Annotated in this window: 105 protein-coding genes, 4 tRNA genes and 1 pseudogene (1 of these 110 cut by a window edge); 42 read left to right on the forward strand and 68 right to left on the reverse strand. The window is 73.1% G+C overall.

The annotated features are described in order from the left end of the window. Positions 1–89 precede the first annotated feature (89 nt). Positions 90–302 carry a DUF1918 domain-containing protein gene (locus tag DZA62_RS23305; RefSeq protein WP_116951348.1) on the reverse strand — a complete coding sequence of 71 codons (213 nt, stop codon included), beginning with the start codon at positions 300–302 and terminating at the stop codon, positions 90–92. 120 nt (positions 303–422) lie between these two features. Here DZA62_RS23305 and DZA62_RS23310 point away from each other — a divergent pair, with 120 nt between their 5' ends. Both DZA62_RS23310 and DZA62_RS23315 read left to right on the forward strand, forming a co-directional pair. After that, a complete protein-coding gene (locus tag DZA62_RS23310) occupies positions 423–2834 on the forward strand; it encodes a glycoside hydrolase family 65 protein (RefSeq protein WP_198664098.1) in 2412 nt (803 codons plus the stop codon). 21 nt (positions 2835–2855) lie between these two features. Beyond that, a complete protein-coding gene (locus tag DZA62_RS23315) occupies positions 2856–3281 on the forward strand; it encodes an Hsp20/alpha crystallin family protein (protein WP_116951350.1) in 426 nt (141 codons plus the stop codon). An 81-nt stretch (positions 3282–3362) separates the two neighbouring features. On the opposite strand, the gene DZA62_RS23320 is transcribed toward DZA62_RS23315, so the two are convergent. Genes DZA62_RS23320 through DZA62_RS23330 form a run of 3 tightly spaced genes read right to left on the reverse strand, consistent with a single transcriptional unit; the run spans position 3363 to position 7938 of the window. Continuing rightward, positions 3363–6296 (reverse strand): ABC transporter permease, encoded by a 2934-nt coding sequence (locus tag DZA62_RS23320; RefSeq protein ID WP_116951351.1) that lies wholly within the window; start codon positions 6294–6296, stop codon positions 3363–3365. A 5-nt stretch (positions 6297–6301) separates the two neighbouring features. After that, positions 6302–7015 (reverse strand): ABC transporter ATP-binding protein, encoded by a 714-nt coding sequence (locus DZA62_RS23325; protein WP_116951352.1) that lies wholly within the window; start codon positions 7013–7015, stop codon positions 6302–6304. Next, positions 7015–7938, reverse strand: coding sequence for a hypothetical protein (locus tag DZA62_RS23330; protein ID WP_157987853.1), 924 nt, complete (start codon positions 7936–7938; stop codon positions 7015–7017). Before DZA62_RS23330 ends, DZA62_RS23325 begins: the two co-directional genes overlap by 1 nt. A 167-nt stretch (positions 7939–8105) precedes the next feature. Here DZA62_RS23330 and DZA62_RS23335 point away from each other — a divergent pair, with 167 nt between their 5' ends. Further along, positions 8106–8831: an SRPBCC family protein gene (locus DZA62_RS23335; RefSeq protein WP_116951354.1), complete on the forward strand. Its 726-nt coding sequence runs from the start codon at positions 8106–8108 to the stop codon at positions 8829–8831. A gap of 17 nt (positions 8832–8848) precedes the next feature. Here the strand turns inward: DZA62_RS23335 and DZA62_RS23340 are convergent, their stop codons facing one another. Further along, positions 8849–9724 carry a universal stress protein gene (locus DZA62_RS23340; RefSeq protein ID WP_116951355.1) on the reverse strand — a complete coding sequence of 292 codons (876 nt, stop codon included), beginning with the start codon at positions 9722–9724 and terminating at the stop codon, positions 8849–8851. A 153-nt stretch (positions 9725–9877) separates the two neighbouring features. Here DZA62_RS23340 and DZA62_RS23345 point away from each other — a divergent pair, with 153 nt between their 5' ends. The 6 genes from DZA62_RS23345 to DZA62_RS23370 all read left to right on the forward strand — a co-directional run bounded on the left by DZA62_RS23345 (position 9878) and on the right by DZA62_RS23370 (position 14522). Then, entirely contained in the window at positions 9878–10150 is a 273-nt protein-coding gene (locus DZA62_RS23345; protein WP_116951356.1) for a dsRBD fold-containing protein, read from the forward strand. After that, positions 10147–10764: a hypothetical protein gene (locus DZA62_RS23350; protein WP_116951357.1), complete on the forward strand. Its 618-nt coding sequence runs from the start codon at positions 10147–10149 to the stop codon at positions 10762–10764. The genes DZA62_RS23345 and DZA62_RS23350 overlap by 4 nt, the downstream gene beginning before the upstream one ends. A 75-nt stretch (positions 10765–10839) precedes the next feature. Next, positions 10840–11781 carry a universal stress protein gene (locus tag DZA62_RS23355; protein WP_116951358.1) on the forward strand — a complete coding sequence of 314 codons (942 nt, stop codon included), beginning with the start codon at positions 10840–10842 and terminating at the stop codon, positions 11779–11781. Between the two features lie 312 nt (positions 11782–12093). Continuing rightward, entirely contained in the window at positions 12094–12729 is a 636-nt protein-coding gene (locus tag DZA62_RS23360; protein WP_157987854.1) for a PIG-L deacetylase family protein, read from the forward strand. A 22-nt stretch (positions 12730–12751) separates the two neighbouring features. Further along, the gene (locus DZA62_RS23365; protein ID WP_116951360.1) at positions 12752–13624 is read left to right on the forward strand and encodes a universal stress protein; all 873 of its coding nucleotides are present in this window, start codon (positions 12752–12754) and stop codon (positions 13622–13624) included. A 10-nt stretch (positions 13625–13634) separates the two neighbouring features. After that, a complete protein-coding gene (locus DZA62_RS23370; protein ID WP_116951361.1) occupies positions 13635–14522 on the forward strand; it encodes a universal stress protein in 888 nt (295 codons plus the stop codon). A gap of 52 nt (positions 14523–14574) precedes the next feature. Here DZA62_RS23370 and DZA62_RS23375 read toward each other — a convergent pair whose 3' ends face one another. Genes DZA62_RS23375 through DZA62_RS23410 form a run of 8 tightly spaced genes read right to left on the reverse strand, consistent with a single transcriptional unit; the run spans position 14575 to position 23930 of the window. Next, positions 14575–16245 carry an allophanate hydrolase gene (locus DZA62_RS23375; RefSeq protein WP_116951362.1) on the reverse strand — a complete coding sequence of 557 codons (1671 nt, stop codon included), beginning with the start codon at positions 16243–16245 and terminating at the stop codon, positions 14575–14577. Continuing rightward, complete coding sequence (locus DZA62_RS23380; protein ID WP_116951540.1) at positions 16242–16928, reverse strand: urea amidolyase associated protein UAAP2; 687 nt, start codon at positions 16926–16928, stop codon at positions 16242–16244. Before DZA62_RS23380 ends, DZA62_RS23375 begins: the two co-directional genes overlap by 4 nt. Positions 16929–16945: 17 nt before the next feature. Beyond that, positions 16946–17791, reverse strand: coding sequence for an urea amidolyase associated protein UAAP1 (locus DZA62_RS23385; RefSeq protein ID WP_116951363.1), 846 nt, complete (start codon positions 17789–17791; stop codon positions 16946–16948). Then, on the reverse strand, positions 17788–19413 hold the full coding sequence (locus tag DZA62_RS23390) for a hydantoinase B/oxoprolinase family protein (RefSeq protein WP_116951364.1): 1626 nt from the start codon (positions 19411–19413) through the stop codon (positions 17788–17790). Before DZA62_RS23390 ends, DZA62_RS23385 begins: the two co-directional genes overlap by 4 nt. Then, positions 19404–21455: a hydantoinase/oxoprolinase family protein gene (locus tag DZA62_RS23395; RefSeq protein WP_157987855.1), complete on the reverse strand. Its 2052-nt coding sequence runs from the start codon at positions 21453–21455 to the stop codon at positions 19404–19406. Before DZA62_RS23395 ends, DZA62_RS23390 begins: the two co-directional genes overlap by 10 nt. Next, the gene (locus DZA62_RS23400; protein ID WP_157987856.1) at positions 21452–22387 is read right to left on the reverse strand and encodes an NAD(P)/FAD-dependent oxidoreductase; all 936 of its coding nucleotides are present in this window, start codon (positions 22385–22387) and stop codon (positions 21452–21454) included. Before DZA62_RS23400 ends, DZA62_RS23395 begins: the two co-directional genes overlap by 4 nt. 11 nt (positions 22388–22398) lie before the next feature. Further along, positions 22399–23418 carry a phosphotriesterase family protein gene (locus tag DZA62_RS23405; protein WP_116951367.1) on the reverse strand — a complete coding sequence of 340 codons (1020 nt, stop codon included), beginning with the start codon at positions 23416–23418 and terminating at the stop codon, positions 22399–22401. After that, a complete protein-coding gene (locus DZA62_RS23410) occupies positions 23415–23930 on the reverse strand; it encodes a RidA family protein (protein ID WP_116951368.1) in 516 nt (171 codons plus the stop codon). Before DZA62_RS23410 ends, DZA62_RS23405 begins: the two co-directional genes overlap by 4 nt. 67 nt (positions 23931–23997) lie before the next feature. Between DZA62_RS23410 and DZA62_RS23415 the strand changes: the two genes are divergently transcribed. Continuing rightward, entirely contained in the window at positions 23998–24498 is a 501-nt protein-coding gene (locus DZA62_RS23415; RefSeq protein ID WP_116951369.1) for a RidA family protein, read from the forward strand. Then, a complete protein-coding gene (locus DZA62_RS23420; protein WP_116951370.1) occupies positions 24495–25727 on the forward strand; it encodes an MFS transporter in 1233 nt (410 codons plus the stop codon). The genes DZA62_RS23415 and DZA62_RS23420 overlap by 4 nt, the downstream gene beginning before the upstream one ends. Positions 25728–26718: 991 nt before the next feature. On the opposite strand, the gene DZA62_RS23425 is transcribed toward DZA62_RS23420, so the two are convergent. The 29 genes from DZA62_RS23425 to DZA62_RS23560 all read right to left on the reverse strand — a co-directional run bounded on the left by DZA62_RS23425 (position 26719) and on the right by DZA62_RS23560 (position 63163). Continuing rightward, on the reverse strand, positions 26719–27774 hold the full coding sequence (locus tag DZA62_RS23425) for an ABC transporter ATP-binding protein (RefSeq protein ID WP_116951371.1): 1056 nt from the start codon (positions 27772–27774) through the stop codon (positions 26719–26721). Beyond that, positions 27771–28646 carry an ABC transporter permease gene (locus DZA62_RS23430; RefSeq protein ID WP_116951372.1) on the reverse strand — a complete coding sequence of 292 codons (876 nt, stop codon included), beginning with the start codon at positions 28644–28646 and terminating at the stop codon, positions 27771–27773. Before DZA62_RS23430 ends, DZA62_RS23425 begins: the two co-directional genes overlap by 4 nt. Before the next feature lie 4 nt (positions 28647–28650). Further along, positions 28651–29529 carry an ABC transporter permease gene (locus DZA62_RS23435; RefSeq protein ID WP_157987857.1) on the reverse strand — a complete coding sequence of 293 codons (879 nt, stop codon included), beginning with the start codon at positions 29527–29529 and terminating at the stop codon, positions 28651–28653. A gap of 75 nt (positions 29530–29604) precedes the next feature. Continuing rightward, positions 29605–30684, reverse strand: coding sequence for an extracellular solute-binding protein (locus DZA62_RS23440; protein ID WP_116951374.1), 1080 nt, complete (start codon positions 30682–30684; stop codon positions 29605–29607). Positions 30685–30816: 132 nt separating this feature from the next. After that, the gene (locus DZA62_RS23445) at positions 30817–33099 is read right to left on the reverse strand and encodes a N,N-dimethylformamidase beta subunit family domain-containing protein (protein WP_116951375.1); all 2283 of its coding nucleotides are present in this window, start codon (positions 33097–33099) and stop codon (positions 30817–30819) included. Positions 33100–33135: 36 nt separating this feature from the next. Further along, the gene (locus tag DZA62_RS23450) at positions 33136–34716 is read right to left on the reverse strand and encodes an amidohydrolase (protein ID WP_116951376.1); all 1581 of its coding nucleotides are present in this window, start codon (positions 34714–34716) and stop codon (positions 33136–33138) included. Between the two features lie 35 nt (positions 34717–34751). Further along, positions 34752–35834, reverse strand: coding sequence for an ABC transporter substrate-binding protein (locus DZA62_RS23455; RefSeq protein WP_116951377.1), 1083 nt, complete (start codon positions 35832–35834; stop codon positions 34752–34754). Positions 35835–35929: 95 nt separating this feature from the next. Further along, positions 35930–36376, reverse strand: a complete 447-nt coding sequence (locus DZA62_RS23460; protein ID WP_116951378.1) for a cytidine/deoxycytidylate deaminase family protein — start codon at positions 36374–36376, stop codon at positions 35930–35932. A 116-nt stretch (positions 36377–36492) separates the two neighbouring features. Then, positions 36493–37272, reverse strand: coding sequence for an amidohydrolase family protein (locus tag DZA62_RS23465; RefSeq protein WP_198664099.1), 780 nt, complete (start codon positions 37270–37272; stop codon positions 36493–36495). Continuing rightward, positions 37257–38324, reverse strand: coding sequence for an extracellular solute-binding protein (locus DZA62_RS23470; RefSeq protein ID WP_116951379.1), 1068 nt, complete (start codon positions 38322–38324; stop codon positions 37257–37259). Before DZA62_RS23470 ends, DZA62_RS23465 begins: the two co-directional genes overlap by 16 nt. A gap of 54 nt (positions 38325–38378) precedes the next feature. After that, a complete protein-coding gene (locus DZA62_RS23475; RefSeq protein ID WP_116951380.1) occupies positions 38379–39797 on the reverse strand; it encodes an amidase in 1419 nt (472 codons plus the stop codon). Continuing rightward, positions 39794–40813: a phosphotriesterase family protein gene (locus DZA62_RS23480; protein ID WP_116951381.1), complete on the reverse strand. Its 1020-nt coding sequence runs from the start codon at positions 40811–40813 to the stop codon at positions 39794–39796. The genes DZA62_RS23475 and DZA62_RS23480 overlap by 4 nt, the downstream gene beginning before the upstream one ends. Beyond that, positions 40810–42147: an amidohydrolase gene (locus DZA62_RS23485; RefSeq protein WP_116951382.1), complete on the reverse strand. Its 1338-nt coding sequence runs from the start codon at positions 42145–42147 to the stop codon at positions 40810–40812. The genes DZA62_RS23480 and DZA62_RS23485 overlap by 4 nt, the downstream gene beginning before the upstream one ends. Further along, the gene (locus DZA62_RS23490; protein WP_116951383.1) at positions 42144–43862 is read right to left on the reverse strand and encodes a gamma-glutamyltransferase family protein; all 1719 of its coding nucleotides are present in this window, start codon (positions 43860–43862) and stop codon (positions 42144–42146) included. The genes DZA62_RS23485 and DZA62_RS23490 overlap by 4 nt, the downstream gene beginning before the upstream one ends. Before the next feature lie 1082 nt (positions 43863–44944). Continuing rightward, positions 44945–45274, reverse strand: coding sequence for a hypothetical protein (locus DZA62_RS23495; RefSeq protein WP_116951384.1), 330 nt, complete (start codon positions 45272–45274; stop codon positions 44945–44947). A 7-nt stretch (positions 45275–45281) separates the two neighbouring features. After that, the gene (locus DZA62_RS23500) at positions 45282–46793 is read right to left on the reverse strand and encodes a GMC family oxidoreductase (RefSeq protein WP_116951385.1); all 1512 of its coding nucleotides are present in this window, start codon (positions 46791–46793) and stop codon (positions 45282–45284) included. A gap of 3 nt (positions 46794–46796) precedes the next feature. After that, positions 46797–47432: a cysteine hydrolase family protein gene (locus DZA62_RS23505; protein ID WP_116951386.1), complete on the reverse strand. Its 636-nt coding sequence runs from the start codon at positions 47430–47432 to the stop codon at positions 46797–46799. Continuing rightward, on the reverse strand, positions 47429–48448 hold the full coding sequence (locus tag DZA62_RS23510) for a phosphotriesterase family protein (RefSeq protein ID WP_116951387.1): 1020 nt from the start codon (positions 48446–48448) through the stop codon (positions 47429–47431). The genes DZA62_RS23505 and DZA62_RS23510 overlap by 4 nt, the downstream gene beginning before the upstream one ends. A 5-nt stretch (positions 48449–48453) precedes the next feature. Next, complete coding sequence (locus DZA62_RS23515) at positions 48454–49467, reverse strand: phosphotriesterase family protein (RefSeq protein WP_116951388.1); 1014 nt, start codon at positions 49465–49467, stop codon at positions 48454–48456. A 14-nt stretch (positions 49468–49481) separates the two neighbouring features. Beyond that, positions 49482–50939, reverse strand: coding sequence for an aldehyde dehydrogenase family protein (locus DZA62_RS23520; RefSeq protein ID WP_116951389.1), 1458 nt, complete (start codon positions 50937–50939; stop codon positions 49482–49484). Between the two features lie 24 nt (positions 50940–50963). Further along, entirely contained in the window at positions 50964–52427 is a 1464-nt protein-coding gene (locus tag DZA62_RS23525; RefSeq protein WP_408619517.1) for a glutamine synthetase family protein, read from the reverse strand. Between the two features lie 58 nt (positions 52428–52485). Further along, positions 52486–53823, reverse strand: a complete 1338-nt coding sequence (locus tag DZA62_RS23530; RefSeq protein ID WP_116951391.1) for a Rieske 2Fe-2S domain-containing protein — start codon at positions 53821–53823, stop codon at positions 52486–52488. Positions 53824–55127: 1304 nt separating this feature from the next. Beyond that, complete coding sequence (locus DZA62_RS23535) at positions 55128–56069, reverse strand: PDR/VanB family oxidoreductase (protein WP_116951392.1); 942 nt, start codon at positions 56067–56069, stop codon at positions 55128–55130. A gap of 9 nt (positions 56070–56078) precedes the next feature. Further along, a complete protein-coding gene (locus tag DZA62_RS23540) occupies positions 56079–58034 on the reverse strand; it encodes a primary-amine oxidase (protein ID WP_116951393.1) in 1956 nt (651 codons plus the stop codon). Further along, positions 58031–59572: a gamma-glutamyltransferase gene (locus DZA62_RS23545; RefSeq protein ID WP_116951394.1), complete on the reverse strand. Its 1542-nt coding sequence runs from the start codon at positions 59570–59572 to the stop codon at positions 58031–58033. The genes DZA62_RS23540 and DZA62_RS23545 overlap by 4 nt, the downstream gene beginning before the upstream one ends. A gap of 1 nt (position 59573) precedes the next feature. After that, entirely contained in the window at positions 59574–60674 is a 1101-nt protein-coding gene (gene solA / locus DZA62_RS23550) for an N-methyl-L-tryptophan oxidase (RefSeq protein ID WP_157987858.1), read from the reverse strand. After that, positions 60671–61921: an aminotransferase class V-fold PLP-dependent enzyme gene (locus tag DZA62_RS35890; RefSeq protein ID WP_157987859.1), complete on the reverse strand. Its 1251-nt coding sequence runs from the start codon at positions 61919–61921 to the stop codon at positions 60671–60673. The genes solA and DZA62_RS35890 overlap by 4 nt, the downstream gene beginning before the upstream one ends. An 83-nt stretch (positions 61922–62004) precedes the next feature. After that, positions 62005–62361 carry a cupin domain-containing protein gene (locus DZA62_RS23555; protein ID WP_116951396.1) on the reverse strand — a complete coding sequence of 119 codons (357 nt, stop codon included), beginning with the start codon at positions 62359–62361 and terminating at the stop codon, positions 62005–62007. A 79-nt stretch (positions 62362–62440) separates the two neighbouring features. Continuing rightward, on the reverse strand, positions 62441–63163 hold the full coding sequence (locus tag DZA62_RS23560) for a GntR family transcriptional regulator (RefSeq protein ID WP_116951397.1): 723 nt from the start codon (positions 63161–63163) through the stop codon (positions 62441–62443). 257 nt (positions 63164–63420) lie between these two features. Here DZA62_RS23560 and DZA62_RS23565 point away from each other — a divergent pair, with 257 nt between their 5' ends. Both DZA62_RS23565 and DZA62_RS23570 read left to right on the forward strand, forming a co-directional pair. Next, positions 63421–64026 (forward strand): TetR/AcrR family transcriptional regulator, encoded by a 606-nt coding sequence (locus tag DZA62_RS23565; protein WP_116951398.1) that lies wholly within the window; start codon positions 63421–63423, stop codon positions 64024–64026. A 342-nt stretch (positions 64027–64368) separates the two neighbouring features. Next, entirely contained in the window at positions 64369–65340 is a 972-nt protein-coding gene (locus DZA62_RS23570) for an aldo/keto reductase (RefSeq protein WP_116951399.1), read from the forward strand. Positions 65341–65373: 33 nt separating this feature from the next. Here DZA62_RS23570 and DZA62_RS23575 read toward each other — a convergent pair whose 3' ends face one another. After that, the gene (locus tag DZA62_RS23575) at positions 65374–66018 is read right to left on the reverse strand and encodes a maleylpyruvate isomerase family mycothiol-dependent enzyme (RefSeq protein ID WP_116951400.1); all 645 of its coding nucleotides are present in this window, start codon (positions 66016–66018) and stop codon (positions 65374–65376) included. A 49-nt stretch (positions 66019–66067) separates the two neighbouring features. On the opposite strand from DZA62_RS23575, the gene DZA62_RS23580 reads away from it, so the two are divergent. Continuing rightward, positions 66068–67012, forward strand: a complete 945-nt coding sequence (locus DZA62_RS23580; RefSeq protein ID WP_116951401.1) for an RNA polymerase subunit sigma-70 — start codon at positions 66068–66070, stop codon at positions 67010–67012. Positions 67013–67062: 50 nt separating this feature from the next. On the opposite strand, the gene DZA62_RS23585 is transcribed toward DZA62_RS23580, so the two are convergent. Beyond that, positions 67063–67335 carry a DUF1876 domain-containing protein gene (locus DZA62_RS23585; RefSeq protein WP_116951542.1) on the reverse strand — a complete coding sequence of 91 codons (273 nt, stop codon included), beginning with the start codon at positions 67333–67335 and terminating at the stop codon, positions 67063–67065. A gap of 153 nt (positions 67336–67488) precedes the next feature. Here DZA62_RS23585 and DZA62_RS23590 point away from each other — a divergent pair, with 153 nt between their 5' ends. Further along, the gene (locus DZA62_RS23590; protein ID WP_116951402.1) at positions 67489–68151 is read left to right on the forward strand and encodes a dienelactone hydrolase family protein; all 663 of its coding nucleotides are present in this window, start codon (positions 67489–67491) and stop codon (positions 68149–68151) included. Here DZA62_RS23590 and DZA62_RS37310 read toward each other — a convergent pair. From DZA62_RS37310 to amiA, 9 genes are all read right to left on the reverse strand, one after another. Then, the gene (locus DZA62_RS37310; protein WP_116951403.1) at positions 68148–68405 is read right to left on the reverse strand and encodes a DUF6343 family protein; all 258 of its coding nucleotides are present in this window, start codon (positions 68403–68405) and stop codon (positions 68148–68150) included. The genes DZA62_RS23590 and DZA62_RS37310 overlap by 4 nt on opposite strands. Beyond that, positions 68402–68854, reverse strand: a complete 453-nt coding sequence (locus DZA62_RS23600) for a YbhB/YbcL family Raf kinase inhibitor-like protein (protein WP_116951404.1) — start codon at positions 68852–68854, stop codon at positions 68402–68404. The genes DZA62_RS37310 and DZA62_RS23600 overlap by 4 nt, the downstream gene beginning before the upstream one ends. A gap of 62 nt (positions 68855–68916) precedes the next feature. Continuing rightward, positions 68917–70635, reverse strand: a complete 1719-nt coding sequence (locus tag DZA62_RS23605) for an ATP-binding cassette domain-containing protein (protein WP_116951405.1) — start codon at positions 70633–70635, stop codon at positions 68917–68919. Beyond that, a complete protein-coding gene (locus DZA62_RS23610) occupies positions 70632–72272 on the reverse strand; it encodes an ABC transporter ATP-binding protein/permease (protein WP_116951406.1) in 1641 nt (546 codons plus the stop codon). The genes DZA62_RS23605 and DZA62_RS23610 overlap by 4 nt, the downstream gene beginning before the upstream one ends. After that, positions 72266–73297: a nitroreductase family protein gene (locus DZA62_RS23615; protein ID WP_157987860.1), complete on the reverse strand. Its 1032-nt coding sequence runs from the start codon at positions 73295–73297 to the stop codon at positions 72266–72268. Before DZA62_RS23615 ends, DZA62_RS23610 begins: the two co-directional genes overlap by 7 nt. Positions 73298–73311: 14 nt before the next feature. After that, positions 73312–74682 carry a YcaO-like family protein gene (locus DZA62_RS23620; protein ID WP_116951408.1) on the reverse strand — a complete coding sequence of 457 codons (1371 nt, stop codon included), beginning with the start codon at positions 74680–74682 and terminating at the stop codon, positions 73312–73314. After that, positions 74679–75557, reverse strand: coding sequence for a CocE/NonD family hydrolase (locus DZA62_RS23625; RefSeq protein WP_198664103.1), 879 nt, complete (start codon positions 75555–75557; stop codon positions 74679–74681). Before DZA62_RS23625 ends, DZA62_RS23620 begins: the two co-directional genes overlap by 4 nt. A gap of 35 nt (positions 75558–75592) precedes the next feature. Then, a complete protein-coding gene (locus tag DZA62_RS23630; protein ID WP_198664104.1) occupies positions 75593–76345 on the reverse strand; it encodes a hypothetical protein in 753 nt (250 codons plus the stop codon). 137 nt (positions 76346–76482) lie between these two features. Continuing rightward, the gene (gene amiA / locus DZA62_RS37315) at positions 76483–76581 is read right to left on the reverse strand and encodes a streptamidine family RiPP (protein WP_269813924.1); all 99 of its coding nucleotides are present in this window, start codon (positions 76579–76581) and stop codon (positions 76483–76485) included. A gap of 121 nt (positions 76582–76702) precedes the next feature. Here amiA and DZA62_RS23635 point away from each other — a divergent pair, with 121 nt between their 5' ends. The 6 genes from DZA62_RS23635 to DZA62_RS23660 all read left to right on the forward strand — a co-directional run bounded on the left by DZA62_RS23635 (position 76703) and on the right by DZA62_RS23660 (position 82821). After that, complete coding sequence (locus tag DZA62_RS23635) at positions 76703–77917, forward strand: hypothetical protein (protein ID WP_116951411.1); 1215 nt, start codon at positions 76703–76705, stop codon at positions 77915–77917. Beyond that, the gene (locus DZA62_RS23640) at positions 77914–79653 is read left to right on the forward strand and encodes a prolyl oligopeptidase family serine peptidase (protein WP_198664105.1); all 1740 of its coding nucleotides are present in this window, start codon (positions 77914–77916) and stop codon (positions 79651–79653) included. Before DZA62_RS23635 ends, DZA62_RS23640 begins: the two co-directional genes overlap by 4 nt. A gap of 25 nt (positions 79654–79678) precedes the next feature. Then, positions 79679–80719 (forward strand): FecCD family ABC transporter permease, encoded by a 1041-nt coding sequence (locus DZA62_RS23645; protein ID WP_198664106.1) that lies wholly within the window; start codon positions 79679–79681, stop codon positions 80717–80719. Next, entirely contained in the window at positions 80716–81516 is an 801-nt protein-coding gene (locus DZA62_RS23650; protein WP_116951413.1) for an ABC transporter ATP-binding protein, read from the forward strand. Before DZA62_RS23645 ends, DZA62_RS23650 begins: the two co-directional genes overlap by 4 nt. Next, positions 81513–82502 carry an ABC transporter substrate-binding protein gene (locus DZA62_RS23655; protein WP_116951414.1) on the forward strand — a complete coding sequence of 330 codons (990 nt, stop codon included), beginning with the start codon at positions 81513–81515 and terminating at the stop codon, positions 82500–82502. The genes DZA62_RS23650 and DZA62_RS23655 overlap by 4 nt, the downstream gene beginning before the upstream one ends. 67 nt (positions 82503–82569) lie before the next feature. Next, positions 82570–82821: a cold-shock protein gene (locus DZA62_RS23660; RefSeq protein ID WP_116951415.1), complete on the forward strand. Its 252-nt coding sequence runs from the start codon at positions 82570–82572 to the stop codon at positions 82819–82821. A 256-nt stretch (positions 82822–83077) separates the two neighbouring features. On the opposite strand, the gene DZA62_RS23665 is transcribed toward DZA62_RS23660, so the two are convergent. Continuing rightward, a complete protein-coding gene (locus tag DZA62_RS23665) occupies positions 83078–83719 on the reverse strand; it encodes a sigma-70 family RNA polymerase sigma factor (RefSeq protein WP_198664107.1) in 642 nt (213 codons plus the stop codon). A gap of 6 nt (positions 83720–83725) precedes the next feature. Between DZA62_RS23665 and DZA62_RS36480 the strand changes: the two genes are divergently transcribed. Continuing rightward, complete coding sequence (locus tag DZA62_RS36480) at positions 83726–83908, forward strand: hypothetical protein (RefSeq protein ID WP_198664108.1); 183 nt, start codon at positions 83726–83728, stop codon at positions 83906–83908. Positions 83909–84256: 348 nt separating this feature from the next. Here the strand turns inward: DZA62_RS36480 and DZA62_RS23670 are convergent, their stop codons facing one another. The 4 genes from DZA62_RS23670 to DZA62_RS23685 form a co-directional block, all read right to left on the reverse strand. Further along, entirely contained in the window at positions 84257–85675 is a 1419-nt protein-coding gene (locus DZA62_RS23670) for a right-handed parallel beta-helix repeat-containing protein (protein ID WP_157987861.1), read from the reverse strand. A gap of 746 nt (positions 85676–86421) precedes the next feature. Continuing rightward, positions 86422–86706, reverse strand: coding sequence for a hypothetical protein (locus tag DZA62_RS23675; RefSeq protein WP_116951418.1), 285 nt, complete (start codon positions 86704–86706; stop codon positions 86422–86424). Between the two features lie 174 nt (positions 86707–86880). Further along, complete coding sequence (locus DZA62_RS23680) at positions 86881–87837, reverse strand: sigma-70 family RNA polymerase sigma factor (protein ID WP_198664109.1); 957 nt, start codon at positions 87835–87837, stop codon at positions 86881–86883. Between the two features lie 18 nt (positions 87838–87855). Then, positions 87856–89055, reverse strand: a complete 1200-nt coding sequence (locus tag DZA62_RS23685; protein WP_116951420.1) for an NAD(P)/FAD-dependent oxidoreductase — start codon at positions 89053–89055, stop codon at positions 87856–87858. Positions 89056–89794: 739 nt separating this feature from the next. Between DZA62_RS23685 and DZA62_RS37675 the strand changes: the two are divergent. From DZA62_RS37675 to DZA62_RS23705, 4 genes and pseudogenes are all read left to right on the forward strand, one after another. After that, positions 89795–90016 (forward strand): annotated as a pseudogene (locus tag DZA62_RS37675) (hypothetical protein); the annotation flags it as partial. Between the two features lie 184 nt (positions 90017–90200). Continuing rightward, a complete protein-coding gene (locus DZA62_RS23695) occupies positions 90201–90386 on the forward strand; it encodes a hypothetical protein (RefSeq protein ID WP_116951422.1) in 186 nt (61 codons plus the stop codon). Positions 90387–90423: 37 nt separating this feature from the next. Continuing rightward, positions 90424–91107, forward strand: a complete 684-nt coding sequence (locus tag DZA62_RS23700) for a hypothetical protein (RefSeq protein ID WP_157987863.1) — start codon at positions 90424–90426, stop codon at positions 91105–91107. After that, positions 91104–92387, forward strand: coding sequence for a PrsW family intramembrane metalloprotease (locus DZA62_RS23705; protein ID WP_116951424.1), 1284 nt, complete (start codon positions 91104–91106; stop codon positions 92385–92387). The genes DZA62_RS23700 and DZA62_RS23705 overlap by 4 nt, the downstream gene beginning before the upstream one ends. Positions 92388–92394: 7 nt before the next feature. Here DZA62_RS23705 and DZA62_RS23710 read toward each other — a convergent pair whose 3' ends face one another. Together DZA62_RS23710 and DZA62_RS23715 are read right to left on the reverse strand one after the other, a co-directional pair. Next, positions 92395–92544: an amidohydrolase family protein gene (locus DZA62_RS23710; RefSeq protein ID WP_116951543.1), complete on the reverse strand. Its 150-nt coding sequence runs from the start codon at positions 92542–92544 to the stop codon at positions 92395–92397. 433 nt (positions 92545–92977) lie between these two features. After that, a tRNA-Val gene (locus tag DZA62_RS23715) sits at positions 92978–93049 on the reverse strand. Between the two features lie 98 nt (positions 93050–93147). Between DZA62_RS23715 and DZA62_RS23720 the strand changes: the two genes are divergently transcribed. Both DZA62_RS23720 and DZA62_RS23725 read left to right on the forward strand, forming a co-directional pair. Further along, positions 93148–93567 carry an SsgA family sporulation/cell division regulator gene (locus DZA62_RS23720; protein WP_116951425.1) on the forward strand — a complete coding sequence of 140 codons (420 nt, stop codon included), beginning with the start codon at positions 93148–93150 and terminating at the stop codon, positions 93565–93567. A gap of 95 nt (positions 93568–93662) precedes the next feature. Continuing rightward, the gene (locus DZA62_RS23725; RefSeq protein WP_116951426.1) at positions 93663–94220 is read left to right on the forward strand and encodes a CGNR zinc finger domain-containing protein; all 558 of its coding nucleotides are present in this window, start codon (positions 93663–93665) and stop codon (positions 94218–94220) included. Positions 94221–94251: 31 nt separating this feature from the next. On the opposite strand, the gene DZA62_RS23730 is transcribed toward DZA62_RS23725, so the two are convergent. Together DZA62_RS23730 and DZA62_RS23735 are read right to left on the reverse strand one after the other, a co-directional pair. Then, a complete protein-coding gene (locus DZA62_RS23730) occupies positions 94252–95088 on the reverse strand; it encodes an aminotransferase class IV (protein ID WP_116951427.1) in 837 nt (278 codons plus the stop codon). Continuing rightward, positions 95082–96080 (reverse strand): chorismate-binding protein, encoded by a 999-nt coding sequence (locus DZA62_RS23735; RefSeq protein WP_116951544.1) that lies wholly within the window; start codon positions 96078–96080, stop codon positions 95082–95084. The genes DZA62_RS23730 and DZA62_RS23735 overlap by 7 nt, the downstream gene beginning before the upstream one ends. Positions 96081–96177: 97 nt before the next feature. Here DZA62_RS23735 and DZA62_RS23740 point away from each other — a divergent pair. From DZA62_RS23740 to DZA62_RS23750, 3 genes are all read left to right on the forward strand, one after another. Further along, positions 96178–96250 (forward strand) — tRNA-Gly (locus tag DZA62_RS23740). 26 nt (positions 96251–96276) lie between these two features. Next, positions 96277–96347 (forward strand) — tRNA-Cys (locus DZA62_RS23745). Positions 96348–96361: 14 nt separating this feature from the next. Next, positions 96362–96436 (forward strand) — tRNA-Val (locus DZA62_RS23750). Here the strand turns inward: DZA62_RS23750 and DZA62_RS23755 are convergent. Both DZA62_RS23755 and DZA62_RS23760 read right to left on the reverse strand, forming a co-directional pair. After that, positions 96407–96778 (reverse strand): DUF6985 domain-containing protein, encoded by a 372-nt coding sequence (locus tag DZA62_RS23755; RefSeq protein ID WP_116951428.1) that lies wholly within the window; start codon positions 96776–96778, stop codon positions 96407–96409. The two genes, DZA62_RS23750 and DZA62_RS23755, sit on opposite strands and share 30 nt — an antisense overlap. Before the next feature lie 71 nt (positions 96779–96849). Then, positions 96850–97566 carry a hypothetical protein gene (locus DZA62_RS23760; protein WP_198664110.1) on the reverse strand — a complete coding sequence of 239 codons (717 nt, stop codon included), beginning with the start codon at positions 97564–97566 and terminating at the stop codon, positions 96850–96852. On the opposite strand from DZA62_RS23760, the gene DZA62_RS23765 reads away from it, so the two are divergent. Next, complete coding sequence (locus DZA62_RS23765; protein ID WP_116951429.1) at positions 97544–97885, forward strand: winged helix-turn-helix transcriptional regulator; 342 nt, start codon at positions 97544–97546, stop codon at positions 97883–97885. The genes DZA62_RS23760 and DZA62_RS23765 overlap by 23 nt on opposite strands. 23 nt (positions 97886–97908) lie before the next feature. Here the strand turns inward: DZA62_RS23765 and DZA62_RS23770 are convergent, their stop codons facing one another. Continuing rightward, entirely contained in the window at positions 97909–98514 is a 606-nt protein-coding gene (locus tag DZA62_RS23770; protein WP_198664111.1) for a class I SAM-dependent methyltransferase, read from the reverse strand. A 45-nt stretch (positions 98515–98559) separates the two neighbouring features. Continuing rightward, positions 98560–99036: a pyridoxamine 5'-phosphate oxidase family protein gene (locus tag DZA62_RS23775; RefSeq protein ID WP_116951431.1), complete on the reverse strand. Its 477-nt coding sequence runs from the start codon at positions 99034–99036 to the stop codon at positions 98560–98562. A gap of 87 nt (positions 99037–99123) precedes the next feature. On the opposite strand from DZA62_RS23775, the gene DZA62_RS23780 reads away from it, so the two are divergent. Then, positions 99124–99501, forward strand: coding sequence for an SdpI family protein (locus tag DZA62_RS23780; protein WP_116951432.1), 378 nt, complete (start codon positions 99124–99126; stop codon positions 99499–99501). 59 nt (positions 99502–99560) lie between these two features. On the opposite strand, the gene rsgA is transcribed toward DZA62_RS23780, so the two are convergent. Continuing rightward, positions 99561–100616, reverse strand: coding sequence for a ribosome small subunit-dependent GTPase A (rsgA, locus tag DZA62_RS23785; RefSeq protein WP_198664112.1), 1056 nt, complete (start codon positions 100614–100616; stop codon positions 99561–99563). A gap of 205 nt (positions 100617–100821) precedes the next feature. On the opposite strand from rsgA, the gene DZA62_RS23790 reads away from it, so the two are divergent. Beyond that, on the forward strand, positions 100822–102477 hold the full coding sequence (locus DZA62_RS23790) for an acyl-CoA dehydrogenase family protein (RefSeq protein WP_198664113.1): 1656 nt from the start codon (positions 100822–100824) through the stop codon (positions 102475–102477). Positions 102478–103884: 1407 nt separating this feature from the next. Here the strand turns inward: DZA62_RS23790 and DZA62_RS23795 are convergent. After that, positions 103885–104265: a hypothetical protein gene (locus DZA62_RS23795; RefSeq protein WP_116951434.1), complete on the reverse strand. Its 381-nt coding sequence runs from the start codon at positions 104263–104265 to the stop codon at positions 103885–103887. A gap of 340 nt (positions 104266–104605) precedes the next feature. On the opposite strand from DZA62_RS23795, the gene DZA62_RS23800 reads away from it, so the two are divergent. From DZA62_RS23800 to DZA62_RS23835, 8 genes are all read left to right on the forward strand, one after another. Beyond that, entirely contained in the window at positions 104606–106270 is a 1665-nt protein-coding gene (locus DZA62_RS23800) for a nitrite/sulfite reductase (protein ID WP_116951435.1), read from the forward strand. Position 106271: 1 nt separating this feature from the next. Continuing rightward, entirely contained in the window at positions 106272–106466 is a 195-nt protein-coding gene (locus tag DZA62_RS23805) for a hypothetical protein (RefSeq protein ID WP_116951436.1), read from the forward strand. Further along, positions 106463–107158, forward strand: a complete 696-nt coding sequence (locus DZA62_RS23810; protein ID WP_116951437.1) for a phosphoadenylyl-sulfate reductase — start codon at positions 106463–106465, stop codon at positions 107156–107158. The genes DZA62_RS23805 and DZA62_RS23810 overlap by 4 nt, the downstream gene beginning before the upstream one ends. After that, on the forward strand, positions 107158–108336 hold the full coding sequence (cobA, locus tag DZA62_RS23815) for a uroporphyrinogen-III C-methyltransferase (RefSeq protein ID WP_116951438.1): 1179 nt from the start codon (positions 107158–107160) through the stop codon (positions 108334–108336). The genes DZA62_RS23810 and cobA overlap by 1 nt, the downstream gene beginning before the upstream one ends. 478 nt (positions 108337–108814) lie before the next feature. Continuing rightward, a complete protein-coding gene (locus tag DZA62_RS23820; protein WP_116951439.1) occupies positions 108815–109840 on the forward strand; it encodes an LLM class flavin-dependent oxidoreductase in 1026 nt (341 codons plus the stop codon). Positions 109841–109920: 80 nt separating this feature from the next. Continuing rightward, a complete protein-coding gene (locus tag DZA62_RS23825) occupies positions 109921–110955 on the forward strand; it encodes a Bug family tripartite tricarboxylate transporter substrate binding protein (RefSeq protein WP_157987864.1) in 1035 nt (344 codons plus the stop codon). Between the two features lie 45 nt (positions 110956–111000). Continuing rightward, entirely contained in the window at positions 111001–113130 is a 2130-nt protein-coding gene (locus DZA62_RS23830) for a tripartite tricarboxylate transporter permease (RefSeq protein WP_157987865.1), read from the forward strand. Positions 113131–113168: 38 nt separating this feature from the next. Next, positions 113169–113506, forward strand: the beginning of a protein-coding gene (locus DZA62_RS23835; RefSeq protein ID WP_116951442.1) for an MFS transporter. The gene runs 916 nt beyond the window's last position; only the first 338 of its 1254 coding nucleotides appear in the window; the start codon lies at positions 113169–113171; its stop codon lies beyond the right edge, outside the window.

Genomic DNA, 113506 nt, shown 5'->3' on the forward strand with positions numbered 1-113506 from the left:
TGCCCAACGTCGCCCAGGGCCGGGACCTTGGTCATCCGCCCAAAGGACCGACGGCTCGGCACGTCGCGCGAAGCGGTGGGAGACGACCCTCAGGAGTCCGCCTCGGCGTGATGCTCCCGCCGATGGTGGACGACGGCGTCGGGTCCGGGAAAGACCAGGGTCACGACGCCGCTGCCGGACCAGCGCACGACGTAGGGCGGAGCGCCGCCGGCGCCGCGTACCTCGATGATCTCGCCCTCGCGACCGTGTTCGTCGAGCACGGGTCCCTGGACGACCAGCAGATCGCCGACTTCCGCATGCATGAGACCCACCTCCTCCTTCCCAGGCTCCCGCCCGCTCGGCCGGTGGAGCAGGGTCGAACGTCCCACCGCCGGGGTCCCTTGGCCCTGCCGGGCGACCGGGCCGGCCGCTACCGTCCAGGCATGCTCCGGCGTGCACTCGTCGAGCTGCCCGAGCGGGACTACCCCCGCGACCCGTGGCGGCTCGTGGAGGCCCGCTTCGATCCGCGCCACGTCGCGCGGGCCGAGACGGTGTTCGCGCTCTCCAACGGGTACCTGGGTGTTCGAGGCACGCAGGACGAGGGCCGGCCGGTGTTCTCGCCCGGCACGTTCGTCAACGGCTTCCACGAGACGTGGCCGATCACGCACGCCGAGAACGCCTACGGCCTGGCCCGGACCGGCCAGACGATCGTCACCGTGCCCGATCCGACGACGCTGGCGCTGTTCGTCGACGACGAGCCGTTGCTGCTGCCGGTGACCCGCGTCCGCGAGTACCGTCGCGTGCTGGACCTGAGGGCCGGGACGCTCACGCGGGAGCTGCTCTGGTCGACACCGTCCGGCAAGCACGTCCGGGTCCGCTCGACCCGGCTGGTGTCCCTGCACCACCGCCACCTCATGGCGATCGACTACGAGGTGACGGTGCTCGACCACGCGGCGCCCGTGGTGGTCCGCTCGCTGCTGGTCAACCACCAGGACAGCCCTGCCACCCGCACGCCGGAGCGGACGGCCGACCCCCGCCTCGGCACCGCGATCCCGCACCGGGTGCTCGACCTGCGCACCCGGCGCCTCGACGGCGGCCGGTTCGTCCTCGGCTACCGCACGGCGGACAGCGGCATGACGCTGGGCGTCGGCGTGGACCACCGGATCGAGGCCGGCGACGGACCCGAGGTGACCAGCCGCGTCGAGCCCGACCTCGCCGAGCTGGTCGTCCGCGTGGACGCCCGGCCCGGCACCCCGATCCGCGTCACCAAGTACGTCAGTTACCACGGCTCCCGATCCGCGGACACCGCGGAGCTGGCCGACCGCTGCGCGCGGACCCTGGACCGCGCCGTCCGGGACGGCTTCGCCGAGCTCCGCACGCTGCAGCGGGCGGCGCTCGACCGGTTCTGGGAGCGGGCCGACGTGCAGGTCGAGGACCGCGACGGCTCGGCGGGGCTGCAGCAGGCCGTGCGGTGGAACCTGTTCCAGGTCGCGCAGGCCACGTGGCGGGCCGAGGGCAGTGGCGTCCCCGCCAAAGGGCTGACGTCGCCGGCCTACGAGGGGCACTACTTCTGGGACACGGAGATGTACGTGCTGCCGTTCCTCTGCTACACGCGGCCGCGCATCGCCCGCAACCTGCTGCGGTTCCGGCACGACATGCTGGCGCAGGCCCGCCGCCGGGCCGCGGAGCTGGATCTGACGGGCGCGGCCTTCCCGTGGCGGACGATCAACGGCGAGGAGGCGTCGGCGTACTACGAGGCGGGCACGGCCCAGTTCCACCTCAACGCCGACATCGCCTACGCCGTGCGCCGCTACGTCGACGTCCGCGGCGATCCGGGCTTCCTCGTCGAGGCCGGCGCGGAGCTCCTGGTCGAGACCGCGCGCATGTGGGCCGACCTGGGCTTCCACGGCGACGACGACCGGTTCCACATCCACGGCGTGACCGGTCCGGACGAGTACACGACCATGGTGGACGACAACACCTACACCAACCTGATGGCCCGCGAGAACCTGCGCGACGCGGCGGCCGTCGTGGCCCGGCTACACAGCGACGACCCGGACGCGTACGCGGCACTGGCCGACGCCGTCGGGCTGCGGCCGGAGGAGCCCGAGGTCTGGCGGCGGGCCGCGACCGCGATGGCCGTCCCGTACGACGAGGCCCGCGGCATCCATCCGCAGGACGCGGGGTTCCTGCGCCGTGAGACGTGGGACCTCGACGCGACCCCGCGCGACCGGTTCCCGCTGCTGCTGCATTACCACCCGCTGGTGATCTACCGGCGCCAGGTGGCCAAGCAGGCCGACGTGGTGCTCGCGATGTTCCTGCTGAGCGACGGGTTCACCACCGAGCAGAAGCGGCGCAACTTCGCGTACTACGAGCGCCTCACCACCGGCGACTCGTCACTGTCGGCCTGCGTCCAGTCGATCGTCGCGGCGGAGATCGGCGAGGAGCGGGCCGCGCTCGACTACTTCCGCTATGCGCTGTTCATGGACCTCGGCGACGTCGAGGGCAACGTCGCCGACGGCGTGCACATCGCCGCGGCGGCCGGCGTCTGGATGGCGCTGGCCTACGGGTTCGCCGGACTGCGCGACCGGGGCGGCGAACTGTCGTTCGACCCGCGCCTGCCCGCCGGCTGGACCCGGCTGCGGCTGCCGCTGCGCTTCCGCGACCGGCAGCTCGAGGTCGTCCTCACGCACGAGGGCGAGACGTACCGTCTGGTCGGCGGCGAGCCGCTGGACGTCGTCGTGCGGGGCGACCGCCACCACCTCACCGTCGCGAGCCCACGGGTGATCGGACGGCGGCTTCGGGACCATCGCCTCTCGCCGCGACCGGCGGGCGGAGGTGGACTGGAGACATGAGCACGGAGAGGAGGTGAGCAGATGAGCCACACCCCACGGCACGACCTCCGCCGCGCGGTTCCCGACCTGCTCGAATGGGTCGAGGACCTGCCCAGCATGTTCGCCTGGCCCGGCCCGCCCGGCCTGCGGCCGTTCCGGCTGGAGGAGCACCTGGACGACGACGAGTACGTCGTCCGGGCGGAGCTGCCCGGCATGGTTCCGGAGATGGACATCTCGATCGAGATCACCGACGACGAGCTGACGATCAACGCCGAACGCACGGACAACCGTGAGGAGTCCGACCGGTCCGAGTTCCGCTACGGCCGGTTCCACCGCAGCGCCGTCCTACCCAAGAACGCCGACAGCACCAGGGCGACGGCTCGCTACGAGGCGGGGATCCTGGAGATCACCGTCCCGATCGCGGATCAGCCGTCCGAGTCCCGCATCGTTCCCATCACGAGAGGATGACCGCCACGACCCGTTGAGCACGCAGCATCCGTGTGCCTGCCCCTCTCCCGTTCGGGCGGGCACACGCGTGCTCGGCCGGGTTCAGTCGCGGACGCGCACGGCCACGGCCGGCCGGATCCGGGCGGCGCGCTGGGCGGGCGCCAGGGTGGCCACCGCCGAGGCGACCAGCGTGACCGCCACGAGGGTCAGGATCTGCCCCCACGCGATGGGGTACGGCCCGCTGATCGTCTCGAACGCGGCACTGTTGCGGTACAGCAGCCAGGTGATGACGACGCCGAGCACCGAGCCGATGACCACGCCCTCGACCGCGATGAACGCGCTCTCGGCCAGGAACGCCGTCCGGATGGTCCGGGCCTGGAAGCCCAGCGCCCGGAGGACGCCGATGGCCCGCCGGCGCTCCCGCACCGCCCGCACCATGATCACGCCGAGGCTGGTGATGCCGACCAGCAGGCCCAGTGCCAGGTAGCCCTGCATGAGCCGGAAGAACTGGTTGTTCGCGGCGTAGCTCTGCTCGACGGCCGCGCCGAGGTCGGTCGCCACGACACCGTGATCGACGAGCACACCCTGCAGCTGCGTGGCGAGGGAGGGGACGTCCACCCCGGGAGCCGTCCGGAGCATGGCGCTGGACTGCGTCGCGGCCACCCCGAAGGTGTCGACGACGGAGTCGATGCCCATGAAGACCGGGAACCGCAGGTCGGCGCCCGTCACGCCGTAGAACGGGCTGCCGTCCCGGACGACGCCGGCGACGGTGCGCTCGACCTCGCGTCCGGTGCGCGGGTCGGTGAGCGTGATGCCCTGGCCCGGCGCCACGGGCTCCCCCGGCGGCCCGCCGCTGGAGCCGTAGAGCGTGTCCACGAGCACGTACGCCGGGTCCAGGCGCACCAGGTCCCAGGCCGCGCGGTCGCTGGGCAGCCGCGCCAGCCTGGCGTCGAGCACGGGCGGGGTGAAGGTGAAGTCCTCCGGCACGCCGACGGCCACGACAGGCAGCTGGACATCGGTCGTGAGCCGCGGGTCGTCGCCCTCGGCGACGGCGATCGTCAGCGGCGCGGCGTCGGTGATCCGCCCGGCGAACGGTCCCGTCGTGAGCTCCTGGCCCAGGTTCGCGATCGGCGTCGTCGGGTTGTAGTCCAGCCGCAGCGACCAGCCGGACGTCGCGTCGGCGACCGCCTGGTCCATGTTGCGGTCGATGACCGTCATGATCTGCGTCATCAGCACGATGACCAGGACGACGACGGAGTACATCGCCAGCGTGGCGCCGGTGCGGAACCGCTTCGCCGTGGGGTACGCGACCGCGAGCCGGGTGGCCAGGCCGCGCTGGGTCGGCCGTTCGACCAGGCGCCGGAACGGCCGCAACAGCACCGGCTGGTGCAGGCTCACCAGCGTCACCGCGGCGAAGGACAGCATGCAGCCGAGCACGACGTACGGTGCGGTGCTCGCCTCGTCGTAGATGTCCGGCCGGACGGTATTGGCCAGCAGGCCCCAGGCCAGCACGCCGAGCGCCACGACGGTCAGCGCGGCCCGCGACCCGATCAGCCGCGACAGCATCGGCACCGCGGCGACGGCGGCCAGGGTCGGCAGCAGGTAGGTCTGCGTCGCCGCACTGGCCACCACCGCCGGGATCGCGGCCGCGGTGAGCAGCACCGTGGCGACGGCCGACAGCACGACCAGCCGCGTACGGGTCTTCGGCCGCACCGGCGGCTCCAGGTCGCGGATCGCCGCGATGATGTTCGTCCGGGCGATCCGCACGCTGGTCAGGACGACCGCCAGGAACGCGAACAGGAAGCCCGTCGCGGCCCCGCCGATCAGGCTGGCCGGGGTGATCTCGAACGCCACCCGCAGCTGGTTCCCGCCCTGGTCGTAGCTGTTGAGGATGCGCAACGCGATGGCGACGACGACCCGTCCGAGCAGGACCCCGAAGGCCGCGCCGAGCACGGCGGAGGTCAGCGCGTAGACGGCGCCCTCGATGGCGAACTCGCCGGTCACGTGCCGGCGCCGCATGCCGATGGCCCGCAGGATGCCCAGCTGGCCGCGGCGCTCGTCGGCGAGCATGACGAACACGTTCACCAGCAGCAGGATCCCGGCGATGATGCAGAAGCTGCCGATGAACAGGAACAGCGAGCCCAGGCTCTCGCCGGTCTCCGCGGCGGCGTCCAGGACGTCCTGTTTCGGCGTCGCGACCGACGCTCCACGCGCGGTCAGCGGCCCGAGCCGGTCCGCCATGGCCGCGCTGACCTCATCGGTGAGCTCCGCTCCCGATTCCACCCCGCCGGCGTTGGACACCAGGCTGGTGGTGGTCGGCTGCACGCCGCCCGCGGCCGCGGCGGCGGTCAGCACGCCGGGCGACACGAACGCGTCCTGGTTGGCCGACGCCCCCAGGCCGAGCCCGGCCAGGCCCTCCGCCGGAACGACCCGGGTCACGGTCGCGCCGATCCGCTGCCCGTAGGCATGGAAGACCAGCTCGTCGCCCGGGCCCGCGCCCAGGCGGCCGGCCAGGTTCGCGTTGATCACGACGCCGCCCGGTCCCGGGTCGGCGACGTCCAGGCCGGACGCGTCCGGCGCGCCGAAGCCGGCGGCCGCGTCGAAGTCGACCTCCCACAGCAGCACGCGCGGCTCGGCGACGACGCCGTCGGCGCCCTGCCGGACGGCGGCGGCCTGGTCGCCGCGGATCGTCAGCAGGCCGTCGACGCGGGGGTCCGACGCCAGTGGCGCGAGCCGCTGGGCCACCTCGTCGCCCTGCTCCAGCGTCGCCGAGCGCACCGACTCGTCGACCGGGCCGAGCACGTCGTAGGCGGTCTGCCGGACCGAGCGGTCCAGCGAGTCGCCGACGGCGAGACTGGCGACGATCAGGGCGGTCCCCAGCACCGACCCGAGGACGACGAGGATCGTCTCGGCCGGGCGGCGGGTCAGCTGCCGCCCGGCCAGGCGGCGCAGCACCGCCTTGCCGAGCAGCACGGCGACGAACGCCAGGACCGCGGCCACGGCGACGATCAGGCCGAGTGTCAGCGGGTCCAGCATCGTCCTCACCCCACGGCCGAGCGAACCTCGTCGCCGATGACCCGGCCGTCGCGCATCGTCACCAGCCGGCGCGCCGAGCGCCCGATGTCGTCGTCATGGGTGACCAACACGATCGTCTGCGCCTCCTCCTCGTTCAGGCGGTGCAGCAGGTCCATCACCTGCGCGGCCATCGCGCTGTCGAGGTTGCCGGTGGGCTCGTCCGCCCAGACGACGGCCGGCTCGGCGACCAGCGCGCGGGCGATGGTCACCCGCTGCTGCTCGCCGCCGGACAGTTCGGCCGGCCGGTGCCCCGCCCGGCCGGCCAGGCCGACCTTCGCCAGCATCGCCAGCGCGCGCTCGCGGGCCGCATGCGCGGGCACGCCGGCCAGCAGCAACGGCAGCTCGACGTTCTCCGCGGCGTCGAGCACGGGGATCAGGTTGAACGACTGGAACACGAAGCCCATCGAGCGGGCCCGGTGTGCCGTGCGCTCGTGGTCGCTCATCGCGAAGAGGTCGCGGCCCTCGACCAGCACCCGGCCGCCGTCGATGTCGTCGAGCCCGGACAGGCAGTTCAACAGCGTGGTCTTGCCCGAGCCGGACGGCCCCATGACCGCGACGAGCTCGCCGCGCCCCACCGTGAGGCTCAGCCCGTCCAGTGCCACGACCGCCTGCGACCCGGTGCGGTAGACCTTGGTCACCGACTCCGCGACCAGCAGCGGTGTGCTCTCCTCGGTATCCATCACGCACCCACTCGTGTACGGTCCCGCCGCAGGGCGAGGTAGACCAGCAGTGCGGCGACCAGCAGGCCGAGACCGCCGGCGCCGATCGCGATCAGCGCCACCCACGGCAGGACGGGCAGCTCGGCGGCCGCCCGTGCGGTCAGGTCGACCCCGGCGGTGCCGTCGGCGTTCATCGCGACGACCACCCACTGACCGTCGTGCGGCTGGAAGGTCAGCGTCTGCTGCCCGGTGCCGCTGGCCGAGGCGGTCCAGAAGTCCTGCGCCGCCGGGTCGCTCGCCGGCGCGCCGCCGGCATGAGCGGCGTAGCCGGCGTCGTCGCCCTCGATCCGGGTGATCTCGTCGTACCCGAGGCCGTCCAGATAGGCGCCCGCGTCGGACGCGGGGGCCACGCCCACGAACACGTCGCCGGCGCCCGCGTCATAGCGCAGCCGCACCTGGCCGACGATGTCCTCTTCCTGCAGCCAGCCCGGGGCGTCGGTGTCCACGTCCAGGCCGGTGGCGACGACGGCGAACTCCTGGCTCGCGACGTGCACGGCGGCGCTGGACAGGTAGCCGTCGGCGTCGCGCTGGGTCTGGTCCACCACCAGTCCGGCCACACCGGCCGCGACCAGCCCGAGCGAACCGAGCCCGATCAGCGAGCCGAGCACCAGCGCGACCACCCGCGCGGCCCCCTTCGGCCGGGCCGGCGGTGGAGAGGGCGGCTCGGCGGACGGCACCGTGCCGGCGTCGGGGCCGGCGGGTTCTCCTTCCCCCGTGCCGGGGCGGACCGGCGGGTGCTCGTCGGTCATGAGGGCGGCGTACGCGACGACGACCCGGAGCACGAGCACCATGTGGTGCGGAATGGCCAGGAACCGCGTCACCAGCCATGACCACCGCGAGATGCCCGGCTCGAACCGGGCCGCTGGGCGGGCGGCCACTGCCATCGGGCTCATCTCCTTCGGTGGAGCTTCGCCTCCAGTTCACGCCCACGCCGCCCGGACCGGCAGAGGAGTTCGTCGTGGCCGGCCGGGACGAAGGGCGGGACGCATGCCCGCATCGGCCGGGCCGTTCGCCCCTGCCCCGCCACGGCCGCGGGTGGTGTCGTCGGTACATGACCGCTCAGCCGCAGGGACGCGTCGTGGACGCCCGGCGCGCCAAGGAGCGTCGCCGGACCCTGATGGCCGCCGCGGCGCTGATGGCGTCCACCACGGCCGCCGTCGCGGCACGCGCGCGGCTGCGGAACTGGGGCGCGACGGAGGACGAGACCCTTCGCCGGCTCCCCGGCGACGACTTCATCTTCGATGCCGACGCGGCCACCACCCGCGCGGTCACCGTCAACGCGCCCCGCGAGGAGGTCTGGCGCTGGCTGGTGCAGATCGGCCAGGACCGCGGCGGCTGGTACAGCTACGACTGGCTGGAGAACCTCTTCGGGCTCGACATCCACAGCGCGCACACCGTCCGCGACGAGTGGCAGCACCTCGAGGCCGGCGATCAGGTGCGCGCCGCGCCGGCCGGCGCGCTGGGCATGCAGGACGGCTACGTGTTCCGGGTCGCCCGCGTCGAACCCGGCCGGGTGCTGGTCCTGCGGCAGCGGCCGCCCGTGCACCCGTGGAACGCCACCTGGGCCTTCGTCCTCGTCGACGACGTGCCGGGCAGCTGCCGGCTGCTGGTCCGCTGCCGGGCGAAGCGCACGCCGGGCCTGAGCGGGCGGCTGGCCTGGATCGGCGGCGAACTGATGGACCCCGTCGTCCTGGTGATGACCCGCAGGATGCTGCTCGGGATCCGAGCGCGCAGCGAGTTCGCGCACGACCAGCGGCGACGCCGGGCGCTCACCTGAGCGCACAGCGGCGGTGGTCATCGCCGCGGGAGCGTGTCGCGGACGACGGTGACGGGGATCGGCATGCGCCGCAGGATCTTCCGGGCGGACGAGCCGAGCAGCATGCCGGTGATCCGCCCGTGCCCACGTCCGCCGATGACCGCGAGATCGGCGCCGGCCGCGTACTCGGGCAGTGCGAACGCGGGGTGCTGGTACTCCACCGCCGTCGTCACGTCCACGTCGGGGAACTTGGCCCGCCACGGCTCGACCGCCGTCGCGAAGACGCGGGCCGCCGCCTCCTCGTAGCGCGGCTGCTCCGGCGTCAACGGCCGCCCGGCCGGGTAGCCCAACGGCAACTCCATCGCGTACACGGCGACGATGCGCAGCCGCCGCTCGGCGGCCAGCGTGAACGCGTACTCCACCGCTGGCAGGCCGCGCTCGGACCCGTCCACGCCGAGCACCAGTCGCCGGTGCGGCCGGCCTCCGGCCTCCCAGGTGTCCGGGACGATCGTCAGCGGCACCCGGGTGTGCGCGGCGCAGGCCAGCGACGTCGACCCCATGACCAGCTCCGCGACGCGGCCCAGTCCCTGCCGCCCGACGACCAGCATGGGCGCACGCAGTGCGGCGCGCAGCAGCACCCGCGGCACCAGGCCGTACCTCGTCACGGTGCGCACCGGCAGGTCGCCGTGGCCCCGCCCGGCCAGCCGGTCCAGGGCCTCGTCGAAGATGTCGTCGGCCAGTTCCTCCGGCGCGGTGTCGAGGACGGCGAGTGCGTGCCGCTCGCCGGGGTGCGCGAAGAGCAGCGTCAGCCCGCACCCGCGCGTCCGGGCCTCCTCGGCGGCCCAGTCCAGCGCGAGCAGCGCGCTCGGCGATCCGTCCAGCCCGACGACGACGGGTGCGGAGGTGGCGGTCATGACCCCAGCTCACCGCGCCCGCACCGGTCGCCCACAGGGCAGGGCGTCCCGGCCGGACGGGTCGAAGGTCCCACCAGGCGCACGCCTTCGGCCCTGGGCCCTGTCCCGTCCGCTTCGTAGCGTCGACGGTGAAGCACAGCTGAGGAGGACGTCATGGCGACGCGCAGATACTGGGCCGTCGACATCATCATCGGTGAACGCGACGGCGAGACCCTCGCCGATGCCCGGCTCACCACTCATGCGACCAGCGGCCTGCGCGCCGCCGGCCGTGCGCACCTGAGGCCGGGCGAGGTCGACGTGCCGGAGGTCGGTGACGAGATCGCGGTGGGCCGTGCCCTGCACCACCTGGCCGACCGCCTGCTGGACGTCGCCGCCGCCGACATCGAGTACCTGACCGACGAATCGGTCGATCTGAGGAGCCGGTGAGTCCGGTGCGCATCCTGTTGTCCTGCACCATCCCGGGCGGCGACGCGGTCGACGTGCTCGGCCGGCTGCGCCGCGCCGGGCACACGGTCTACACCTGCGCCGGCGGCGCACACTGCGCACTCGCCTCAGGCGGGACGTGCCCGCTCGCCGACCACCTGGTCGACGTCCTGGTGCACGTCCGTGAACGCCCGGATCCGCCGGCCGACCGGGATCGTCCCTTCCTGTGCGGCGTCGTCGCCGACGTGCCGAAGGTGCTCTGCGGCTACCCCACGCCCGAGGGCCCGTGGTCCCGCGCCGACGCCCACTGCTCCCCCGCCGGCGTGGTCGACGCCGTCGAGAAGGTGACCCTCCCGACCTCGCGTACCGCGCACCACCGGGTCCGTCAGGCCGTCGCCGACGTGCTGCGCCCGCACGGGCTCCGGCCACCGCGCTACGTCCGGATCAACGCCGATCACGATGTCCTCGACGTCGCGCTGACGTTCGAGCGGCGGGTTCCGGTGCTGGTCCGCGAAGAGTTGCGGCCCGCGGTCCGCTCGGCGCTGGCGCCGTTCAGCCCGCACTGGGCCTACGCCCGGGTGCGGGTCCTCGAGGACCTCCCGGCCGCGACGGTCTGAGGCGTCCACGGCCGCAGGACGGTGCGAGTGGCGACGGCGCCGGCGAGGTGCGCCGTCCGGAGAACGGAGCCGACGATGCCGAACGTGCTCGAAGCGACCACCAGGCCGATCGTGGCCGGTATCGGCGGCCACCCGGACAGCGAGGCCGCCCTGCACTGGGCCGTGACGGCCGCTCGGGCGCGCCGGGCGCCGCTGCGCGTCGTGCTGGTCGCCGACGAGCCCGAGCTGCAGCGGTACGTGTCGTACCGGCCGGCGATCGACGGCGAGACGTTCCTGGTTCCCGCCCGGCCTCGCCGGCATCCGTACGACGACCTCGACCGCGCGGTCGCGTTCGCGCGGCTGCACCTGCGGCGCGGCACCGTCACCGGACGGCGGGCACCCGGCTCCGCCGCGACGGCACTGATCGAGGACTCCGTCGATGCGGCCATGCTCGTCGTCGGCACCCGCCGGCGCGGCCCGCTCGCGGCCGCCGCGCTGGGGTCGGTGAGCGCGACGGTGGCCGCCCACGCGCGGTGCCCGGTGGTCGTCGTCGGCACCGCGCCGCCGGAGTCCACCACCGACCTGCCGGTCGTCGCGGGCATCACGGACGACCGGGCCGCCGACGGCGTCCTCGACTTCGCCTTCCGCGAGGCGTCCGCGCGCCGGGTGCCGCTCTCCGCCGTCCATGCCGCCCCGCCCGGCCTCGGCGAGCCGCGCCACCCCGGCAGGTTCTTCGGCGGCCTGGTGCCGACGCTGGCCGCCCGGCTGGCGAACTACGCCTCCCGGTATCCCGGCGTTCCGGTGACGTCACACCTGTCCGGCGCCGACGCGGCCGGCGAGCTGGCCGCCGCGAGCGCGCGGGCTCAGCTGGTCGTCGTCGGGTCCCGCGGGCGGGGCCGGGTGTCCGGTCTGGTGCTCGGCTCGGTCGGGCAACACCTGCTGCACCGGGCGCACAGCCCCGTCGCCGTCGTCCACCCCTCCCGGGCGCGCCCGCCGCTGCGGGCCAGGACCCGGCCGGCCGCCGGCTCCGCCTCGTAGGACGAGTGTCTTCGGTCCCGCCCGGGCCGGGACCGAAGGCCCTGTCCGCACCCCGCGCGACGGGCGCATCGTGAAACTGACGCCCACCAGCCTGGTGAGGCAAACCCCGGAGCGTTGGGGGATGGCGGCCGATGCGCCGCGAAACACACCATCGCCGCGATGGGTCGGCTCCGGCGGGATCACCCGGCTGGTGGGCGTCCGGGCGCCGGTGACCGGCTTTCGGGCCGAAGGTCCCGACATCGCCGCCTTCGGTCTCTACGACCGGGGCCGTCCCGGGTGGACATTGGAGGTATGGGTCACCACGCCAGACCAGTGCCAGCGGTGCGGCGGCTGCTCGTCGTCTGCGCCCACCCGTACGACGCGACGTTCGCGCTCGGCGGCGTGATCGGCGCCTTCGCCGACGCCGGGACGTCCGTCCACCTCCTGTGCCTGACGCACGGGCGACGTCCCGACCCGACACCGCGGCGGCGGATCGACCGCGCCCGCGACCTCGGCCGGGCCGTACGGCGGCTCGGCGCCGAGGACGTCGTCCTGCTGGATCACTCCCCCGGGATGCTCGGGGCCGCGACGACCGATGAACTGGCCGCCGAGATCCAGCAGGCCGCGGCCGCCGCCGACGCGCTGCTCGTCGTCGACGCCACCGGCCGCGACGCCCACCCCGACCATGTGCGGACGATGCGCGCGGCCTACCGCGCGGCGGCCGCCACCGGCGCCGTCCTGTACGCCTGGACGCTGCGACCGGCCGAGCCCGGGACCGCCCGCCAGGAGCTGATGGTCGACGCCGACCGCGAGCGGCAGCGCGCGGCCATCGCCTGCCACACCGGCCTGCCCGAGGACGACCCGCTGCGCAGCCGCTGGATGCGGAACCAGGACTCGGCCGAACGGCTGGTCGTGCTCCGGGACGAGCCGCTCCTCACGCCCGCGAACCGGCCGGCTGGGACGCCGTAACGCCTCGCAGGCGGGCGTCGTCATGACCGGCTCGGACTCCATCGTCGTCGGCGTCGACGGCTCTCCGGACAGCGGCATCGCCCTCACCTGGGCGGCCGCCGAGGCGTACCGCCGCGACGTGCCGCTGTGCGTCGTGCACGGCCTCTGGCTGCCGATGGCGGCCACGCCGTTCAGCGGCGCCACCCTCGTCCTGGCGCCGGACGAGCTGCACGCCTACGCCACCCAGGTCCTCGACTGGGCCCGGCAGCGGGTGAAGGACGAGTGGCCCGCCGTCGATCTGGTCACCTACCTGGTCCACCGAGCGCCGGTCGAGGCACTGCTCGACGCGGGCCGCGACGCCGCGCTGACGGTCGTCGGCACCCGCGGCCTGAGCGACCTCGGCGCTCTGCTGCTCGGCTCGGTGAGCGGACGGCTCACCGCCCGCTCGAAGCGGCCCGTGGTCGTCGTCCCGCGGCAGCTCTCCCCCGGCGACGGGACCATCGTCGTCGGCGTCGGCTGCTCGGCGCACAGCGACGCCGCGCTCCGGTTCGCGCTCACCGAGGCCCGCCTGCGATCGGCCCCGGTGGTGGCGGTCAGCGCGGTGCAGGCGCGGGCGGTGCCGACCGTCGGTCCCGACGGCGTCACCCAGGCGGCAGCGCGGGAATGCCTATACGCCGAGGCGATGGCGGCCGAGGCCATCGCCCGCGCCCGCGCGGCCACCGGCTCCCGGGCCGACGTCACCGTGCGTGTGGTGTGCGGCCGCCCGATCGACGTCGTCGTCGAGGCCGGCCGGACCGCCGAGCTCGTCGTCGTCGGCACCCGAGGCCGTGGCGAGGTGCGCAGCCTGCTGATCGGCTCCACCAGCCACGGCGTCCTGCACCACGCGACCAGGCCGGTCGCCGTCGTCCACGCCTGAGGAGGAGTCCATGTCCAACACCGTCGTCGTCGGGGTCGACGGCTCGGCCGACAGCGGCCACGCCCTCAGCTGGGCCGCCGCGGAGGCACGCCGGCGCGGCAGCACCCTCGACACCGTCTTCGGGCTCTGGGCGCCGCTGACCGCGGTCCCGTTCGGCGGACGGGCGGTCGTCCCGCCGGACGACGAGCTCCGCGCGTACTCCGCGCTCGTCCTCGACCGGGCCGAGCGGCGGGTCGAGGAGGAGCAGCCCGGTGTCGACGTGAGCAGGGTCCTCGTCCTGCGTCCGGCGGTCGAGGCGCTGCTCGACGTCTCCCACGACGCCGCGCTGGTCGTCGTGGGGCGGCGCGGGCTCGGGGCGTTCGGCGCGATGCTGCTCGGCTCGGTGAGCGCGCGGGTGGCCGCCCGCTCGACGGTGCCCGCCGTCGTGGTGCCCGAGCCCGCCGGCCCGGGCGACGGCACGATCGTCGCCGCGGTCGACGGATCGCCGCACAGCGATGCCGCGCTGCGCTTCGCGCTGACCGAGGCGCAACGCCGCTCGACCTCCGTCGTGGCGCTGACCGCCTACCAGCCGGCGCCGCTCATGCTGCCGGTGACCGACCCCGCCGCCGTCGACCGGGCCGCCGCCGCGGAGGAGCACGACGCCGAGCGGCTGGTATCCGACGCGGTCGGCCGGGCCAGGGCGGCGACCGGGTCCGCCGCACCTGTCACCGTCCGTGCCGGGGCCGGGCACCCGGCCGAGGTCATCGCCGACGCCGGCCGTGACGCCGAGCTCATCGTGGTCGGCTCGCGCGGGCGGGGCCAGGTGCGCGGCCTGCTGCTCGGCTCCACCAGCCAGGGCGTCCTGCACCGCGCCCGGCGGCCGGTCGCCGTCGTGCACGCCCCGGCCGGCTGCTCATGATCATCAATGATGCGACCACGTATGGGTGGTCGGATCATTGATGATCATGGAATCAGCGCGCGGCGCCGAGATAGGTGCGCCAGCCACCGTAGGAGGTGATGTCGGGGGCCCCGTCGAGCGCGATCGGCTCGCAGAGGAAGCCCGCGACGCCCCGGCCGTCGTCGAGGCGGACGGAGCCGATGCCCATGGGCGCGGGCAGGCCGGCGACGAACGCGCCGAAGCCGGACGCGGGCAGCCGCCACAGCTCGCCCTCGATCGCGGCCCCGCCGGTCGCCACCCGGGCCAGGCCGGGCTTCGGCGGCGTGGTCGGCAGCGCGTGCAGCCGGTACGACGGCTCCGTCCGCACGCCGGCGACGAAGCTGCCGCCGGCGGAGACCAGCTGGTGGTTCAGCGGCTGTCCGCGCAGGTGCGCCCCGACGACGAGCAGGTCGACCGGCGGGGCGGCGATCCGCTCCGCGAGCTGCGCCAGCGTGCGGTCGGCGAACGGGTCGCCGGTGAGCATCACCCCGAACGGCAGGCCGGCGACGGCACCGGCCGGGACGGCGAGCGCGCTGCGGTCCAGCAGGTTCGCGAAGTTCGTGTAGCGGCCCATGCGCGCGTTGGCGCCGACCGGGTCCGCGGCGACCTCGGCGAGGGTGGGATGCCAGGTGGTCGTCGGGGTGAGCAGCGCGGCCGTGCCGTCCAGCCGGGACAGCCCTTCGCGGCCGAGGCGGTCCAGCCGCTCACGGTCGCGGACGTAGTCGACGGCGCGGACCCGCTCGCCGGCGAGGATGATCGCCGCGACGGTCGGATCGAGGTCGCCGCCGACGAGTTCGGGGTGGGCGGCGATGAAGTCGCCCACCGCCGCGGTGCGCTCGGCGACGAACGCGCCGTCGTACAGCAGGGCTGCCGCGTCCAGCAGCGGCGCGATGTCGACCTCGACGATCTCGGTGCCGGTGGCGGCGAGGTCCGCCACGACGCGGGCAAAGGCGTCGCCCCAGCCGCCGGCCAGCCCGTCCAGGTGCTCGGCCGTCGGTACGGCGACCCGGGGCACGGCGGGCAGGGCCGGCGCCGGGCGGTCTGGGCGGGTCAGCGGGTCGGCGCCGTCGGGGCCGCTCATGAGCTCGGCGGCGCGCCGGGCCAGGCCGAGGCCGCGAGCGAACACGGTGACGCAGTCGAGGGTGCGGCAGGCCGGGACGACCCCCGTCGCCGGCACCAGCCCGAGGGTGGGCTTGACGCCGTAGACCCCGTTGAGGGCCGCCGGCACGCGACCGGAGCCGGCGGTGTCGGTCCCCAGGGCGAGATCGACGATCCCGAGCGCCGTCGCGACGGCCGAGCCGGAGCTGGACCCGCCGGAGACGCGCGCCGGATCCCAGGCGTTGCGCACGGCGCCGAACGGGCTGCGGGTGCCCACCAGGCCGGTGGCGAACTGGTCGAGGTTGGTCTTGCCGATCACGACGGCGCCGGCCGCCCGCAACCGCGCGACGGTTGATGCGTCGTGCTCCGGGTCGTACGCGAACGCCCGGCTGCCCGCCGTCGTCGGCAGACCGGCGACGTCGATGTTGTCCTTGACCGCCAGCACCGTCCCCGCGAGCGGGAGCCGCTCCCCCGCCTCGGCGCGCCGGTCGGTCTCCGCGGCCTCGGCCAGCGCCGCCGCCTCGTCGCGCAGCGTGATCCAGACCTCGGGCCGGCCGACCTCGCCCACCCTGGCGTAGGCCGCCGCTACCGCGTCGGTACTGGTCACGGACTCGTCACGATCATCCGCAGGGGCGTGCAACTGAAGTCGTTGCAGGGGTTGTTCATCTGCGGGCAGTTCGAGACGACCACCAGCACGTCCCGTTCGGCGCGCAGCGCCACCCGCTTGCCCGGGGCGGACATCCCGTCGACGATGCCGAGCGAGCCGTCCGCCTCCACCGGCACGTTCATGAACCAGTTGAGGTTCGACACGAGATCGCGCACGCCGAGCCCGTGCCGGGCCGCCTCGGCGAGGAAGTTCTCCCGGCACGCGTGCTGGTAGGCCGTGTGGTGGCCGTAGCGCAACGTGTTGGACTCCTTGCCGCAGGCGCCGCCGATGGTGTCCTGCCGGTCCACCTCGTTGCCGGCCACCGTCATGAGCGGCCGGCCGAGGTTGCTGCGCAGGACAGTGCCGGTGCGCACGTAGACGTTGCCCTGCCAGGCGATGGTGTCAGCCGCGCTGTACCGCTCGGCGGTGTCGTCAGCGGCGTAGAGCAGGCAGTCGGCCGACTGGTTGCCGCCGACGTCGACGATGGTCAGCACGTCGCCGGTGGCCACGACCCCGGACCACGCGGCTCGCGGGGCGACCCGTTCGTCCAGCACGACCCGGCCCGGCACGAGCGGGCCGGACCAGTCGAGCGGGCTGTCCGGGGCGTGGACGGGCCGCGGCGGGACCGTCGTCGTGAGGCTCATCTCGTGCTCCTTCGTGCTCACAGCCCGGCCAGGCCGGCGTAGGCGATCGTGTTGCGGTAGGCCCTCTCCCGCTCCGGTGAGGCCACGGCGACGGCGTCGTCGAGGGCGGTGGGCCTGGACCGCCAGGCGTGCACGCGCAGCGGCCCGGCGACGTAGTCCGGACGGGGGTCGCGTGGGTGCGGCGCGTTCGCGATCAGGACGATCAGCGGCAGCTCCGCGAGCAGGTCGACGCGGCGGCCGGGACCGGCCGAGCCGGTCCACTCGAGCGTGCCGTCGGCGGCGACCCGCACCCCTTTGAAGAACGACACCGCGGGCGGCAGGTCGCGCGTCTCCAGCCCGTGCTTGGCACCGGCCAGCCGCAGCAGCGCGTGGCCGGACGGGGACGGGCCCTCGGCCGCCGCGTCGCCGTACTTCGCCTCGTTCCAGGCGTCGCTGCTCGCGCCGCAGAACGCGTCGTGCCGCCCGGACGTGTCGGCGACGATCGTCGCCAGCACCCGGCCGTCGCCCGACAGCAGCGGGTGGCCCGCGCCGAGGTAGGCCTGCCACGGGATCTTCTGCGTGTCGGCCACGTTGAGCCGCTCGCCGGGCTCCACCGCGTTGTGGACGAGGACGCTCGCGCACGCCTCGCCGTCGGCGTCCTCCAGGCGCAGCCGGGTGCCGCGTGCCACCCGCAGGTGCGTGTAGCCGCCTGGCGCGACGGTCTCCGCCCAGGTCAGCGTGGCCGGGTCGATCCCCTCCGGTGGGTACGGCGTGTCCGCGGGCGGCAGGTAGGGCATCCACGCCGAGACCGCAGCCCGGCCGCGCGCGTCCGCCCGGGCCCGGCCCACGTCGGCGAGCGCTCCCTCACGTCCTCCTGTCGTCATGGACCTGTCTCCTCGCTCGTCGGTGGTTCTCCGTATCCGCCGCCGCCCGCGGCGGTGAGCCGCACGACGTCGCCCCGGCGGACCGCCAGGGACGACGTGTCGTACGGCAGCGGCTCCCAGGCACCGCCGGCCCGGCTCACCAGGACGCTCGCCGGGGCACCGGGCCCGCCTCCGGCCACGCCGCGCGCGGCGTGCTCGGGCCGGCGTTGCTCCGCCGCGACCCGGCCGCTGGCGTCGTCGGCGAGCAGCTCGTAGTCGCGCCGCACCGCACGGCCGCCCGGCCACGCGCCCGGGCCGCCGCTGCCGGGCACCAGAGCGCAGGACCGCACCCGCCACGGGTACTCCAACTCGATGACCTCGGCGGAGATGAGCGCGCAGTTGGACGTGTACGAGTCGATGCCGTCGTCGCCGGGCGCGCCACGGCGCGCGCCGCCGCCACCACCGACGGTGTCCATGAGCGTCTTCGCCGCGGCCGTGCGAGGGTCGACGGCGCGCATCAGCAGAACGGGGAACGAGACGTGGCTCGCCGCGACGGCGCGGTCCGGCAGCAACTCGCCGAGCGCGCGGAAGACGACATCGGTGAGCACCTGCACGGCCATGTGCCGCGACATCACCGCCGCCGGCCGGCGCGGCCGGAACAGCGACCCGTCGGGCACCCGGGCCTCGACGTGGCGCATGTAGCCGTGGTTCTGCCGCACCCCAGGGCCGAGGAAGCAGCGCAGCGCGTAGTACAGACTCGAGTAGGTGCTGGACCACGGCACGTTGAACGTCCCGGTGGTCTGCGCCGCCGACCCCGCGAGGTCCACGACCATGCGACCGGCCTCGATGGTCACGGCGGCCTGGACCCGCAGCGGCTCGTCGTAGTGCAGGCCGTCGCCGTCGAGGAAGCCGGTCGCCGTCACCGTGCGCCCGGGCCAGCCGCGCAGAACGGCCTCGGCGCGCGCCGACGTGTCGTCGATGAGGTCGTCGGCGGCGTCGCGCAGCGTTCCGGCGCCGTGCCGTGCCGCCAGCTCGCGCAGCCGTTCGACGCCACGCCGGCAGGCCGAGAGCTGGGCGGTGAGGTCACCTTCCACGGACTCGGGGTCGCGCACGTTGCGCAGCACGACCTCCCACAGCGCGTCGTTGCGGACGCCGCGTTCGAACAGCCGCACCGGCGGGAGCTGCAGGCCCTCCTCGAACAGATCGCGCGAGGCCTCGGTGTGCCCCGCGACCGCGCCCCGGTTGCGCGCCGAGATGCCGCCGATGTCGACGTGGTGCGCGACGGTCGCGACGTAGCCGAGCAGCTCCCCGCGGGCGTACACGGGCGTGAACACCTCGAGGTCGGGCAGGTGGGTCGCGCCGGCGTAGGGGTCGTTGGTCACGACGACGTCGCCGTCGGCCAGCGGTCCCGTGCGGGCCAGCGCGCCGGCGAGGGCGAACTCGAGCGTCCCGGCCTGCGCCGGGATGAGGTGGGAGTCGGCGACGAGACGCCCGTGCACGTCGAGGAAGCCGCAGGAGAAGTCCAGCATCTCGCGGATCAGGGGCGAGAACGAGCTGCGCTGCAGCAGCAGCGACATCTCGCCGACGACGGCCTCGAAGCCGTTCCACAGCAGCTCGCGCACCGCGGGCTCGGTCACTCGCATCGGGCCTCCTCGCGTTCCAGGACCATGCCGACCCCGTCGGCCCGGGCCACGCGCCAGCCGGACGGGATGAGCGTCGTGGTGTCGGTCTGCTGCACGATCGCCGGTCCGCGCAGCCCCGTCTCGACGTCACCGCGGTCGACGACGACGTACTCGACCGGCGCGCCCGAGGCGTCCCAGCCGGCGCGGCGGCGGGCCGGAGCCCGTTCGCGCGACGACCGGCCGTCGGCGGCCCAGTCGGCCGCGGCACGCGGCACGACGGCCCGCACGCGCAGCGTCACCAGCTCGATCGCGACGTCGTCCCAGGCGTGGCCGTACACCGACCGGTGCGTCCGGCGGAAGGCCACCTCCAGCCGCTCGACGTCGCCGGGACCCAGCGCGCATGCCGCGGACACCGGGATCGTCAGCTCGTAGGCCTGCCCGGCGTAGCGCAGGTCGGCGTCGAGGCTCAGCGCCGGCTCGGCGGCCACCCCGGCGCCGCGCAGCAGGCTCGTGGCCTCCTCGACCAGCGCGCCGACGAGCGCGTCGACCTGCCCGTGGTCCAGCGCGCGCAACGGCGCCACGTGCGTGCGGCTGAGGTCGTACCGCCCGTCACCCATCAGCAGCCCCAGCGCCGACGTCAGCCCCGGGTAGCGCGGCACGACGACGCGCCGGATGCCGAGGTCCGCCGCGATGGCGCAGGCGTGCAACGGGCCGGCGCCACCGAATGCCATCAGCGCGTGGTCGCGCACGTCGATCCCGCGAGCGACCGTGACCGCGCGCAGGGCGTCGGCCATCCGGCCGTCGGCGATGCTGACCACGCTCGCGGCCGCGGTCTCGCCGCCCAGGCCCAGCGGCGCCGCGACGTCCCGGTCGATCGCCGCCCGGGCCCGGACCGGGTCGAGCGGGAGCGCGCCGCCCAGCAGGCCGGCCGGGTCGATGGAGCCGCGGACGACGTGTGCGTCGGTGACGGTCGCGTGCCGGCCGCTGCCGTAGGCGGCCGGTCCCGGATCGGCGCCCGCGCTGTCGGGACCGACGGCGAGCGAGCCGAAGTCGTCGACCCGGGCCAGCGACCCGCCACCGGCGCCGATCGGCAGGACGTCGATCTGCGGCAGCGCGACCGGCAGGCCCGCGACCTCGCTGCGGTAGCGACGCCGCGCCTGCCCGTCCTCGATCAGCGCGACGTCGGCGCTGGTGCCTCCGACGTCGAGCATGACGACGTCCGGTTCACCGAGCCGCCGGCCCAGCTCGGCGGCCGCGACGGCGCCCGCAGCCGGGCCGGAGACGAGGAGTGCGACCGGCAGGTCCTTGGCCAGTGCCGCGGGGATCACCCCGCCGGTCGACGTCATCAGCTGGAACGCGCCGGTGAAGCCTCGCTCGCGCAGCCGCTCCTCCAGGCGCGCGAGGTAGCCGCCGCTGCGCGGCAGCAGGGCGGCGTTGAGCACGGTGGTGGCCGCTCGCGGGTACTCGCGGAACTCAGGCGCGACCGACGACGACATCGTGACGGGCAGTCCGGGCAGCTCCGCCCGCACGATCGCCGCCGCCCGGCGCTCGTGCGCGGCGTCGGCGAACGAGAACAGGAACACGATCGCGACCGCGTCGACGGTGCCGGCGAGCTCGCGCGCCGCCCGGCGGACGTCATCCTCGGCGAGCGGCGTGACGACCGCGCCGTCCACGCCGACCCGCTCACGCACTCCGTGGACCCGCTCGCGAGGCACGATCGCCGCGGTCTTGGGCCGCCAGGGGTCGTAGAGGTCGGGCCGCTGCTGGGTGCCGATCTCGAGGATGTCCTCGAACCCGGCCGTGACGAGCAGCCCGACACGGGCGTAGTCGCCCATGATGACGGCGTTCGTCGCGACCGTCGTGCCGTGGACGACGGCGGTGATGTCGCCCGGCGCCAGCCTCGACCGTTCGAGCAGGCGGTCGACCGCGGTGACGAGGGCGATCCCGGGATCGGACGGCGTCGACCTGACCTTGTGGACGTGCAGGGTGCCGTCGGCCGTGAGCAGCGCCGCGTCGGTGTGGGTGCCGCCGATGTCGACGGCGACGACGTTGCGCCCGCTCACCGCAGCGCCACCAGGTCCGCCGCCGCCCGGGCGGAGCCCCACGACAGCGCCACTCCGGCGCCGCCGTGCCCGTAGCAGTACACGACGTCGCGTCCGCCCGTCCGCTCCGCGGCGACCCGCACCTCGGGACGCACGGGCCGGTGGCCGACCGCCCGGCCGACGACGCGGGCGCCGGCGAGCGCGGGCTCGGCACGGACCGCCCGTTCGACGAGCTCCCGTTCCAGCACGGGATCGGGATCGGGGTCCCAGACGCCGTCCTGCGCCGGGCCGCCGACCACGACGTCATCGAAGCGCGGGACGACGAACAGCGGCGCGAGCGGGCCGTCGCGGACGATCGTGGTGCGGGTCAGTCCCGGGTTCTCCAGCACCGCGACCTGACCGCGGACGGGGCGCAACGCGTCGTCGCCGGCCAGCGCTCCCGAGCCGCACCCCGCTGCCAGGACGACGACGTCGCCGGCCGGTCCGCCGTCGTCCAGCCGCGCCACCTCGCGCCGTTCGATGTCCACGCCCGCCTCGGCACAACGCGCTCGGAGCCAGGGCAGGTACCGGCTGGTGTCGACCAGCGGGATGCTCGCCACCGTGCCCACGCGACAGCCCGGCGGCAGCTCCTGCGCCGTCGCCTCGCGCAGCGGCGGGGTGAAGCCGCGCAGCCACGGGTCCGGCGTCGCCGCCGCCACGCCGACGGTGCGGGCCGGCTGCTCGCGCACGCCCGTCTCCGGACCGGCGTCGCGGCGCAGCCGCGCGAGCGTCGCATAGGCCCATGCGCGCACCCGCTCGCTGCGCTCCACGAGCGGCACCGCCCACAGCGACGCGGCCGCCGCCGAGGCCGTCCCGGCGCCGGTCTCGCGCGCGACGACCCGCACCGGGTGGCCCCGTTCGGCCAGCACGAGCGCGCAGCTGAGGCCGACGACGCCGGCCCCGATGACGGTCACCGCGCGTCGCGTCACGAGTCGCCCGCCGGGCGGTCGAGCAGCCGCCGCGGCTCGTCCACGAGCATCCGGTCGAGGCGCCGCGCCGGGATCCCGCTATCGCGCAGCGCGGGCACGATCCGCGCCAGCAGGTGACCGTAGCCGTGGCCGCCGTAGGTCCGCAGCTGCGCCTTCGTCCACAACGACCCGCCCAGGACGTGCCGCGACCCGGGATGCTCCGCACAGAACCGGGTGAAGAAGTCCAGACGCTCGGCGTCGGAGGGATTGCGGACGCGGTCCAGGTGACCGGCCTCCGTGCCGAAGCACATCTCGAGCACGGCGCCCGCGGCGGCGAGCTCGGCCCAGTACGCGGCGTCCATGTACTCGTCGGCGTTGGTGAACACGACCCGCTCGGCCGGCAGGCCCTCGGCGGCGCAGAGGGCGAGCACCTCCGGGCCGCGGGCGGTGTCGGGGTCGAGCCGGATCGAGACGGCGGCGCCGGCCCGGACGGCGGCCCGCGCGGCGGCGCGGAGCATGGAGCGCTCCTCCTCCGGCAGGTCCGCCGTCGTGCCCATGATGCCGAGCAGGCCGGCGCGGTATCCGGTGCCCGGCACGCGGTCCAGCAGCGCACCGGCCAGGTGCCGCTCCAGGCCGTCCTCGTCGAGCTCGGCGATCCAGCCGGGCAGGGTGCGCCGGATGTAGGCGCCGTAGCTGCAGACGATCGTCATCCCGGAGCGGCGGGCCACGTCCGGCAGACCGGCGTGGCCCGGGCCGAGGCCCCACGACGTGTCCTCGACGAGCGCACGCTGGCCGAGTTCGACGGCATGGGCCAGTTCGGCGACGGCGACGTCCGGCTCGTCCAGCCGCAGGTTGTCCGCCAGCGCGAGCATGTTCGAGCGCAGGTAGTCCTGCGTTTCGGGGCCTACCCGCTCCGATGCCGGGCCGGGCGCGGCGCCGTCGCGACGCAGCGCCGACGCGTCGCTCAGGACGTGGTCGTGCATCGACGTGACGCCCAGCCGTTCCGCCGGGACGGGGCCCAGGACGGTCTCGATCACGCGCGTCCCTCCGGTGCGGGGTCTCGGGTCTCGACGACCGCGACCAGCTCGAACACGTTGCCGCCGGACAGGCTCAGGACGCCGATGCTGGCCGACGTCCCCCGCCCGGCCTCGGCACCGAAGACCTCGACGAACAGGTCGAGCGCGCCGTTCGCGACGAGGTTGACGTCGGTGAACTCAGGGGTCGTCACGACGAAGCAGAGCGTGCGCACGAACGCGGTGACCTCGTCGAGCGTGCCGGCGGCGTAGCGGATGAGGCCGAGCACGTTGACCGCCGCCGCACGGGCGGCGAGGTAGCCCTGCTCCTGCGTGACGCCGGCGCCGACCCGGCCGGGGTACAGCTTGATGCCCTGCCGGTCCTCCGGCGTCATGCCGCTGATCGTGACCGTGCGGCCGGAGCGATGGAAGGCCTTCATCGGGCTGTAGCGCTCGCCGTAGGGCGGATCGGCGTAGTCGGGGATCACCAGGCCGAGCTCGGCCACGCGCTGCTCAGGGGTGGGGGTCGTCGGCACGAGGCTCCTCCGCTAGAATGGATCCATTCAGGATGTTATCGGATCCACATCTGTTTGGGGAGGGTACATGGCCGGTGCGGAACAGCGGGCCCGGGAGCTCGGGCTCGCCATCCCCGACTACGCCGATCCGCCGTACGGCCGGCGCTACGGGCCCATGAAGCCGTTCCATCGCATCGGTGACCTGCTGCAGCTCAGTGGCCTGACCCCCGAGAACCGCGCCGGCGAGCGGCTGCATCCCGGCGTCGTCGGCGTCGACGTGACCATCGAGCAGGGCTACGCAGCAGCCCGGCTGACCGCGATCCACACGCTCGGGATGATCCGTTACGCCATCGGCTCGCTCGACAACGTCGCGAGCCTGTCCCGTGCCCTGTGCTTCGTGGTCTGCCCGCCGGGGTTCGAGCTGCCGCACGAGGTGTCCAACGGCGCCAGCGACCTCTTCCTCGAGGTCTTCGGCGCCGACGTCGGCAGCATGGGCCGCGCGTCCATCGGCGCCACGACTCTGTCGCGCAACAACTGCTTCGAGCTCTGGCTCGACCTGGAGTGCGTGCCCGAGCCGACCGCCGTATGAGGGGCGAGCACGACATCACCCGCACCGTCCCGTTCTGGCTGATCTTCGCCGCCTCCGCCCTCGGCGCGATGACGAACGCGGCCAGCACGCCGATCATCCCGGTCTACGTCGAACGCGTCCTGGGTGGCGGCACCACACTGTCGGGGGTGGTCATCGCCCTCGCGGCCGTCTCGTCGATGATCGCGATGCCGGTCGCCGGCATGCTGGGCGACCGGCGCGGGTACCGGACGGTCGCCCTGGCCGGCGGTGCACTGGCGGCGCTCGGCATGGTGCTGCTGGCGGCGCTGCCGTCGCTATGGGGCGCCGGCCTGGGCCGCATCCTGTTCGGCCTCGGCAACGCCGCGGCGATGACGCTCGTCATGACCTGGCTGGTCGCCATGGCACCGGCGGCGCAACGCGGCAAGGCGCTGAGCATCTTCGGGCTGAGCGTGTGGATCGGGCTCGCGCTCGGACCGCAGGTCGGCACGGCCGTGAACCAGGCCGCCGGACCCGTCGCCGTGTTCGTCGTCTGCGCCACGCTGGAGCTGGCCACCGCCACGCTGATCGCCTTCCTGCCGCGTCCGTCACGGCCGGTGTTGCCCGACGTGACGGCACCGATCCCCCGGCGCACCGTCGCGGCCGGGCGCGCCTTCGTCGCCGTCTGGGTCCCCGGCATCGCCGCGGCGGCGGCCTGGTGCGGCGAAGGCCTCATGCTCGGCTTCCTCATCGTGCATCTCGAAGGCGGCGGCGTGCCGTCGAGCGGCCTGCTGAGCGCCGCGTCCGTCTTCGGCGTCTTCTCCGTCGCCGTCATCGCGGCCCGCATCGCCCTCGCGTCCCTGCCCGACCGCCTCGGCCCGCTGCGCGCGACCGCCATCTCCCTGTGCGCGCTCGCGGCCGGCCTGGCCACGCTCGGGTTCGCCCGCAGCTTCTGGACCGCGGCCCTCGGCGCCGTGCTCATCGGGGTCGGCTTCTCACCGCTCTACCCCTCGCTGACGATGCTCGCCACGCGCGGCCTGACCCCGGAGAACCGTGCGCTCGGCCTGGGCATGTTCTCCAGCTTCACCAGCGTCGGCTACGCCAGCGGCGCCCTCATCGGCGGCCTCGTCATCGCCGTCGCCTCCACGACATGGGCGTTCACTCTGGTCGCCGCCCTGCAGGTCGCCGCCCTGGCCGCCGTCACGATCTTCACCCGCGACGACTCACCACGCGAACGCCCGGACGGCGACGAACCGCGCGACCCCGCCGCCTGACGCGGCTGTCATCGATGCTCCTCGATCCACCGGTTCGGTCGGCGTGCTCGCGTCGGCCCGGGCCTACTCGCGTCAGCTCGACGTACTCGCGTCAGCCCGGCGTGCCCGGGTCGGCTCGGCGTGCCCGGGTCGGCTCGGCGTGCCCGGGTCGGCCCGGCGTACCCGCGTCAGCCCGGCGTGCTCGCGTCGGCCCGGCGTGCCGTTCCTTGGGTCTGCCGCGTTCGCCGTCCCCCTGCTGCCCATTTTCTGAGCCGCGCACCCGCGCCTCAAGCGGACCAACGGGCGCTCCGCGCCGACGAGACCGCTTGACCCACGGCCGCACGGTCTCAGAACTGGCAGCTATCAGGGGGACGGGGGAGGTGTGGGCACGCCTCGTGCTTCGCAGCCGACGCTACGGTCGTTCGCGGACGTGGACCGGCCCATCGACGGCCGTCACCTCCACCCCACCGGTGCCGTTGGGGCTGCTGGTACCCGTGGTGGCTTGTGGACAGCCATGATCATCAACGATCGCTTACTTCACCAGGCGTTCTCCCCCTCCACCAGGCATGCATGCCTCGCAGAGCGAACACACTCCTGGGCAAGGCCCCCGAATCGCCGAGAAATCTCACCCACCGGACACCACACCTACCGCGACGGCCCCGACCATCAACCAAACGCCCCCCAGGGGAGCGTCGCAGGCGGCATAGGGCCACCGTCACACCACGACCAACGGCGCAAGACGGCGAACGGCCGGCGCCCCGGTTCGACGGCGCACCAAAAGGGGGCCGTGCCCGCACTCCCCCCGTCCCCCTGATAGCTGCCCGCACCGAGACCGCGAGGGTGCGGGTCAAGCGGCCATCGCCGGCGCGAAGCGCCCAACAGTCCGCTTGAGGCGCACCCTCGCGGCTCAGACAATCGGCAGCAGGGGGACACCCAACTGAGAACCCCCAGCCAACGCGCGCCCCCGGCCAACTTGCACCCCAAAGGGCACGGCAGCAAACCCCGGCGAACGTCAGGCAGCGACCATCGCCTTCGACGGCGGGGCGGCGATGACGTGAACGCGTTCCGGGTTGCGGCAGGCGACCCGGGCGGGCGCCCCCACCACGAGCGCCGACGCGTCGACGGACGTGGGCAGGGAGCAGACGACCCGCCGGCCGGCGCCGGTGAGCAGCTCCAGCCGGAACCTCGTGCCCTGGAAGCTCAGCAGGTGGATGGTGCCCTCGACGTGCCAGGCGGGACAGGCGTCGCCGGCGGGCACCAGTTCGAGGTCCTCGGGGCGGAGGACGGCTGTGCCGTCGACGTCGGCGTCGCGCGCGTCGTCGAGGATGCGGCCGCCGGCCGTCGGCAGCAGGTTGGCCTCCCCGAGGAAGCCGGCGACGTACTCGTCGACGGGATGGCGGTAGAGATCCTCGGGCGAGGCGACCTGGACCAGGACACCGTCGCGCATGATCGCGACCCGGTCGGACATCGTCAGCGCCTCGGTCTGGTCGTGCGTCACCGACACCGTGGTGATGCCCACCTTGCGCTGGATGCGGGTGACCTCGACCTGCATCTGTTCGCGCAGCTGCTTGTCCAGCGCCGCCATCGGCTCGTCCAGCAGGAGGACGCCGGGGTTGGCCGCCAGCGCCCGGGCCAGGGCGACGCGCTGGCGCTGGCCACCGGACAACGACGCCGGCGAACGGTCGGCCATGCCCGGCAGCTGGACGAGCGCGAGCATCTCCTCGGCGACGGCGCGCCGCTCCTTCGCGGGACGCCGGGCGGCGCGCAGCGGGAACGCGACGTTGTCGCCCACCGACATGTGCGGGAACAGCGCGTACGACTGGAAGACGACGCCGACGTTGCGCTTCTGCGGCGGCCGCTTGTCCACGTTGACACCGTCGAAGGTGAGGTGGCCGCTGTCGACCGCCTGCAGCCCGGCGACCACGTTCAGCAGGGTCGACTTGCCGCTGCCGCTGGCGCCGAGCAACGTCACGAACTCCCCCGGCTGGACGTCGAGCGACACGCCCTTGAGCACGTGGTTGTGGCCCAGTGTGACGTGCACGTCCGAGATCGAGAGGGCGATGGTCATGGCGTGACTCCTTCCAGCGCGGGCGTGCGCTCGGCGGGGCGAGCCGAGGCCGCACGGCGCGCGCGGCGCCGCCTGACGGCGTTGCTCAGGGGAATGACGGCGAGCACGAGGATGGCGAGGATCGAGACGAGCGTGGACGCCGCGGTCAGCTCGGGCGAGAACGCCTCCTGCGACGCGTTCAGCATCCGCAACGGCAGCGTCTGCTCGCCCGGCGGCATGAGGAAGACGGCGAGGACGACCTCGTCGAAGACCACCACGAACGCGAACAGCGCACCCGACAGCAGGTACGGCACCAGCGCCGGCAACTCGATCTTCCACAGGATCAGCGGCCACCGCGCGCCGAGCGTGCGCGCCGCCGGTCGCAGCGCGGGATCGATGCGGGCGATGCCGCCGGAGACGATGACGAAGACGTACGGCAGTGCGACGAGCGCGTGCCCGATGATCAGCGTGACCAGCGTGCCGCGCAGGAAGCCGAGGTCCATGTTCACGCCGTAGAGACCGACGGCGTAGGCGATCGGCGGCAGCGCGATCGGCACGATGAACAGGGTGCGGATCCAGCGTTGCGCCAGGCGGCTGCGCACCCGTGTCAGGCCGAGCGCGCCCAGCGTGCCCAGGACCGTGGCGATGGCGGTCGAGACCGTCGCCGTCCACAGCGACAGCCGGAACGACTCCATCCACCGGCTGTCGGTGAGCACCTCGGTGTACCACTGCAGCGAGAAGCCCTCGGGCGGGAACAGGATGAAGCTCCCCCCGGTCCACGACGTGGCGACGAGGATGAGGAAGGGGACGATCAGCAGCAGGCTCGCGAGTATCGCCACCACGACGACGGGCACCCGGTACCAGCCGAGACTGCGACCGACAGGCGTGCTCATCGCCTCACCCCCACTTCTCGCTGACGCGGAACAGGCGGTCGGCGATGAGGTAGACGATCATCGTCCCGCCCACGAGCAGGATGCTCATCGCCGCGCCGATGTCCGGCCGGTTCGCCTGGTTCATCTGGGCGTTGATGACCCCCGACACCGTCATGTTGCCGGGCCCGCCGAGCAGCAGGGGCGTGACGTAGAAGCCCAGCGACATGACGAACACGAGGACGCCGCCGCTCAGCACCGACGGCAGGATCTGCGGCCAGGTCACCGCCCGGAACGTCAGCAGCGGACCGGCGCCGAAGATCGTGGCCGCGTTGAGCTGCTCGCGGTCGAGCGACTGCAGTGCCGACATCACCGGCAAGACGGCGAACGGCAGCATGACGGCCACCATCGCCGGATACATGCCCAGTGTCGTCTGGTAGAGCTCGATCGGCTCGTCGGCCAGGCCGAACAGGCCGAGGAACCAGTAGATGGCGCCGCGGGGCAGCTCGAGCAGCATCCAGCCGAACGAGCGGACCATGATCGACGTCCACAGCGACAGGATCAGCGCCGCGAGCAGCGCGAAGCGCAGCCAGGCCGGCGACGCGACGACCGCGAGGCCGTAGGCCGTCCCCAGCACCATCGTCAGGACCATGACGACCACGGCCATGACGACGGTGCGCATGAGCGAGCCGGCGAACGCGGGCACGTCGAGCGCATCGATGTACGCCGATCCACCGCCCTCCAGCGACTGGATCACCAGCGTGACCAGCGGGAAGCCGAGCGCGAGGGCGAAGAAGACGAGTGGCGGCCACAGCAGCCACCGCGACTCAGCGGCGGTCGTCCCCGGTGGCCGGCGCACCGGTGCTATCCCGCGTGCTCGCGGCATGGCGGTCCCTGGCGTGGTCACGGCGTCATGCTCCTGGATCGACATTGCTCGGGTGTTTCGGGACGATCCGCGCGGGCGTCGTCATGGGGTCGCTCGTCACCCGGCCAGCCAGGCCGTGTACGCGGTCAGCAGGTCCTCGTAGTTCTCGCCGCGCCACTGGTTGTCCCAATGCAGCACCTGGTCCTCGTGCTCGGGCGAGTTCACCACGTTGGCCGCGACGTCTTCGGGGATGTGGTCGAAGACCTCGGAGTTCACCGGGCCGTACAGCGTGCGCTCGGTGAAGTCCGCCTGCCGCTCCGGGTCGTTCATCCAGCCGGCGAGGGCGGTGACGGCGTCCGGGTTGCCGGAGACCGCGGGGAAGGCGAAGCCGGACGGGACGACGAACGCCTCGTTCCACTGGATCGTGACGTCCTCACCGGCGTTCATCAGTGCCGTGTACTGGCCCGTCACGGTCACCGCGATGGCGGCGCTGCCGCTGACCAGCAGCTGCTGCACCTCCGGGTAGGCCTGATAGAACACCAGGTCGTCGCGGATGGTGTCGAGCTTGGCCTCGGCGCGCGGAATGTCGAGGGGGTAGAGGTCGTCCGGCGCGACGCCGTCGGCCAGCAGCGCGATCTCGTACGACGCGTCGAAGCTGCCCGGCGCCCCCGGCCAGGCACGCGTGCCCGGGAACGCCTCGGTGTCGAAGAAGTCCGCCCAGGTCTGCGGGCCGCCATCCGGGAAGGTGTCGGTGAGCCAGCCCTGCGCGATCCCGAAGACGAAGCCCCCGACGACGTACGGCCGCAACTCCTCGGGCAGCAGGTCTCCGCGCATCTCCTCCGGGAGCTCGAGGAGGTTGTCCGTGTGGGTCAGCGTCTCGGCGGCGCTGGACTGGAAGACGTCGTAGTCGCCGTCCTCGCCGTCGAGCATGCCCATGTAGATGGCGTCCTCGATGGCGACGGAGACCACCTCGACACCGGTCTCGTCCTGGAAGCCGTCGAAGTACGCCGCCTGCCGGCTCTCGTTGGTCGGACCGCCGTAGTCGGCAAAGATGATCTCGCCGCTCAGGTCGGACCCGCCGCTCGCACCGGCCGACGCGGTGTCGTCGGAGCCCGCGCAGCCGGCGGCCAGGGCGGTGACCAAGGTGAGAGCGATGCCGGCCATCGCGGCACGGCGCACTCGGATGAAGCCTGCCATGGGAAGCGGTCCTCCTCGATCGGCCGGGGCTCACGGTTACATTCAGTGGATCCAATCTAGGCGTCTATGGATCCTAGAGCGTATCCGGGATGTTTCACCTCTGCAACAGTCGTTCCGATTCACGCGCGGAGGTCAGTCGCCGAGGACGGGCGCGCCGGACACGAACCTGTCGACGACGTTGCCGAGCAGCCGGGACACCGACGTCTCGCCGTCGTCGCCGTCGCGCAGCGCCCCGGCGAAGGCGATCGATCCGGTCGAGAACACCGCTCCGCCGCCGGCCCGCGGCACCAGGACGAGGTCCGACCGCACCCTCGGGTTGCGGGCGCCGCCCAGGATCCTGCTCGTCATGTTGAAGTTCTCGCGCGCCTCGAGCATGTCGTCGCCGTGACCGACGGACGTGGCGAGGACGACGGCGTCGGGCGACGTGCCCAGCTGAGGGCTGGCCGAGTCGATCTCCAGCCCGGCGGCGCCGCCGGAGACGCCGTAGCGCCCGAAGTCCGTCCCGCCGTCCGGGCCCAGGACGCCGTCGAACACCCAGGCCACGCGCGGATCGCCGGTGGCACGCCGGTACCCCGCGGAGGCGCCGGGGTTGCCCGCCGCGACGAACCCGACGCCGAACGTCTTCTGCGGGGCGCGCCCGCGGAAGCGCCAGATCCCGCCCGGCTCGCCGGTGAACGACAGGTGGTACTCCCCCGGGTCGGCGCACCAGGCCTGCGTGCCACCCCATCGACGGATCTCGATGACCTGCTCGTCCTCCGGGTCGTAGGCCGTGACCCAGTACATCCCGTTGCCACCGAGGTAGAGCAGCCGGCCGCCGGTCGACACGTAGCGCTCGTACGCGTCCAGCATCGGACCGCTCGCGTACTCCGGGTGCGAGCCGGTGAGCACCGCCGCGTACCGCGCGAGCAGGCCGGCGCCCTCGCGGTGCAGCTCGAGGTCGGTCACGACGTCGTACGGCCGGCCGGTGCGTTCGAGCCAGTCGACGATCTGCAGGTCGCCGGTGAACTGCCAGACCGGCGCGTTGTGGTCGTAGACGCGCTCGCGCATGGTCAGGATCGGCCGGCGCCAGCTGGAGTAGAACACCGGCGAACCGTCGCCGTGCACCTCGTACAGCGACGAGCCCAGGTCGCGGCGCGCGTTGCGGAACAGCTCGAAGTCGTCGAGCGTGGGCACCATCTGGCTCCACACCTGCGTACGCGGGCTGTCGACGCCCACGTGGTCGTTGGCGTACGCGAGGTAGGAGTTCGTCGGCAGCACGAGCAGCAGCGGCGCGGTGGCGGTCCCCTCCGGCGGCCCGACGAACACCGGCACGAGGTCCTCGGTGTCATCGTCGGCCGTGAGCCGGACCGCGTACACGCCGCTGCGCAGGTCCGGCGGCAGCGCGATGCCGACCTGCGAGCGCCAGCCGCAGTCGGTCAGGTCGTCGCGGTGAACGTGGATCGCCGCGTACTCGTCCGGTGCGAACCGCGCATCGGTGACCTCACCGCGCCAGCCTGACGCGGTGACGGCGCGGTGCGGATGCTGCGCGGCCACGCCGTGCCGGCCGTGGCCGCTCGCGTCCGTGACGTGCGTGGTGGCGGCGACCCCGGCGGGCCCGATGCCCGCGCCGAGGTCCCAGGCCGCGACGACGGCGGGATGCCCGGCCAGGTCCGCGCGCGAGCCCTCGGCCGTCGCGTCGGCCACGATCACCGGGTTCTCGACGCGGCCGTCGAAGCTCAGTTCGGGCTCGCGGCCGTCGCGCAGCGACCGGCAGCCCCACAGCAGCGGCCCGCGCGCCGGCACGACCGGCGAGCCGACGACGACCGACGCCGACGCGGGTCCGGCCGGCGGCCGCACGAACCGGTTGGCCGCCAGCGTGCCGGCCGGGCTCACCTCGATCCCCAGCCGCTCGCCGGGACGGCCGGGGATGGTGGCCCGGATCTCGACCCAGCAGCCCGGCGCCAGCGGCTCCCCCACGGCCAGACTCACCGGGCCGGACCTCGTGCACAGGCCGGCGCTCGCCCGGCCGTCCGGGGTCAGGCCCACCCACCAGCCGGTGCCGTCGGACGCGTGCGCGATCGCGACCTGCGGACCGTGTGCGGGGTCGCCCGGGGTGGTGGGCATGAGCGCGAGCGCGACGACGAGACCGTCCGCCCCGATCGGCGGGACGCCGTCGACGCGCACGTAGGAACCGGGGGCGGTCGACTGGTGGAGACCGGGCGCCATCACCGGGACGACGCCGGGCACCTCCTCGACGTGCTGGCGGACACCGGCGGACGGGATCTCCAGCGCCAGCAACCGCACCAGGTCACCGCGCCAGCGCCCCGCGCGCGTGCTCACGTGCAGGCCGACGGTGTCACCCGGCCGGTAGGAGACGCGGTCGGTGTAGCCCATGACCCGTGCCGGGACGACCACCGGGCGCGTCTGCTCACCCATGGCGACGTCGCCCGCTCATGACATCAGTCGGTCGCCTCATGCGGCGAAGACCTCGCGCCCGCCGACGACGGTCCGCAGCACCGTCGCGGCGGCCAGCTCGTCGTCGCCGGCGTCCACCGGGTCGGCGCTGACCTCGACCCAGTCGGCGAGCTTGCCTGGTGCGAGGCTGCCGCGCACCTCGTCGGCGAAGCAGTAGTAGGCCGAGCCGAGGGTCCACATGCGCAGCGCCTCGGCCGGCGTGAGCGCCGAGTGCGCGCCGAGCACGCCGTCGCCGCCACGGATCCGCCGGGTCCGCGCCTGCCACATGCCGAACAGCGGTGACATCGGGAAGTCGGGGCCGTCGGAGCCACCGGCCAGGCACACGCCGGCGTCCGCCCACGCCCGCAACGGCGCCAGGCCCTCGGCCGCGGACCCGAACCGGTCGGCGATGCCGGCGCCGACCCGCCAGTGCATGGACGGCTGGGTCGACAGGACGACGCCCAGGCGGGCCGCCAGGGCCATCGAGTCCGCCGACGGCCACAGATAGGCGTGCATGATCGAGAAGCGCAGGTCGCGGATCGGGTGCCGCCGGTCGGCCTGCTGGAAGCAGTCCAGGACGATCCGCACCGCCTCGTCGCCGACGGTGTGCACGGCCAGCGACCAGCCGCGCGCGGCACAGTGGTCGACGAGCGCCTGGAACGTCTCGGTGGAGCAGACCTGTGTGCCGTGGTAGCCGGGCTTCCCGGGCCACTCACGGCTCAGCAGCGCCGTGCCGAACCCGCCGGTGCCGTCGAAGTACACCTTGAGCGGCCCGATCCGCAGCCGCTCGTCACCGAAACCGGTGACCGTGCCCAGTCCGGCCAGGAACTCCTCCGGCGCCGGCGCGGTGTCGACGAGCGGCATCGCGAGCGTGCGCAGGGTGAGGGTGCCGCGGGCCCAGGCCTCCTGGTAGACGGCCAGCTCGGCCGGGCTCAGCCCCGGCTCGGCGCCGCCGACGATGCCCAGTCCGTGCAGGTAGGTCTGCGCCTCGGCGAGCGCCGCGTGCAGCTCGTCGCGGTCCACCGGCGGCACGTGCGAGAAGACGAGGTCGGCCGCGGGGCGCTCGACCAGCACGCCGGTCGGCTCGCCGCGGGCGTCGCGCTCGATGGTGCCACCGGGCGGGTCCGGCGTCGACCGATCGATCCCGCATCGCTTCAGCGCCGCCGTGTTGACGATGGCGTCGTGCGTGCGGCGGTCGAGGTACAGCGCGGTCGAGCCCGAGACCGGGTCGAGGTCGTCCCGGTTCGGGAGCCGGCCCTCGGCGAGGTCCTCGGCGTGGAAGTGGGCGCCGACGACGGCCCAGTCGAGCCCGGGCCGATCGGCCAGCCAGTCCCGGACGCGCTCGACGACCTCACGTACCGACCCGGCGTCGGAGATCGTCAGCCGCCGCCGCTCCAGGCCGACGACGAGCGTGTGCAGGTGGGCGTCGACGAAGCCGGGCACGACGACGCCGCGAGCCTCGTCGACCCGGGCCGACGGGTCGAGCTCACGCACCGCCGCCAGGTCTCCGGTCGCGACGACGCGGTCGCCGTGCACCAGCATCGCCTCGGCCAGCGGCCGCGCGTCGTCCATCGTGCGGATCCGGCCGCGGACGATCACCCGGTGATCGTCCGCGGCCGGTGCGGCGGGCGGGGTCAACCGGCCAGCCACGTCGTGTACCAGTTGAGCAGGTCCTCGGTCACCTCGGAGCGGGCCTTCGAGTCCTGGTAGACCACCTCGGTGTGGCTCGGGGCGTTGACGAGGTTGTCCTGGACGTCCTCGGGGATGAACTCGTACGCCTCCGGGTTGCCGGGGCCGTAGTTGGTGCGCGCGGCGAACTCCGCCTGCAGCTCCGGGTCGTGGAAGACCTCGGTGAGCGCCAGGATGTTGTCGGGGTTCGGCGCCTCCTTCGGGATCGCGATCACGTTCGGCGCCACGACCGCCTGGTTCCAGGAGACCGTGACGTCCTCGCCGGCGTTGCGCAGCGCCGCGAACTGGCCGCTCGGGCCGACGGCGATCGCGGCCGTGCCGGAGACGAGCAGCTGCTGGATCTCCGGGTAGGACGTGTAGAACACCATCTCCGGCCGCAGCTCGTCGAGCTTCGCCGAGCAGCGGTCGAAGTCCAGCGGGTACAGCTCCTCGGGCGCGACGCCGTCGGCGAGCAGCGCGATCTCGCACGAGCTGTCGTAGCTGCCCGGCGTGCCCGGCCAGGCCCGCTTGCCCGGGTAGGTCCCGACGTCCCAGAAGTCGGCCCACGTCTGCGGGCCGCCGTCGGGGAACGTGCTGGTGAGGTACCCCTGTGCGTGACCGACGAAGAACGTGCCGAAGGCGTAGGCACGGATGTCATCCGGCAGCGCCTCGTCCTGGAACTCCGCCGGGATCTGGATGACGTTGTCCATGTTGGCGTAGACCAGGTCGAGACCGACGTGCGTCGCGTCGTAGTCGCCGGGCTCGCCGGACATCATCGACTCCTGCATGGCGTCGTTGACCACGACGGAGGTGACCTCCACCCCGGTGTCGTCGGCGAACGGCGCGAAGTAGATCTCCTGGCGGGCCTCGTTGGTGGGCCCGCCGAAGTCGGACCAGATGATCTCGCCGCTCAGCTCGGCGGCGTCGCCGCCACTGCTGGTCTGCGGCTCGTCCGCGTCATCGCCGCAGCCCGCGAGCAGGGCGATGCTGGCCACCGCGGCACCGAGCCCGGTGCCCGCTCGGCGTAGGTCCCTGCGTGTGAGCGCCATGTCGAACCCTTTCTCCGCAAGAATGTGGATCCACTATAGCGAGCCGTGGATCCAATTGGGTCACGGATGTGTTACACCTGCACAGCCCGCGGACGTCACCAGGTCCGCGGGCGCTTCGCGGGCAGCAGATCGGCCGCGGTGACGGCGATCGTCTCGTCGCCGCGCGTCACCCAGACCCGCGCCTGCGGCCAGTAGTCGCTGAGCAGTTCGGCGCAGACGCCGCACGGCTCGATGACGTGCGTCGTCCCGGCCGGGCGGCGCAGCACGCTCACGCAGCTCACCACGGTCGCGGCGGCGCCGGTCGTCGCGGCGTGCGCGACGACGTTGCCGGCGGCCACGCCCTCCGCGCAGACGGCGCTGCGCCGCGCGGACCCGTCGACGTGCACGCCGAGCTGCACCGACCCGTCGGCCAGCCGCATCGCGGCGACGACCTCGTGCCGGCCGGACGCGTGGACGCGGTCGAGCAGCTCCATGGCCGCGTCCATCGCCGCGGCGTCGGCGTCGTCCATCTCCGGCGGGCGGGTCAGCGGCGGCCTGCTCATCGGCGGTCTCCTGGATGAGAACCATGATCATGGCGCTGTTCGTACCGCCGGAGCAGCAACAACGGCGCCATGACCCTGGCCCGCGTGGCCTGCCGGTACGTGTCGGACTCACCCATCTAGGCGTCGATGCCGAGCAGCGCGGCGATGTTGCCGCCCTCGACGCGGGCCCGATCGGCCACGTCGGGGATCGCCTTCGCGATCTTCAGCCGCTCGATGTCGAAGTCCGACCCCGGCCACTCGGTGCCCATGAGGATCCGCTCGGCGCCGAGCCGCGCGTAGGCGCGCTTGACGTCGGCCATGAGGGTGGCCGACGTCTCGAGGTAGATGTGCGGCCGGCGCTCGGCGACGATGATCGCCTCCGGCACGTTCCAGACCGCGCCCATGTGGGCGATGATCGTGGGCACGTCCGGGTGGTCCTTGGCGACCTCCTCGATGGCGAACGGCGCGCAGAACGCGTCGTCCAGGGCGTTGATCAGCACGACCATCCCGTGCGTCGCGCACGCCCGGAAGACCGGGTCGAGCAGACCGTGGTCGGCCACGTGGTAGCCGTGCAGGCTCGGATGCAGCTTGAGACCGCGGATGCCGGCCTCCGCCAGGCGGCGGATCTCGTCGAGCGCGCCGTCGGCCTGCGGCATGACCTGGCCGAAGCCGATGAACCGGTCGGGACGGGAGTCCTGCATCGCGATGATGAAGTCGTTCTCGATGCGCTGCGAGAGCGAGCACACCATGGCCATGTCGACACCAGCGGCGTCCATGCTGGTCAGGATCCGCTGCGGGTCGAAGGGCACGTACGGAGGCGGCTCCTCGCCCGGCCGGGACCCCGTGAGGTAGTCCGAGCGGCCACGCACGTCCTGGGTCGTGTTGTAGGCGTCGATGATCATCAGCCGGCCAGCCATTCCGTGTAGGCGTCGAGCATCGCCTGCTTGTTGTCGGCGCGCCACTGCTCGTTCCACGGAATCACGACGTCCTCGTGCTCGGGCGAGTTGGCGAGCGTCGCGGCGAACTCCGGGTCGAGGTGGTCGAACACCTCGGAGTTCACCGGTCCGTAGCCGGTGCGCTCGACGAACACCGCCTGATGCTCCGGGTCGTTCATCCACTCCGCGAGCGCGAGGACGGCGTCGGGGTTGCTCGACTCCGCCGGGACGACGAAGCCCTGCGGAGTCGTGAACGCCTGGTTCCACTGCACGGTGACGTCCTGCCCGGCGTTGCTCAGGGCGGTGAACTGGCCGGTCACCGTCACGGCGATCGCCGTGCTGCCGCTGGCCAGCAGCTGCTGCACCTCGGCGTAGGACTGGTAGAAGACCAGGTCGTCGCGGATCGTGTCGAGCTTCGCGATGGCCCGCTCGAGGTCGAGCGGGTAGAGGTCCTCGGGCGCGACACCGTCGGCGAGCAGCGCGATCTCGTAAGAGGAGTCGTAGAAGGGCGGCTGGCCCGGCCACGCGCGTTTGCCCGGGTACTTCTGCGTGTCGAAGAAGTCGGCCCAGTCCTGCGGACCGCCGTCGGGGAAGGTCTCGGTGAGCCAGCCCTGCGCCATGCCGAGGTAGAAGCCGCCCATCAGGTAAGGGCTCAGCTCGTCCGGCAGCAGGTCCGACCGCGCCGCCTCCGGCAGCTCCCGTGCGCCGCCGGCATAGTTCAGCGGCTCGGCCGCGCTGACCTGGAAGACGTCGTAGTCGCCGTCCTCGCCCTCGAGCATCGGGTAGGAGACGGCGTCCTCGATCGGAACGGAGGTCACCTCGACGCCGTGCTCCTCGGCGAAGCCGTCGAAGTACGCGACCTGCCGGCTCTCGTTCGTCGGGCCGCCGAAGTCGGCCCAGATGACCGAGCCGCCGATGCCGCCGTCGGACGTGACGTCGTCGGACGAACCGGTGCAGCCCGCGACGAGGGCGCCGGCCGCGATCAATGCGAAGCCGGAGGCGGCGAGCCGCCGGCCGTGAACGTGGGAGGTCATGTCAGCACGCTCCTCTTGCTGAGGTGGTGAGGTCCGCGGCGCTGCGGATCGCTGTCAGAGCCCGGGGCGACGGCGGATGTGGCCGAGTGCCGCCTCGATGCCCGCAGTGGCGCACAGCAGGTCGAACTCGCCGCGGTGGCGGCCGACCACCTGGAGCCCGACGGGTCGTCCGTCGCTGAAGCCACCGGGCGTGACGACGACGGGGTGGGCGGTGACGGTGAACCGGTTCGCCAGCATCTGCCAGCGGAAGTACCGGTCGTACACGACGTCGCCGACGCGGTCGACCCACTCCACCTCGGCGGGCGGGGCCACCACCGGGGTCGCGGGGGCGATCAGCACGTCGACGTCGTCGAAGAGTCGCTCGGTGCGCCGGAAGATCTCGGTCCGCACGCGCAGCGCGTCGGCCAGCTGGGCCGCCGTGAGCCGCTCCCCCTGCCGGATGTTGCGCAGCAGGTCGGGGCGGAGCAGGTCCGGCCGCTTCGCGGCGTCGTCACGGCCGAAGGCGAAGAAGCCGAACATCTCGATCGTCTCCCACGCCTCCTCGGCGTCGGCCAGTTCCGGCTCGAGATCGACGATCGGGAACCCGGCGGCGTCCAGCGTGTCTTTGGCAGCGGCGTGCGCCGCGGCGATCTCCGCGCTGATCGGCACTCCGTCCGCCGTCGCGCTCCACCCGATCCGCACGCTCGGCGGCGCCGCCGGGGCGACCTCCAGGAAGCGTGCGGGATCCTCGGGGATGGAGATCGGCGCGTACCGGTCGGCGCCGCTCATCGCCGCGAGACCGAGCGCTGCGTCCAGGCTGGATCGCGCCATGGGGCCGAGCACACCGTGCGCCGTCCAGCCGTTGTCCGGCCGGCCGCTCGCGACGCGGCCGGGGGTCGGGCGGACGCCGACGACGTTGCAGAACGCCGCCGGGTAGCGCAGGCTGCCGCCGCTGTCGGAGCCGTCGGCGATGGGCAGCATGCCGGCCGCCAGCGCCGCGGCGGCGCCTCCGCTCGATCCGCCCGCGTGACGGGACGGGTCGTACGGGTTGCGGCAGACGCCGTGCAGCGGGTTGAACGTCAGCGTCCCCAGCCCGTGCTCCGGCGTGTTCGTCTTGCCGACGATGATCGCGCCCGCGTCGCGCAGGCGGCGCACCATCAGGGCGTCCCGGGTCGCGGGCGGCGCGTCGGCATGGGCGGCCGAACCGTGCGTCGTCGGCAGGCCGGCGACGTCCATGAGGTCCTTCACCGCGGTCGGGAGGCCGTGCAGGACGCCGACCTCGTCGCCGCGGGCGACGGCACGGTCGGCGGCCCGCGCCGCCGCAAGCGCGTCGGCCTCCGGGACCATCGTGACGATCGCCCCGATCGCGTCGTTGGTCTCGGCGATGCGCTCCAGGTGCGCGCGCATGACCTCCTCGGCCGAGATCTCGCGGGCGCGGATGCCGCGGGCGAGGTCCGTGGCGCTCCACCAGTGCAGCGGGCTGTCGGTCGTCATGCGACTCCGTTCGTCCGGTCCAGCAGCGCGGCGGGACGCGCGATGAGCATGTCGTCGATCCGTTCCGGCGCGACGCCCAGGCGGGCGAGGGCGGGAACGACCCGGCGCACGACGTGCGCGTAACCCATGCCGCCGTAGCGGGTGAGCTGTCCCTTGGTCCACACCGAGCAGGTCAGCGTGACCGCGGCGGCGGGACGGTCGCCGAGCAGCCCGCAGAGGGCGTCGATGCGCTCGCCGTCGGTGGCGTCGCGCGCGCCGTCGGCGAAGTAGTGCTCGCTGCCGAAGGCGAACTCGACGACCGCGCCGGTGTCGGCGAGCTCGCGTACGTACCCGCCGTCGAGCACCTTGTCGGCGTTGCAGAACAGCACGCGCGACGGGTCCAGCCCTTCGGCCGCCAGGAGCTCCGCGACCTCCGGGCCGCGACGCGCCCGGGCGTCGAGCCTGATGCTCACGGCCGCGTTCGCCGCGGCGGCCGCCCGGGCTGCGGCGCGCAGGGCACGGCCCTCGGCGGGCGTGATCCGGTCGCTCGTGCCGAGCAGCCCCAGCAGGCCCGCACGGAAGTCCGTGCCCGGGACGGCGCTGGTGAGCGCCGTCGTGAACGCGCGCTCCATCTCGGCCTCGGTCTGCACGGCCCACCAGCGCGGCAGCGTCTTGTCGATGTAGCTGCCATAGGCGGCGACGATGTGGACCCCCGTGGCACGCGAGACCGCCGGGAGGTCGGCGTGGCGCGGGCCCATCCCCCATGACGTCGCCTCCACGATCGTGCCGAGTCCCGCCGCCACGGCGTCGCTCAGCTCGGCGACCGCGGTCCGCGCCGAGTCGAGGGTGAGGTTGTCCGGCAGCGACAGGTAGCTCCACCGCAGGTCGCCCAGGATCTCCGGGCGCAGCGGGCCGTCGAGGGTGCCGCCCTCGCGGGTCAGGCGCACCAGGCCGCGTGCGTCGGTGAAGACGTGCTCGTTCGTCGCGACGCGGCCGAGGCTCGACGCCTCGACCGGGCCGAGGACGGTCTCGATCATCGAGCCGTCACGTCATGGACGGTGCGCCCGCCGACGTCGGTCCGCAGCACCCGCAGGGCGCGCAGCTCGTCCGTCGCGACCGTCGTCGGATCGTCGGACCACAGCGCCCAGTCCGCGAGGCGCCCGGCCCGCAGCAGCCCGCGGGTCGACTCGGCGAAGGCCGCGTAGGCCGCGCCCGTCGTGTAGGCGGCCAGCGCCTCCTCGACGGTGATCGCCTCGTCCAGGCTCAGCGGCCGGTCCTCGCCACGGACCCGCCGGGTGACGGCCTGCCACATGAGGTGGCGCGGATCGAAGGCGAAGAACGGCCCGTCCGAGCCGAACGCCACGACGGCGCCGGCGTCGAGCCAGCTCCGCACCGGGTTGGCGTGCTCGGCCCGCTCCCCCAGCGCGGCGCGCAGCCCTGCGCCGTTGTGCCAGATGATCGACGGCTGCAACGAGGCGATGGCACCGGCGCGCGCGGCGATCGCGATCGTCTCCGGTGCCGGTTCGAGGTACCCGTGGATGATCTGGAACCGTCGCTGCGCGACCGCGTCGCCCGCGGCCGCGTACTCGCGCGCGACCAGGGCGATGGCCGCGCCGCCGACCGCGTGCGTGCCCACGCCCCAGCCGTGCTCCGCGCAGAAGCGCACGAGCCGCGCGAAGTCCTCGTCGGAGATCCGCTGCAGTCCCAGGTAGCCGCTCTCGTCCCACGGCCGCTCCAACAGCGCCTGGCCCTTCAGCGCCTCGCCGTCGGCATAGACCTTGATCGGGCCGATGCGCAGCTCGTCGTCGCCGAAGCCGGTGGACACGCCGGTGCCCTCCAGGTGCGCGATGACGGCGTCGACGTCGGGCGTCGCCGTGGAACCGAGCTCGAGGTAGGGCATCGCGACGGTGCGCATCGTCAGCTCGCCGCGCCGGTGGGTCTCCTGGTAGCCGCGCATCTCGTCGACGGTCGTCGCCGGGTCGACGATGCCGGTGACACCCAGCTGATGGAACAGGCTCTGGGCGACACCAACGGCCTCGACCCGCTCGTCGAGCGTGGGCGGCTGCGCGCGGGGCCACCCCTCGTCGTGGAAGGTCCGGTCCATGGTCTCGATGAACTCGTCGAGACCGGCACCGTCGGGCAGGTAGGTCAGGGCCTTGAGACCGCCCCGCTGCATGTGCAGGTGGGCGTCGATGAGGCCGGGCAGGATGACGCCGTCGTGCGTCTCCTCCGGCGTGCCCGCGGGTACGGCCGCGCGCACCTCGGCGGCCGTCCCGACCGCGACGACGCGGTCGCCCGCCACGGCCATCGCCTCGGCGCGCGGGCGGTTCGGGTCCATCGTGAGCACCGGCGCGACGTGGATCCGGGTCATGCGACCACCGCCTGGGCCGGCTGGCGCGGGTCGGCGGCGGACTCGAGGAAACCGGTCCGGGCGTTGCGGTAGATGGCCTCCACTGCCGCGGCGTCGCGGGTGAAGGCGGGCCAGCGGCGCACGTCGTGCCCCCGCCGTCGCAGCTCGGCGTCGACCGCGGGATCGAAGCGGTCCTCCAGGAAGACGTGCGCCGCCAGGTAGTCGAACGGCGCGAACGAGTTCGGGAAGCTCCAGGTCGAGAAGCGCGGCGCGTTCACCGCCTCCTGCAGCTCCATGCCGAAGTGGAAGGCGTTGAGGAAGACCTGGAGCATCGCCTGCACCTGCATGTCGCCGCCCGGGCAGCCGAACGGCAGCACGCTGCCGTCGTCGCGCACCGCGATGGCCGGGTTGGGGGTCAGCCGTGGCCGTTTGCCCGGAGCGACCCCGGACGGATGCGCGGGGTCCGGGCGCGACTGCAGGCCACGCAACGACGGCACGAACCCGGTGCCGGGGACGACCGGCGCGGTCGACGCGCCGTCGGACGGCGTGGCCGAGAACGCGTTGCCCCACCGGTCGACCACGCAGACGTAGCTCGTCCCGCCCTCGCCGATGTGCCGCACCTCCTCCGCGCTGATCGCCTCGGGCAGCGCCTGCGACTCGCCGAACAGCGCCGGTGGCAGGCCCTCGTAGGCGCGCTCGGCGTCGATGGCGGCCGCCCGTGCGGCGATGTGCTCCTCGCCGAGCAGCCGATCCAGCGGGACGTCGACGAAGGCGGGGTCGCCGAAGTGGTGCTCGCGGTCGGCGAAGACGCCCTTGAGTGCCTCGATGACCGTGTGGACGTACTCGGCGCCGTTGTGCGCCAGCCCGTCCAGGCCGTGCCGCTCCAGAATCAGCAGCGCCTCCGCGAGGATCGGCCCCTGGCACCACGCCCCGCAGGTCAGCAGCGTGAAGTCGCGCCAGCGGGTCTCGACGACCGGCTCGTACCGCGACCGGAACTCCGCGAGGTCGTCACGGCGCAGGTACCCGCCGTTGGCCTCGTGGTAGGCCACGATGAGGTCGGCGATCTCGCCCTCGTAGAACGCCGCGCGAGCGGCCTCGAGGCCGGCCGCCCGGTCGCCGCCGGCCCGCCCCTCGGCGTCGATCATGGTCTGGATCGTGCGGGCGAGGTCGGTCTGGACGAAGCGCTCCCCGACCCGCGGCGGCCGGCCACCGGGCAGGTAGATCGCCTCGTTGGCGGCCCATCGCCGGTAGCCCGCCTGCCGCTTCGCGATGCCGTCGGCCAGCAGCGGGAACACCGCGAACCCGTCCCTCGCCAGCCTGAGCGCGGAGTCGGCGACCTGCGCGAACGTCATCGTCCCGTGGTCGCGCAGCGCCGTGATCCAGGCGTCGGGAGCGGCCGGGACGACGGTGCGCAGAATGCCGGTGGGAATGGTCGCGCCGTGCTCGGTCATGAAGAGGTCGGCCGGCAGCCGCCGCGGCCAGACGCCCAGTCCGTCGAGGCTCACGGTGGTGCCGTCGGCGAGGCGGATCATGATGGGCGCGACGCCGGCGAAGTTCACCTCGTCGGCGTGCAGCACGGCCAGCGCCATGCCCGCGCAGCACCCGGCGTCGACCGCGTTGCCGCCCGCCTCGAGGATCGCGAACGCCGCCGACGACGCCAGATAGTGTCCCGACGACGCGGAGTGCCGCGTGCCGAGCAGCGTCGGGTTCGGGACCGGCCAGGTGGGTGGCGTCATGGTCGAGCCTTCCTCCGAGATGTGGGCGCCGCATCGTCGTCTCGGATCCTATTATCTCCAGATTGGATCCACAACTCGCTTGAGGGCCGAGCCGCGCCAGCACGGTGGATGACGGTCGGGGTGTCGCGGGCGTTGGTGCCGGTGGCGTTGTGCGGGGAGGTTCGCCGCGTTGGCCCGGGGTTTGCGACAGTTGGCCGTCCCCCTGCTGCCGATTGTCTGAGCCGCGAGGGTGCGCCTCAAGTCCGCGGCCTCTGCTGGGTGCTGTTCGCTGGTGTTGGGGGCCTTGGACTTGACCCGCGCCCTCGCGGTCTCAGTGCGGGCAGCTATCAGGGGGACGGGGGGAGTGCGGGCACCGCCCGCGGGTGCACGGTTGCCTGGGGCTGGCGGGCGTTCGCCGTCTTGCGCCGTTGATCGTGGCGTGACGGTGGCCCTATGCCGCCTGCGACGCTCCCCTGGGGGCGTCTGGTTGGTGATCGGGGCCGTCGCGGTAGGTGTGGTGTCCGGTGGGTGAGATTCCTCGGCGATCTGGGGGCCTTGCCTAGGAGTGTGTTCGCTCTGCGAGGCATGCATGCCTGGTGGAGGGGGAGAACGCCTGGTGAAGTAAGCGATCGTTGATGATCATGGCTGTCCACAAGCCACCACCGGTACCAGCAGCCCCAACGGCACCGGTGGTGTCGAGGCGACGGCCGCCGATGGGCCGGTCCACGTCCGCGAACGACCGTGATGTCGGCTGCGGAGCCTGAGGTGTGCCCAGACTCGCCCCGTCCCCCTGATAGCTGCCACGTTCTTGGCCGCGGGTGCGCGGGTCAAGCGGTCGTCGCCGCGCGAAGCGCCATCAAGTCCGCTTGAGGCGCGCACCCGCGGCCAAGAAAATGGGCAGCAGGGGGACGGCGAACGCGGCAGACCCAAGGAACGGCACGCCCAGCCGACCCGAGCACGCCGAGCCGACCCGAGCACACCGAGCGGACCCGACCACGCCCAGCCGACGCGACCACGCCGAGCCGACGCGACCACGCCGAGCCGACGCGAGTACGCCGAGCCGACCCGGGCACGCCCAGCCGACCCGAGCCCGGCCCGTGACCTCACCAGTCGATTCCGTAGTCCCGGAGGCGCTGCTCGAGGACGGCGTGCTCGGCCGCGCCGCGGTCCGGGTGGCGACGCGCGTCGAGCGGCTCCGGTGGCTGCCCCGGCGTCGCAGCGCGGACGGCGACGGCGTACCCGTCCGGGAGCCGCAGGATCGCGTACCGGGGCAGGTCGGGGTCGGGGTTGCGCCGCACGAAGTCGAGCACCTCGGCGATGTCGGGGTCGTAGGGCGGCGCCGGCCGGGCCCGGGCACGCCGCATGAGGTCTTCCGTGACGAGCGGCCGCACCCGGGTGCGCAGGATCTCCGCGTCCTGGATCGACAGCGCCATCGGGGCCTCAGCGCTCCTCGAGCAGCAGCCGGGCGACCTTCTCGCCCATCACCACCGCGGGCATCGCCGTCGTCGCGCGCGGGATCCTCGGCATGATCGAGCAGTCCGCGACGCGCAACCCGTCGATGCCGTGCACCCGCGCTCGCTCGTCCACGACGGCCAGTGCGTCGTCGCCGGTGCCCATGCGGCAGGTGCCGACGGGGTGCCAGTAGTTGTCCGGGTGGCGGTACAGGTGGGCGACCAGCGCGTCGCGGTCGAACGTGTCCGGCCCGGGGTGGATCTCGGTGCCGGCGAGCGGGGCCAGCCGTGGGTGAGCCGCCAACTCACGCAGGATGGCGGCGCCCTCGGCGAGGACGGCGACGTCGATCCCCTCGGGGTCGGCGAGGAACCGGTGGTCGATGACCGGCTTGGCCTCCGGGTCCGCGCTGCGCAGGCGCACGAACCCCCGCGACCGGGGCTGCAGCGCCGAGACTCCGACGCTCCACCGCTTGCGCTCGACCAGGTGGGTCGGGCTGTACGGCAGGAAGTGCAGGTCGAACGCCTCGGCGTCGAAGCTGGAGGCCACCTTGCCCATCGCCTGTTCGTCGGGGCACCAGCCGGCCGCCCGGGCCCGCTCCATCGCGGCGGTCATCTCGTCCGAGCCCGACCAGCTCATCAGCAGGAACGGCTGGTCGTGCAGGTTCTCGCCGACGCCGGGCAACTGCTGGACCAGCGGGATGTCCAGCGCCGCGAGCTGGGCGTACGGGCCGATGCCGGAGCGCAGCAGGACGGTCGGCGAGTTGTACGCGCCCCCGGCGAGCACGACCGTGGCGGCCCGCACCGTCGACGTGACGCCCTCGTGCCGGACCACGACGCCGTTCGCCCGACCGTTCGCGACGGTCACGCGGTCGACGAGCGCGCCGCCCACGACGCGCAGGTTCGGCAGCGCCCGCACGGGGTCCAGGTAGGCGAAGGCGGTGTTGACGCGCACGCCGTCCTGGATGTTCACCGACTCCGGCGCGAACCCGGCGGCCTCGTCGACGGCGTTGAAATCGTCGAGGCACGGCATGCCTGCGGCGGGCGCGGCGTCGTACCAGGCGCGCTGCCAGGGCGTGAGGTCGGCGGCGGCGTAGGTGTGCACGCGCATGCGCCGGGTGCCCTCGTGGAACAGCGGCAGCAGGTCGTCGGTCGACCAGCCGGTCAGGCCGGCCTCGGCCCATGCGTCGTAGTCGCGGCGGTGCCCCCACGTCTGCGTGCAGCCGTTGAAGTCCGAGCAGCCGCCGATCGCCCGGGCCCGCTCGAAGCCGACGGTCCACGGGTAGGTGTCGCCGGAGTCGTAGCCCCAGTCGTGCGAGCGGGCGAGCCGTGTCGCGTCGAGGATGTCGGCGGGCCACGCCGCGCTCCCCTCGGGCCCGAAGTCGGGCCCCGCCTCCAGGACGAGCACGTCGAGACCCACCTCGGCCAGCCGGGCCGCGACCACGTTGCCCGCGGTACCGCCACCGACGACGACGTACTCGGCTTCCTCCGGCAGTGCCGTCATGACTCAGGCCTCCGCGCGTTCGGTCAGCCAGGCGGCGACGTCGTCGGACAGCACCAGCGCGTCGCGCTGCAGGTACTCGATCGCTTCCAGCGCGTAGCCGTGGGCCCGCTCGCTGGAGCCGCCGACGCAGTCGGTGATCACCCGCACCCGGTAGTCGTGCTGATGGGCGTCGACCGCGGTGTAGTGGATGCAGACGTCGGTGAGGCCGCCGACGAGCAGGAGCGTCTCGGCGCGGTGGGCCTTCAGCACGATCTCCAGCTCGGTGCCGAAGAACGCGGAGTAGCGGCGCTTGCGGATCACGAACTCCTCCGGCCGCGGGTCGAGCCACGAGGCAAGCTCGGTGCCGTCGTCGCCCTCGATGCAGTGCGGGCCCTCGGCGCCATCGAGCTCGCGGCCGATGTCGACCATCGACGGCTTGTGCACCTCCTGGATGAAGACGACCGGGACGCCCGCGGAACGGGCGAGGTCGATGAGCCGGCGCACTCGGGGCGCGCGCTGTTCACGCCCGCCCATGACGGGGATGCCGCCCTCGCCCGGTGCGGACTGTCCGGACCCGCCCTGGATGTCGACGACGATGAGAGCCGGGCGTCCGACGATGTGGGCGCGGCCGGGGTCGGGGTTCGGTGTTTCGGAGGTCATGGGCGGTCCAGGAGTCGTCGGGGCGTGTGGACGAGGATGGTGTCGGCGACGGCGCCGTCGTCACCGGCCAGCTCGGCGATGGCCGGTCCGATGCGGCGGAAGAGATGGTCGTAACCGTTGCCGCCGTTGCGGCGGAGGTTGGCCTGCGTCCAGACGTCGGCGCCGATGATCAGCTGTCCGCCGAAGCCCTCGCTCAGCAGCCACTCGACCATCTCCAGCCGCTCGGCGTCGGTCGGGTTCCGCAGCGCCGGTGAGCCGTAGTAGAAGTCCGAGCCGAAGGTGTCGTAGCCGAGGACCGCGCCGGCCTGGGCGATCTCGCGGTGGTAGCCGCGGTCCCAGCGCTCGTCGAGGTGGCCGACGACGACGCGGTCGGCCGGCATCCCCTCCTCCAGCAGCGCGGCGAGCACGTCGGAGCCGCCGGAGCCGCGGAAGGACAGGTGGACGTAGACCGCGGCGCCGGTCCGCGCGCCGGCCCGGCCCGCGGCCCGCAGGACCCGCCACTCCGCGGCGGTGACCGGCCAGCTGGTGCCGATCTCACCGAGCAGGGCCGGTCTGACACCGCTCGCGCCCATGCCGTCGGTCAGCTGCCCCACCAGGGTCTCGGTGAGCTCGTCGACGTCCGCATGACGCACGTGGCCGGGCATCGTCGGCTCGACGTAGTAGCCGCCGCCGACGCAGACGTGCACACCGGCCCGGCGGGAGATCCCCGGCAGCTCCTCGATGCGCCGGCCCATGCCCGGCAGCGTCAGCTCCACCACGGCAGACCCGCCGGCCGTGCGCACGTGGGCGAGCTCGGCGGCGGCGACGTCCGGGTCGTCGAGCACCAGATTCTCCGGCAGCGACAGCGCGTTCCAGCGCAGGTAGGCGGCCAGCTCCGGGCCCATCGGCACACCGTCGGGCGGCGGCTCCCCCGGCGGCTTGGCCCAGAGGCGCAGATCGCTCAGCAGGTGCTCGTGCATCGACGTCGGCCCGAGCTGGTCCGGCGCGATGGGGCCGAGCACGGTGTGGATGGGCATCGGCGCTACTCCCCGAAGATCGCGCGGCGCGGGTTGACCGTGTGGATGTCGTCGAGCACCTCGGGCTCGATGCCGGCCTCCGCCGCGAGGGTCCGGAACTCCTCGAACAGGAACGTGTAGCCGGGACCGCCCAGTGCCCGGAGGTGCGAGCGCTGGCAGACGTCTTGGGAGAGCAGGATCTGGTTCTGGTAGCCCTTCTCGATCATCGTCTTGAGGTAGGACAGCCGGCGGTCGATCTGGTGGCGGATCAGGGCGCCGCCGATGCGGCAGGTCATGAGGCAGTCGAACTGGACGAACGCTCCGCGCCGGAGCAGCTCCAGCGAGTAGTCGACGCTCTTCACAGTGTCGGAGTGCCCGATGACGACGCGGGCGGGGTCGACGCCCTCCTCGACCATGATCTCCAGCTGTGCCAGCCCGGTCGGGAACGACGCCGCGTGGGTGCTGACCATGATGCCGGTCTCGCGGCTGGCGCGCGCGGCTGCCCGGAATGAGCGCTCCTCGACGGCGGTGATGTGCGACAGGTCCGAGGCGATCTCACCGATGATGCCCGCACGCACGCCGGTGCCGGGGATCTCGTCGAGCAGGTCGGCGACGAGGTACTCGGCGATCTTGTTCGTGGAGTTGCGGTCGAACCAGCGCTTGTCGAGGTAGGTGTCGTAGTAGTGGCCGGTGCCGAGGATGACCTGCACGCCCGTCGCCTCGGCCATCGCCTTCGTCGCCAGCACGTTCGCGACCGACCGCGACCCGGTGTCGGGGTTCTGCTGCATGACGCGCAGGTCGTCGCTCCAGCCGACGGGCGCGGCGTAGTCGCTGAGCTCGCCGTTCGTCATGTCGATCAGCGTCGAGCCGCCCGCCGCGGTGAACAGCCCCAGCTCGTCCTCCATCTCCGACCACACGTTGAGGTAGCCGTCCTGCGGCGTCGTCCTCGTCATGTTGATGAACACGTGCTCGTGCGGCAGGGTGACACCGAGCTGCCCGGGCAGCAGCGGGCCGGTGACGCTCTGGACCGTGTCGACCATGTCCGTCCTCTCCGCTAGATCGCGATCACGACGCTCTTGGGTTCGCAGAAGCCGCGTAGTCCCTCGTCGCCGAGGTCGCGGCCCAGCCCGGACTCGCCGACGCCGCCGAACGAGAGCGCCGGGTCGAACACGTTGTAGGTGTTGACCCACACGGTGCCGGCGCGGAGGGCGGCCGCCATGCGGTGCGCCCGGGACAGATCGCGCGTCCAGACTCCGGCTGCCAGGCCGTACGCGGTGTCGTTCGCGATGCGGACCGCGTCGTCCTCGTCGTCGAACGCGATGACGCCGACGACGGGGCCGAAGATCTCCTCGCGCGCGATCGTCATGTCGTTCGTCACGCCGGTGAACAGGGTGGGCTCGACGTAGTAGCCCGGGCCGCGGGTCCCGCCGCCGGCGACCAGCGTCGCGCCCTCGTCGACGCCCTTGCGGATGTAGCCGAGCACCCGTTCGCGCTGCTCCTCCGACACCAGCGGGCCGACGGTGACGCCGCCGGCGAGGCCGTCGCCCACCGGCACCGCAGCGACGGCCGCCGTCAGCCGCTCCGTCATCTCGTCGGCGATCGAGCGCTGCACGAGCAGCCGGCTTCCGGCCGTGCACATCTGCCCGGAGTGGCCGAACGAGGCCCGCATCGCGGTGACGACGGCGGCGTCGAGGTCGGCGTCGGCGAAGACGATGTTCGGGCTCTTGCCGCCCAGTTCGAGGGTCAGTCGCTTGAAGCCGTCGGCGGCGGCGTGCATGACGGAGCGGCCCACCTCGGTCGAGCCGGTGAACGAGACCTTGGCGATGCCGGGGTGGCGGGTGAGCGCGGCACCGACCCGGCCGTCGCCGGTGAGCACGCTGACGACGCCGTCCGGGATCCCTGCCGTCCGCAGGATCCGCGCGAGGCGCAGCAACGTGAGCGGCGTGTCCTCGGCCGGCTTGGCGACGACGGTGCAGCCCGCGGCGAGCGCCGGGGCGAGCTTGAACGCCGCGGTCATGATCGGGAAGTTCCAGGGCAGGATGACGGCGACGGCGCCGACCGGCTCCAGGACCGTGTAGACGTGGTGGCCGCCGCCGTCGATCGGGACGACGGTGCCGCCCAGCCGCGACGGGGCGCCGGCGAAGTGCCGGAACGTGCGCGCGGCGCTGGCGGTGTCGGCGCGTGAGCGCTCGATGGGCTTGCCGTTGTCGCGCGTCTCGAGGATCGCGAGCTCCTCGAGGTCGTCCTCGATCAGGTCGGCCACCCGGTTGAGGATCCGCGCGCGCTCCAGCGGCGCCAGGCCCCGCCAGCGCCGGTCCTGGTGTGCGGCCACCGCGGCAGCGACCGCGGCGTCGACGTCGGCGTCGGACGCCTGCGCGACCGTGGTGAGCACCTCCTCGGTGGCCGGGTCGACGACGGCGCGGACCTCGCGATCGCCCAGGTCGACCCAGGTGTCCCCGCGGAGGAACGGCTCGTAGCCGGGCAGCGCGGCCACGGCTGTCCTGATGGTCATGCGCATCCTTCCGGTCGGCCGGTGTCAGAAGATCCCGAAGTACTCGCGCTGCTCCCAGTCGGAGACGTGGCGCAGGTACCGGTCGAACTCGGCGCGCTTGATGGTCGCGTACCACTCCACCACGGCGTCGCCGAAGGCCGCGCGGAAGGCGGCGTCGTCGCGCAGCGCGTCGACGGCGGCACCGAGGTTCGACGGCAGCGCGCGGGCGTCGGCGGCGTAGGGCTGGGCGGTCGGCGCCGGCGGCACGAGGCCGCGGTCGACCCCGTCCATCCCGCTGACCAGCTGCGACGCGATGTAGAGGTACGGGTTCGCGGCCGGCTCCCCGGAGCGGTTCTCCAGCCGCGTGGCAGGATCGCCCGGACCTCCGACGGCACGGATCATGGCGCCCTTGTTGTCGACGCCCCACGCCACCCGGTCCGGCGCGAGCGAGTACGGCTGGTAGCGCTTGTAGCCGTTGACGGTCGGCGTGGTGAACGCCGCGGCCGCGAACGCGTGGTCGAGCAGTCCGGCGAGGTAGCCGGACCCGACGGCGGAGAGGGTCTCGCGCGCGGTGTCCGGGACGAACACCCCGGCGCCGGTCGCGAGGTCCTGCAACGACTGGTGCAGGTGCCAGCCGGTCGACGCGCCCTCCGCCCCCTGCGGCCGGGACATGAACGTCGCGTGATAGCCAAGTCCAGCGGCAATACGCCGCACCGCGGTGCGGCACAGCACGACCGCGTCGGCGACCTCGGCGGCGTCACCGGCCTCCATGGTGAGCTCGAACTGGCTCGGCCCGAACTCCAGCTCGATCGAGCGCAACGGCAGGTCCAGCGACGTCAGCCCGCGGTAGAGCGCGTCGACCAGCGGCTGCATCGCGTCCAGGCCCTCGTCGTGCAGCAGTTGCGCGCCGCGCGTCGTGGGCAGGGCGGGTGCCGCGGCGCCCGGCCGGCCCGGGCCGCCCACCTGCTCCGGCCCGACGCCGACGCCGGCCTCGCGGAACACGTGGAACTCCAGCTCGGCGCCGACCGTCATGCCGAGGCCGCGGGCGGCGAGCGTCGCGAGCTCGTTGCGCAGGATCGAGCGGGTGCAGAACGGGACCGGCGAGCCGTCGGGGAACCGCACGTCGCACAGGACCATCGCGGTCCGGCCGGCCCACGGCAGGACCCGGAACGTCGTCGGGTCCGGCACGAGGACGATGTCGCCCGCGCCGCTGAAGCCGTCCACACCCACCCCCGTGTCGGCGGAGAAGACCGGGAAGGCCGACTGTCCCGACGTGTCCTTGAGCAGCAGCGAGCTGGGCGCGGTGACGCCGGAGCGCAACGCCGAGGGCACGGCCGCCCGGGCCAGCGTCTTGCCGCGCAGGACGCCGTGCTGGTCGGCGAAGGAGAACCGCACCATCTCGATGCCGAGCTCGTCGACGACCCGGCGCAGCTGGCCGGCCGCCGCGTACTGCGCCTCGGTCCACAGGTCGTGCCGGTCGACGAAGCCGCCGCGGTCCTGCAGCAGCATCGGCCGGGCGGACACGCCGCCTCCAGACGCGGCGACAGGACGCTCGTCGGCGTTGCGCTCACGCATCGGCGGGCACCTCGGCCCGTGCGGTGCCGGCCGCCCACGGCGAGCTGCGCCGCCGCTCCTGCTCGCGCTCGATCCACCGCGTCTGCCACACGTCGTTGGCGGCGATGGTGTCCATGGCGAGCGGCCCGGTCAGCGTCGCCGCTTCCTCGTCGCTCACCGGGTGCGCCGGCGTCTGGCCGCCCGCCGCGAACGCGTCGATGGCGCGCAGCAACAGCCGCCGGTTGGCCGTGACGGCGCGGTCGGAGACGCCGAGCCGCTCGACCGTACGGTCCTGAATGGGGCCCATGCTCTCGACCGCCCACTGGTCGTGGACGTTGATATCCAGGCCCATCCCGGTGTAGGTGAGCTCCTTCTGCTCCCGCGCGTCGAAGCCCCAGTCGTTGCTCCGGTTCCGCAGCGGCCGGTAGTCGGGCAGGCTGACCCCTTCGAGGCGCTGCTGGAGCAGGGTGTCCTTGTCGGTCTGCTCGGCGAAGTCGTACCAGATCATGTACCAGTAGTGGTTCTCGTCGTCGATCGGCACGTGCCACTGCGTGAAGACCTTCGAGTTGCCGAACGGCACGACGAACGCGTTGGGGAAGAGCAGGTTCGTCACCCGGATGTGCTTGATGTCCTCGGTCAGCTGCCGCAGCGCGAACACCCGCAGGCCGTGGTCGGCGCTCTCGACCTCGATGTCCGGGCGGTAGTTCTCGCCGACGAGCATCGAGAGCTTCTTCCCCGTGCCCTCGACCTCCTCGCTGAACTGCTGCCCGTAGACCTCGCGCGGGTCCTCCTGGATGAAGCGGTGCAGGAACGACACGTGGCTCGGGTCGATGCCGCCCTCCAGGCCCTGCAGCCAGTTGCACTCCCACAGCCCCTTGAAGGCGAAGGTGTACTCCTCGGGCGCGACGAAGCAGTCGAAGTGCGGGAACGGCGGCGGGTCGCCGGCGCCGAGGTAGGCGAAGATGATGCCGTTCTTCTCCACGCACGGGTAGTTGGCGATGCGGATCTTGCCGAGGAACTGGCTGTGCTCGGGCTCGGCCGGCTGCTCGACGCATCGTCCCGTGCTGTCGTAGAGCCAGCCGTGGTACAGACACCGCACGCCGTCGTTCTCGAGCCGCCCATAGGACAGGTCGACTCCGCGGTGAGCACAGAAGCGGCTGATCAGCCCCCAGCCGTCGCGCTTCTTGAACAGCACGAGGTCCTCTCCGAGCAGGCGGATCGCCTTGACCGGACGCTCACTCGGCATCTCCGAGACCAGACCGGCCGGCTGCCAGTAGGACCGGAGCAGCGCACCCAGCGGCGTCCCCGGGCCCGAGCGGGTGATCTTGACGTTGTCTTCCTGCTTGAGCATGACGCGCGGCTCCCTTGCTCGACCTTAGGATCCGATCCTAGCCTGATTGTATCCAACTGTCACGCACGGGCGGGTCGGAGCCGGCGGTGCTGCTGCCTCGGAGCTTCCTTCAATGCAGGGCGTCACCGCGTTGGGGCCCGGGGCCTGGATCAGGGCTTGGGTCGCGTCAGCCCGGGCCTACTCGCGTCAGCCCGGGCCTACTCGCGTCAGCTCGACGTACTCGCGTCAGCTCGACGTACTCGCGTCAGCTCGGCGTGCTCGCGTCGGCCCGGGCCTACTCGCGTCAGCCCGGCGTCCTCGCGTCAGCTCGGCGTACTCGCGTCAGCTCGACGTACTCGCGTCAGCTCGGCGTGCTCGCGTCGGCTCGGCGTGCCCGCGTCAGCCCGGGCCTACTCGCGTCAGCCCGGGCCTACTCGCGTCAGCTCGGCGTACTCGCGTCAGCTGGGCGTGCTCGCGTCGGCTGGGCGTGCTCGCGTCGGCTGGGCGTGGTCGGGTCGGCTGGGCGTGCCGTTCCTTGGGTCTGCCGCGTTCGCCGTCCCCCTGCTGCCCATTTTCTGAGCCGCGCACCCGCGCCTCAAGCGGACTTGTTGGCGCTTCGCGCGGCGACGACCGCTTGACCCACGGCCGCACGGTCTCAGAACTGGCAGCTATCAGGGGGACGGGGCGAGTCTGGGCACACCTCAGGCTCCGCAGCCGATGCCACGGTCGTTCGCGGACGTGGACCGGCCCATCGACGGCCGTCGCCTCGACGCCACCGGTGCCGTTGGGGCTGCTGGTGCCGGTGGTGGCTTGTGGACAGCCATGATCATCAACGATCGCCTACCTCACCAGGCGTTCTCCCTCTCCACCAGGCATGCATGCCTCGCAGGGCGAACACAGTCCTGGGCAAGGCCCCCGAATCGCCGAGGAATCTCACCCACCGGACACCACAGCTCCCGCGACGGCCCCGATCACCAACCAGACGCCCCCCAGGGGAGCGTCACCGGGCGGCATAGGGCCACCATCACGCCACGACCAACGGCGCACAACGACGAACGCCCGCCAACCCCAGACAACCGTGCACACCCCGCGCGGGCCGTGCCCGCACTCCCCCCATCCCCCTGATAGCTGCCCGCACCGAGACCGCGAGGGTGCGGGTCAAGCGGTCATCGCCGGCGCGAAGCGCCCAACAGTCCGCTTGAGGCGCACCCTCGCGACTCAGACAATCGGCAGCAGGGGGACACCCAACTGAGAACCCCCGGCCAACGCGGCGAACATCCCCGGGCAACGTCCCACCACCCGACACCACCCAACGACGCCAGCAGTCACGCGTCGAGGACCAGCAGCGGGCACGCCGCCCGGGAAACGCAGACCATCATGCAGTCGTGGGCGGCCCGCTCCTGCGTGGTGAGAACGAAGTCGCGGTGCTCGACCTCGCCCTCGAGCACGCGGGTCTCGCAGCTGCCGCAGATGCCCTCCTCACAGTCGGTGAGCACGTCGACGCCCGCTTCGCGCATCACGTCGAGGACCGATCGCTCCGGCGGCACCTCGAGCTCGGCGCCGCTGCGCGCCAGCCGGACGGCGAACGTCCCGCCGGGCTCGTACTCCACGGCCGGGGCGGAGAAGTACTCGCATCGCAGCCGGTCCTCGTCGGGGATCAGCTCACGCAGGTGCACGAGCATGCGCTCCGGGCCGCAGGCGTACACGAGCGCGTCCGGCCAGGCGGCGACCTCCTGCGCAAGGTCGGCGCGCTTCGCCTCGTCCCGGGCGACGACGACCACGTCGCCGCCGAGCGTCGCGAGCTCGTCCAGGAACGGCATCCGCGCACGCGACGAGCCCAGGTAGAGCAGGCGCCAGCGAGCTCCCTCCGCGGCGGCGCGGCGGACCATCGGCAGCAGCGGGGTGACGCCGATGCCGCCGGCGATGAACAGCGTCCGCGGGGCGGTCTCGAGCGCGAAGTGGTTGCGGGGCCCGCGCAGGCTCAGGACGTCGCCAGGCCGCAACGCCTCGTGGACGTGCCGCGAGCCGCCCCGGCTGGTGGTCTCGCGCAGCACCGCGATGCGATAGCGGCCGGCCGCGGGATCGCCGCACAGCGAGTACTGGCGCGTCGGCGCTCCAGGGGCGGCGAGGTCGATGTGCGCACCGGGCTCCCAGCCGGGCAGCGATCCGGCGACCGCCTCCAACTCCACCGAGAGCACGCCTTCCGCCTCCAGGGTCATCGACCGCACGCGGACGGCGTGCTCGCGAGTGTCGGTCCGAGTCGGCATGGCCGTCCCCTAGTGATGACCGTGGTGGTCGTGCGCCGACGCACCTCCGGTGGCCGGCTCGGGCGACGTGTGGCAGTGCGCCGACGGCTGCGACGGCGGCACGTCGAGCGCCGGGTTGCGGTCGAAGAATCCGTCCGGCTCCAGCCGCAGTCCGATGTGTTGCACCGGCATGATCGGCCAGTCCTCCGGCCGCACGTAGTGGTGCGAGGCGATGATCGGCCAGAGCACCAGCTCGGCGCCGTCGAGCGGGCGGTCGGCCCGCTGCCAGGCGGTGATGCCCTCCTCCCCCAGCGGCGCCTGGTTGGGGTACTCCCCCGCGATGAACCGCTCGGCCGGGTCGTACGCCGTCGCCCACAGGTGCTTCGCGACGAACGGCGCCTTGCGCTCGACGACGCTGCCGGGTCGCGCGAACAGCCGGGTGGTGTTCGGCAGCCCGAGCCGGAACGCGGTCGGCTCGCCGTAGCGGTTGGTGCGCTCGGTGCTCTCGACCCGCCAGTGCTGGGCGCGTGACGGGTCGGTCGTCCGCGCCGCCTCCTGCTCGGACGCGATGACGGTCGGCACCATGCGGCACGCGTTGCCGTAGGGGTTGAGCGCCTCGTCCTCCTCGAGCTCCGCGTGCACCTCGACCAGCCGGTTGAGCGGGCCGTCGACCGCGGTGTCGAGGCGGATCGCGAAGAAGTGCTGATGGGTCGGCGCCTGCACGTTCGGGCTGACCATGCGCCCGTAGCGCGGTGTCTGGCCGTCGTCGATGCCGGAGACCGAGAGGATCCCCGTCAGCTTGATCTCCAACTCGATCGCGCCGTCCTGGTACAGCGACCAGTAGAAGCCGTAGTCGTAGTTCGCGACCGTCGCGAAGAACGAGATGACCAGCCGGCGCGAGCGGCGGACGTCGGCCTCGCCGGTGCGGGTGTTGACGTGCTTCCAGAGGATCGAGTGGTCCTCCTCGTGCAGGCACACACCGTTGGCGATCGTCTTGACGTCGCCGTGCCCGTCCAGCACGTGCGCGTCGAAGTAGCGGATCTCGCCCAGGCAGTCGCAGCCCAGCTCCAGTGACGCGGTCAGCGGGCCGGCGCCGTACTCGCCCCAGTCGAAGAAGTTCTTGCGGTAGGCCGTCGGGTCGGAGTCGAGGTACGGGACGTACATCTCGTTGACGGCGGCGCGCCGCAGCACCGGCCGCACCGTGTCGCCGTCACGGTAGACCAGGTCGTGCAGGACGAGCCCCTCGCGATGGGTGAACCCGACGCGGAACGTCCAGTTCTGCCAGCTGATCTCGTGCCCGTCGACGGCGAAGCCCGGCCCCTTCGGCTGGGTGATCTCCAGCGGAGCGACGTCGCGGTCGGGGCCCCAGGTGCCCGAGCGATACACGCCGGTCTCGCCGGCCATCGGCACCACGCCGTGGTCCTCGATGCGCACGACGTCGAGCGTCTCGAGATCGAGGATGGGGACGAGCCCGGCGACGGGGCGGGCGTAGCCGTTGTCGCTCTCGGACTCGCGATGCCACACCGTGCCCCACGACAGCCGCCGGTCGGCGAGGTCGTCGGGCTCGAAGCCGGTGATCGACTCCGGGTCCACCCAGACCAGCGAGCTGTCCGCGATGCCGCGCCTTGCCAGCGCCTCCTTGAGCAGCGGGTGGTTGCGCGCGGCCTGCGCGACCAGCCGCGCCTCCTCGGAGGAGACGCCGGGTCGCTTGGCGTCGACGTCCTGCCACGCCACCAGGGACGCCGCACGGTCGCTGCCGGCCGTCCACGCGGTGACCTCCCACGCCCGGTGTGCGTCGGGATTCATGACGACGAGCCGCACGGGACGCCCCTGACCCGGCGCGAGGCTGCGCGCGAGGCCCTCCTCGACGGCGATCCCCCAGAAGCGCGGACGGGCGCCGATGCGCTCGTCCGCCCACACGAGGGCGACGACGCCGGCGATCTCCGCGGGCGCGAGCGGGTCGCTCCACAGGCGTGGCGTGGTCATGTCTCCTCCTTGGTGTTGGCCTGCTCGGCGACGACGACGCCCGCGCCGTCCGCGCGGGGGTCGCTCGCCGCTTCGAGTGTGAGCGTGGCGGACCGGTCGAGGCGGCGCACGACTTGCACGTGCCCGGCGGCGTCGGCCGGACCCGGGAACCGGTGGATGGGCAGCCCGGCGGCCGATGCCGCCGCGGCCACGTCGTCGTCGACGCCCGGTTCGGCGACGAGGGTGGGCTCGGCGTGGCCCAGATCGGCGTCGCCGATCACCCAGCGTGGCCGGGCCAGGACGTCGCCGAGCGGCTGCGCCGGGTCGGCCAGCGCGGGCAGCACCTGGGCCAGGATCCACGGCTGGGCCCGCCCGCCCTGACAGCCGGCCACCACCGTGGCCTCCTCGGCGTGGACGATGACCGGGCACAGCGTGTGCGGCGGCCGCGCGCCGGGAGCCAGGCGAGCCGGCGACGACGGGTCGAGGCTGAAGGCCGCGCCGCGGTTGTGCAGCACGATGCCGGTGTCCGGCTCGAGCAGCCCGGAGCCGAAGCTCTGGAAGACGCTCTGGACGACGGCGACGCTCCAGCCGGTGTCGTCGGTCGCGGTGACGGCGACCGTGTCGCCGGAGGCCCGGGGCTCCGGCCTCCCACCGGCGACGGCCACGGCGTCGAGGCGCAGCAGGCGCTGGAGGTCGACGGCGCCCACCCGCGGATCACCGAGGTACGCGGCCCGGGCCGCGGCGCCCGAGACGACGGCGTCGATCAGCCGCGCCGGGTCCGGGCCGCCCGCGGTCGCGTCGGCCACGGCCCGCCCGACGCCCACGAGAACCGGCCCGACCGACGGGGGCGGTGCCACCGACCAGGCGCGGCCGGCGACGTCGCGCGTCACGGCCCGCGAGGTCTCCGGCCGGTAGGCCGCGAAATCGGCCACGGTGTGCGTCCCGCCGCGCGCCCGCAGCATCGACACGAGCGCCGCCGCCGTCTCGCCGTCGTACAGGTCCCGCGGCACCCGGGCCAGGCGGCGCAGCGTCGCCGCGAGCGCCGGCTGGCGCAGCGGCGATCCACGGCGCAACGGTTCTCCGCCGGCCGCGAACACCGAGCGCAGCCCCGGATCGGCGAGCACCGCCTCGCGGCGGGCGTCGAGCGCGCGCTCCAGCCCCGCGCTCACCGGCGAGCCGTTCTCGGCCGTGGCCGCCGCGGCGGCGAACGCCGCGCCCAGCGGCCGGAGCGCGCCGAGGCGGGCCAGCTCGGCCCAGCCCGCGACGATCCCCGGCACGGTCACCGCGTGAACGCCCTGCCGCGGCATCGCCGTCCAGGCCGGCGACGACCGGCCGATCTCGCGCGGTGCGGCGCCCGCCGCGACGACCGCCGTCGTGTCGCCCGCGGGCGAGCGGACGAGCGCGACGAGGTCGCCGCCCAGCGCGCACTGGTGCGGGTAGACGACGGTGAGCATGACGGCGGCGGCGAGGGCGGCGTCGAGGGCATTGCCGCCCTCCTCGGCGGCGCGCCGGCCGGCGGCCACGGCCTCCCGGTGCGGGGCGGCGAGTGCGACGGTCATCTCACAACCCCCGTCGTGCCGTCGACACGAAGTCCAGATCGGGCCGCGGGACGCCGTCGCACAGGTCCGCGACGGCCTCGCCGACGGCCGGCCCGAACTTGAAGCCGTGTCCGGAGCAGGCGGCCGCCACCACGACCTCGGGAGCACCCGCGAGCGGGCCGATGACGAACCGCCGGTCCTCGGTCATCGTGTACAGGCAGGCGGTGGCCTCGACCGGCGTCGTGTCGAGCCCCGGCACGTAGCCGGCCAGCAGCTCGCGCAACTCGTCGATCTCACTCGGCGTCGCAGGCGCCGGCGGCTCCTCCGGGTCCCAGCTCGGCCCGGCGTCGACGCCGATCTTGACCCCGTGGCCGCCGGCGTCCGGCAGGCCGAACACCAGCCCTTCGGGCCGGTCGACGGAGAACGCGCCGAGGTTCGGCGGCAGCCCGGCCGGCTGGCCCGCGGCGACCGTCAGGGTGAGGATCCGCCAGACGTCCAGCGACGGCGCCAGCGACGGCACCAGCCGCCCGGACCAGCTGCCCGCGGCGATCACCAGACGCGACGCGGTCAGCACGCCGTCGTCGGTCGCGACGCGGACGCCGCTCGCCGCCGGCTCCCAGCCGCGCACGTGGACGCCGTGGCGCAGGTCCGCACCGCGAGCCACGGCGGCGCGGCGCAGGGCCGCGATCGCCTGGGCGGCCTCGAGCACGCCCGCGGCCGGATCGTAGACGGCCTGGCAGCCGTCGGGGACGACGAACCCTGGCATGCGGCGCGCCAGTGCGCCGGGGTCGTCGACGACCACACACTCCGGGCCCTGCAGCCGGGCGGCGCCGCGGTGGGCGTAGAGGCCGCCGGTGCGGTGCACGAGGCGCCGGCCGGCTTCCGCCTCGAGCGCCGCCCACCCCGCGAACGCCCGGTCGACGAACTCGTTCCAGGCGGGGTTCGGATAGGCGCGTCTGATCATCCGCGTGTGTCCGTGCGAAGAGCCGCGCGCGTGTCCCGGCGCGAAGCGCTCCAGCGCGACGACCCGGCGGCCTCGTCGCGCGAGGCTCGCGGCGGCGGCGGTGCCGTGGATGCCGAGGCCGACGACGATGACGTCCGCCTCGTCCGGCGCTCGTGTCACCCGCTCGTCCCCCCGTTGCGGGCGGCGGCGATCGACCGCACACCGTCGACCAGCGCGTCGATGTCGTCGTCGTCGTTGTAGACGTGCAGGGACGCGCGCACGACGGCGGGCAGCGCCCTGGCGCCGAGATCCCACTGGCCGTGGGTGGCGGGCACCGCCACGACCCGGACGTTGCGCGCGGCGAGCGCGTCGACGACCGCGCGGCACTCGAGACCGTCGATCACGAAGGTCACGATGGCCGACGCTACTCGCCCCGGGTCGGCGACCGTCACGCCCGCGACGTCGGCGAGGGCCGAGCGCAGCAGCTCCGCGCGTGCCCGCAGCCACCGTTCGGTGCTCTGCGGCGAGCGCGCGATGGCCTCCCGCAGAGCGACCCCGAGGCCGAGCCGGGCGGCGATGGCGCTCTCCCACGACTCGAACCGGCGCGCGGTCGCGCTGAGCTCCCAGCCGGACGCCGACACCCATTCGGCCCCGCGCACGTCGGGCGCCGTGGGCGTGAGCCGGTCCAGCAGCGACTCACGGACGTAGGCGAACCCGGTGCCGCGCGGGCCGCGGAGGAACTTGCGGCCCGTCGTCACCAGCGCATCGCAGCCGATGGCGTCGACATCGACATCGAGATGCCCCACGGACTGCGTCGCGTCGAGCAGGTAGGTCGCCCCATGGCGCCGGGCGATCTCGCCGATGCCCTCGGCCGGCTCGACCAGCCCGGACGACGTCGGGATGTGCGAGACGGTGATCAGCGACGGCCGACCGTCGGCCAGCAGCGCGTCGAGGGCGCCGAGGTCCATCATGCGCTGGGCGTCGACCGGCGCGATGACGAGCTCGACGTCGTGCTCGCGGGCGAGCGTCATGAGGTGCATCGCGTGGCTGACGTACGTCGTGCTCGCGGCGACGATCCGCTCTCCCGGCGCGGGCCGCAGCGCGTCGACGAGCACCCGCAGGCCCGTCGAGGCGCTGTCGAAGAGGGCGATCTCGTGAGCACGGGCGCCGATCAGCCGCGCCGCCGCCGTGTAGACGTCCTCGCTGCGCTCGCGGACCGCGACCGCGGCCTCGTACCCGCCGTTGCGCTCTTCGAGCCGCAGGTGATCGACGACGGCCGTCACCACGCCGGTCGACGGCAGCGCGGCGCCCGCCGCGTTCAGGTGGTGGGACAGACCCGCGCCGACGGTGCGCGCTCGCTCGGCCACGACGTCGATCGGCGTCTGTGTGCCGAGGGCGGTGGCAGGTGCCGCCTCGATCGAATCCATCTCGCATCGCCCTTCCGCTGAGGATCCAAATCTAACACAAGTGGATCCAATCTGCATCTGTGGCGAAGCCCACGCGGGCGAGCTCAGGACTTGTAGACGACATAGACCTTGCGCAGGCGCTCATGCACGGTCCAGACGCCGCACCACCCGATCGGGAAGTAGGCGGTGGTGCCTGCGGCGACCTCGACCGGCGCCTCACCGTCGCGCTGGACGGTCATCCGCCCGGCGACGACATGGATGATCTCGCCGCGAGTGAGGAACTCCCACCGCGAACGGCCGGGCTCGCTCTCCCAGATGCCGGAGACGACCGTCCGGTCGTCATTGGCGAAGTCGACCCGGCTGCGCACGAGGACGTCGCCGTCGAGCGGCTCGGCACTCGGCGGACCCAGCGGCTTCTCATCCAGGCCGGTGGCGTCGAGAGGTCGGTTCACAGCGGTCATGGCAGGCTCCCGTTCACTCGAAGGGTGCGCCTACCCTATCCGCATCGAATCCAATCTCTTGACTGTGGGATCCAATCCGTCAGCCGCGGAAGACCGTCGACGACCGCTTCTCGTACCACTCGGCCAGCTGGTCCCCCGCCTTGACCACGTGCTCGCGCATCTCGGCGGCCGCCTTGTCGGTGTCGCCGGCTGCGAAGGCCTCGACGATCCGCTCGTGCTCGCGATAGTTCTCGTCGCGGTGACGCGCGTCGTTCACGATGAGCTGCGCCGAGACGTTGCGAGGGAAGAGCTCGTTGATGTCGTTGACGACCTTGGCGAGGCGCGCGTTGCCGGAGATCTCGGCGATCAGCGTGTGGAAGCGGTCGTTGCCCAGCCGGCTGACCGGAAGGCCGGCCGCCTGCCCCTGGCTCTCGGCGAGGGAGTTGTCGTACATCTCCTGGTTCGCCCGGCGCAGCTGCTCGAGCTGGTCCTGGGTGACCCGGCCCACCGCGCGCGCGGCCGCGAGCGCCTCCAGCTGCGCGCGCACCTCGTAGGCCTCACGGACCTCCCAGGGTGCGGGCACCCGCACGACGGCGCCACGATTGGGTTGCACTTCGATGAGGCCGCCGCTCTGCAGCTGACGCAGGGCCTCCCGCACGGGCGTGCGGCTCACGCCGAAGTCGGCGGCCAGCTCGGCCTGCCGCAACTGCGCGCCGATGGGGATCTCGCCGGACATCACCCGGTCGCGGATGCGGCTCGCGAGGTCGTCGACCAGTGCGCGACCGGTCTTCTCCTCGCCATTCAGATCGGCGGTGTCAGGCATCCGCGGTCTCGCTCCCCTCTGTGTCCCGGACTCACGGAAATCGTAGCGAATCCGAAACGCCAGGTCTTGGATCCAGTCGCGTGCGTCGCGGCCCTTTGTGGAAGAGCCCGACGGCGCCTGGCGATGCCCCGACGATCTCCAGGGTCGGGGTCTGCCCGCTCCGGCGCCGCGACCAGTCATGACAGTGGCCGCTGACCCATGGGGACGACCTTCGCTCGACTTCAATTCCGATCGGTACCGAAGGGTAGAATCGGGGCATGGCTGGTTCTCGCGGTGCCGTCATCGGCCGGCCCAGGGGCTTCGACGTCGACGAGGCGCTCGAGCGCGCCGTGCGGGTGTTCTGGGAGCGGGGCTACGAGGGAGCGAGCCTCACCGACCTCACCAGCGCCATGGGCATCACCAAGCCGAGCATGTACGCGGCCTTCGGCAACAAGGAGCAGCTGTTCCGCAAGGCGCTCGAGCGCTACGCCGAAGGGCCCGCCTCCTACGCGACGCGCGCCCTGCAGGAGCCGACCGCACGAGACGTGGCCGCGGCGATCCTCCACGGAGCGGCCCGCACCACGACACTTCCCGACCGTCCCACCGGCTGCCTGACGGTACAGGGTGCCCTGGCGTCGAGCGAGGGAAGCCGGCCCGCGCACGACGCGCTCGTCGACTGGCGCAACGTGGCGGGCCTGCACCTCGAGGAGCGCTTCCGGCGTGCGGTCGACGAGGGCGACCTCCCGCGCGACGCCGACCCCATGCGACTCGCCCGCTACATCATGACCGTGGCGTTCGGCATCGCCGTCCAGGCGGCCAACGGCCTCGGTCACGACGAGCTCGACGACATCGCCGACACCGCACTGCGCCACTGGCTTCCCTGACCGAGTGAGTCCGCATGAGGCTCGCCACTCCGGTCGACTGGAGGGGCGAACGGGCCTTCTTGAGGCGTTCCGGCACATCACGAGGCATGCCTGGTGGAGCGGGAGAACGCCTGGTGTTGTAAGCGATCGTCGATGATCACCGGTGCCCCACCACCCCGGCCGACGGACTCACTCATCCAGAGGCTCGCCTCCCGCCGCCGACCTCCCGACGGCCGACTCAGCGCGAAGCCGCTTTTTGTACCGCTTGGAATAGAAGTCGTCCGAGCCGGGGTTCTCACCGAGAGCGTCGCGCAGACCGCGGCGAACCGACCGGATGCATTCCAGGGAAGGGAAGTCGGCACGATGAAGACCAGTTCGCTCGGAGACCTCGAGGTCTCGCGCATCGGCCTCGGCGCCATGGGGATGTCGGCGTTCTACACCGGCGCCGGCCGCACCGACGACGAGTCGGTCCGGACGATCCACCGCGCCCTCGATCTCGGGGTCACGCACCTCGACACCGCCGAGCTGTACGGCCCGTACACCAACGAGGAGCTGGTGGGCCGGGCCGTCCGGAGCCGTCGCGACGAGGTCGTGCTGGCCACCAAGTTCGGCCTCGTCTCCCACACCGGCCGCCTGGGACCGGACAGCACCCCGGCCAACATCCGCCTGGCCGTGGAGGGGTCGCTGCGCCGCCTCGGGACCGACCACATCGACCTGTATTACCAGCACCGGGTCGACCCCGGCACGCCTATCGAGGAGACCGTGGGGGCGCTGGCCGAACTGGTGAGCGAGGGCAAGGTGCGCCACATCGGCCTGTCCGAGGCAGGCCCGGCGACGATCCGCCGGGCGCACGCCGTCCACCCGGTGGCCGCGGTCCAGTCCGAGTACTCGCTGTGGACGCGCGACCCCGAGGCCGAGGTGCTGCCGGTGCTGCGCGAACTGGGGATCGGCCTCGTGCCCTACTCCCCGCTCGGCCACGGCTTCCTCACCGGGAACATCCGTTCCCTGGACGGCCTCGACGCCGACGACTGGCGCCGCACCAACCCGCGTTTCACCGGCGGCAACCTCGAGCGCAACCTGCGCATCGTCGACGAGGTCCGCGAGGTCGCCGCCGAGGTCGAGGCGACGCCCGCCCAGGTCGCGCTGGCCTGGCTGCTCGCCCAGGGCGACGACATCGCCCCCATCCCCGGCACCAAGCGCGTCGCCCGGGTCGAGGAGAACACCGCCGTCGTCGGCGTCGGGCTCACCGCCGGCCAGGTCGCCCGCCTGAACGGCCTGGCCCCGGCCTCCGGTGACCGCTTCGACGAGGCCAACATGGCCGCCATCGACCGCTGACCGGCCGGGCGGCACGGGCGAGGAGGCATGAGCTCATCGGCGTCCTGCGATGACCCGCTCGCGCAGCACCTCGACGCCGTCGCCGGAGAGGTCGTCGAGGAAGGCGTGGCGGCCGGTCATGGCCATGACGAGCGCGACGGTCGGCCCCTCGACGAGCAGGCCGTCGCCGGCGGTGAACGGGCCGTCGGCGGCGGCCAGGCGCAGGCCGGCGACGTGGTCCTTGGCGGCGACCATCTGGTTGGACCGGCTGTAGTACTCGGCGACGCGGGTGACGGCGCCGACCGGCTGATGCCCGGCGATGCCCAGCGGCCGGCGGATGTCCTCGCCGTGCACGATCACCTCGCCCAGCATCGCGATCCGCGGCAGCGGCGGACTCGTCGTACTGGGCACGACCCGCCGGAACCGGGCCAGGGTCTCGGCGGCGGAGTCGCCCAGCTCCTCCGCCAGGCGCATCGCCACCTGGCGGTCGAAGTCGAAGCGGCAGCGGATCACACCGGCCAGCCAGCGCAGGCCGGTCAGGGAGGCGCCGGAGGTCAGGTGGGCGAGAACCTCGCGGACGCTGAGGCCGTCGCACAGCGACGGGGTGTCCCAGCGGCTCTCGGTCAGGCCGGCGAGGTCGTCGGCGAGCCGGGCCCGCTCGGCGTGGATCAGCGGCCAGAGATCGGTGCGGCGGATCATGGAGTCCTCTCGGGAGTGTGGGTCCGTCACCCGATGAGACCGCCGCGCGATGGCAGAATCGTCGCGCGTGGGTGAGATCTCCGGCGACTTCGAGCGGCTCGTCGCGCCGCTGGTGAGCGGGCTACGTGCGCACTGCTACCGCATGCTGGGCTCGGTCCACGACGCCGACGACGCCGTGCAGGAGACGCTGCTGCGGGCATGGCGCGGGATGGAGCGGTTCGAGGGCCGCAGCACGCTGCGCACCTGGCTGTACACCATCGCGACGCGGGTGTGCATCGACGCCACCGCCGCGCGCGGCCGGCGAGCGCTGCCGATCGACCTCACTCCGGCCAGCGAGCGGGTCGAAGACTCAATGCCGGCGGCCGAGACCGCCTGGCTGGGACCTTTTCCCGACGATCCCGCCGACGTGTACGGGCGCCGCAACGCCGTCGAGTTGGCGTTCGTCGCCGCACTGCAGCACCTGCCGGGCAATCAGCGGGCGGCGCTGCTGCTCTTCGACGTGCTCGGCTTCCCCGTGGCGGAGATCGCGACGATGATGCGCACGTCCACGACCTCGGTGAACTCGGCGCTGGCCCGCGCGCGGCGGCTGCTCGCCGCACGTCTCGGCGACGACCCGCCCGAGCACGACGACGAGGCGGCGATCGCGCTCGCGCGCCGGTTCGCCGCCGCCCTCCAGGACGGCGACCTCGACGGGTTCGTCGCCCTGCTCACCGACGACGTCACCTGGGCGATGCCGCCGCTGCCGCACTGGTACCAGGGCCGCCGCGCCGTCACGGAGTTCGCCGCGGCGGTCCCGATGTCGCCGCGCTGCCCGAGCTGGCAGTACCGGCTCGTTCGCGCCAACGCCCGGCCCGCCGTCGCGTTCTGGCTCGGCCCGGAACCGGGTGCGCCGCACGAGCCCTGGTCCCTCACCGTCCTCGACACCCGCGACGGCCGGATCAGCGGCCTCACGTCGTTCCTGGACGCCACCGTCCTCGACGCCTTCGGTCTCTGAACCACGTCGCTGAGGGCCGTTCGGCTTGGCCGCGTCCGGCCGAGCCGTCGTCAACGGTGCAGGTGGGCCTTCTCGTGGGTGGCCACCTCGATGTCGCCGGCGGCCACGTCGAGTAGTTGGTGCGCGAGATCGAACAGGGCCCGCGCGACCGCCAGCTCGTCGCCGATGCGCGGCACCTCGGGGTCGTCCGGGTTGCGCCGGGCCCGCCCGACACCCGCCGTCGCCGGCCGCCCCGGTGCCTGCAGCCGTGCCTCCGCATGCGTCATCCGATCGTCGTGGTGCTCGTCGATGACCACCTCGACCGTCCATTGCTGTCCCTGCATCATCGCGACTCCCACGATCAGTGAGCGGGGTGGAGCGCCGCTCACGCCCTGCTGCCGGCTCTCGATCTGCGCATACCCGCGGCAGAATCGACCAAACGGCTTCGGGCACGTCCAGAGACTCCGCGGATCCGGGAAGCGCGAGGTGACAGCGAGATGAGCGAGCGGCCGGTCACCATCCCCGTCCCGGGCGGGGGTGTCGTCCACGCCGACCTCACCGTGCCCGCACGGGCACAGGGCATCGTGCTCTTCGCCCACGGCAGCGGCAGCAGCCGGCGGAGCCCCCGGAACCGGAGGGTCGCCCTGGCGCTGCGGCAGCGCGGGCTGGCGACCATGCTCACCGACCTGCTCACCGAGACCGAGGGGCGCGACGACCTCACCACCGGCGAGTACCGCTTCGACGTCGGCCTGCTGGCCGGGCGGCTCGAGCTGGCCGGCCGGTGGCTGGCCGGCGAACCCTCGGCCGAGGGCCTGCCGATCGGCTACTTCGGTGCCAGCACCGGCGCCGCCGCCGCGCTGATCGCCGCCGCCCGATCCCGCGGCCGGGTCGCCGCCGTCGTCTCCAGGGGCGGCCGCCCCGACCTGGCCACCGGCCACCTCGCCGACGTCGACGCTCCCACCCTGCTCATCGTCGGCGGTGACGACGAGCCCGTGATCGGGCTCAGCCAGGACGCGCTGCGGACGATGCGCTGCGTCCGGCGGATGGTGATCGTGCCGGGCGCCGGGCACCTGTTCGAAGAACCCGGGGCCCTCGACGAGGTCGCCCGGCTGGCGGGCGACTGGTTCATCACCCACCTCGGGACCCGAGACACCGCCTAGTGATCGCGCCGGCGGCGACGGGCGATCACGACGATGTCCACCGCCGCGGTCACGGCGAAGAGGGCACTCAGCATCAGCCACCACACCCGCGCCGCGCCGTCGTCATCGGCGGCCCCGGGGCCGAACACGAGCATCCCGGCGGTGCCCAGCACGAGGCCCACCAGCGCGAAGGCGAGCCGGAGACCGTACGCGGACCTGGCCTCGGCAGGTTCCCTGCCCGTCGGCTCATGGGCCCGCGAGCCCGGACGATTCACCGCCGGAAGAGCCCCACCAGCGTGCCGCGTTCGATCGCCGCCGCGTCGGCGGCTCGGTACACGTCCTCGACCGTGGGGTCGTCCGGGAGAGCCGCCGGCCCGGACAGCGCGTAGAGCCGGAAGACGAAGCGGTGCGGTTCGTCGCCGGGCGGCGGCGCGGGGCCGCCCCACCCGACCTCGCCGAAGTCGTTGCGCCACTCGCGGCCGCCCACCGGCTTCCGCTGCTCAGCGACTCCCGCGGAATGCGCGTCGACACCCGTCACGAGCCAGTGGAGGAAGTGCCCGCCGGGGGCATCCGGATCTTCGCACAGCAGCAGCAACTCCGTCGCTTCGGCCGGAACGCCGACCCACTCCAATGACGGTGACACGTTCTCGCCCGCGTGGCCGTGACGGCCGGGAATCGGCGAGTGGTCGGTGAAGGCTGGACTGCGAAGTTCGATGGCGGCCATGAGAGCGACCTCCTCACGTCCGCCTGAGCTGCGGGCGGACACGCCCTGCGTACCCACGCCGATCACCGCCAAACCACCGTGCGGCCTCCCTCCACGTCCTGGGGCGGCGCGGCGCCGGGAGCCGTCCGATCGACCCGGACGACGCGGTGGACTCTGGCGAGGGTCTGCTGCCGGTGTGAGGCCATCAGGACGGTGCCGTCGAACGCCGCGATCACGTCGGAGACGGCGCGCTCGGTGTCCGGGTCGAGGCTCGCGGTGACCTCGTCGACGAGGAGGATGCGCGGTCGCCGGACGAGGGCGCGGGCGAGGCAGAGCCGGGCCTGCTGGCCGCCGGACAACCGGAGGCCGCCCTCGCCCAGCTCGTCGTCGAGAGCGATCCAGCCGGTCGCGCCCACGCGATCGAGGACGGCGGTGAGTTCCGCGTCCGGCCGCGGATCGGTCCCGCGCAGGAGGTTGTCGCGGAGAGTGCCGTGGAAGAGCCTGGCGTCCTGCTCGACGAGGGCGACCGCGGCGCGGAACGAGGCGTCGTCGAGGCCGGCGATCGGCGTGGCCGTGCCGTCGGCGCCGACGAGCTCGACCGCTCCCGCCGAGGGATCCCAGAGCCGGGCGGCGAGTGCGATGAGCGTGCTCTTGCCCGCTCCGGACGAACCGGCGAGGCCGACGTGCTCGCTCGGGGCGAGCTCGGCCGACCAGGCGACGAGCGTCGGCTGCGCGTCGTCGTAGCTGAAGGACACGTCGCGGAATCGCAGCCCGAGCGGGCCGCCCGGAACCGGCACGGGATCGCCGGGGACGGTGACGACGGGTGGGCGGGCGATCGCCGTGCCGACCCGTTCGGCGCCGGCGGTGAGCGGGTGGATCTGGGTGAGCGTGGTCGTCGCGTCGGCGACGGCGGTGACGCCGGCGACGGCGAGCGCGACGAGTGCGGGCAGGACGGCCGGCGAGAGGCGCGACCCGCCGGCTCCGGCGATGATGCCGGCCGCCGCGGCACCGACGGCGATGACGCCGATGACGACCGCGGTGACGATGAGCTCACGCGCCCCGGCGATGAGCTGGGTGAGCAGTTCCCGTCTGCGGGCGACGGCCGTCGCCCGCCTGGTGGCGGCGTCCGCATCCGCGACGATTCGCGGGGCGAGACCGTAGCCGAGAACCTCGCGAAGGCCGGCGAAGGCGTCGACGATCCGGGCCGAGAGCTCCTCCCGCTCGCGCTGCTCCCCCGCTCCGGCCCGCCGGATGGCCCGGGCGCCGTACAGGCTCGTCGTGGTGACGATCGCGCCTCCGGCCGCGACGACGAGCGCGGCCTCGGGCAGGAGCATCGTCGTGGTGAGGAGCGCGACCGCGAACACCGTGAGCGAGCTGCCCAGCTGCGCGATGGTGTGCGCGTAGAAGAACTCGAGCTTCTCGATGTCGCCCATCGCGGTCGCCGCCGCACGGCCGGAGTGCTCGTGCCGCCGGGCCGGAACGCTGCGCGCGTACGCGTCGAACAGCGCCATCCGCAAGCGGGCGAGCACCCGGTAGGCGAGGGAGTGCGAGACGTCCATCTCCCGCCAGGTGAGCAGCGTCCTCAGCAGCACGAGCCCGACGACCAGCACCCACCAGGCCGGATCGGGCCAGCGCCGTTCGGCCACGGCATGGCCCACCGCCCAGGCCGTGAGGACCGCGATGGCGGCGAGCCCGAGTGCGCTCGCGGTGCCGACGAGGTAGCTCCCGACCATGCCGCGCCACTCGGGGCGCAGCGCGGGCAGCAGGCGGCGGAAGGAGCGGAGGGCGGACGCTGCGTTCACGGCGCGCTCCTCTCGAGGCGGCCGTCGCGCAGCCGCAGCACGCTGGGCACGCCGGCGAGCGACTCCGGCCGGTGGCTGATCATGATCACGATGCGCTCCCGCGCCACCGCGTGCAGCGTCTCGATCACGTCCGCGGCGCGTGCCGTGTCGAGCGCGCTGGTCGGTTCGTCCACCAGGAGGACGGGACGTCGCGCGAGCAGGGCTCTGGCCAGGGCCAGCCGCTGCCGTTGCCCGCCGGAGAGGCTCGCGCCGGCCTCGGCCACCTCGGCGTCGAAACCGCCGGGCAGCGCGTGGATCTCGGGCAGGATCCCGGCGGCGCGGCAGGCGGCCACGAGGCTCTCGTCGTCCGCTTCCGTGGCGGCGACGAGGAGGTTCTCGCGGATCGTTCCGGCGAAGAGCACGGGACGTTGGGCGACGACGGCGACATCCGCGCTGCGCAGCGGCCGTCCGTCGAGGTCGATCCGGCCCGCCTCGGGGGTGAGGAAGCCGAGGAGCAGATCGAAGAGGGTCGATTTGCCGGAGCCGGACGGCCCGGCGATCGCGCTGAGCGCGCCGCGGCGCGCGGTCAGGTCGAGCCCGTCCACCACGGCCGCCTGGCCGCCGGGGTAACGGAAACGCAGGCCCGACACGCTCAGTGTCTCCGCGGGACCGTCACCGGGTGACGGCGCGCCGGCCGGGTGTCCCCGCTCGGCGTCGAACGCGCCGAGCGCGGTGAGCCCGGGGATCGCCGTCAGCCCGAGGAACCCGGAGTGCCAGTGCCTGGACAGGTCCCGGATCGGCCGGAACGCCTCGGACGCGAGGAGCAGGACGAGGTAGACCTCGAAGGCCGGCGCTCGCCCGGACACCGCGTCGGCGAGCGCCGCGACCACGGCGGCGACCACGCCGGCCTGCACGGCGAAGTCCGTCACGGCGGTCTCGGCCAGAGAGGCGCGCATGACCCGCTCCGTCGCGCGGCGCAGCGCCTCGGAGCGCGCGTCCAGCCGCCGCCGGGTGCCGGAGACGTCGCCCAGCGCGCGCAGGGTGGCCATCCCGCGCAGTGACTCGAGCAGGTCGGCGCCGAGACCCTCGTAGCTGTCCCAGTGGTCGAGTCCGCGTCGGGCCATCATCCGCTTCCACGCCATCGGCCCGAGCACCGCGACCAGCACGCCGCCGGCCACGCCCACGGCGGCCGGCGGCGAGAGCAGCGCGATGACGGCGACCACGACAGGGCTGACGATGACGAGCTGGGCGACGGCGGGAAGGTACTTCGACACGTAGGCGTCGGTGCCGTCGATGCCGTCGCCGAGGCTCGCCCGCACGGCGCCGTCGCGTGCCCCGGTGTCGTGCAACCGTCCTGGCACGAGCGACGCCAGCAGCGCGCGGCGGCGCAACGCCTGCCGGACCTGCCCGCCGAGCCGGGTCGCCGCGGCCGTCTGCGCGAGCGACAGCAGCAGTCGCAGGACCGCGATCCCGGCGATGAGCAGCAGCGCGGCCACGACGTCGTCGGGCCGGCCGCTCAGCACGGCCGCCATCGACCACGCGATCGCGACGGCCTGTGCGATGTGCGCGGCGAGAACCAGGACGAGCAGCGCGACGCTGAGCCCCGCCGCGGCGGGGAGGCGAGCCGCCTCGCGCCAGAGCTGCCCGACGATCAGCATGCGCCGGTCTCCTTCCCGGGTGGGCACGGCCCGGGCAGGCAGGCCAGGGCGTGGATGGTCCAGCAGCCGTCCGCTCCCGCGCTGAAACCCGAGACGGGGCGGCAACGCCACCGCTCGGAGAGCGCGCTCGCGTAACAGCCGGCGGCGGCGGTGCGGTGCGCCCGCCAGAGCGCCGTGGCGAGCTCCGCGGCCGAGGCCGTCGTCGAGACCGACCACGATCGCAGCCGGGCGGCGCCGCGCACCCAGTCCTGTCCGGAGGCTCCCGCCAGACGCTCGGCGTGCGCGGCGTCCTGACCCGGCCCGGCGGCGCGGAACTCGGCGATCGGCGGGGAACGCCGCCGCCGGAGAGCACGGCTCCGCTCGGCATCGACGGTCCAGGACGGGGGCAGGTCGAGCGCCGCGAGCGGGATCTCGGGCACGAGCCCGCGCGCGAGCCACCGCTGCGCATGGCCGGCCCGGGGCACCGCGAGCAGTGAGCGCAGCCCGGCGCCCGGGCCGAGCCGAACCACGAGTCCGGGGGCGGCCAGCAGGAACTCCGCGGCGGCCAGGGCGTAGGCGGCATCGGCGATCCACAGCGGCCAGGCACGCTGCCGGTACCGGCCGAAGCTCCGCCCGGGCTGGACCGTGAGGACGAGGCGGGTCCCTTCCCGGGGGCGGCCCGGACGGTCCCAGCCGGCAGCCGCGTCCGCATCGGGGTCCCGGCGCCGGAGCAGCCCGCTCTCGTGGTCGTGGACGTAGCGTCCCGGAGCGAGCGCTTCTCCGGCCCCGACGACCAGGTGCGTCTGCACGGGGTAGGCGGCGCCGGCCGAGGGCACCGGACGCCTCCCGATCGTCGTCGCGGTGCCGTCGGCACGCCGGTGGACGCCGTCGGCACGCCACATGCCGTCGAGAAGGGCCCGCTCTCGCGGCGACGGCTCGACGCGCAGGGCCCCCGCGGCGGCCCAGGGGTTGACGCGCGGCCCCGGTGGACGCGGCTCCCCCGGCGGTCGTGCGTCGAAGGCCCACGTCAGTGGCTCGGGCAGCACCGGCGATCCGCGCATCACATGTGCGGGGGCGGGACGAGGGTGAACTCCTCCGCCGCTCCGGTCCACGCGTCGCGCCAGCCACGCTCGCGCGCCGCCGCACCGAACCGGGGCATGCCGAGGTAGGCGAACGCGGCCGGCGCGTTCGGGACCAGCCCCGGCACGAAGGTGCGCACCACGCGCAGCGTCGTCCGGCGCACGTCCGCCGTGGTGAGGTCGCGGGTGATCACCCGGTGGCCCCGCCGGGCCAGCCGGTCGTACACGTCCGCCATGGTCACGGGCGCGAGCGCGTCCAGCGGCCGGAGGCCCAGAGCGGGTCGCCGGAATCGTCGTGCCTGGGCGTGCAGGCGCGGATCGAGCCAGAGCTGGACGTGCGCGCCGAGATCGACGACATTCTCGCACTGCTCCCCCGCGGCGTCCTGGTAGGCGCGGTCCGCGCGGAAGTCCAGGTAGAGCCCGCGGGCCATCATCCCCTGCTCGACCGCCCGGAACACCCACCCGTCGGCGCTCGTGCAGCCCTGCGTGTAGATCCAGGTGTGGACGGCTTCGAGGACGGCTTTGCGAGCGGCCTCGGCCGGGTCGAGCGCGGCGGAGAAGCCGGCGGCGTAGAGGCCGCGCCGGCCGTCGTGGACGAGCGCGGCCACGGCGGGGGCGAACTCGGAGGGCATCGCGACGAGGTGGACCTCGAGCTCACTTCCGGCGAGGTTCTCGGCGAGCCCGGGGACGCTCGCCGGCTCGATGCCGAACGTCGGCCCGTCCAGGTGCCACCACAGCTCGAGCGCGTCGCGTTCGACGACCTCCAGGACGCCGCGGTCGCGGGCGTCGTCCGCCCCCTGCCCGGTCGCGATGCCGGCGTAGTTGAGGTGGTGCGTGCGCGGCAGGTGCCGGAACCGCGACTGCCGCCAGTTGAGGTACACGAGCGACGCCGGGACCCAGACGGAGCCGCCGTCGAGCTCGGCGCAGCGCGCCCAGAGCGTCTCGGTCGTGTCCGTGAGAGGCACGTAGGGGAACCCCGTCCGGGCGTACTGCCACGACGCGAAGCGCGGCAGCTCGGTCCCGCCGAGCACCCGCTCCCCCGCGCCGCGCAGGTCGGCGGCCGTCGTGACGCGCAGCTCCTCGTGCGGGAGCTCGGCGGGCAGCCAGTTGCCGCAGTAGCGCTCGACGCCTTCGGCGACGGCGGCGATCCGCGCCCGCCCCTCGTCGCCGAAGGAGGTGCCGAGGGACACCCGGTCGGCCGGCCACTCGCCGAGCTGCCGGGCATCGGCGATCGCCGCCGTGAGCGCCAGGTACGACGTCGGCGCTCCCTCCGGGTGCGGGACCGCGCGGACCGAGCGGATGACACCGCATTCGGGGTCGACGAGCACGTCGACGGGGAGCGGTGCGCTCATGTGGGCGTCCTTTCGTGCCGCCACGCACCCGCGGCGTCGTCGAAGACCGAGCGGGTCCGCTGGGTGTCGGCACTGCCGGCGAGCCAGGCGTCGATCGCCGCGCCCGGACCGCCGGCGGCGGCGATCCGCGCCCGCAGGTCGTGGCCCCACGGCCCGGTGACCAGGTGGCTGGGGCCGCCCCAGCCCGCGGCGAGCAGCTCGGCGTCGTCGCGGAAGAAGTCCTCGTCGCCGCTGACGACGAGCAGGGGCTGCCGGAGCTGCCCGTAGCGTGTGCGGATGTCGACGCGGTCCGCGTGCCACAGCCGCTCCCAGGCCGCCACGACCTCGGCGGGCCAGCCCCACTCGGTCACCGCGGCCAGGACGCCGCGGCGCTCGGCGTCCTCGGTGCGACGATCGAGTTCGCCTGGGTGCAACGCCGGCCTGGAGCGCGAGCCGATGCCGTGCTGGTGCCACCAGCCGATGCGGTGCCGGATCTGTGGCCGGCCGCCACTGTCCCTGGCCGTCTCGGCCGGCCCGAGGGCGGGGACGAGGACGATGACCGCGGCCGGGCCGGTCGTCCCGGCGCGTGCGGCCTCGAGCGCGGTGTGGGCGGCGTAGGACGCGCCGAAGAGGACGACGGGCAGCCCCGGCCGCTCGGTGCCGAGCTGCCTGAGCACGTCCTCGCCGTCGGCGGTCTCGTGCTCGTAGGGCAGCCATCGGCCCGCGGAGCGGTATCGTCCGCGCACGTCCTGGACGAGGCAGCTGAAGCCGCGCGCGGTCCAGGACCGTGCGGTCGAGGCGTGCTGACGCGCCTCGTACGGAGTGCGGATGAGGACGAGACCGGTGGGCCGCGCACACTCCCAGAGATCACCGCGCAGCACGACGCCGTCACGCATCCGGCACTCCTGCGCCGCCGGAGACCCGGGTGCGCTCATCGGCGCCCCGCCGGAGGCTCGTCGTACCCGAGCACCGGGTGCTCGGTGATCGTCATGCTCGGCGCGACGAGCTTCCAGAGCGTGCGCCGGAAGGCGTCGAGCGCCGGGGCGTCCTGCGCCCACGCCAGGGCGACGGTGAGCACGCGGGCGAGCAGCAGGGTGCGCGCGGCCACCGGGAGCGGCGCGGGAGCCGACGCCACCGCGCGCTGCCAGACGGCGAGTTCGCGCGGGACGGAGCTCGCGGCCAGACGCCGGCGACGCACCTGCTCGGACCCGGGATCGCCGGTGGTCACCGCGAGCGGGTCGACGAAACAGGTCTCGCCCTCGCGATAGCCGCGCAGCCAGGCGATCCCGCGTGCGGGAAGGGTGTCGAGCTCGCCCCAGTGCGCCCGCTCGCGGGGCGTCTCGGCGACGGCGATCACCAGCCGCGGCGGCGCCGCGAGCCCGTCGGGCCCGCCCGCGACGGGCTCGATCCCCCATCCGGAGAGCGCCTCGGCCAGTGCGTCGACGGTCTCCCCGGCGCCGACGAGGCACACGTCGCGCCGGGCGGCGGGCCAGCGCCGGTCCGCGTCGCGACCTTCGCGCGCCACCAGCTCGGCGGTGAGCAGGTCCGCGTACTCCGCTGCCGCCGCGTCGTCCACGCGGCCGCCGGCGAGCGCGGCGGCGAGCCCCGGCGGCGGGTCCTGCAGCCGGAGGAACCGCCCGGACGGCGTGCGGACCACACCGCCGCCGGCGGGTTCGAGGAGCACGTCCGCCCCAGTTCCTGGAACGGCGATCACGCGGGAGTCCAGTGTCATGGTGACCTTCCGAGACGGGCCCCGGCCGGGCAGCAGGCGCCTGCTGCCCGGCCGGGTGTCCGGTGCGTCTCACGACGCGCGGGACGAGATCAGTCGAACGGGTTCTCGACGAGCGCGTTCGAGTGCGTGGCGGACAGATGCGCCAGCTGCTCGACCTCTTCGATCTCGGCGACGACCTGCTTCTCCATGACGGACTTCCTTTCACCTGGGGGGCCGCGCCTGCCACTCGTCCGGCGTCGGCGCGGGTTCGCGACGCGAACGAGAACACCATAACGATAACAATTCCCAATATCTAGTACGCTGTCGCCCATGTTCCCCGGACAGCTCCTCATCGCCGACTACCGCGCCGGCCGTGCCTACGCCGTCGAGGCCGGCACGTTGCGCGAGATCGGTCCCGGCGTCCTCGCCGAGCACGCCGGCTTCCTCACGCTGCCGGCAGGAGCACCGGCGAAGGCCCGCTGGGCGTACGTCGAGGACCGGGCCGGCGCCCTGGTCGTCGGCGGACCGGACGGCGAGCGCCGCATCCCCGTCGCGATCCCCGGTGAGCACCTGGCCGGCGATGCCGGCGGTCGCCATATCGTCATCACCACGGGCCTGGGGGCGAGCCACGAGCCGTGGAGCGACGTCGTCACCGTCGTCGACCTCGCGCGGGACGAGGCGGTCCGCTTCCGGGTCAGGACGGGTGAGCCCGGCGCGGGGATCGTGACCGACCGGAGCAACGGCGAGCCGGTCGTCGTGCTGCGCCATCGCGAGCCGGGCGCGATCGAGGCGATCCCGCTCACCCGTGCCGTCGCTGCCGGCGCCCACCTGCCCGTGCTGCGCGGGGCCGTCACGACGGACATCGCTCCCGACGGCCACGGCGACGTCGTCGACCAGCGCGGCGGCGTCGTCGCGACCGCGACCAGCCGCGGCATCGAACGTTTCGTCGTCGACGACGGCCGGCCGCGCGCGATCGGCATCCTGCCGTGGCCGGTGCCCGGGCGCGCGTACTACCTGCGCTTCGACCCCGCGACCGGGCGCGCCGTCGGGGTGGTCCGCGGCGGACCGGCCGCGCCCGAGTCGTGGACTGAGTGGACGAACACCCTGGTCGACATCGACCTGGCCACGGGCGACACACGCTGCGCCGGCCTCGGGCCGGGGCTCGCCTTCCGCTTCGCCCTCGGCGGCGGCAGTGCCGCGGTCGCCACCATCCACCCGGACGGCGATGCCGTCACGCTCGTCGATCGCGGCGGGCCCGCGCCGCACACCGCCTGGAGAACCGCGCTGCCGCCCATGTCGCGGCCGCCGGCGCCCGGCCGGCTCCCCTGGGACCCGGTCGGCGACGCCCCCGCCCAGCGCCGCGCCGTCGCCCTCGACCCGGCCGGCGCCACGGTCGCCGTCACTCGCGGCGGCGACGCCGAACTCCACGTCGTCCGGGAGGACGCCCTCGAGACGATCGCCGTGCCGAGCCCTCTGGCCGAGGGCGGCCACCTGCTCTGGCTCGCCACGGACCCCGCCCCCGAGACCGACTCCGTCGGCCGATGACGGGCCTCGTCCCCGGCGCGCTCGCCTCGCCGGCCCTCGACGCCGCGCTCGCGACCTGGGAGCGGCATCCGCGGCCGGGCCTCCCCCAGGGCGAGTACGCGCTCAGCCGCCTCGCCGGGCGTACCCGGCACGGGATCTACCGAGTCGCCGACGGCAGCGTGGTCGTCGAGCCCGAACGGCACGTCCTGCGGATGACGCCGTCGCCCGACGGCCGGCGCATCGCCGTCGAGGTCGCCGAACGCGCCGACGAGAACGCCGTGCTCGGCATCGTCGACACCACGTCGAGCGAACTGCGGCTGCACCCCGGGATCCGCTGCCGCTACGACCCCGTGCGCTGGCACGCGGACTCCGCCGCCCTCGACGTCGTCGCGAGCGGGTCCGGCCGGTTCGTCACGCTCGACGTGTCGAGCGGTGCACGCCGCGAGTCCTCCGTGCCGGCGGGAACGCGGGTGCGGATCTTCCCCGGCGGTGCTGCCGGCCTGCTCGCCGAGAGCCGTCCGGGCGAGCCGACCCGGCTCGTCGACCGCGCCACCGGGCGCCCGCTCGGCGCCTTCCCCGGTGTCGTCCGCGTCCTGCCGCTCGCCGCGGGTGTGGTCGTCGACGACGGGATCGGCGTGCTGGCGCTCGACCCGTCCGACGGGCGTGAGCTCTGGCGCTGGAGCGACGCGGCGGTCCGCGTCACCGACCTCGCGGCGACCGGGGAGCGGGTGCTCGTCGCGGGGGTCCGCGCCGGACGCAGTGTGCTCGTCCTGCTCGACCACGGACGCGCGATCGCCGACCGGACGGTCGCCCACGACGGCGAGCCCGCCGTCGCGAGCGGGGTGTCGGCCACCGGGACGGACTTCCTGGTCCGGTTGGAGGGGCCGGCGCTGCCGCCGCGCATCGTCCACGCCGCCGAGCTGCTCGGGGCCCCGGGGCCCGCGCGCCGCTCCCCGGTCCGGACCGAGACCGTCTCGGTCGCGGCCGGCGACGGCACGAGCATCGACGTCGTCGTCACGTCACCCGCCGGTGCCGTAGGACCGCTCCCCCTGCTCCTCACCTGTTACGGCGGCTTCGGCGTGCCGAGTCTGCCGGTCTTCGAGCCCACCGTTCCCGCCTGGGCCGAGCAGGGCGGCCGGTACGCGATCGCGCAGATCCGCGGCGGTGGCGAGCACGGCCCCGCCTGGCGAGAGGCGGGCCGCGGCGCGAACAAGTGGCGCGGCATCGCGGATCTCGCCGCCGCGGCGCGCGGTCTCGTCGCGGCCGGGCTGACCCGGCCGGACCTGCTGGTCCTGGCGGGAGCATCGCACGGCGGGGTCGTCGTCGCGAGCTGCGCGCTCGGTGCGCCCGGCCTCTGCGCCGGCGTCGTCTGCACCGCGGCGCCCCTGGACCTGCTGGCCCTCGACGCCCATCCCCTCGGCGCCCGGTGGGCCGGCGAGTTCGGCGACCCCGGCACCCCGGCCGGTCGCGACGCGCTGCGCGCCATCTCGCCGCTGGATCGGGCCGAGCGGCTCCCGCCCGGTGCCGCGCCGCCGGCCTTCCTCGGCATCGTGCTCGGCGAGGACTCCCGCGTCGCCCCCGACGACACCGTCCGCCTCGTCGCCGCGCTGCGCCGGGCCGGCGGGGATGCCGAGATCTGGCGCGCCCCGCGCACGGGCCACGGCGGCAACGAGCTCGACAGCCTGCATCTGCTCGGCTCGGCCGTCCTCGGCTTCGCCGAACGCATCACCACGACCGCCGACCGAGAAGGGCGCTGACCCCGTGCCGCTCCAGCCCAGTGGCGTGCTCGCCGCACGCGTCCTGGTCCCTGCGCTCACCGCGGCGCTGGCCGTGCTCCTGCTGCTCTCCGCCGCTGTCGGCACGATCAGTGTGTCCGCCGCCGACGCCGTCCGGCTCGTCGTCGGCCATCTCCTGCCCGGCATGCCCTGGATGACGGACGGCAGCTATACCGCCCTGCAGGACAACGCCGTCTGGCAGTTCCGGCTGCCGCGCGCCCTGCTCGCCGCGATCACCGGCGCCGCACTCGCCCTCGCCGGCGCGCTGATGCAGGTCGTCGTGCACAACCCGCTGGCCGAGCCGTACATCCTCGGCGTCTCGGCCGGAGCCGGGGTCGGTGCGGTCTCCCTCATCGTGTTCGGCGTCGGAGCGAGCTCGCTCGCGATCGGATCGGCCGCCTTCCTCGGCGCCCTCCTCGCGACGGCCGCCGTCTACCTGCTCTCGCAGCGCCACGGCCGCATCGCGCCGCAGCGCCTCATCCTCGCCGGCGTCGCCCTCGGCTCACTGTTCAGTGCCGTGACGAGCTACCTCACCATCACGACCGACGCGCAGAACGTCTTCAGCATCATGTTCCTCCTGCTCGGATCCGTCTCCGCGGCCACGATGACCCACCTGGCACTGCCGGCCGCCGCGCTGCTCGGAGTCCTCGCCTTCACGGCATTCCGAGCCCGCGCTCTCAATGCCCTCCTCGCCGGCGACGACGCGGCCACCTCACTCGGCGTCAACGTGAACCGTTTGCGCAGCAGCGTCCTGATCGCGGCGGCACTGCTCACCGGCTCGGTCGTCGCGGTCTCTGGCGGCATCGGCTTCGTCGGGCTCGTCATCCCCCATGTCGCCCGCATCGTCGTCGGAACCGACCACCGCCGGACGCTGCCCGTGGCGACACTCGGGGGCGCCGTGTTCCTCACGGGAGCCGACCTCCTGGCCCGGACCGTCGCCGCCCCGACGGAGATACCGCTCGGCGTCCTGACGGCCCTCGTCGGCGCGCCGTTCTTCCTCTGGCTGCTCCGGCGCGACCGCGCCGACAGCGTGGGGATGAGCCGATGAGGGTCGACATCGACGGGCTCAGCGCACACCGCGGCGGCCGTCCGGTCGTGACCGACGTGAGCATCGCGGTTCCGTCCGGTTCCGTCCTCGGGCTGATCGGCCCGAACGGGAGCGGCAAGTCCACCCTGCTGCGCGCCGTGTCCGGCATCGGCCGGGCCTCCTCGGGGCGGGTCCGGTTCGACGGCGTCGACGCCGCGACACTCAGCCGGCGAGACCTCGCTCGCCGCGTCGCCGTCATGGCACAGGAACACAGCGAGGAGTTCGAGATCACCGTGCTCGACCTCGTCCTGCTCGGCCGGATCCCGCACGGCCGAGGCTTCGGCCGCGACTCCGAGCACGACATATCCCTCGCCGAGGCCGCCCTCGATCGTGTCGGCGCCCGCCGGCTCGCCGGACGTCGCTTCGCCGCGCTCTCCGGCGGCGAGCGCCAGCGCGTCCTGCTCGCCCGGGCGCTCACCCAGGACACCCCGGTGCTGATCCTGGACGAGCCGACCAACCACCTGGACATCGCCCACCAGCTCGAACTCCTCGAACTGGTCACCACGACCGAGCGGACCGTTCTGGTCGCGCTGCACGACCTCAATCTCGCCGCCCGATCGTGCGATGCCGTCGCCGTCCTCGCCGACGGACGTCTCGTCGCGCTCGGCGAACCGGACGACGTCCTCGACACGACCGCGATCCGCACCGTCTTCGGCGTCGACTCGACCGCCGTCAGGCACCCCGCCACCGGGCGCCGTCACCTCATCTTCGATGCCCGGAGTCCCCACCCCGTCTCGAAAGGAACGCCCGTCCGATGAACAGCACTCGCACCGCCGTCGCTCTCCTCACCCTCGCCGCACTGAGCGCCTGCGGAACCGGCGTCACACCGGACGCTCCGGCCGCCACCGCCACGGGTGAGACCGTGACGCTCACGAACTGCGGCCGGGAGCTCTCCTTCGACGCCGCACCCACGCGAGTCGTCGGCATGATGCCGTCGCAGACCGAACTCCTCCTGCGACTCGGTCTCCACGACGCCCTCGTCGGTCAGGCCCAGACCGCCACCCACCCGCTACCCGGCGACCTCGCCGACGACGCCGCGGCGATCCCCGTCCTCAGCACCGACGCTCCGCCGGCTCGCGAGGACCTGCTGGCCGCCACGCCCGACCTGGTGGTCTCGCCGACGGAGTACGAGTTCACCGCGGAACAGGGCTTCGCCAGCCTCGACCAGCTGGCCGGCAACGGCGCGGCGGCCTACGTCGCCACGGGCGGCTGCGCCGAACGGCGCAACACCGCGACCGTCACGGACCTGCTCACCGACATCGCCGACCTCGGTGCCATCTTCCGCGTGCCCGAACGCGCCGACGAACTGACGGACGAGGCCGAGCAACGCCTCGCCGCGGTCGAAGCCGCGATCGAGGGGAAGCCCCGCCCCACGGTCGCCCAGCTCTTCGTCGAGGGCAACTCGCTCTCCGCCATCGGCGCCGGCGTCGAGGCCGACATCATCAGGACCGCCGGAGGCGACAACGTCTTCGACCCCGACGCCCCGGAGTTCGCGAACTTCTTCGCCGCCGTCATCGCGCCGGAAGAGATCACCAGCCGGGACCCGGAGGCGATCGTCTTCGGCGTGTCCAGCCCCGCACAGGAGCAGCAGACGCGCGACTACCTCGCCCGCACCTTCCCCGACGTCACCGCCGTCCGCACCGGCACCCTCGTCGCCGTCCCCGCGAGCGACCTGTTCCCCGGCACCCTGGGCAACATCGACGCCGTCGAGCTCATCGCCGGGGCGCTCCACCCGGGATCGTGAGGATCTTGACGGATCCTTAGCGCCCGGCGACGGTGTATCGCCCTGCCGTCACGGGAAGTCTCTCGGTATGGCGATCGGCACGGTGAAGTTCTTCAGGTCCGACAAGGGCTGGGGGGCCATCAGCTCGCCGGACATCCCTGACGGCACTGAGGCCTGGGTGCACTTCAGCGTGATCGACATGGACGGCTTCCGCGAACTCGCTGCGGGCGATCGGGTCGAGTTCTCCTACGAGCAGGTACGTCAGGACAGCTTCCGCTTCCGTGCCACCCACGTCCGCAAGGTCCCCACCCGGCGGGCAGCGAAGCCGAACGACCTCTGACGAGCAGGGCCGCCGGATCTCGTACGCGAGGGCGGCACGGCAGGGCGAGGCTGACCGGGGGGTCGCCCCCGCGCCTGGGCGGGGGCCACCCCGGCGCGGGGACTTGGTCACCTCATAGCTGGGGCCAGGCTCGAGATGACCCGTCTCATCCCCCGCGCTGCAGGCGAACCAGATCGAGAACTGACCTCCAATGGCTCCCTCCCATGCTCTCCGGGTGGCGTGTCGTTCTGCGTGCGACCGCGCGTCGCCGGTCGCCCTACGGTGCGGCGAGCTGCGCGCGCAGCCTGCCGAGGATGCGGGACAGCAGGCGCGACACCTGCATCTGGGTCACGCCGAGTTCGGCGCCGATCTCCTGTTGGGTCAAGCCTCTGAAGAAGCGCAGGTAGACGATGCGCCGGTCGCCCGGCTCGAGCGCGCGGCAGGCCGGGGACAACCAGGCCACGGCCTCGGCCCGGGCGAAGCCACCGTCGTCCTCGCCGAGCGACTCCGCGAGTGCGGTCTCCTCCCCGTCCGCGCCGCGGTAGTCCAGCGAGGTCGTCGTGAAGCACTCGTGCGAGGCGCGCGCCTCACGGACGTCGGCGACCTCGACCCCGAGGTGGCGGGCCAGGTCGGCCGGGCTCGGGACGACGCCGTTGGCTTGGGTGATCTCGTCCGTCGCCGTCGACACCGCGGCGGCCAGCTCCTGCACACGCCGAGGCGGCCGCACCGCCCAGCCGTGGTCGCGGAAGTACCTCCTCACCTCGCCGCGGATCGTCGGAACCGCGAAGGAGATGAAGTCCTTGCCGAGGCTGGGGTCGAACCGCTGCGTGGCGCCGACCAGACCGAGGTTGGCCACCTGCACCAGATCCTCGAGTTCGACGCCCCGCCTCGCGTAGCGCCGGGCGATGATCTCAGCCACCTGGAGGTGCAGAAGGACGACCTCGTCGAGGAGCCGCCGACGCTCATCTCGGTGCGCGGCGGCCGCTCGGGTCAGCAGATCCATGGTCAAGCGCTCGCGCTGTCGCTGCCGGAGACTGCCAGGCGCTGCTGCGTGGCTTCGCATGGGGGTTGCACCTCTCAGGCAGAGGGCGACGTGGCGATTGCTTGACCACGTACGTCCACGGAAGCACAGTGACCCGCTCGTGACAAGGCCGGACTGAACAGAAAGGTCCGTCTACCCCTCGCCATTCCGTGTCGGACGCCGCGAGCGCCCTGCGTGCGGTGCTGCCCTTCGCCCCCTGACGTGCACGGATACGGCTGGACGTCGCCGTTGCGACCGGCGTCCGACGACGCAGCGCCGACCTGTCCCGGCCGCCGCTGACTACGTACCACTACGACCGCCCGGCCGCGGCCGTCCAGGCATCGGCCGGCCCGGTGCCCGGGAGCGCTCCCGGGCACCGGGCGTCAGACCGGCCGTCGTCCGCTCAGGAAGAGGTCGCCTTCGAGCCGGCTCGGCTCAGACCGGCCGTCCCGGCGGCGAGACCAGCCACGATGTGCCGTCCGACACCGCCAGCGACGGCCGCTGCCCACGGGCGTCGGTGACGACGACGGTGGCGCCGGTCAGGCCCGCCGGCGCCGGAAGGTCAGAGGTCTTGCAGGGCAGCAGCTCGATGTGGGCGCCCTCGACGCCGCCCGCCACCAGCGGCGAACTGCCCGCGTAGGTGTTGCCCACGACCGAGCCTTGGCGCAGGCTGCCGCCCACTCTGATCGGAGGCTCACCGGCCGGGTTCTCGCCGAACGCGTTGCCCGTGAGCGAGACCCGGGTGGCGTCGCCGTCGATGCGTACCGCGGCCTCGCCGGCCGTCCCCGACTGGTTCCAGCCCTCGAACGTGTTCGCGGTGATCGTGGAGTCGGACAGCGACCCTTCCACGTGCAGCGGCGTGCCCCACACCCAGCTGATGGTGTTGCCGGTGATCGTCGTGTGGTGCACGGCCGCGTCGGGTCCGAAGACCACCGCCCGTTCACCCATCTGCCAGATCCCCTGCCAGTCGGGCGTGTACTCGCCGCCCGGCGGCACCTCGAATCCGCCGAAGTGGTTGCCGCTGATGGTCACGCCGTGACCGCCGGACGTGATGTGGACGATCGGTGCCGGCGGGGTGCCGTCCCAGCCGTCCGTGCGAGAGCTGTTCTCCACGATGTTGCCGGCGATCGTCGAGTTCGTCAGCGAGCCCCAGAACAGGCGGCGGCCGATGTCCAGCAGATTGTCGGTGATGATCGCCCCGCGGAACTGCCCGTCGCTCTCGCCGTGGAACTTGATCGCGAAGTCGGTCGGGGTGTGGAAGTGATTGCCGGTGATCATCCACTTGCGCAGGCCGTAGGGCGGCACGTGGGGCCCGCCGCCCTCGACCCCCGACTGCGGCCAGGACACCTCGACGCCCGTGCCACCCAGCGCCACCAGGTTCTGGATGAAGTAGAGGCCCCGCCCCTCCTGGCGGACGGCGACCTGCATGCTGGTGAAGTTGCACGACGCTGCCAGGAAGTCCATGTCGTCGGCATTCGCCGACTTCTTGACGAGCACGCCGATCATCCCCGAGGTCCGCTGCCCCACCGCGACGAAGGCGACGCCCTCGACGTGCCCGAGAGTGCCCTCCCACTGGATGGCCGGTCCGTCGAAGCCCAGCGAGATCTGCGAGGTACGGGTGGCCATGGTGCCGTAGCCGAGCAGCTTCATCCGCCCGTGCCTGCTGCTCACCCGCAGTGGCGCGCTGATCAGGTAGGCACCGGGCGGCAACACGACGATCTTCTGATCACCGCGGCCGACCACCGAGTCGATCGCGGCCTGCACGGCGGCGGTGTCGTCGGTGGTGCCGTTTCCCGCTGCGCCGAACTGCTGAGGCGTGACGAAGCTGCCGGGTTCGAGGGCGGTCGGCTTCACGCTCGCAGCCTGCGCCGGCCCGGCCGCGAACACTCCGGCCGCGATGCCCGCGAGCCCCGCTCCGGCACCGGTCAACGCCCTGCGACGTCCGATTGCTTCAGGCACTTCGTCACCCTCCATTGGAGATCGTCGGCCCGCAACGGACGCCAGAGGATGCCACCGGCACCTGAGAGTCTTAATACGTATTAGCTCCGTTGCTAATCGTGATGTTATGCGTGGAATGTGTGCACGGTCAATGCGCGACGGTCCCCCGGGCGCCCGCCGGCATTGCGAGCTGTGCCGCTACCCGACGGGTCGCTGCCGGCCGCCTTCGACCCGCTCCGGCGAGGGATCGAGCCACCGGCCGCTGGGGCGTGACGACGCACCCACACCTGCGCCACCAGCGACGAGACGCCCCAGCGGATATCGCTGGACATCACTCAGGCCAGCAGTCCTCACCCTCGGGCACGACGCCGATCGACAGGTGGTCGCGTTCCACGAATTCACGACCCTCAGCGTCTTCATAGGTCACCTCGACATGGTCGGCCGATCCACCCCCCACCTGCCGTCCGTCGTCTCGTAGACGATGGGCAGGACGGCCGCTTCGACCAGTGACCATTCCCCGTCGCCGATCAGCTCGACGCCTGTGAGGGTGACGGGCTCCGTCTGTGCGGCAAGGGCAGCGCCACGATGGCCGCACGCGCAGGCACGACCACCTCGTCGCATCCGGGCAGGTCATCCTGGTCGGCGAAGGCACGCGTGGGTGGTCAACGGTGGATGGGCGCGATGCCGAACTTCTCGATCATGAAGCGCCAGAAGAGCGGCACGGCCTCCGCGGCGGGGCGCTCGATGCTGTCGTCGTGACCGGTGACCGACTCCTCCACGATGAGCACGTTCCCGGCGCGTCGGGCGCGGCGAAGGGAGTTGGGTGCGCAGACCCTCACGACACCGTAGGGCGGTTCCGGAACCGGGCGCGGGGCGACGACGAGGTCGTGCATCGTGGTGCGGCCGGCCAGTTCCTCGGACCGCCCTGAGGCGATGACGCTGCGCACGATATCGGTGAGATAGCCGAACTGCGGCGCCCCCGATCATGGCACATCCGCGCTGCGCGATCACCGGTTCGACAACGAGCGTTGTCCCTGGTCATCTCATCGGCTCGGGTCATCTGTCGTCGGCCGCCGGCGCCGGTTTCGGTGACTCGATACGCACCGTCGTCCGCGCCGGCGTTACCACCGGGCGATGAGTGGCGCGTCCGGTTCGTGCTGCCGCCATGCCTCGGTGAGGCGGACGAGGCGGGTGGGGGCGGCAATGCCGCGGACGGTGGTGATCTTGCCACCTGTGAGGTCGAACGTCACGGCGCCCACGACCTGGTGGCCGAGCACGAAGAGGACGGCGGCGGCGCCGTTGACGAGCGCGTAGTGGGCCGCGAGGGTTCCTCCGGCGAATCGGCGTTTCGCCGCAGTGGGTGTGAAGCCGGCCCGTGCGATGGCTGCGATACGTTGCGGCGTCTCGTACCGCAGCAGCGTGTCGGTCAGACCGGCGCCGTCGGAGATGGCGGTCGCGTCGTCGGTCAGCAGCGCCACCAGCGGTTCGGTGCGGCCCGAGGACGCGGCGATGAGGAATTCCTCGACGACCCTGCGGGCGGATGCCGGGTCGACTTCGCCGCCACGGCCGGGGCGCGACGCGGTGATGCGGCGCCGGGCCCGGTGAAGGTGCTGCTGACTTGCGGACTCGGTGATCTCGGTGATCTCGGCGATCTCGGCGTGCGTGTAGGAGAACGCCTCGCGCAGGACGTAGACGGCACGTTCGACCGGTGACAGGCGCTCCATGAGGGTCAGCACCGCCAGGGAGACCGATTCGCGCTGCTCATAGGAGTCGGCCGGGCCGAGCATGGCGTCGCCGTCCAGCAGCGGTTCGGGCAGCCAGGCACCGGCGGTGCGTTCGCGGCGGACCTGCGCCGAGCGGAGCCGGTCGAGGCAGAGGTTGGTGACGACCTTGGTCAGCCATGCTTCCGGGACCTTGATCCGCTGCCGGTCAGCGGTCTGCCACTGCAGGAACGCATCCTGCACGGCATCTTCGGCGTCGGCGGCGGAGCCCAGCAGCCGGTAGGCCAGCGAGGCCAGCCGGTTCCGGCTGGCCTCGAACCGACCGGTGTCGAAGCGATCGGTGGCGGTGCTGTCCACTCGGACCACCCTAGATGGCTAGGCGACCATCGTCCGGGCGTCGTCCGGCGTCGCCGCCAGGCGGCGCCTGCGCTTGGGCAGGCCGAAGGCCGACGGGTGCATGGTGCCCAGCAGCGCCCCCTTCTGAATGCCCGCCTTGATCCGCACGGCCTTCCGCCCGCCCACGTACCTCGGCCTGGCCTGCGCCGCGCCGTCGATCAGCTGCAGGATCCCGTCCCGCCGCCCAAGGCTGATGGCGTTGTACCGGTAGACCAGCTTGACGTTCGGGATCTCGCGACCGGTCAGGCGTCCCACGATCGCCTCGATGGCCTGCCGGCCGGTGTAACCGGCCGAGCCGCAGTTCATCGGCAGCGGCCGGCCATTGTCGCCGAGGGTGTAGACGCTGTCGCCGACCGCGTACACGTCCGGGTGCGAGACCGACCGCATGGTGCGATCGACCACGATCTGACCGCTGTCGGTGACCTCCAGCCCGCCGGCGGCGGCGATCGGGCTCACCGCGAACCCGGCCGTCCACACCGTCGCGTCGGACGCCAGGACGGTGCCGTCGGCACACAGCACCCGCGAGGCCTCGACGGCTTCGACGCTGGTGTGCTCCAGAACGGCGACGCCCAGCCGGTCGCAGGCGCGACGCAGGCGGCCGCGGGCTCCGACCGAGAGCCGGGCACCCAGCTCGCCGCGGGCCACCAGCGCCACCGACAGACCGGTACGGGCTTCTGCGACCTCGGTCGCGGTCTCGATGCCGGTCAACCCATCGCCGATGACCAGCACGTTTCCGCCGCCGTCCCCGCGGTCCAGGTCGTCCAGACGTTCCCGCAGGCGCAGCGCCGAGGGCCGGCCGGCGACGTCGAAGGCATGCTCGGCCACGCCGGGGACGCCCTGGCCTGCGACGTGACTGCCGAGCGCATACACCAGCGTGTCGTAGCCGACCTCGCCGCCGCCGTCGACGTCGGCCACGGCGACGACCCGGCGCTCGGGGTCGACGGCAGTGATACGGGCAAGGCGCAGCCGAATCCCCGTGCCCGCGAAGACATCGGCGAGCGGTGGCGCCTCGACCTCGCGGCCGGCCGCCAGCTGGTTCAGCCGCTGACGCTGGACGAACTCGGGCGCGGCGTTGACCACGGTCAGCTCGGTGTCCCCCGTGGATAGCCGGCGGGCCAGGTTCCCGGCCACGTAGGCCCCGGCGTAGCCGGCGCCGAGAACGACGATGCGGTGCTTCATCTGAGGCTCCTGTCGGGTTCGTGTTGGCTCTTCGTGAGTTGAGCGGGACAGCGCCCCGATTCCTGACAGGGAGCCGCGGATGATGTGCGTCCACACACCGCAGCGGGAGCGCCCGCCGAGTCAGATGGACCGCTGCCGCGCGAGCACCTGCCGCCGACGACGTCGCCCTTGGTGGGGCCCGTGTGGCCGCCGTTCGCTCGACGTACACGTCCGTCTCCGGCACGAGGGCTGCCGGCATCGTTCGTCACCGGACCCGGTCCTCCGTTCCCGGTGACGGTGCACCGAGCAATCCGCCGGCATCAGATGGGCGGAAACGGACGCTTCTTGGGCCATGTCGATCTTGTCGGGCGGGTCGCGGCGGCAGAATGGGGTACGGGTCGAGTGCGGCGTCCATGGGCCGGGGTGACGAGAGGAAGTGATCTTGGAGATCACCGCATCGCGGCTCGTGCAGGGTGCGACGGAGGCCCGGCGCCCGACCCGCTGGTGGCTCGGCTGGATCGTCGTGTTCGTCGGCGGCGTCCTCGTGGCGTACACCGCCGTCGGGGCGATCGGCGCGGCGCTCTGGGACAGCGGATCGCTGCCTGCCCAGGTGTTCGAGATCGTCAGCAACGCCGCGACGCTGCTGGTGGTGTTCGCGTGGGTGGTCTGGAAGGAGCGGCGCCCATTCTCGTCCGTGGGACTTCGCGGATCCCGGCCGCTGGCCCGTTTCGGTGTCGGTCTCGCGATCGGCGTGCTGATGATGGCCGTCCCGGTCGTCGTCCTGCTCACGACCGGCGACTACGCCGACGGCCGCTCCGAGCACGGGTACCCGGGCTGGTCGTGGATCTGGCTGGTCATCCTGCTGGTGCTGACGTTCACGGTGCAGAGCACGACAGAGGAGATCGTCACGCGCGGCTACATGCTGCAGGTCGCCGGGGTGCAGCTGCCCGGCTGGGTCGCACTGGTGGCGACCTCGGTGGTCTTCGCAGTCGCCGCATCTCGACTTCCACCCCTTCGTCCTGCTCAACATCACGCTCGTGGGGATCTTCTTCAGCCTCCTCGCGCTGGCTCAGGGGTCGCTGTGGCTGGTCGCCGGCATCCATACGGGCTGGAACTGGGCGCAGGGCAATCTCTTCGGCGTTCCGGTCAGCGGCACGGCTCGTGATGTGGCTCTGTTCTCGCTGGGTCCGAGTGACGATGCGCCGGACTGGCTGACCGGCGGCGACTTCGGCATCGAGGGCAGCGCCACGGCGACCGTCCTGCTGTTGGTCGCGGTCGGCGTCGCCTGGCGGTACTACCAGCGCTACCAGCCGCGAGGAGTCGTAGGTACGCCGCATGCGGCACACGGTTGATCATCCGGGCACCCGGTCGAGCACACTGGAGGATGGCATGACCAAGGACGCACCAACGGGAGCGGAGGCGCTGCCGGCGGCACGACGATGGCTCCCGTCGGACTGGGTACCGGTGGAGCAGCGCTGGTTCGGCTTCGACCGTCGCACGATCCGTCCGGCGCTGATCGTGGCAGCCGTCGCACTGCTGATGAACCTCCTGATCCCGGCGATCGACCACGCGATCCCCACCGACGACCCGATCAGAGCTGGGGACGAAGTGGTCCTCCGCGACGACGTGAGCTTCGCCCCGGCGGTGGGCTGGAACCTGGAAGCCGGCGTCCGTCGTGACGAGGTTCCGAGCGCGGGGAACCCGCCCGCGCGGGCCGTGGTGACCTCCGGCGACACGTCCTTCGAGGTGGTCACCGGAACCTTCGACGGCGACGCCCGGCAGCTACTGGCGCAGATCAAGGACACCACCGACGCCTTGAACGACTCGGGCGGACTCCATGTGACCGGCGACCCCGTGACCATCACCACCGAGGACGGCGTGCGTGGACTGCTCTCGCGCTTCAACGGCACCGCCTCGGAGGGTGTCCTCGCGGCCTTCGTGGTCGACGACGTCGGCGTCGAGATCGTCGCCACCAGTCCACCGACCGCCGGCCGTCCCGGCGAACAGCTCACCATCCAGCAGGTGGCCGCGATGATCACCAGCCTCACCTTCGGCGACGGGAGCGACTCATGACCGGCATCTCCACGCCGCCCGGGCCCCTCGCGCCCAGCGGCCCCGACCTCGCCGATCTGGACGACGCTCGCGTACGCGCTATCGACGACACGGGCTGGGGCGCGGGCGTTCGCGTGTTCCAGCCCCGCAACCTGGCGCTGTGGCTGTGGGCCGCGCTGGTCATCTGGGGTGCGGTGCTTCAGGTGCAGCGCTGGACGGCCTCGGCCGGCTACTACGCGCCGACACTCAGCCTGGCGCTGGTGGCCTTCGCTCTGTACGGGGCGGTGTTCTGGTGGTTCACCCAGCATATCGACCGCTACGCCGCCCAGCCGGTCACCTTCCGGCTGATGGCCTTCCTGTGGGGATCGGTCGCCGCCACCTGGGTGTTCTCCGCCCCCGCCAACGACGCGATCCTCAGCCTGCTCGCCAAAGCGTTCGGGACGACGTTCGCCCTCGAGTGGGGCGCCGGCATCGCGGCCCCGATCGACGAGGAATGGTCCAAAGGCATGGGGCTGCTGCTCCTCATCGCCATCGCGCCTCATCTCGTCCGCACCGCGTTCGACGGGTTCATCCTCGGCGCCTTCATCGGGCTGGGCTTCCAGATCCTCGAGGACATCGCCTACGTGCTCGACTCCGCTCCCACCCAGTTCGGCGCCGACCAGATCGGCGCCTCGATGCAGACCTTCGTCGTCCGCATGGCCAGTGGCATCGGCTCCCACATCCTGTTCAGCGCCATCTTCTGCACCGGGCTGGTCCTGGCCATCGGACGTCCCCAGCAGCCGCGGCGCCTCGGCCCCGGTATCGGACTGATCGCGTTGGCGATGGCTCTGCACGGCACCTGGGACGCACAGGGCGCCCTGCTGCACGCCGCGATCGGCGACAGCGACCTGCTGCCGTTCGCCCAGCTCGTCCTGATGGTCCTGCTGCCCCTGATCGGCATCGCCATCGTCATCCGCGTCTTCCACCTCGCCGTCGCCGGAGAGCGCGAGTTCGTCCGTCCCCTGCTGGCGCCCGAACTCGCGCGAGGCGTCGTCACCGCAGCCGACGTCGACGCCGCTGCCGGCGACCGCAAGGCCCGCAAGAGGTACCGCAACCACGGACGCGGGCTCGGCCACCGACGACGCAACCGGCATGTGCTCGAAGCCGTCTTCGACCTCGCCGACGAACTCGGCCGAGCACGCGGTGAGGACACCGCTCGCGTGCGGTTCGCCCGGGCAGAGGTCACCCGGCTCCGCCGCCGCACCGACGAGCCGCACGTCGACGGCGATGCGGGTCAGGGCGATCCCGGCCCAAGCCGGTGAACTACACCTAGCGGTCGCGCGCCCGGGCGACCCAGTGGACGAGCGGATGGGGCGCGGACAGGTCGGCAAGGACGAGGTCGGCTCGCCGGCCCGGAGTGAGCTGTCCGCGGTCGTGCAGCCCGACGGCCGCTGCCGGGCCGGCGGTGACGAGGCCGATGGTGGGCTGGACGGCTGTCGCCGCCGAGGGATGGTCCCACCGGTTCCACGCTCACATCGGCCAGGAACTTCACAACCGCCGCGAGACCGGCGCTGCCGCCCAACGTTTCACCAGTTGCTGATCGACGGCTGAGCGGCTGGGCGGGCCCATGCCGTGTTCCATGCTGGGCAGGAGCGCCCCGGCTCGACACGCCGGACGAGTCAGCCGAGCGGTTCCGCTGCACAGCCTCGTCGCTGAGAGAAGACTGCTCCGGTCATCAGCCGACCTGATCCTGCTGCCGACGACTGCACGGAGCCGACTGACGACGCGACGCCCGACAGCTGCACGCTGAGCCAGCAGCGCTTGAAGAGCCACAAGAATTTCTGCTCACGGACTGCTCGCGGACGAAGAGTCGATCTTCGCGGCAGAGGAGCAAAACGATGGCTGACCTGGGTGGGCGATACTGGGATCGAACCAGTGACCTCTTCGGTGTGAACGAAGCGCTCTCCCGCTGAGCTAATCGCCCGGGCGCGACCTGAACGATACCGCACGCCGGCACCGGACAGAAACCACCGCCGGAGTTTCGCGTTGCGCGATGTCCGGAATGGGCTGACACTACTGGCCATGAGCGCGTCGACCATCTCGTACCCCCTGGCTCTGCGCCTGCTCGACGAGGGCGCCGATGAGCGGTACATCCAGGCGGAACTGCGCTACAGCGCCACCGATCCGCTGGCCGTCACGGCCGTCTTCGACACGACCGCCCGCGAGCCGGTGCCGTGGGTGTTCGCCCGCGATCTGCTCAGCGCCGGGCTCGACGAGGCGAGCGGCAAGGGCGACATCAACGTCTGGCCGGCCATGGATCCGCACGGCACGCCGACGGTCCGGTTGCGGCTGCGCTCCCCCGACGGCGACGCGGTGCTCGAGGCGCCGGCGACGGCGGTCGAGGACTTCCTCATCCAGACGTGGGCCCTGGTGCCCACGGGCATCGAGGGGCGGCTGCTCAGCATCGACGCCGTGCTGGACTCCCTACTGGACCGTACCTGACCTCTCCACGTGTCCCTCGCCTGTTGTGCCCCGCGCAACCGTCGATTACGGTCTTCTCCACCTGAGACCCCGGAATCCGAGCTAAGGGCAGGCACGTGACCTTCAGCCACGACGTCGAGCATTCTCTCGAGGTTGTCGTCGACCTGGTGAACACCGACCCCGTCGCGACAGGCAGCGAGGGGTTACCGGACGTCGGCTCGTTGCGGTCGTTCATCGATCTGTACAAGATCAGCGACCTGCCCACCATCACCGAGCACGACCTGCGCGCCGTGCGGTCGCTGCGGACCCGGCTGCGCGCGGTGTTCGACGCCGGCGACACCGCGGAGGCCGCTGAGCTGGTCAACGGCCTGCTCGACGGCGCGCGCGTGTGCCCGCGGCTGACGAATCACGACGGCTACGACTGGCACACCCACTACTTCGCTCCCGGCGCGGCGCCGGCCGAGCACCTGCTGATCGACGCGGGCATGGCGCTGACGTTCGTCGTGGTCGCCGGTGAGCAGGAGCGGCTGCAGGTGTGCTCGGCGCCCGACTGCGAGCGCGTGCTGGTCGACCTCTCGCGCAACCGCTCGAAGCGCTACTGCGACAGCCGCACCTGCGGCAACCGGCTGCACGTCGCGGCCTACCGCGAGCGCCAGCGCGCCGCGGCCGTCTGACCAGCTCCCGGGCCCGGCCGACGGCGTCGGCTCACGGCTCGGGGTCGGCCGCCGCCCGCTCGGCGAACGTCGCCGCGGCGCGGGCCGTGACCGGCCCGGGCGCCGGCAGCTCGCGCCGTCGCCCGTCGTCCCAGACGACCGCCGACACGGCCTGCACGTCGCGCGTCGTCGACGTGAGGAAGATCTCGTCGGCGGTCTCGAGGACCCCGAGGTCGAGGTCGGCCTCGGCGGCGTCGCACCACGCGATGACGAGGTCGCGGGTGACGCCGGCCAGGCAGCCCGTGGCGGTCGAGGGCGTCAGCAACCGCCCGTCGACGACGACGAAGACGTTGCTGCCCGTGCCCTCGCACAGCCGGCCGCGGGTGTCGGCGCACAGCGCCTCACTGGCACCGGCCGCTGCCGCGCGGTCCAGCGCGATGACGTTCTCGGCGTACGACGTGGTCTTCAGCCCGGCCAGCGCGCCCCGTTCGTTGCGCGGCCACGGCACCACCGCCACCGAGGTGGCCGACGGCTGCGGCGCGGCCTGCGCGAGCGCGACGACGAGCGTCGGCCCGGCGTCACCGCGCTGCGAGCCGAGCGGCGAGACGCCACCGGTGTAGGTGATGCGCAGCCGGTACACGCCGTCGCCGGTCGCCTGGGCGGCCACCTGCTCGCACGCCTTGGCGACCTCGACGGGGTCGGGCACCGGCAGCCCCAGGCCGGCGGCGGAGCGACCCAGCCGCGCCAGGTGCCGGCCCAGCGCGAACGACACGCCCCCGACGACCTTCACGGTCTCGAAGACGCCGTCGCCCACCGTGAGGCCGTGATCGAACACGCTGACGGTCGCCTCGGACTCGTCCAGCAGCTCACCGTTCACCCAAGTCAGCACGAGGCCAAGCCTACGAGGCGCTCGGCCTTCAGCTCGGTCTCGGCCCACTCGCGGTCCGGATCCGAGCCCCAGGTGATGCCGGCGCCGGTGCCGAACCGCAGCACGCCGTCCTGCGCCCAGAAGGTGCGGATGCCGACGGCCAGCTCGCCCTCCCCCGTGTCGGCGTCGACCCAGCCGACGGCGCCGCAGTACGGCCCGCGCGGCACCGGCTCGAGCTCGGCGATCGCCCGCAGCGCCGTCGACTTCGGCGCGCCGGACACCGAGCCGGGCGGGAACGTCGCGGCGAACAGCTCGGCCCAGCCGGCGCCGGGCAGCAGCCGCCCGCTCACCGTCGACACCAGATGGACCAGGCCGGGGTGCTTCTCGACGCTCAGCAACTCGTCGACGGCGATGCTGCCGGTGACGCAGACCCGGGACAGGTCGTTGCGGACGAGGTCGACGATCATCACGTTCTCGGCGCCGTCCTTCGCGGTGAGGTCGGCCGCGGTCCGCCCCGTCCCTTTGATCGGCGACGACGTGACGTGGTCGCCGATGCGGCGCAGGAACAGTTCCGGCGACGCCGTCACGATCTGCAGATCGGGCAGCAGGACGGCGCCGCCGAAGGGCGCGTCGTGGCGCTCACCCAGGATGTTCGCCAGCGGCAGAAGATCGTCCGCCCCGTCCGGCAGCGGCGCCTGCAGCACCCGGCACACGTTGACCTGGTACACCGTCCCCGCCGCGACGCGTTGCCGCACGTCACGCACGGCCTCGAGGTAGCCGTCGCGATCCAGCGACGACGTCCACGCGGCCTGCGCCGGCCCGTGCCACCGCCGTCCGGCCCGTGGCAGCGGCGCGTTCTCCCAGTGCTCGAAGCGGGCGCAGACGACGTCGCCCTCGAACGTGACGACCACCGCCCACCGCCCCGATCGGTCGAGGACCCGCAGGTCGGACGACACCTCGGCCAGCCCCGTGGCCAGCTTCCCCCCGAGGTGCGCCAGGGGTCTCGGCGGCACGTCCACAACACGCGACGCTATCGCGTTTGGCGACGGCGGCTTGGATGGGCTAATGTTTCACCCGCACCGCGGTTCCGGGAAACCGGCCCGATGCAGTGCGGACGTAGCGCAGTTGGTAGCGCATCACCTTGCCAAGGTGAGGGTCGCGGGTTCGAGTCCCGTCGTCCGCTCGGAGCGGGGCTCTGGCCCTCATCACGGTGGAGTGGCCGAGAGGCGAGGCAACGGCCTGCAAAGCCGTCTACACGGGTTCAAATCCCGTCTCCACCTCGGTACGAAGTCCCGGGCGATTAGCTCAGCGGGAGAGCGCTTCCCTGACACGGAAGAGGTCACTGGTTCAATCCCAGTATCGCCCACCAGCAAGAAGGCCCTACCGATCCTGTCGGTAGGGCCTTTCGCATCTCTGCGCACCTGGTCATCTCCAGTAGACGGCCCCCTCGGGGATCGCCGTCTCCGTACGCGTTGCGGTTCGTCACGTGGCCGTCGTACGCGCTCGCCTTGGTGACCGCACGGCTATCCCGCAGCATGATCATCAGGCCGTGCTGGGGTTCCCAGGCGCACTCGTTCTCCAGGACCACGTACCAGGTCGCCTCGTATCGCTCCACGTACGGCTCGCCGGTCAGCTCCACGAAGTCCCAGACGGCGCGCGGCTCCGGGATCTGCGGGAAGCCGGGCTCGTCCCCCACCTGCGTGGTGGTCACGGAACCCGGCCCCGGGTCGCCGGTAGCGGAGCCCGATCATCATGGCAGCGGTGCCGGCCGAGGGTTGCGGGTCAGATTCGCCGGTCCACGACGATCCAGTTCGTCTCCCAGGTCTCCCCGCCGTCGTCGGAGAACGCCTGCTCGAACCTCGCCTTGTCCGGTCCCTGCCGGGTGATGAGGAAGCGCACCTTGATCGGGCGTCCATCGAGCTGGTCGTCGCCGTAGAACTCGCCCACTCCGTCGTGGAACCCGCCGTACACGGCGGGCGCGAGCAGCCCGTCGCGCAGGTTCGCGAAGGTCAGGCTCCAGCGATCGGCCTGGGGTTCGTAGAGCCTCAGGTTGAGGGCCTCGATCCGCCCGGTCGGTCCTTTGACGTCGAACTCGACGACGTTCGCCCGCCGGTCCATCAGCGGGCGGACGACGCTCGTCCCCTCGAAGCTGAGCCACTCGTCCGGGGACTCCGAGAGCGGATCGGCAAGTACCCGCACCTGAGAGCGCCAGGCGCCGATCTCCCAGTCGAAGCTCCGCCGGCCCTCCACGACAGCGGCCTCGGCCGTTGACGGAATCGGCGCGGCCTCGCCCGACGCCGCGCCCGTGGTCAGCGCGAGCAGCGACAGGCACGCGACGAGGAGTCGCTTCTGTGGCATGGTGACCTTCGCGTGAATGTTCATGATGCGAATATCGGAGCGGATCATGCCCGTGAACAAGAAGGCACCTTCAGGTAACCCCTCGCCGTCGCGCCCCAACCCCATTCCCGGCTGCCCGATGGCCGCGGCGTTCGCCGCCATCGGCGGGAAATGGAAGCTGACCCTGCTGTACTGGCTCGCGCATGGCGAGTGCCATTTCGCCGGCCTGCGGCGCCGGGGCGCGCCGATCACTCCGAAGGTGCTGGCCGAGCAGCTGCGAGAGCTCGAGGCCGACGGGCTCGTCGAGCGGGTCGAGACGGGGCCCGTCCCGGCGCCGGTCGTCTACCGGCTGACCCCGTACGGCAAGACGGTTCTGCCCGTCGTCGAGAACGTCCGGGCCTGGGGCGAGGCGCACCTGGAGCACACCGATGGTGAGACCGCTCCTGGCGAGGCCATGGCCTGCGCCGACGCCGTCGCGTAGCCAACCGTCGCGGAGCCGGTGGCTCAGCGCTCCAGCCCGGCGATCTGCCAGGTGAGGCCGCGGTGGGCGTACGCCGGGCGCAAGCCACGCGCCCGCAGCACGTCGAGCATGGCCTGCGGCGGGTGGACGAATGCCCGGTACTGCTCTCGCCGCAGCCACATCATCAGGTTCGTCACCCCGACGAAAACACGCCCGGCCAGGTTCCGCGGCGGATGGCTGAACACCACCAGCCGGTCCGCGTGGTCGGCCACCGCGGCCAGCAGGCGCTCGTAGTCGGGGTAGCAGCACACGACGCGGTGCAGCACGACGACGTCGGCCACCGGCGCGCCCGCAGGGTCGGCGGCGATGTCGTGGATGCGGTATTGGGCCCGGCCGGACAGCCCGGCGTCGGCGAGCAGCCGCGCGGCCTCGTCGCGGTAGGACGGCGACAGCTCGAGGCCGACCGCCGACGCCGCGCCGCGGCGCAGCAGCTCGATCTGGATCTCGCCGACCCCGCCGCCGATCTCCAGCACCGTTGCGCCGTCGATGCCACGATCCTGCAGGAACGCGACCATCCGCTCCGCCGTCCTGTCCAGACCGCGCTTGCGGTAGCGCCGCGCCACGTGCCGAGCGAACCCGGACGTGAACATGCGGTCGCAACCACGCGGATCACAGCAGCCACCCATGGCACCACCTCACAGCGCGACGACGCGACGCGAGTCGATACCCGTGCCGTACTCGGGGTCGCTCCCCCGCACGTGCACCGAGTGCTCCGTCACCCGCCCCCGCCACAGTCGCAGCTCCTCCGGCGGGTACAGCCACTCCACCGGGAACGGCTGCCGCTGCTCCGGGAACCGCACCCGGCACGCGATGGGAGCACAGACCTCCAGCTCGTCGTCCGGGACCCGGCCGGCGGTCGCCTTCAGATAGACCGCGCGGACGTCGCCGCCGATCGGCACGGTGGAGTCGAAGATCACCATGCTCACCGCGGGCTGCCGCACGATGTTCTGCGAGTGCTGCGCGTCGTTCGACGACATCCAGTAGACGACGTCGTAGCCGTCGGGCGCGAAGTAGACCGGCGACACCCGGGCGCGGCCGTCGGGATCGACGGTGCCGAGGCTGAGAAAACGCGTGGTGTCGATGATGCGCCGAGCGTTGTCTTCGAGCGTCATGGCGTCCTCGAATCAGGGAGCGTGCCCGCGACGCCATCCTGGCCGAGCGCCGCGCCGGCGGCAACCACCGCACGGGAGAATGGCGCCATGGAGTTGCTCGGAGTCCGCATCCTGCTGGCCGCCGTCATCGCCGCCGCGGGCGTGGCGATCATCTGGATGGCCCGGGCGGGGGCCTCCGGCCGGCTGCGGCGCAACTACTGGGCCGGCATCCGCACCCCCGCGACCCTGGCCGGCGACGACGCGTGGCTGGCGGCGCACCGGGCGGCCCGGCCGGCCACCGAGGCGGGTGGCTGGGCCGCGATCGTCGGCGGGCTGGTGGTGTTCGTGACGCCGGCGGACCCGGAGGGCCTGCTGGCGGTCCCGGTGCTCGTGGGCGCAGGCGTGCTGCTGGTCCTCGTCCTGATCGGCGCCCGGCGCGGCGTCGTGGCCGCCCGCGCGGTGACCAGCGAGCCGCGCACGCGCTGACGGCGTCGCCCGCGAGGGTCGCGCCGGCGGGCGTCCTCCGCGCGGCCGCGCTGACGGCGTCAGCGCCGGTGCCGCTTCGCCTCCAGGTCGGCGATCACGGCGCGCCGGTGGCCCGGTGTCCGGCGGGCCGCGTTCAGGTCCGCCTCGCGCCTCAGCTTGCGCCACCGCGTCAGCCGGTCCTCGTCGAGCTCACCGTCGGCGACGGCGAGCAGGACGGCGCAGCCCGGCTCGGCCACGTGGGCGCAGTCGCGGAATCGGCAGAGTGCCGCCAACTCCTCGACGTCCGCGAATGCCCCGGCGACGGCGACCTCGTCGGCCACCAGCCCGACCGCACGCAGCCCGGGCGTGTCGACGATGACGCCACGGCCGGGCAGGACGACGAGCTCGCGATGCGTCGTGGTGTGCCGGCCGCGGCCGTCGCGGGCCCGCACGGCGCCGGTGGGCAGCAGCGGCACGCCGGCGAGGGTGTTGGTCAGGGTCGACTTGCCCGCTCCGGACGGCCCGACCAGCGCCAGTGTCCGGCCGTTGCGCAGCAGCGCGCCCAGCTCGTCGAGCCCGGCGCCGGAGACGGGGCTGACCAGCATGATCTCCACTCCGGGCGCGACCTCGGCGACCTCGTCGCGCATGCCGTCCGGGTCGGGCACGAGGTCCGGCTTCGTCAGGACGATGACCGGTTGCGCGCCGCTCCCCCACGCGAGCACCAGCAGCCGCTCGATGCGGCCGAGGTCGGGATCGGGATCGAGGTGCTCGACGATCACCACGACGTCGACGTTCGCGGCGACGACCTGGCCCTGTGACGTCCGGTCGGCGCTGTCGCGCACGATCGCCGTGCGCCGCGGCAGCACCTCCTCGAGGGTGACGCGGTCGTCCGGCCAGTCGCGGACGGCGGTCCAGTCGCCCACGGCCGGCAGCGCCATGCGATCGGCGGCGACGGCGCGCAGCAGGTCACCGCCGTACGTGGCGCGCACGGCGCCCATGCCGCCGGCGAGGTCGGCCCCGCCGCGGTCGACGCGGCAGACCCGGGCCAGCCGGTGCGCGCCCCGGAAGGGACGGAAGGCCCGGCCGACGTCGGACGTCCAGCCGAGGTCGAGAAGGCGTTGCTGGGAAGCGGACATGTGAGACCTTCTTCTGGTGCGGCCTCACGCGCGACGGTGTCAGCGGCGGCGTGCTGGCCGGAGAGTACTGGAGCGAACGGATCTGCTCACGTGCATGGCCGCTCACCTCCTCCGTCGTCCACAGCCTGACTACGTTCATCACGTTATCCACAGGCGGGCACTCGCGGCCAGCGAATAACCATCCGCCCGGTCTACCGTGGGTTTCGTGGAAGCGACACACGAGGTCACCAACCAGCCGCCGCCGCTCACCGGCTACGACGTGTTCGGCGCCGACGCCGCGCTCGTCGAGGCGTTCGGCCGCCACGGGCTCACCGGCGACGGCGCCGAGCTGCACGGGTTGGGGCGGCTGGCCGGGTCCGCCGAGGCGCAGCAGTGGGCCCGCGAGGCCGATGCGCACGAGCCCGTGCTGCGCACGCACGACCGCTACGGCAACCGCGCCGACGAGGTCGACTTCCACCCGTCCTGGCACCGGCTCATGGCGGCCGCCGTCGAGCACGGGCTGCACGCGGCGCCCTGGGCCGGGCCGGGGCGGGCCGCACACGCCACTCGGGCCGCGAAGTTCCTGGTGTGGAGCCAGCTGGAGGCCGCGCATCTCTGCCCGGTCTCCATGACGTACGCCGCGGTCCCGGCGCTGCGTACCGACGCTGCCGTGGCGGCCGTGTGGGAGCCGCGGCTGACGTCCACCGCCTACGAGCCCGGCCTGAGCCCGCCCGCCTCGAAGGCCGGTGCGCTGGCGGGCATGGCGATGACGGAGAAGCAGGGCGGGTCCGACGTCCGCGCCAACACCACGCGGGCCCGTCCCGCCGGCGCCGACGGCTGGTACCGGCTCACCGGGCACAAGTGGTTCTGCTCAGCGCCCATGAACGACGTGTTCCTGGTGCTCGCGCAGGCGCCGGGCGGCCTGACGTGCTTCGTCCTCCCCCGCGTCCTCGACGACGGCAGCCGCAACGCTCTGCGGCTGCAGCGGCTCAAGGACAAGCTGGGCAATCGTGCGAACGCCTCGGCCGAGGTCGAGTTCGACGGCGCGCTGGCCCAGCGGCTGGGCGACGAGGGCCGGGGTGTCGCGACGATCATCGAGATGGTCGCGGCCACGCGGCTCGACTGCGTGCTCGGGTCCGCCGCTCTCCTGCGCCGCTCGGTCGCCGAGGCGACGTGGCACGCGGCGCACCGGTCCGCGTTCGGCGCCCGGCTCGCCGACTCCGCGCTGATGCGCGCCGTCCTGGCCGACCTCGCGCTGGAGTCCGAGGCGGCCACCGCCCTGGGCATGCGCCTCGCCGCGTCCGTCGACGCCGCCGACGACCCGCACATGCGGGCGTTGCGGCGCATCGGTCTCCCGCTGGCGAAGTACTGGGTGTGCAAGCGCACGCCGGCCGCCGTCGCCGAGGCACTGGAGTGTCTGGGCGGCAACGGTTACGTCGAGGAGAGCGGCATGCCGCGGCTCTATCGCGAGGCGCCGTTGAACTCGATCTGGGAGGGTGCGGGCAACATCCAGGCACTCGATCTGCTGCGCGTTCTGGCCCGCGAGCCCGACGCCGTCGCCGCCTGGCGCGCCGAGGTCGAGGCGGCCAAAGGCCAGGACCGCCGCCTCGACGACGCCCTGGCCTCGGCGACGGCCGACGTGACGTCGGTGCTGGCCGCCGACGACGTGGCCGGAGCCGGCGCGGTTGGGCAGGCGCGGGTGCTGGCCGGTCGCATGGCGGTGTTGCTGCAGGCCAGCCTGCTGGTCCGATTCGCTCCGCCCGCCGTCGCCGACGCGTTCTGCGCCAGTCGCCTCGACGCCCGCCACGGCGTCTACGGTGCACTTCCCGCCGGCCTCGACACCTCCACCATCGTCCGCCGTGCCACCCCGGAGGCGCTATGACACCCACCAGCGCACCCGACGCCCGCACACGGTTCGCCGGGTCTCGGTACCGGTGCCGGCGTGGGCGCCCGGCCGTTCGCCGGACCGTTACGGAGGAACCGTGATCTGCCCCGCGTGCAGTGAGCAACGGCACCAGGACTGCCCGGCCCTCTCGAAGGGCCGTTCCTGGTGCGACTGCCAGCACCAGTCGACCGACCGCCCGGTCGAGCCGGCCACCGGCCACGCCTCGGAGTGATCCCGGGTTCGTCAGCGCGCCGGCCGCACGCCGGCCGCACCCCAGGCCACAGGCCGGTCGCACGTCGGACCGCACGCCGCACGCCGATGCACGTCGGTCGCAGGCCGGTCGCACGTCGGTCGCACGTCGGTCGCACCCCAGGTCGCACGCCGGGCCGCCGCCGGGGCGGACGGTGATCATCCAGGATCCGTGGCGTCTGAACGCCCCGAATCCTGGATGGTCTGGAGAACGCCGGACGAGGTCAGCGGCACAAGTTGACCGAGCAGAGGGCCGTTCCTGGTGCGACTGCCAGCACCAGACGACCGACCGTCCGGTCGAGCCGACTACCGGCCACGCCTCGGAGTGATCCCGGGTTCGTCAGCGCGCCGGTCGCACGCCGGCCGCACCCCAGGCCACAGGCCGGTCGCACGTCGGACCGCACGCCGGTCGCACGCCGACCGCGCGTCGGCCGCACGTCGGCCGCAGGCCGGTCGCGCACGCCGGCCGCGCACGCCGACCGCACCCCCAGGCCGCAGGCCGGTCGCACGTCGGACCGCACGCCGATCGCAGGCCGCACGCCGATGCAGGCCGGTCGCACGTCGGACCGCACGCCGATCGCAGATCGCACGCCGGGCCGCCGCCGGGGCGGACGGTGATCATCCAGGATCCGTGGCGTCTGAACGCCCCGAATCCTGGATGGCCTGGAGAACGCCGGACGAGGTCAGAAGCACAAGTTGACCAAGCAGAGGGCCGTTCCTGGTGCGACTGCCAGCACCATACGACCGACCGTCCGGTCGAGCCGACTACCGGCCACGCCTCGGAGTGATCCCGGCGTTCGCAAGCACGTCGGTCGCACGTCGGTCGCAGGCCGGTCGCAGGTCGGTCGCACATCGATGCACGTCAGTCGCAGGGCGGTCGCGTCGGTCGCACGTCGGTCCGCGCACGCCGATCGCACCCCAGGCGGCCCCGCCGATGCATGTTGGTCGCGCACGCCGATGCACGTCGGTCGACCGTCGGTCGCGCACGCCGATGCACGTCGGTCGACCGTCGGTCGCGCACGCCGATGCACGTCGGTCGCAGGCCGATAGCGGCGGTCGCACCCCAGGCCGCCGCCGGCGCGGACGGTGATCATCCAGGATGCGTGGCGTCGGAACGCCCCGAATCCTGGATGGTCAGGAGAACACCGGACGAGGTCAGAAGCTCACGTTCACCGAGCAGTTCGGGATCTCGTCGACCTGGGCGATCGTCTGGTCGTCGACGAAGACGCCGAGGGAGCCGGTGCAGCCGGAGCTGGACAGCGTGCCGTCGAACTCGGCCCGCACCGCGCGGCCGTCCACCGCCGTTCCCGTGCACGAGGCGTCGCCACTGAGCGAGGTGCCGGAGCGACTCAGGTCGGTCGAGCAGTCGGGGCCGTTCTCCAGCGTCACGCCTGCGTCGGACAGCTGGCGCGACACGGCGTCCTCCAGGGCGGTCGCGGCGAGGTCGTTGAGTCCCTGGTCGAGCTGTTCGGAGCAGGCCGTCAGCGCCAGGACACCGGCGGCGAGCAGGGCAAGGGATCGCGGGAGTCGGAGCACGGCGCCGACCCTACAGGCGCCACATTAAAACCTACTCAACCGCTAGGAAATCTCGAAATATAAGACAACTTTGCCCGAATGATGGACACGCCGTTCGCGCCCCACCGCAGGACATGGCACGATGCTCTGCATGTTGTCCGTCATTCCACTGCTGCTGGTGAGTCGACGTCACGTCGACTACGGCCGCATGGACAGCATGCTCTGTCTGGCGTTCTGACCGCCCCGGACTCACTCAGCCGGGCGTGCGGTCGCGCCGGCGGGCACACCGGACACCCCGGGACCGAAGCCGAGAACCCAGCGCGCACCGTGCGTCCCCGACCCCTCGAGGACTGCACTGCACATGTCGCCTACGCAGACGCCGGCCCCCAAGCGCCCCAAGGGCCAGGGGCAGTGGGCCCTCGGCCACCTCGAACCGCTGAACCCGAACGAGCGGTTCAAGAAGGACGACGACGGCCTCAACGTCCGCAAGCGCATCGAGACCATCTACAGCAAGCGCGGGTTCGCGAGCATCGACCCGCAGGACCTGCGCGGCCGGTTCCGCTGGTGGGGTCTCTACACGCAGCGCCGCCCCGGCATCCCCGGCGGCAAGACGGCGGTGCTGGAGCCGCACGAGCTGGACGACGAGTACTTCATGCTGCGGGTGCGCATCGACGGCGGTGCGCTCAGCCTGGCGCAGCTGCGCACGATCGCGGAGATCTCCACGACGTACGCGCGCGACACCGCTGACGTCACCGACCGGCAGAACATCCAGCTGCACTGGATCCGGGTCGAGGACGTACCGGTGATCTGGGAGAAGCTGGAGGCCGTCGGCCTCAGCACGACGGAGGCGTGCGGCGACGTGCCGCGCGTCATCCTCGGCTCCCCCGTCGCCGGCATCAGCGCCGCCGAGGTGCTGGACCCGACGTGGGCGATCGACGAGATCCAGCGCCGCTACATCGGCTCCCCCGAGTTCTCCAACCTGCCGCGCAAGTTCAAGTCGGCCATCAGCGGGCTGCCCGACATCGTGCACGAGGCCAACGACATCGCCTACGTCGGCGTCGACCACCCCGAGCACGGCCCGGGCCTGGACCTGTGGGTCGGCGGCGGACTGTCGACGAACCCGAAGCTGGCGGTGCGGCTCGGCGTGTGGGTGCCGCTGGAGGAGGCCCCGGAGGTCTGGGCCGGCGTCGTCGGCATCTTCCGCGACTACGGCTACCGCCGGCTGCGCCACCGCGCGCGGCTGAAGTTCCTCGTCGACGACTGGGGCGCGGAGAAGTTCCGGGACGTTCTCGAAAGCGACGAGTACCTCGGCCGAAAGCTCATCGACGGCCCGCCGCCGCCCGGGCACGTCGAGCCGATCGACCACGTCGGCATCCACGAGCAGAAGGACGGCCGGTTCTACGTCGGCGTCGCGCCGCTGGTCGGCCGGGTGTCCGGCTCGATGCTGAGCAAGCTGGCCGACGTCGTCGAGGCGCACGGCTCGGGCCGGCTGCGCACGACGCCGCACCAGAAGCTGGTCATCCTCGACGTCGACGGCGACCAGGTCGAGTCGCTGGTCACCGCGCTCGACGCCATCGGCCTGCAAGCCCGGCCGAGCGTGTTCCGGCGCAACACGATGGCCTGCACCGGCCTGGAGTACTGCAAGCTGGCCATCGTCGAGACCAAGCAGCTCGCCGTCGACACCGTGGCCGAGCTGGAGCAGCGGCTGGCCGACCTCACCAAGCAGCTCGACGTGCCGATCTCGCTGCACATCAACGGCTGCCCGAACTCGTGCGCCCGCATCCAGGTCGCCGACATCGGCCTCAAGGGCCAGGTCGTCAAGGGCGAGGAGGGCTTCCAGGTCCACCTCGGCGGCGGCCTGGGCCTGGACGCCGGCTTCGGCCGGAAGCTGCGCGGGCTGAAGGTGACGGCGGCGGAGCTGCCCGAGTACGTGGAGCGCGTCGTCCGGCGCTTCATCGACGATCGGACGGACGGCGAGCGGTTCGCCCAGTGGGTGGCTCGCGCCGACGAGGAAGCGCTCCAGTGACATGAACGAGACCAGGGCCGCGATCATGCACTGCCCGTTCTGCGGGGAGGAAGACCTCTTCCCCACGGCCGAGGTACGCGCCTCAGCCGAGGCCGAGAATCGGCCGGCGGAGCACAACGCGTGGGAGTGCCGGTCCTGTCTGCGGGTGTTCTCGGTGAAACTGCTCGGCCTCTCGACCAGAAGGAGCGCAGGATGACCCTCTGCCCGACGAACTCCCTCGAGGCGCTGGCGCTGGACGCCGCGCGCAACCTGGAGGACGCACCGGCCGGCGAGATCGTGCGCTGGGCCCACGAGACCTTCGGCGAGCGGTTCGCCATCACCGCCTCCATGGCCGACGGCGTGCTGTCGCACGTGGCGTCGACGGCGGTGCCGGGCATCAAGGTGCTGTTCCTCGACACCGGCTACCACTTCGCCGAGACCATCGGCACCCGCGACGCCATCGCGGCGACGTACGACGTCGAGGTCGAGACGATCACGCACCCGCTGCGCGTCCCGGAGCACGAGGCCGAGTACGGCAAGCTGTACGAGATCGACTCCGACCTCTGCTGCGCCATCCGCAAGGTGTGGCCGTTGGACCGCGCGCTCAAGCCGTACGACGCCTGGGCCGGTGGCGTCCGCCGCTCCGAGTCCGCGTCGCGCACCAACACGCCGGTCGTGGCCTGGGACCCCAAGCGCGCCAAGGTCAAGGTGAACCCGCTGGCCACCTGGACCGACGAGCAGGTCGACGCGTACGTCGAGCAGCACAACATCCTGGTGAACCCGCTGCGCGAGCTGGGCTTCCTGTCCATCGGCTGCGAGCCGTGCACCCGCCCCGTCGCGCCTGGCGAGGACGCGCGCGCGGGTCGCTGGTCGGGCTCGTCGAAGACCGAGTGCGGGATCAACATCTGATGTATCCCCTGCAGCTGGACGTGGCCGGCAAGCGGGTCGTCGTGGTCGGCGGCGGACCCGTGGCCGACCGCCGCGTCCAGCCGCTGGTCGCCGCCGGGGCCGAGGTGCACCTGGTGGCGCCGTTCCTGTGCGAGCCGCTGGCCGAGCTGGTCGCGGCCGGACGGCTCACCTGGTCGCCGCGCGACTACACCGGCGGCGACCTCGACGGCGCCTGGCTGGTGCACACCGCCACCGGCGAGCCCGCCGTCGACGACGCCGTCGCCACGGCGGCCGACGCCCAGCGCACGTGGTGCGTCCGCGCCGACGACGCCGCCCGCTCGGCCGCGTGGACGCCGGCCGTCGCCCGGGTCGGTGACGTGCTGGTCGCGGTCACCGCGGGCGGCGACCCGCGGCGCGCCGTCCGGTTGCGCAACGCGGTCCAGACCGCTCTCGAGACCGGCGAGCTGCCCCTGAGGCGCACCAGGCGGCAACGACGGGGTCAGGTCGCCCTCGTGGGCGGCGGCCCCGGCCACACCGGCCTGATCACCACCCGCGGGCGCCAGCTGCTGGGCGCCGCCGACGTCGTCGTGGTCGACCGGCTGGCGCCGCGCGCGCTACTGGCCGAACTGGACGACGACGTCGAGGTCATCGACGTCGGCAAGACGCCCGGCCACCACCCCGTCCCGCAGCACGAGATCAACCGGCTGCTGGTCGAGCACGCCCAGGCCGGCAAGCAGGTCGTCCGCCTCAAGGGCGGCGACCCGTTCGTCCTCGGCCGCGGCGGCGAGGAGGCGGCCGCCTGCCGGGCCGCCGGCGTTCCCGTCGAGATCGTCCCGGGCGTGACCAGCGCGGTCGCCGTGCCCGCCTCCGTCGGCATCCCCGTGACGCATCGCGGGCTGGCCAAGCAGTTCACCGTCGTCTCCGGGCACGAGGACCTCGATTGGGCCAACCTCGCCGGCACCGAGGGCACGCTGGTCTTCCTCATGGGCGTCAGCCTGCTCGCCGACACCGCCGCCCAGCTGGTCGCCCACGGCATGGACCCGGACACCCCCGCCGCCGTCGTCGAGGACGGCTTCGGCCCGCGCCAGCGGGTCACCACCGCGCCGCTCTCCGGGATCGCCCGCGCCGCCGCCGAGGCCGGGGCCCAGCCGCCGGCCGTCATCGTCGTCGGCGACGTCGCCGCGCTCGCCTCCGTCTGACGCCGCACTCCCCACGCCGCCCTCCCCCACGCCGCCGTCGGCGCCGCCCCGGCCCCGTCGCCCTCGCGGCCCGCACCGCCTTCACGGCCCACGCCACCCCGCATCACCGCCCGCGCCGGCATCCCAGCCCGCACCGCCGCGCCGCCCGCGCCGCCGTCCCGGCCCGCGCCGCCCCGCGCCGCCGCGTATGCCGCCCTCTCGGTCCCCGTCGCGCCCACGCGCGTCCGCGACCCGGCCGACCTGCACCGGACATCTGCCGTCACACGGTCGCAACACCTTCCTGCGACGTGCCGGGATCGACACCAAGACGTGATCCCGGACACCCTTGACGACAAGATTGGATCCTGTATCTTCAATCGAAATGCTGCGCGGGTTCGCCCGGGCATCCACAAGCCGGCCGGTTGCGGGCTGAGCACACTCGCCCGCGGCCGGCCGATTCACACGGTCGACGTCGGCACGTACGTCTCGGGAGTGGTTGATGGCCAAGATCTCGTTCGGTATCCGGGTGCCCAATTCGGGCCCGTTGTCCGGCGTGGAGAACATCGTGCGGACCGCGCAGAAGGCCGAGGAGCTGGGCTTCGACTCGATCTTCGTGCACGACCACGTGGTGTGGAGCACGCAGATGCACCGTCACCACATCTCCTCCGGCGCCCACGAGGCGCTGGCCGACGACCAGTCGGCTGACTTCTACGAGGCACTCACCGTCATCGGCTACCTCGCCGCCGTCACCCAGCGGGTCCAGATCGGCGTCGCGTGTCTGGTCATGCCGACACGCAACCCCATCTACGCCGCCAAGCAGCTGGCGACGCTGGACCACCTCAGCAACGGCCGGCTCATCGCCGGCGTCGGCCTCGGGTCGAAGGCCAGCCAGTCGTCGAACGAGTTCGAGGTGTTCGAGGTCGATTTCAAGCAGCGGGCCGGGCTGACCGACGAGTACATCGACGCCATGCGGGCCATCTGGACGCAGCCGCTGGCGTCGTACCACGGCAAGCACCTCTCGTTCACCGACGCCGAGATCTACCCGAAGCCGCTGCAGCAGCCCCACCCGCCGATCTGGGTCGGCGGCTGGACCGACTACGCCGCGCGCCGCACCGGCCGCGTCGGCGACGGCTGGGTCCCCGGCTGGCTGTCGCCGAAGGAGATGGCGCGCGGCGCGGAGATCGTCCGCGACACCGCCACCGAGCACGGCCGCGACCCCGGCGCCATCACCATCGCCGTCGAGAAGCTGGCCGTCATCAAGCGCGACCGGGACGCCGCACTGGAGCGCGCGATCCCCACGGTCCGCACCAGCAGCACCACGTACGAGCGGGACGTCGACGACATCTCGTTCGCGCTCGACCGCCACATCTTCGGCTCGGTCGACGACGTGAAGCGGCGGGTGGAGGAGTTCGTCGAGGCGGGCGTGACCCACTTCGAGCTGAAGCTCATCTACCCGTCGATCGACGATCTCGAGGACCAGATGACCCTCTGGGCCGAGGAGATCCTGCCGCTCTACCGCGACTGACACCGTCCGGCGAGCAGACGCGGCAACCCCAGAGACCCCGGAGTTCGTTCGTACATCCCAGCTCAGGATTGGACGAGTTCATGTCCCGAATCACACCCCACCCGCGGCGCCGCCGCCGCGTGAGCGCCGCGGCCGCGCTCGCCCTCGTCGCCCCGCTGGTCCTCGCCGCGTGCAGCGACGACGCGTCGTCGGCCAGCGGCGACGGCTCGTGGGAGCCCGACCGCGACATCGACTGGATCGTGCCCTACAGCGCCGGCGGCGGCTTCGACACCTACTCGCGCGGCATCGCCGAGGTGATGCAGCGCGGCCACCTGCCCGACGGCGTCAACGTCGTCATCCGCAACACTCCCCCGCTGCCGCAGGGCATCAGCCAGATGTTCAACGCCGACGCCGACGGCTACACGATCGGCATCCTGCCGATGCCCGCCGCGATCGCGCAGGAGATCCAGGAGCCCGACCTCGCCCAGTGGAAGACCAGCGAGTTCACCGTCCTGGGCCAGGTCGACGAGAACGGCTACGTCGTCTACGTGCCGTCGGACTCGGAGTTCGAGACCATCGAGGACCTCATCGCCGCGGAGGACATCCGCGCGATCACCGTCGAGCAGGGGTCGTCGTCGGCGCTGGCCGGCCTCGCCACCATCCAGGCGCTGGACCTCGACGCCCAGGTCACCTACGGCGCCGAGGGCTCGGCCGAGGTCGTGACGGCGGCGCTGCGGGGCGACGCCGACTTCTTCGTCTACGGCAGCACCGACCTCGTCGGCTTCGTCGAGTCCGGTGACATCCGCCCGCTGATGTACCTGGGCACCGAGGACCAGCTGCCGGAGAACTTCGACTGGCTGCAGGACGTGCCGACCGCCGAGGAGGCCGGTTTCCCGGACCTCGCCGGCGCCGTCACCGAGCTGCGTGTCATCGTCGGGCCGCCGGACCTGCCCGAGCCGGTCGCCGAGTACCTGCGCGGCCTCCTCGCCGACACGATGGCCGACGAGGAGTTCATCACCTGGGCCGAGGAGGCCGACCGGCCGATCGTCCCGCGGACCGCCGAGGAGACCGAGGCGGCCATCGCGGACCAGATCACACAGATGGAAGAGCTCGTGCCCCAGCTGGCCGACGGCTGACGGATCGCAGACACGCTTCGGCGTGCCTGACAGGAGGTTTGGCTCGTGGATTTCGGTTCTGGCCTGGTCCAGGCTCTGGAGCAGATGGCGACGTGGTCGTTCCTGCTCTGGTTCCTGATCGGTGTGCTCAACGGAACGATCTTCGGACTGCTGCCGGGGCTGAGCGGGTCGGTGGGCATCGCCCTGATGATTCCGTTCACCTTCGACATGGAGCCCATGCAGGCGATGGGGCTGTTCGTCGCGGCCCTCGCCGGCCAGAACTTCGCCGGATCGATCACGGCGATCCTCATCAACACGCCGGGGTCGTCGGTGAACGCGGCCACCACCTACGACGGCTATCCGCTGTCCAGACAGGGGCGCGGCGGCTTCGCCATCGGCGTGTCGGCGATGGCGTCGTTCCTCGGGTCCCTGATCGGCATCGCGATCATCATCGCGCTCTTCCCGCTGACCCGCAGCATCCTGCTGTCGTTCTCCTTCCCGGAGCTGACGATGCTCGGGGTGCTCGGGCTGGCGGTCATCGCGGTGGCGTCGCGCGGTTCGATGATCAAGGGCCTGATCGCCGGCATGGTCGGCCTGCTGATCTCGTTCGTCGGCTTCGCCCCGATCGGCGGCGACGTCCGCTACGTGTTCGGCCAGGGCGAGCTGTACGACGGCATCGGCGCGGTGGTCGTGCTGATCGGACTGTTCGCCGTCACCGAGGCGCTGAGCCTGGTGGTGCACAACCAGAAGGTGGCGCCGGAGAGCCGCACCGGGCGGCTGGGCCGGTCGCAGGTGTGGGAGGGCGCGCGCTACGTCTTCACCAAGCCGTTCCTGCTGCTGCGCAGCTCCGTGCTGGGCACCGGCATCGGCCTGATCCCGGCGGTCGGCGGGACGCTGGCGGCGTTCCTCGCCTACTTCCAGGCGGCGAAGACGGTCCGCGACCCGAAGTTCGGCCAGGGCGACCCGCGAGGCGTCCTGGCCCCGGAGGCCGCCAACGACGCCAAGGACGCCGGCGCGGCGCTGCCCAGCCTCGCGTTCGGCATCCCCGGCAGCGCGGACTGGGCGATCGTGCTGGGCGCGATGATCATGCACGGCATCACGCCCGGCCCGAACCTGATCCGCGACAGCCCGGACATCGTGTGGATGAGCATCCTGGTGATCATCGGCGCGAGCTTCGTCTCGTCCAGCTTCGGCATCGTGTTCGCGCCGTGGCTGACGAAGGTGACGAAGGTGCGGGCCAGCCTGCTGGCGCCGCTGATCATCGTGCTCGCGGTGACCGGCGCCTACGGCCTGGAGTCGCGGACGTCGGACGTGCTGCTGGCCATCGCGTTCGGCCTGCTCGGCTACGCGATGCGGGCGATCGGCATGCCGGTCATCCCGCTCATCCTCGGCCTGGTGCTCGGCCCGATGGTGGAGCGCTCCTATCTGCAGTCGGTCGAGACGTTCGGCGGGCTCAGCGCGTTCGTCACCCGGCCGATCTCGCTGGTGCTGGTCATCCTCACCGTCGCCGTCATCGTCTTCGAGATCATCTCGAACCGGCGGGCGAAGGTCTCGGAGGAGGCCAAGGAGGAGGGCGTCCGCTCGGCGACGCGGCCGCGCACCCTGCTGGTGATCGGCGGGCTCGGCGTCGTCGCGGCGGGCGCGCTGGTGCTGGCCACGGACTTCCGCGAGCAGTCGCGGACGTTCCCGCTGATCATCTCGACGATCATGCTGGCGCTGGTGGTCCTCTACCTGGCCGTCGCGCTGGTGCCGGTGCTGCGGCGCCGGTTCGGCGGCGTCATCGCCGACGGCCACGGCATGGAGCAGATGATGCACGTGCCGGACGACCTGCGCGAGCAGCTGGACGAGGCCGGCAACGCCGACGACGGCACCGAACGCGGCACCGCGACGCAGGTCGAGACCGCCACCAAGGTGGAGACCGCCGTCGAGCCGGCCGCTGACGAGGCCGGCAACGCCGATCTCGCGGCCCGGATGCGCAACTCGATCATCCTGCTGGTCGCGTTCGCCGCCGGCGTGTGGGCGGTCGGGCTCGGCATCACCGTCCCGGTCGTGCTCTTCCTGCTGATGCGCTACGTCGGCCGGGAGACCTGGCGGACGACGGTGATCACCACCGTCGTCACGTCGGCGGTGCTGTACTTCCTGTTCGTCTCCGTGCTGCGGATGCCACTGGAGGGCGGCACGCTGCTGCCGTTCTGACGCCGTCCACCCCACTCGAGAAGGGACCCAGCGGGCCGATGGCGGAGCAGACGGAGGGATCGGGCGGCGTCTCGCCGGGCATGGTGATCGCGGTCGCCAGCCTGGGCGCGGCGGTCGTGACGGCCGGCATGCAGGGCATCGCGCCCGCGCTGCCTGCCATCCAGGACCGGTTCGACCTGAGCTCCGCCGAGGTCGCGCTGATCACCAGCGTCTACCTGCTGCCGAGCGTGCTGTCGGCGCTGGCCGGCGGCATCCTGGCGGACCGGGTCGGCTCCCGGCCGGTGATCGCCGGGTCGCTGCTGCTGTTCGGCCTCGGCGGCGGGCTGCTGCTGCTGGACGTGTCGTTCTGGACGTTGCTGGCGATCCGTTTCGTGCA

This window comes from Jiangella endophytica, assembly GCF_003427025.1.
In the GTDB taxonomy this organism is placed as follows: domain Bacteria; phylum Actinomycetota; class Actinomycetes; order Jiangellales; family Jiangellaceae; genus Jiangella; species Jiangella endophytica.

Excerpts from the sequence above, each read along its gene's own strand:
- DZA62_RS23490 (WP_116951383.1), bottom strand. The coding sequence starts at position 43,862 with ATGACGCCACCCACCTGGCCGGTCCCGAACCCGACGCTGCTCGGCACG.
- DZA62_RS23640 (WP_198664105.1), top strand. The coding sequence starts at position 77,914 with ATGACGGGCCTCGTCCCCGGCGCGCTCGCCTCGCCGGCCCTCGACGCC.
- DZA62_RS23420 (WP_116951370.1), top strand. The coding sequence starts at position 24,495 with ATGAGGGGCGAGCACGACATCACCCGCACCGTCCCGTTCTGGCTGATC.
- cobA (WP_116951438.1), top strand. The coding sequence starts at position 107,158 with ATGTATCCCCTGCAGCTGGACGTGGCCGGCAAGCGGGTCGTCGTGGTC.
- DZA62_RS23720 (WP_116951425.1), top strand. The coding sequence starts at position 93,148 with ATGAGCGCGTCGACCATCTCGTACCCCCTGGCTCTGCGCCTGCTCGAC.
- DZA62_RS23780 (WP_116951432.1), top strand. The coding sequence starts at position 99,124 with ATGGAGTTGCTCGGAGTCCGCATCCTGCTGGCCGCCGTCATCGCCGCC.
- DZA62_RS23315 (WP_116951350.1), top strand. The coding sequence starts at position 2,856 with ATGAGCCACACCCCACGGCACGACCTCCGCCGCGCGGTTCCCGACCTG.
- DZA62_RS23365 (WP_116951360.1), top strand. The coding sequence starts at position 12,752 with ATGACCGGCTCGGACTCCATCGTCGTCGGCGTCGACGGCTCTCCGGAC.
- DZA62_RS23800 (WP_116951435.1), top strand. The coding sequence starts at position 104,606 with ATGTCGCCTACGCAGACGCCGGCCCCCAAGCGCCCCAAGGGCCAGGGG.
- DZA62_RS23805 (WP_116951436.1), top strand. The coding sequence starts at position 106,272 with ATGAACGAGACCAGGGCCGCGATCATGCACTGCCCGTTCTGCGGGGAG.
- DZA62_RS35890 (WP_157987859.1), bottom strand. The coding sequence starts at position 61,921 with ATGGATTCGATCGAGGCGGCACCTGCCACCGCCCTCGGCACACAGACG.
- DZA62_RS23770 (WP_198664111.1), bottom strand. The coding sequence starts at position 98,514 with ATGTTCACGTCCGGGTTCGCTCGGCACGTGGCGCGGCGCTACCGCAAG.
- DZA62_RS23610 (WP_116951406.1), bottom strand. The coding sequence starts at position 72,272 with ATGCTGATCGTCGGGCAGCTCTGGCGCGAGGCGGCTCGCCTCCCCGCC.
- DZA62_RS23335 (WP_116951354.1), top strand. The coding sequence starts at position 8,106 with ATGACCGCTCAGCCGCAGGGACGCGTCGTGGACGCCCGGCGCGCCAAG.
- DZA62_RS23355 (WP_116951358.1), top strand. The coding sequence starts at position 10,840 with ATGCCGAACGTGCTCGAAGCGACCACCAGGCCGATCGTGGCCGGTATC.
- DZA62_RS23485 (WP_116951382.1), bottom strand. The coding sequence starts at position 42,147 with ATGACCCGGATCCACGTCGCGCCGGTGCTCACGATGGACCCGAACCGC.
- DZA62_RS23820 (WP_116951439.1), top strand. The coding sequence starts at position 108,815 with ATGGCCAAGATCTCGTTCGGTATCCGGGTGCCCAATTCGGGCCCGTTG.
- DZA62_RS23445 (WP_116951375.1), bottom strand. The coding sequence starts at position 33,099 with ATGGGTGAGCAGACGCGCCCGGTGGTCGTCCCGGCACGGGTCATGGGC.
- DZA62_RS23660 (WP_116951415.1), top strand. The coding sequence starts at position 82,570 with ATGGCGATCGGCACGGTGAAGTTCTTCAGGTCCGACAAGGGCTGGGGG.
- DZA62_RS23370 (WP_116951361.1), top strand. The coding sequence starts at position 13,635 with ATGTCCAACACCGTCGTCGTCGGGGTCGACGGCTCGGCCGACAGCGGC.
- DZA62_RS23650 (WP_116951413.1), top strand. The coding sequence starts at position 80,716 with ATGAGGGTCGACATCGACGGGCTCAGCGCACACCGCGGCGGCCGTCCG.
- DZA62_RS23425 (WP_116951371.1), bottom strand. The coding sequence starts at position 27,774 with ATGACCATCGCCCTCTCGATCTCGGACGTGCACGTCACACTGGGCCAC.
- DZA62_RS23515 (WP_116951388.1), bottom strand. The coding sequence starts at position 49,467 with ATGGTCGACACGGTCCAGAGCGTCACCGGCCCGCTGCTGCCCGGGCAG.
- DZA62_RS23590 (WP_116951402.1), top strand. The coding sequence starts at position 67,489 with ATGAGCGAGCGGCCGGTCACCATCCCCGTCCCGGGCGGGGGTGTCGTC.
- amiA (WP_269813924.1), bottom strand. The coding sequence starts at position 76,581 with ATGGAGAAGCAGGTCGTCGCCGAGATCGAAGAGGTCGAGCAGCTGGCG.
- DZA62_RS23320 (WP_116951351.1), bottom strand. The coding sequence starts at position 6,296 with ATGCTGGACCCGCTGACACTCGGCCTGATCGTCGCCGTGGCCGCGGTC.
- DZA62_RS23345 (WP_116951356.1), top strand. The coding sequence starts at position 9,878 with ATGGCGACGCGCAGATACTGGGCCGTCGACATCATCATCGGTGAACGC.
- DZA62_RS23600 (WP_116951404.1), bottom strand. The coding sequence starts at position 68,854 with ATGGCCGCCATCGAACTTCGCAGTCCAGCCTTCACCGACCACTCGCCG.
- DZA62_RS23685 (WP_116951420.1), bottom strand. The coding sequence starts at position 89,055 with ATGAAGCACCGCATCGTCGTTCTCGGCGCCGGCTACGCCGGGGCCTAC.
- DZA62_RS23505 (WP_116951386.1), bottom strand. The coding sequence starts at position 47,432 with ATGACCTCCGAAACACCGAACCCCGACCCCGGCCGCGCCCACATCGTC.
- DZA62_RS23325 (WP_116951352.1), bottom strand. The coding sequence starts at position 7,015 with ATGGATACCGAGGAGAGCACACCGCTGCTGGTCGCGGAGTCGGTGACC.
- DZA62_RS23520 (WP_116951389.1), bottom strand. The coding sequence starts at position 50,939 with ATGACCATCAGGACAGCCGTGGCCGCGCTGCCCGGCTACGAGCCGTTC.
- DZA62_RS23560 (WP_116951397.1), bottom strand. The coding sequence starts at position 63,163 with ATGCCTGACACCGCCGATCTGAATGGCGAGGAGAAGACCGGTCGCGCA.
- DZA62_RS23480 (WP_116951381.1), bottom strand. The coding sequence starts at position 40,813 with ATGATCGAGACCGTCCTCGGCCCGGTCGAGGCGTCGAGCCTCGGCCGC.
- rsgA (WP_198664112.1), bottom strand. The coding sequence starts at position 100,616 with ATGTCCGCTTCCCAGCAACGCCTTCTCGACCTCGGCTGGACGTCCGAC.
- DZA62_RS23705 (WP_116951424.1), top strand. The coding sequence starts at position 91,104 with ATGACCGGCATCTCCACGCCGCCCGGGCCCCTCGCGCCCAGCGGCCCC.
- DZA62_RS23440 (WP_116951374.1), bottom strand. The coding sequence starts at position 30,684 with ATGGCAGGCTTCATCCGAGTGCGCCGTGCCGCGATGGCCGGCATCGCT.
- DZA62_RS23655 (WP_116951414.1), top strand. The coding sequence starts at position 81,513 with ATGAACAGCACTCGCACCGCCGTCGCTCTCCTCACCCTCGCCGCACTG.
- DZA62_RS23825 (WP_157987864.1), top strand. The coding sequence starts at position 109,921 with ATGTCCCGAATCACACCCCACCCGCGGCGCCGCCGCCGCGTGAGCGCC.
- DZA62_RS23430 (WP_116951372.1), bottom strand. The coding sequence starts at position 28,646 with ATGAGCACGCCTGTCGGTCGCAGTCTCGGCTGGTACCGGGTGCCCGTC.
- DZA62_RS23500 (WP_116951385.1), bottom strand. The coding sequence starts at position 46,793 with ATGACGGCACTGCCGGAGGAAGCCGAGTACGTCGTCGTCGGTGGCGGT.
- DZA62_RS23580 (WP_116951401.1), top strand. The coding sequence starts at position 66,068 with ATGGCAGAATCGTCGCGCGTGGGTGAGATCTCCGGCGACTTCGAGCGG.
- DZA62_RS23575 (WP_116951400.1), bottom strand. The coding sequence starts at position 66,018 with ATGATCCGCCGCACCGATCTCTGGCCGCTGATCCACGCCGAGCGGGCC.
- DZA62_RS23625 (WP_198664103.1), bottom strand. The coding sequence starts at position 75,557 with ATGCGTGACGGCGTCGTGCTGCGCGGTGATCTCTGGGAGTGTGCGCGG.
- DZA62_RS23530 (WP_116951391.1), bottom strand. The coding sequence starts at position 53,823 with ATGCTCAAGCAGGAAGACAACGTCAAGATCACCCGCTCGGGCCCGGGG.
- DZA62_RS23455 (WP_116951377.1), bottom strand. The coding sequence starts at position 35,834 with ATGGCGCTCACACGCAGGGACCTACGCCGAGCGGGCACCGGGCTCGGT.
- DZA62_RS23510 (WP_116951387.1), bottom strand. The coding sequence starts at position 48,448 with ATGCCCATCCACACCGTGCTCGGCCCCATCGCGCCGGACCAGCTCGGG.
- DZA62_RS23565 (WP_116951398.1), top strand. The coding sequence starts at position 63,421 with ATGGCTGGTTCTCGCGGTGCCGTCATCGGCCGGCCCAGGGGCTTCGAC.
- DZA62_RS23635 (WP_116951411.1), top strand. The coding sequence starts at position 76,703 with ATGTTCCCCGGACAGCTCCTCATCGCCGACTACCGCGCCGGCCGTGCC.
- DZA62_RS23765 (WP_116951429.1), top strand. The coding sequence starts at position 97,544 with ATGGCCGCGGCGTTCGCCGCCATCGGCGGGAAATGGAAGCTGACCCTG.
- DZA62_RS23340 (WP_116951355.1), bottom strand. The coding sequence starts at position 9,724 with ATGACCGCCACCTCCGCACCCGTCGTCGTCGGGCTGGACGGATCGCCG.
- DZA62_RS23390 (WP_116951364.1), bottom strand. The coding sequence starts at position 19,413 with ATGCGAGTGACCGAGCCCGCGGTGCGCGAGCTGCTGTGGAACGGCTTC.
- DZA62_RS23380 (WP_116951540.1), bottom strand. The coding sequence starts at position 16,928 with ATGAGCCTCACGACGACGGTCCCGCCGCGGCCCGTCCACGCCCCGGAC.
- DZA62_RS23465 (WP_198664099.1), bottom strand. The coding sequence starts at position 37,272 with ATGGCTGGCCGGCTGATGATCATCGACGCCTACAACACGACCCAGGAC.
- DZA62_RS23555 (WP_116951396.1), bottom strand. The coding sequence starts at position 62,361 with ATGACCGCTGTGAACCGACCTCTCGACGCCACCGGCCTGGATGAGAAG.
- DZA62_RS23810 (WP_116951437.1), top strand. The coding sequence starts at position 106,463 with ATGACCCTCTGCCCGACGAACTCCCTCGAGGCGCTGGCGCTGGACGCC.
- DZA62_RS23540 (WP_116951393.1), bottom strand. The coding sequence starts at position 58,034 with ATGACCACGCCACGCCTGTGGAGCGACCCGCTCGCGCCCGCGGAGATC.
- DZA62_RS23585 (WP_116951542.1), bottom strand. The coding sequence starts at position 67,335 with ATGCAGGGACAGCAATGGACGGTCGAGGTGGTCATCGACGAGCACCAC.
- DZA62_RS23495 (WP_116951384.1), bottom strand. The coding sequence starts at position 45,274 with ATGGCGCTGTCGATCCAGGACGCGGAGATCCTGCGCACCCGGGTGCGG.
- DZA62_RS23535 (WP_116951392.1), bottom strand. The coding sequence starts at position 56,069 with ATGCCGACTCGGACCGACACTCGCGAGCACGCCGTCCGCGTGCGGTCG.
- DZA62_RS23620 (WP_116951408.1), bottom strand. The coding sequence starts at position 74,682 with ATGAGCGCACCGCTCCCCGTCGACGTGCTCGTCGACCCCGAATGCGGT.
- DZA62_RS23470 (WP_116951379.1), bottom strand. The coding sequence starts at position 38,324 with ATGACCTCCCACGTTCACGGCCGGCGGCTCGCCGCCTCCGGCTTCGCA.
- DZA62_RS23460 (WP_116951378.1), bottom strand. The coding sequence starts at position 36,376 with ATGAGCAGGCCGCCGCTGACCCGCCCGCCGGAGATGGACGACGCCGAC.
- DZA62_RS23545 (WP_116951394.1), bottom strand. The coding sequence starts at position 59,572 with ATGACCGTCGCACTCGCCGCCCCGCACCGGGAGGCCGTGGCCGCCGGC.
- DZA62_RS23385 (WP_116951363.1), bottom strand. The coding sequence starts at position 17,791 with ATGACGACAGGAGGACGTGAGGGAGCGCTCGCCGACGTGGGCCGGGCC.
- DZA62_RS23415 (WP_116951369.1), top strand. The coding sequence starts at position 23,998 with ATGGCCGGTGCGGAACAGCGGGCCCGGGAGCTCGGGCTCGCCATCCCC.
- DZA62_RS23570 (WP_116951399.1), top strand. The coding sequence starts at position 64,369 with ATGAAGACCAGTTCGCTCGGAGACCTCGAGGTCTCGCGCATCGGCCTC.
- DZA62_RS23310 (WP_198664098.1), top strand. The coding sequence starts at position 423 with ATGCTCCGGCGTGCACTCGTCGAGCTGCCCGAGCGGGACTACCCCCGC.
- DZA62_RS23760 (WP_198664110.1), bottom strand. The coding sequence starts at position 97,566 with ATGGCGGCGAACGCCGCGGCCATCGGGCAGCCGGGAATGGGGTTGGGG.
- DZA62_RS23305 (WP_116951348.1), bottom strand. The coding sequence starts at position 302 with ATGCATGCGGAAGTCGGCGATCTGCTGGTCGTCCAGGGACCCGTGCTC.
- DZA62_RS23525 (WP_408619517.1), bottom strand. The coding sequence starts at position 52,427 with ATGCTGCTGCAGGACCGCGGCGGCTTCGTCGACCGGCACGACCTGTGG.
- DZA62_RS23775 (WP_116951431.1), bottom strand. The coding sequence starts at position 99,036 with ATGACGCTCGAAGACAACGCTCGGCGCATCATCGACACCACGCGTTTT.
- DZA62_RS23330 (WP_157987853.1), bottom strand. The coding sequence starts at position 7,938 with ATGGCAGTGGCCGCCCGCCCAGCGGCCCGGTTCGAGCCGGGCATCTCG.
- DZA62_RS23700 (WP_157987863.1), top strand. The coding sequence starts at position 90,424 with ATGACCAAGGACGCACCAACGGGAGCGGAGGCGCTGCCGGCGGCACGA.
- DZA62_RS23475 (WP_116951380.1), bottom strand. The coding sequence starts at position 39,797 with ATGACGACCGACAGCCCGCTGCACTGGTGGAGCGCCACGGACCTCGCC.